The organism is Lysinibacillus sp. G4S2, from assembly GCF_030348505.1.
Lineage (GTDB): Bacteria > Bacillota > Bacilli > Bacillales_A > Planococcaceae > Lysinibacillus.
On the sequence record NZ_JAUCFJ010000002.1, the window covers coordinates 5,363,207 to 5,478,549 of the forward strand.

115 protein-coding genes, 1 tRNA gene and 1 pseudogene (1 of these 117 cut by a window edge) are annotated in these 115,343 nt (G+C 35.4%); 37 read left to right on the forward strand and 80 right to left on the reverse strand.

Going from position 1 to position 115,343, the window contains the following annotated elements; genetic code table 11:
* The first annotated feature begins 29 nt into the window (after positions 1-29).
* From rluF to QUF91_RS27390, 3 genes are read left to right on the forward strand one after another with little or no spacing between them, the layout of a single operon-like run.
* Positions 30-731, forward strand: a complete 702-nt coding sequence (gene rluF, locus QUF91_RS27380; RefSeq protein ID WP_289419949.1) for a 23S rRNA pseudouridine(2604) synthase RluF — start codon at positions 30-32, stop codon at positions 729-731.
* Positions 732-753: 22 nt separating this feature from the next.
* Positions 754-1,473, forward strand: a complete 720-nt coding sequence (locus QUF91_RS27385; protein ID WP_285395778.1) for a DUF6904 family protein — start codon at positions 754-756, stop codon at positions 1,471-1,473.
* A gap of 37 nt (positions 1,474-1,510) precedes the next feature.
* The gene (locus tag QUF91_RS27390) at positions 1,511-1,660 is read left to right on the forward strand and encodes a hypothetical protein (protein ID WP_289419950.1); all 150 of its coding nucleotides are present in this window, start codon (positions 1,511-1,513) and stop codon (positions 1,658-1,660) included.
* 46 nt (positions 1,661-1,706) lie between these two features.
* On the opposite strand, the gene QUF91_RS27395 is transcribed toward QUF91_RS27390, so the two are convergent.
* Entirely contained in the window at positions 1,707-2,201 is a 495-nt protein-coding gene (locus tag QUF91_RS27395; protein WP_289419951.1) for a cupin domain-containing protein, read from the reverse strand.
* Positions 2,202-2,268: 67 nt separating this feature from the next.
* Between QUF91_RS27395 and QUF91_RS27400 the strand changes: the two genes are divergently transcribed.
* Entirely contained in the window at positions 2,269-2,604 is a 336-nt protein-coding gene (locus QUF91_RS27400) for a hypothetical protein (RefSeq protein WP_289419952.1), read from the forward strand.
* A 66-nt stretch (positions 2,605-2,670) separates the two neighbouring features.
* Here QUF91_RS27400 and QUF91_RS27405 read toward each other — a convergent pair whose 3' ends face one another.
* The 6 genes from QUF91_RS27405 to QUF91_RS27430 all read right to left on the reverse strand — a co-directional run bounded on the left by QUF91_RS27405 (position 2,671) and on the right by QUF91_RS27430 (position 8,490).
* Positions 2,671-3,378 (reverse strand): ABC transporter ATP-binding protein, encoded by a 708-nt coding sequence (locus QUF91_RS27405; RefSeq protein WP_068985728.1) that lies wholly within the window; start codon positions 3,376-3,378, stop codon positions 2,671-2,673.
* Positions 3,378-4,157 (reverse strand): ABC transporter ATP-binding protein, encoded by a 780-nt coding sequence (locus QUF91_RS27410; RefSeq protein WP_285395784.1) that lies wholly within the window; start codon positions 4,155-4,157, stop codon positions 3,378-3,380. The genes QUF91_RS27405 and QUF91_RS27410 overlap by 1 nt, the downstream gene beginning before the upstream one ends.
* Complete coding sequence (locus QUF91_RS27415) at positions 4,157-5,092, reverse strand: branched-chain amino acid ABC transporter permease (protein ID WP_285395785.1); 936 nt, start codon at positions 5,090-5,092, stop codon at positions 4,157-4,159. Before QUF91_RS27415 ends, QUF91_RS27410 begins: the two co-directional genes overlap by 1 nt.
* A 13-nt stretch (positions 5,093-5,105) precedes the next feature.
* Positions 5,106-5,981 (reverse strand): branched-chain amino acid ABC transporter permease, encoded by an 876-nt coding sequence (locus QUF91_RS27420; RefSeq protein ID WP_285395786.1) that lies wholly within the window; start codon positions 5,979-5,981, stop codon positions 5,106-5,108.
* Positions 5,982-6,150: 169 nt separating this feature from the next.
* Complete coding sequence (locus QUF91_RS27425) at positions 6,151-7,374, reverse strand: ABC transporter substrate-binding protein (protein WP_285395787.1); 1,224 nt, start codon at positions 7,372-7,374, stop codon at positions 6,151-6,153.
* Positions 7,375-7,887: 513 nt separating this feature from the next.
* Complete coding sequence (locus tag QUF91_RS27430; RefSeq protein ID WP_289419953.1) at positions 7,888-8,490, reverse strand: class I SAM-dependent methyltransferase; 603 nt, start codon at positions 8,488-8,490, stop codon at positions 7,888-7,890.
* A 306-nt stretch (positions 8,491-8,796) separates the two neighbouring features.
* Here QUF91_RS27430 and QUF91_RS27435 point away from each other — a divergent pair, with 306 nt between their 5' ends.
* Positions 8,797-9,132, forward strand: a complete 336-nt coding sequence (locus QUF91_RS27435) for a heme oxygenase (RefSeq protein WP_285395790.1) — start codon at positions 8,797-8,799, stop codon at positions 9,130-9,132.
* Between the two features lie 118 nt (positions 9,133-9,250).
* On the opposite strand, the gene QUF91_RS27440 is transcribed toward QUF91_RS27435, so the two are convergent.
* A complete protein-coding gene (locus QUF91_RS27440; protein ID WP_285395294.1) occupies positions 9,251-10,267 on the reverse strand; it encodes a YeiH family protein in 1,017 nt (338 codons plus the stop codon).
* Between the two features lie 113 nt (positions 10,268-10,380).
* Between QUF91_RS27440 and QUF91_RS27445 the strand changes: the two genes are divergently transcribed.
* Positions 10,381-11,265, forward strand: a complete 885-nt coding sequence (locus QUF91_RS27445) for a LysR family transcriptional regulator (protein ID WP_285395295.1) — start codon at positions 10,381-10,383, stop codon at positions 11,263-11,265.
* Positions 11,266-11,284: 19 nt separating this feature from the next.
* Here the strand turns inward: QUF91_RS27445 and QUF91_RS27450 are convergent, their stop codons facing one another.
* Positions 11,285-12,205: a LysR family transcriptional regulator gene (locus QUF91_RS27450; RefSeq protein ID WP_285395296.1), complete on the reverse strand. Its 921-nt coding sequence runs from the start codon at positions 12,203-12,205 to the stop codon at positions 11,285-11,287.
* A gap of 130 nt (positions 12,206-12,335) precedes the next feature.
* Between QUF91_RS27450 and QUF91_RS27455 the strand changes: the two genes are divergently transcribed.
* Positions 12,336-13,526 carry a coenzyme F420-0:L-glutamate ligase gene (locus tag QUF91_RS27455; protein WP_285395297.1) on the forward strand — a complete coding sequence of 397 codons (1,191 nt, stop codon included), beginning with the start codon at positions 12,336-12,338 and terminating at the stop codon, positions 13,524-13,526.
* Positions 13,527-13,578: 52 nt separating this feature from the next.
* Entirely contained in the window at positions 13,579-13,728 is a 150-nt protein-coding gene (locus tag QUF91_RS27460) for a hypothetical protein (RefSeq protein ID WP_285395298.1), read from the forward strand.
* 173 nt (positions 13,729-13,901) lie between these two features.
* Here the strand turns inward: QUF91_RS27460 and QUF91_RS27465 are convergent.
* From QUF91_RS27465 to QUF91_RS27475, 3 genes are all read right to left on the reverse strand, one after another.
* Positions 13,902-13,974: transfer RNA gene (locus tag QUF91_RS27465), tRNA-Tyr, on the reverse strand.
* Between the two features lie 88 nt (positions 13,975-14,062).
* A complete protein-coding gene (locus QUF91_RS27470) occupies positions 14,063-14,698 on the reverse strand; it encodes an RNA ligase family protein (protein ID WP_289419954.1) in 636 nt (211 codons plus the stop codon).
* 23 nt (positions 14,699-14,721) lie between these two features.
* Positions 14,722-15,678, reverse strand: coding sequence for an AAA family ATPase (locus tag QUF91_RS27475; protein WP_289419955.1), 957 nt, complete (start codon positions 15,676-15,678; stop codon positions 14,722-14,724).
* 608 nt (positions 15,679-16,286) lie between these two features.
* Between QUF91_RS27475 and helD the strand changes: the two genes are divergently transcribed.
* Positions 16,287-18,593, forward strand: a complete 2,307-nt coding sequence (helD, locus tag QUF91_RS27480) for an RNA polymerase recycling motor HelD (RefSeq protein WP_289419956.1) — start codon at positions 16,287-16,289, stop codon at positions 18,591-18,593.
* 69 nt (positions 18,594-18,662) lie between these two features.
* On the opposite strand, the gene QUF91_RS27485 is transcribed toward helD, so the two are convergent.
* Genes QUF91_RS27485 through QUF91_RS27505 form a run of 5 tightly spaced genes read right to left on the reverse strand, consistent with a single transcriptional unit; the run spans position 18,663 to position 23,014 of the window.
* Positions 18,663-19,418 (reverse strand): amino acid ABC transporter ATP-binding protein, encoded by a 756-nt coding sequence (locus QUF91_RS27485; protein WP_285395302.1) that lies wholly within the window; start codon positions 19,416-19,418, stop codon positions 18,663-18,665.
* Between the two features lie 13 nt (positions 19,419-19,431).
* Positions 19,432-20,133 carry an amino acid ABC transporter permease gene (locus tag QUF91_RS27490; RefSeq protein WP_285395303.1) on the reverse strand — a complete coding sequence of 234 codons (702 nt, stop codon included), beginning with the start codon at positions 20,131-20,133 and terminating at the stop codon, positions 19,432-19,434.
* A gap of 12 nt (positions 20,134-20,145) precedes the next feature.
* Positions 20,146-20,895: an amino acid ABC transporter permease gene (locus QUF91_RS27495; RefSeq protein ID WP_289419957.1), complete on the reverse strand. Its 750-nt coding sequence runs from the start codon at positions 20,893-20,895 to the stop codon at positions 20,146-20,148.
* Positions 20,896-20,943: 48 nt separating this feature from the next.
* The gene (locus QUF91_RS27500; protein ID WP_289419958.1) at positions 20,944-21,813 is read right to left on the reverse strand and encodes a transporter substrate-binding domain-containing protein; all 870 of its coding nucleotides are present in this window, start codon (positions 21,811-21,813) and stop codon (positions 20,944-20,946) included.
* A gap of 31 nt (positions 21,814-21,844) precedes the next feature.
* Positions 21,845-23,014 carry an acyl-CoA dehydrogenase family protein gene (locus QUF91_RS27505; RefSeq protein WP_285395306.1) on the reverse strand — a complete coding sequence of 390 codons (1,170 nt, stop codon included), beginning with the start codon at positions 23,012-23,014 and terminating at the stop codon, positions 21,845-21,847.
* A 255-nt stretch (positions 23,015-23,269) separates the two neighbouring features.
* Between QUF91_RS27505 and QUF91_RS27510 the strand changes: the two genes are divergently transcribed.
* Positions 23,270-24,016, forward strand: coding sequence for a hypothetical protein (locus tag QUF91_RS27510; RefSeq protein ID WP_285395307.1), 747 nt, complete (start codon positions 23,270-23,272; stop codon positions 24,014-24,016).
* Positions 24,017-24,129: 113 nt separating this feature from the next.
* Here the strand turns inward: QUF91_RS27510 and QUF91_RS27515 are convergent, their stop codons facing one another.
* A complete protein-coding gene (locus QUF91_RS27515; RefSeq protein WP_285395308.1) occupies positions 24,130-24,504 on the reverse strand; it encodes a VOC family protein in 375 nt (124 codons plus the stop codon).
* A gap of 229 nt (positions 24,505-24,733) precedes the next feature.
* On the opposite strand from QUF91_RS27515, the gene QUF91_RS27520 reads away from it, so the two are divergent.
* Complete coding sequence (locus QUF91_RS27520; protein ID WP_285395309.1) at positions 24,734-26,683, forward strand: methyl-accepting chemotaxis protein; 1,950 nt, start codon at positions 24,734-24,736, stop codon at positions 26,681-26,683.
* Between the two features lie 57 nt (positions 26,684-26,740).
* Here QUF91_RS27520 and QUF91_RS27525 read toward each other — a convergent pair whose 3' ends face one another.
* Positions 26,741-27,160, reverse strand: a complete 420-nt coding sequence (locus QUF91_RS27525) for a VOC family protein (RefSeq protein WP_289419959.1) — start codon at positions 27,158-27,160, stop codon at positions 26,741-26,743.
* 288 nt (positions 27,161-27,448) lie between these two features.
* Between QUF91_RS27525 and guaC the strand changes: the two genes are divergently transcribed.
* Complete coding sequence (guaC, locus tag QUF91_RS27530; RefSeq protein WP_285395311.1) at positions 27,449-28,432, forward strand: GMP reductase; 984 nt, start codon at positions 27,449-27,451, stop codon at positions 28,430-28,432.
* A 418-nt stretch (positions 28,433-28,850) separates the two neighbouring features.
* On the opposite strand, the gene QUF91_RS27535 is transcribed toward guaC, so the two are convergent.
* The 3 genes from QUF91_RS27535 to QUF91_RS27545 all read right to left on the reverse strand — a co-directional run bounded on the left by QUF91_RS27535 (position 28,851) and on the right by QUF91_RS27545 (position 30,889).
* Positions 28,851-29,072, reverse strand: a complete 222-nt coding sequence (locus QUF91_RS27535) for a phosphate-starvation-inducible protein PsiE (RefSeq protein ID WP_285395312.1) — start codon at positions 29,070-29,072, stop codon at positions 28,851-28,853.
* A gap of 96 nt (positions 29,073-29,168) precedes the next feature.
* Complete coding sequence (locus QUF91_RS27540; protein WP_289419960.1) at positions 29,169-29,306, reverse strand: hypothetical protein; 138 nt, start codon at positions 29,304-29,306, stop codon at positions 29,169-29,171.
* 116 nt (positions 29,307-29,422) lie between these two features.
* Entirely contained in the window at positions 29,423-30,889 is a 1,467-nt protein-coding gene (locus QUF91_RS27545; RefSeq protein ID WP_285398117.1) for an IS1182 family transposase, read from the reverse strand.
* Positions 30,890-31,256: 367 nt separating this feature from the next.
* Between QUF91_RS27545 and psiE the strand changes: the two genes are divergently transcribed.
* On the forward strand, positions 31,257-31,712 hold the full coding sequence (psiE, locus tag QUF91_RS27550) for a phosphate-starvation-inducible protein PsiE (protein WP_285395314.1): 456 nt from the start codon (positions 31,257-31,259) through the stop codon (positions 31,710-31,712).
* Between the two features lie 23 nt (positions 31,713-31,735).
* On the opposite strand, the gene QUF91_RS27555 is transcribed toward psiE, so the two are convergent.
* Positions 31,736-32,992, reverse strand: coding sequence for a GNAT family N-acetyltransferase (locus tag QUF91_RS27555; RefSeq protein ID WP_289419961.1), 1,257 nt, complete (start codon positions 32,990-32,992; stop codon positions 31,736-31,738).
* Between the two features lie 386 nt (positions 32,993-33,378).
* On the opposite strand from QUF91_RS27555, the gene QUF91_RS27560 reads away from it, so the two are divergent.
* The gene (locus QUF91_RS27560) at positions 33,379-34,386 is read left to right on the forward strand and encodes a hypothetical protein (protein ID WP_289419962.1); all 1,008 of its coding nucleotides are present in this window, start codon (positions 33,379-33,381) and stop codon (positions 34,384-34,386) included.
* A gap of 155 nt (positions 34,387-34,541) precedes the next feature.
* Positions 34,542-35,681: a SpoIIE family protein phosphatase gene (locus QUF91_RS27565; RefSeq protein WP_289419963.1), complete on the forward strand. Its 1,140-nt coding sequence runs from the start codon at positions 34,542-34,544 to the stop codon at positions 35,679-35,681.
* Positions 35,682-35,746: 65 nt separating this feature from the next.
* On the opposite strand, the gene QUF91_RS27570 is transcribed toward QUF91_RS27565, so the two are convergent.
* The 3 genes from QUF91_RS27570 to QUF91_RS27580 are packed head-to-tail and all read right to left on the reverse strand — an operon-like array spanning position 35,747 to position 39,632.
* Complete coding sequence (locus QUF91_RS27570) at positions 35,747-36,586, reverse strand: CheR family methyltransferase (protein WP_289419964.1); 840 nt, start codon at positions 36,584-36,586, stop codon at positions 35,747-35,749.
* 5 nt (positions 36,587-36,591) lie between these two features.
* Entirely contained in the window at positions 36,592-39,306 is a 2,715-nt protein-coding gene (locus QUF91_RS27575; RefSeq protein WP_289419965.1) for a CHASE3 domain-containing protein, read from the reverse strand.
* A gap of 53 nt (positions 39,307-39,359) precedes the next feature.
* Positions 39,360-39,632 (reverse strand): hypothetical protein, encoded by a 273-nt coding sequence (locus QUF91_RS27580; RefSeq protein WP_289419966.1) that lies wholly within the window; start codon positions 39,630-39,632, stop codon positions 39,360-39,362.
* 143 nt (positions 39,633-39,775) lie between these two features.
* On the opposite strand from QUF91_RS27580, the gene QUF91_RS27585 reads away from it, so the two are divergent.
* The 7 genes from QUF91_RS27585 to QUF91_RS27615 all read left to right on the forward strand — a co-directional run bounded on the left by QUF91_RS27585 (position 39,776) and on the right by QUF91_RS27615 (position 44,608).
* Positions 39,776-40,966, forward strand: a complete 1,191-nt coding sequence (locus tag QUF91_RS27585; RefSeq protein ID WP_289419967.1) for a M14 family metallopeptidase — start codon at positions 39,776-39,778, stop codon at positions 40,964-40,966.
* Positions 40,967-41,203: 237 nt separating this feature from the next.
* Complete coding sequence (locus tag QUF91_RS27590) at positions 41,204-41,533, forward strand: PadR family transcriptional regulator (protein ID WP_285395321.1); 330 nt, start codon at positions 41,204-41,206, stop codon at positions 41,531-41,533.
* Positions 41,530-41,937, forward strand: a complete 408-nt coding sequence (locus QUF91_RS27595; RefSeq protein ID WP_289419968.1) for a permease prefix domain 1-containing protein — start codon at positions 41,530-41,532, stop codon at positions 41,935-41,937. Before QUF91_RS27590 ends, QUF91_RS27595 begins: the two co-directional genes overlap by 4 nt.
* A gap of 3 nt (positions 41,938-41,940) precedes the next feature.
* Positions 41,941-42,600, forward strand: a complete 660-nt coding sequence (locus QUF91_RS27600) for a hypothetical protein (RefSeq protein ID WP_289419969.1) — start codon at positions 41,941-41,943, stop codon at positions 42,598-42,600.
* A 39-nt stretch (positions 42,601-42,639) separates the two neighbouring features.
* Positions 42,640-43,671: an alpha/beta hydrolase gene (locus QUF91_RS27605; RefSeq protein ID WP_289419970.1), complete on the forward strand. Its 1,032-nt coding sequence runs from the start codon at positions 42,640-42,642 to the stop codon at positions 43,669-43,671.
* Positions 43,672-43,850: 179 nt separating this feature from the next.
* On the forward strand, positions 43,851-44,072 hold the full coding sequence (locus tag QUF91_RS27610; RefSeq protein WP_285395325.1) for a hypothetical protein: 222 nt from the start codon (positions 43,851-43,853) through the stop codon (positions 44,070-44,072).
* Positions 44,073-44,194: 122 nt separating this feature from the next.
* Positions 44,195-44,608, forward strand: a complete 414-nt coding sequence (locus QUF91_RS27615) for a MarR family transcriptional regulator (RefSeq protein ID WP_285395326.1) — start codon at positions 44,195-44,197, stop codon at positions 44,606-44,608.
* A 206-nt stretch (positions 44,609-44,814) separates the two neighbouring features.
* On the opposite strand, the gene QUF91_RS27620 is transcribed toward QUF91_RS27615, so the two are convergent.
* Positions 44,815-45,381, reverse strand: coding sequence for a TetR/AcrR family transcriptional regulator (locus QUF91_RS27620; RefSeq protein WP_289419971.1), 567 nt, complete (start codon positions 45,379-45,381; stop codon positions 44,815-44,817).
* Between the two features lie 504 nt (positions 45,382-45,885).
* Between QUF91_RS27620 and QUF91_RS27625 the strand changes: the two genes are divergently transcribed.
* The 4 genes from QUF91_RS27625 to QUF91_RS27640 all read left to right on the forward strand — a co-directional run bounded on the left by QUF91_RS27625 (position 45,886) and on the right by QUF91_RS27640 (position 47,796).
* Positions 45,886-46,233, forward strand: a complete 348-nt coding sequence (locus tag QUF91_RS27625) for a DMT family transporter (RefSeq protein ID WP_285395328.1) — start codon at positions 45,886-45,888, stop codon at positions 46,231-46,233.
* Complete coding sequence (locus QUF91_RS27630) at positions 46,234-46,548, forward strand: DMT family transporter (RefSeq protein ID WP_285395329.1); 315 nt, start codon at positions 46,234-46,236, stop codon at positions 46,546-46,548.
* Positions 46,549-46,861: 313 nt separating this feature from the next.
* Positions 46,862-47,518: a hypothetical protein gene (locus tag QUF91_RS27635; protein WP_285395330.1), complete on the forward strand. Its 657-nt coding sequence runs from the start codon at positions 46,862-46,864 to the stop codon at positions 47,516-47,518.
* Positions 47,515-47,796 carry a hypothetical protein gene (locus QUF91_RS27640; protein ID WP_285395331.1) on the forward strand — a complete coding sequence of 94 codons (282 nt, stop codon included), beginning with the start codon at positions 47,515-47,517 and terminating at the stop codon, positions 47,794-47,796. The genes QUF91_RS27635 and QUF91_RS27640 overlap by 4 nt, the downstream gene beginning before the upstream one ends.
* Positions 47,797-47,852: 56 nt before the next feature.
* Here QUF91_RS27640 and QUF91_RS27645 read toward each other — a convergent pair whose 3' ends face one another.
* Positions 47,853-48,506, reverse strand: a complete 654-nt coding sequence (locus QUF91_RS27645; RefSeq protein ID WP_285395333.1) for a TetR/AcrR family transcriptional regulator — start codon at positions 48,504-48,506, stop codon at positions 47,853-47,855.
* Positions 48,507-48,704: 198 nt separating this feature from the next.
* Between QUF91_RS27645 and QUF91_RS27650 the strand changes: the two genes are divergently transcribed.
* Entirely contained in the window at positions 48,705-49,460 is a 756-nt protein-coding gene (locus QUF91_RS27650; protein WP_289419972.1) for an SDR family NAD(P)-dependent oxidoreductase, read from the forward strand.
* Positions 49,461-49,467: 7 nt separating this feature from the next.
* On the opposite strand, the gene QUF91_RS27655 is transcribed toward QUF91_RS27650, so the two are convergent.
* From QUF91_RS27655 to QUF91_RS27680, 6 genes and pseudogenes are all read right to left on the reverse strand, one after another.
* Positions 49,468-49,626, reverse strand: coding sequence for a hypothetical protein (locus tag QUF91_RS27655; protein ID WP_289419973.1), 159 nt, complete (start codon positions 49,624-49,626; stop codon positions 49,468-49,470).
* A 16-nt stretch (positions 49,627-49,642) separates the two neighbouring features.
* Positions 49,643-50,722 carry an ankyrin repeat domain-containing protein gene (locus QUF91_RS27660; RefSeq protein ID WP_289419974.1) on the reverse strand — a complete coding sequence of 360 codons (1,080 nt, stop codon included), beginning with the start codon at positions 50,720-50,722 and terminating at the stop codon, positions 49,643-49,645.
* 166 nt (positions 50,723-50,888) lie between these two features.
* Positions 50,889-51,094, reverse strand: a pseudogene (locus tag QUF91_RS27665) (Crp/Fnr family transcriptional regulator); the annotation flags it as partial.
* Positions 51,095-51,692: 598 nt separating this feature from the next.
* Positions 51,693-53,174: a malate:quinone oxidoreductase gene (locus QUF91_RS27670; RefSeq protein WP_289419975.1), complete on the reverse strand. Its 1,482-nt coding sequence runs from the start codon at positions 53,172-53,174 to the stop codon at positions 51,693-51,695.
* Positions 53,175-53,641: 467 nt separating this feature from the next.
* Positions 53,642-54,409 carry a nucleotidyltransferase domain-containing protein gene (locus QUF91_RS27675; protein ID WP_289419976.1) on the reverse strand — a complete coding sequence of 256 codons (768 nt, stop codon included), beginning with the start codon at positions 54,407-54,409 and terminating at the stop codon, positions 53,642-53,644.
* Positions 54,410-54,729: 320 nt separating this feature from the next.
* On the reverse strand, positions 54,730-54,879 hold the full coding sequence (locus QUF91_RS27680; protein ID WP_285399445.1) for a hypothetical protein: 150 nt from the start codon (positions 54,877-54,879) through the stop codon (positions 54,730-54,732).
* Between the two features lie 272 nt (positions 54,880-55,151).
* On the opposite strand from QUF91_RS27680, the gene QUF91_RS27685 reads away from it, so the two are divergent.
* Complete coding sequence (locus QUF91_RS27685; protein ID WP_289419977.1) at positions 55,152-55,643, forward strand: hypothetical protein; 492 nt, start codon at positions 55,152-55,154, stop codon at positions 55,641-55,643.
* A 34-nt stretch (positions 55,644-55,677) separates the two neighbouring features.
* Here the strand turns inward: QUF91_RS27685 and QUF91_RS27690 are convergent, their stop codons facing one another.
* Positions 55,678-55,875, reverse strand: coding sequence for a hypothetical protein (locus QUF91_RS27690; RefSeq protein ID WP_289419978.1), 198 nt, complete (start codon positions 55,873-55,875; stop codon positions 55,678-55,680).
* Between the two features lie 205 nt (positions 55,876-56,080).
* Complete coding sequence (locus QUF91_RS27695; RefSeq protein ID WP_285399449.1) at positions 56,081-56,482, reverse strand: helix-turn-helix domain-containing protein; 402 nt, start codon at positions 56,480-56,482, stop codon at positions 56,081-56,083.
* 519 nt (positions 56,483-57,001) lie between these two features.
* Between QUF91_RS27695 and QUF91_RS27700 the strand changes: the two genes are divergently transcribed.
* Positions 57,002-57,217: a helix-turn-helix transcriptional regulator gene (locus tag QUF91_RS27700; RefSeq protein ID WP_285399451.1), complete on the forward strand. Its 216-nt coding sequence runs from the start codon at positions 57,002-57,004 to the stop codon at positions 57,215-57,217.
* A 123-nt stretch (positions 57,218-57,340) separates the two neighbouring features.
* Here QUF91_RS27700 and QUF91_RS27705 read toward each other — a convergent pair whose 3' ends face one another.
* The 6 genes from QUF91_RS27705 to QUF91_RS27730 all read right to left on the reverse strand — a co-directional run bounded on the left by QUF91_RS27705 (position 57,341) and on the right by QUF91_RS27730 (position 61,286).
* On the reverse strand, positions 57,341-57,613 hold the full coding sequence (locus QUF91_RS27705; RefSeq protein WP_285399453.1) for a hypothetical protein: 273 nt from the start codon (positions 57,611-57,613) through the stop codon (positions 57,341-57,343).
* 262 nt (positions 57,614-57,875) lie between these two features.
* A complete protein-coding gene (locus tag QUF91_RS27710; protein ID WP_289419979.1) occupies positions 57,876-58,241 on the reverse strand; it encodes a VOC family protein in 366 nt (121 codons plus the stop codon).
* A 39-nt stretch (positions 58,242-58,280) separates the two neighbouring features.
* Positions 58,281-59,078 carry an MBL fold metallo-hydrolase gene (locus QUF91_RS27715; protein WP_289419980.1) on the reverse strand — a complete coding sequence of 266 codons (798 nt, stop codon included), beginning with the start codon at positions 59,076-59,078 and terminating at the stop codon, positions 58,281-58,283.
* A 299-nt stretch (positions 59,079-59,377) separates the two neighbouring features.
* Positions 59,378-60,034 carry a zf-HC2 domain-containing protein gene (locus tag QUF91_RS27720; RefSeq protein WP_289419981.1) on the reverse strand — a complete coding sequence of 219 codons (657 nt, stop codon included), beginning with the start codon at positions 60,032-60,034 and terminating at the stop codon, positions 59,378-59,380.
* On the reverse strand, positions 60,021-60,509 hold the full coding sequence (locus QUF91_RS27725; protein ID WP_285399457.1) for an RNA polymerase sigma factor: 489 nt from the start codon (positions 60,507-60,509) through the stop codon (positions 60,021-60,023). Before QUF91_RS27725 ends, QUF91_RS27720 begins: the two co-directional genes overlap by 14 nt.
* Positions 60,510-60,863: 354 nt before the next feature.
* Positions 60,864-61,286, reverse strand: a complete 423-nt coding sequence (locus QUF91_RS27730) for a hypothetical protein (RefSeq protein ID WP_285399458.1) — start codon at positions 61,284-61,286, stop codon at positions 60,864-60,866.
* Between the two features lie 309 nt (positions 61,287-61,595).
* Here QUF91_RS27730 and QUF91_RS27735 point away from each other — a divergent pair, with 309 nt between their 5' ends.
* The 3 genes from QUF91_RS27735 (at position 61,596) to QUF91_RS27745 (ending at position 66,634) form a co-directional block, all read left to right on the forward strand.
* On the forward strand, positions 61,596-61,922 hold the full coding sequence (locus QUF91_RS27735) for a BRCT domain-containing protein (protein ID WP_285399467.1): 327 nt from the start codon (positions 61,596-61,598) through the stop codon (positions 61,920-61,922).
* A 257-nt stretch (positions 61,923-62,179) separates the two neighbouring features.
* On the forward strand, positions 62,180-64,957 hold the full coding sequence (locus QUF91_RS27740; RefSeq protein WP_289419982.1) for a bifunctional diguanylate cyclase/phosphodiesterase: 2,778 nt from the start codon (positions 62,180-62,182) through the stop codon (positions 64,955-64,957).
* 33 nt (positions 64,958-64,990) lie between these two features.
* The gene (locus QUF91_RS27745) at positions 64,991-66,634 is read left to right on the forward strand and encodes a thiamine pyrophosphate-binding protein (protein WP_289419983.1); all 1,644 of its coding nucleotides are present in this window, start codon (positions 64,991-64,993) and stop codon (positions 66,632-66,634) included.
* 123 nt (positions 66,635-66,757) lie between these two features.
* On the opposite strand, the gene QUF91_RS27750 is transcribed toward QUF91_RS27745, so the two are convergent.
* From QUF91_RS27750 to QUF91_RS27760, 3 genes are all read right to left on the reverse strand, one after another.
* Positions 66,758-67,372, reverse strand: a complete 615-nt coding sequence (locus tag QUF91_RS27750; RefSeq protein ID WP_285399471.1) for a hypothetical protein — start codon at positions 67,370-67,372, stop codon at positions 66,758-66,760.
* A gap of 523 nt (positions 67,373-67,895) precedes the next feature.
* Complete coding sequence (locus QUF91_RS27755) at positions 67,896-69,767, reverse strand: leucine-rich repeat domain-containing protein (RefSeq protein WP_289419984.1); 1,872 nt, start codon at positions 69,765-69,767, stop codon at positions 67,896-67,898.
* A 169-nt stretch (positions 69,768-69,936) separates the two neighbouring features.
* Complete coding sequence (locus QUF91_RS27760; RefSeq protein WP_289419985.1) at positions 69,937-70,662, reverse strand: Fic family protein; 726 nt, start codon at positions 70,660-70,662, stop codon at positions 69,937-69,939.
* 444 nt (positions 70,663-71,106) lie between these two features.
* Here QUF91_RS27760 and QUF91_RS27765 point away from each other — a divergent pair, with 444 nt between their 5' ends.
* A complete protein-coding gene (locus tag QUF91_RS27765; RefSeq protein ID WP_285399475.1) occupies positions 71,107-71,790 on the forward strand; it encodes a GntR family transcriptional regulator in 684 nt (227 codons plus the stop codon).
* 21 nt (positions 71,791-71,811) lie between these two features.
* A complete protein-coding gene (locus tag QUF91_RS27770; protein WP_285399476.1) occupies positions 71,812-72,429 on the forward strand; it encodes a sterol desaturase family protein in 618 nt (205 codons plus the stop codon).
* A gap of 143 nt (positions 72,430-72,572) precedes the next feature.
* Here the strand turns inward: QUF91_RS27770 and QUF91_RS27775 are convergent, their stop codons facing one another.
* The 11 genes from QUF91_RS27775 to QUF91_RS27825 all read right to left on the reverse strand — a co-directional run bounded on the left by QUF91_RS27775 (position 72,573) and on the right by QUF91_RS27825 (position 88,190).
* Positions 72,573-74,732, reverse strand: coding sequence for an alkaline phosphatase PhoX (locus tag QUF91_RS27775; protein WP_285399478.1), 2,160 nt, complete (start codon positions 74,730-74,732; stop codon positions 72,573-72,575).
* Between the two features lie 456 nt (positions 74,733-75,188).
* The gene (locus QUF91_RS27780) at positions 75,189-76,436 is read right to left on the reverse strand and encodes a TerD family protein (RefSeq protein WP_289419986.1); all 1,248 of its coding nucleotides are present in this window, start codon (positions 76,434-76,436) and stop codon (positions 75,189-75,191) included.
* A gap of 359 nt (positions 76,437-76,795) precedes the next feature.
* On the reverse strand, positions 76,796-78,814 hold the full coding sequence (locus QUF91_RS27785) for a GAF domain-containing sensor histidine kinase (RefSeq protein WP_289419987.1): 2,019 nt from the start codon (positions 78,812-78,814) through the stop codon (positions 76,796-76,798).
* 158 nt (positions 78,815-78,972) lie between these two features.
* Positions 78,973-80,445 (reverse strand): ATP-dependent nuclease, encoded by a 1,473-nt coding sequence (locus tag QUF91_RS27790; RefSeq protein ID WP_289419988.1) that lies wholly within the window; start codon positions 80,443-80,445, stop codon positions 78,973-78,975.
* A gap of 360 nt (positions 80,446-80,805) precedes the next feature.
* On the reverse strand, positions 80,806-81,669 hold the full coding sequence (locus tag QUF91_RS27795) for a TcaA NTF2-like domain-containing protein (protein ID WP_289419989.1): 864 nt from the start codon (positions 81,667-81,669) through the stop codon (positions 80,806-80,808).
* Between the two features lie 25 nt (positions 81,670-81,694).
* Entirely contained in the window at positions 81,695-81,964 is a 270-nt protein-coding gene (locus tag QUF91_RS27800; RefSeq protein ID WP_289419990.1) for a Mor transcription activator family protein, read from the reverse strand.
* Positions 81,965-82,090: 126 nt separating this feature from the next.
* Complete coding sequence (locus QUF91_RS27805; protein WP_289419991.1) at positions 82,091-83,728, reverse strand: recombinase family protein; 1,638 nt, start codon at positions 83,726-83,728, stop codon at positions 82,091-82,093.
* A 413-nt stretch (positions 83,729-84,141) separates the two neighbouring features.
* A complete protein-coding gene (locus QUF91_RS27810) occupies positions 84,142-85,854 on the reverse strand; it encodes a DNA primase family protein (RefSeq protein ID WP_289419992.1) in 1,713 nt (570 codons plus the stop codon).
* A gap of 903 nt (positions 85,855-86,757) precedes the next feature.
* The gene (locus QUF91_RS27815; RefSeq protein ID WP_289419993.1) at positions 86,758-87,057 is read right to left on the reverse strand and encodes a hypothetical protein; all 300 of its coding nucleotides are present in this window, start codon (positions 87,055-87,057) and stop codon (positions 86,758-86,760) included.
* Between the two features lie 85 nt (positions 87,058-87,142).
* Positions 87,143-87,598 (reverse strand): JAB domain-containing protein, encoded by a 456-nt coding sequence (locus QUF91_RS27820; protein ID WP_289419994.1) that lies wholly within the window; start codon positions 87,596-87,598, stop codon positions 87,143-87,145.
* Between the two features lie 70 nt (positions 87,599-87,668).
* Positions 87,669-88,190, reverse strand: a complete 522-nt coding sequence (locus QUF91_RS27825) for a DUF1643 domain-containing protein (RefSeq protein WP_289419995.1) — start codon at positions 88,188-88,190, stop codon at positions 87,669-87,671.
* A gap of 531 nt (positions 88,191-88,721) precedes the next feature.
* On the opposite strand from QUF91_RS27825, the gene QUF91_RS27830 reads away from it, so the two are divergent.
* The gene (locus tag QUF91_RS27830; protein ID WP_289419996.1) at positions 88,722-89,891 is read left to right on the forward strand and encodes a DNA-methyltransferase; all 1,170 of its coding nucleotides are present in this window, start codon (positions 88,722-88,724) and stop codon (positions 89,889-89,891) included.
* Positions 89,892-89,943: 52 nt separating this feature from the next.
* On the opposite strand, the gene QUF91_RS27835 is transcribed toward QUF91_RS27830, so the two are convergent.
* The 17 genes from QUF91_RS27835 to QUF91_RS27915 form a co-directional block, all read right to left on the reverse strand.
* A complete protein-coding gene (locus QUF91_RS27835) occupies positions 89,944-90,813 on the reverse strand; it encodes an SIR2 family protein (protein ID WP_289419997.1) in 870 nt (289 codons plus the stop codon).
* Positions 90,810-91,838 carry a ParA family protein gene (locus tag QUF91_RS27840; RefSeq protein WP_289419998.1) on the reverse strand — a complete coding sequence of 343 codons (1,029 nt, stop codon included), beginning with the start codon at positions 91,836-91,838 and terminating at the stop codon, positions 90,810-90,812. The genes QUF91_RS27835 and QUF91_RS27840 overlap by 4 nt, the downstream gene beginning before the upstream one ends.
* A gap of 72 nt (positions 91,839-91,910) precedes the next feature.
* Positions 91,911-92,390: a 23S rRNA (pseudouridine(1915)-N(3))-methyltransferase RlmH gene (rlmH, locus tag QUF91_RS27845; protein WP_285399480.1), complete on the reverse strand. Its 480-nt coding sequence runs from the start codon at positions 92,388-92,390 to the stop codon at positions 91,911-91,913.
* A 90-nt stretch (positions 92,391-92,480) separates the two neighbouring features.
* A complete protein-coding gene (locus QUF91_RS27850) occupies positions 92,481-92,645 on the reverse strand; it encodes a CxxH/CxxC protein (protein WP_289419999.1) in 165 nt (54 codons plus the stop codon).
* Positions 92,646-93,076: 431 nt separating this feature from the next.
* The gene (locus QUF91_RS27855; RefSeq protein ID WP_285399483.1) at positions 93,077-94,369 is read right to left on the reverse strand and encodes a S1C family serine protease; all 1,293 of its coding nucleotides are present in this window, start codon (positions 94,367-94,369) and stop codon (positions 93,077-93,079) included.
* A gap of 163 nt (positions 94,370-94,532) precedes the next feature.
* Positions 94,533-95,321, reverse strand: coding sequence for an MBL fold metallo-hydrolase (locus tag QUF91_RS27860; protein WP_285399491.1), 789 nt, complete (start codon positions 95,319-95,321; stop codon positions 94,533-94,535).
* The gene (locus QUF91_RS27865) at positions 95,321-96,142 is read right to left on the reverse strand and encodes a two-component system regulatory protein YycI (RefSeq protein ID WP_285399484.1); all 822 of its coding nucleotides are present in this window, start codon (positions 96,140-96,142) and stop codon (positions 95,321-95,323) included. The genes QUF91_RS27860 and QUF91_RS27865 overlap by 1 nt, the downstream gene beginning before the upstream one ends.
* A complete protein-coding gene (locus QUF91_RS27870) occupies positions 96,129-97,451 on the reverse strand; it encodes a YycH family regulatory protein (RefSeq protein ID WP_285399485.1) in 1,323 nt (440 codons plus the stop codon). Before QUF91_RS27870 ends, QUF91_RS27865 begins: the two co-directional genes overlap by 14 nt.
* Complete coding sequence (walK, locus tag QUF91_RS27875; protein ID WP_285399486.1) at positions 97,448-99,313, reverse strand: cell wall metabolism sensor histidine kinase WalK; 1,866 nt, start codon at positions 99,311-99,313, stop codon at positions 97,448-97,450. The genes QUF91_RS27870 and walK overlap by 4 nt, the downstream gene beginning before the upstream one ends.
* A 6-nt stretch (positions 99,314-99,319) precedes the next feature.
* On the reverse strand, positions 99,320-100,033 hold the full coding sequence (gene yycF / locus QUF91_RS27880) for a response regulator YycF (protein WP_285399487.1): 714 nt from the start codon (positions 100,031-100,033) through the stop codon (positions 99,320-99,322).
* Between the two features lie 246 nt (positions 100,034-100,279).
* Positions 100,280-101,740 (reverse strand): M23 family metallopeptidase, encoded by a 1,461-nt coding sequence (locus QUF91_RS27885; RefSeq protein ID WP_289420000.1) that lies wholly within the window; start codon positions 101,738-101,740, stop codon positions 100,280-100,282.
* 171 nt (positions 101,741-101,911) lie between these two features.
* Entirely contained in the window at positions 101,912-102,190 is a 279-nt protein-coding gene (locus tag QUF91_RS27890) for a hypothetical protein (RefSeq protein ID WP_289420001.1), read from the reverse strand.
* Positions 102,191-102,368: 178 nt separating this feature from the next.
* A complete protein-coding gene (locus QUF91_RS27895; RefSeq protein ID WP_285397725.1) occupies positions 102,369-103,658 on the reverse strand; it encodes an adenylosuccinate synthase in 1,290 nt (429 codons plus the stop codon).
* 396 nt (positions 103,659-104,054) lie between these two features.
* Positions 104,055-105,416, reverse strand: a complete 1,362-nt coding sequence (dnaB, locus tag QUF91_RS27900) for a replicative DNA helicase (protein ID WP_285397727.1) — start codon at positions 105,414-105,416, stop codon at positions 104,055-104,057.
* A gap of 13 nt (positions 105,417-105,429) precedes the next feature.
* Positions 105,430-105,876, reverse strand: coding sequence for a 50S ribosomal protein L9 (gene rplI, locus QUF91_RS27905; protein ID WP_285397728.1), 447 nt, complete (start codon positions 105,874-105,876; stop codon positions 105,430-105,432).
* Positions 105,873-107,846 (reverse strand): DHH family phosphoesterase, encoded by a 1,974-nt coding sequence (locus QUF91_RS27910; RefSeq protein ID WP_289420002.1) that lies wholly within the window; start codon positions 107,844-107,846, stop codon positions 105,873-105,875. The genes rplI and QUF91_RS27910 overlap by 4 nt, the downstream gene beginning before the upstream one ends.
* Positions 107,847-107,858: 12 nt before the next feature.
* On the reverse strand, positions 107,859-108,800 hold the full coding sequence (locus QUF91_RS27915) for a YybS family protein (RefSeq protein WP_285397730.1): 942 nt from the start codon (positions 108,798-108,800) through the stop codon (positions 107,859-107,861).
* A gap of 575 nt (positions 108,801-109,375) precedes the next feature.
* Here QUF91_RS27915 and QUF91_RS27920 point away from each other — a divergent pair.
* Positions 109,376-109,987, forward strand: a complete 612-nt coding sequence (locus QUF91_RS27920) for a hypothetical protein (protein WP_285397731.1) — start codon at positions 109,376-109,378, stop codon at positions 109,985-109,987.
* Positions 109,988-110,430: 443 nt separating this feature from the next.
* Here QUF91_RS27920 and rpsR read toward each other — a convergent pair whose 3' ends face one another.
* The 3 genes from rpsR to rpsF are packed head-to-tail and all read right to left on the reverse strand — an operon-like array spanning position 110,431 to position 111,603.
* Positions 110,431-110,670 carry a 30S ribosomal protein S18 gene (gene rpsR, locus QUF91_RS27925; RefSeq protein WP_289420137.1) on the reverse strand — a complete coding sequence of 80 codons (240 nt, stop codon included), beginning with the start codon at positions 110,668-110,670 and terminating at the stop codon, positions 110,431-110,433.
* Between the two features lie 35 nt (positions 110,671-110,705).
* The gene (gene ssb, locus QUF91_RS27930) at positions 110,706-111,275 is read right to left on the reverse strand and encodes a single-stranded DNA-binding protein (RefSeq protein WP_285397733.1); all 570 of its coding nucleotides are present in this window, start codon (positions 111,273-111,275) and stop codon (positions 110,706-110,708) included.
* A gap of 40 nt (positions 111,276-111,315) precedes the next feature.
* Positions 111,316-111,603, reverse strand: a complete 288-nt coding sequence (gene rpsF / locus QUF91_RS27935) for a 30S ribosomal protein S6 (RefSeq protein WP_285397734.1) — start codon at positions 111,601-111,603, stop codon at positions 111,316-111,318.
* Between the two features lie 173 nt (positions 111,604-111,776).
* Here rpsF and QUF91_RS27940 point away from each other — a divergent pair, with 173 nt between their 5' ends.
* Entirely contained in the window at positions 111,777-112,337 is a 561-nt protein-coding gene (locus QUF91_RS27940; protein ID WP_285397735.1) for a DUF3267 domain-containing protein, read from the forward strand.
* A gap of 69 nt (positions 112,338-112,406) precedes the next feature.
* Here the strand turns inward: QUF91_RS27940 and QUF91_RS27945 are convergent, their stop codons facing one another.
* The 4 genes from QUF91_RS27945 to QUF91_RS27960 form a co-directional block, all read right to left on the reverse strand.
* The gene (locus QUF91_RS27945) at positions 112,407-113,447 is read right to left on the reverse strand and encodes an acyl-CoA dehydrogenase family protein (RefSeq protein WP_289420003.1); all 1,041 of its coding nucleotides are present in this window, start codon (positions 113,445-113,447) and stop codon (positions 112,407-112,409) included.
* Between the two features lie 80 nt (positions 113,448-113,527).
* Complete coding sequence (gene ychF / locus QUF91_RS27950; protein ID WP_285397737.1) at positions 113,528-114,628, reverse strand: redox-regulated ATPase YchF; 1,101 nt, start codon at positions 114,626-114,628, stop codon at positions 113,528-113,530.
* Positions 114,629-114,783: 155 nt separating this feature from the next.
* Positions 114,784-114,984: a DUF951 domain-containing protein gene (locus tag QUF91_RS27955; RefSeq protein ID WP_285397756.1), complete on the reverse strand. Its 201-nt coding sequence runs from the start codon at positions 114,982-114,984 to the stop codon at positions 114,784-114,786.
* Between the two features lies 1 nt (position 114,985).
* Positions 114,986-115,343: the final stretch of a mechanosensitive ion channel family protein gene (locus tag QUF91_RS27960; protein ID WP_285397738.1), read on the reverse strand. It continues 527 nt past the right edge of the window; 358 of the gene's 885 nt are visible here — the last part of the coding sequence; its start codon lies off the right edge, out of view; it ends in the stop codon at positions 114,986-114,988.

The window sequence follows — 115,343 nt, forward strand, 5'->3', positions numbered from 1 at the left end:
AAAATAATATAAATGTATAGGAGACCAGTATGCGGATTAATAAATATTTGAGTGAAACAGGCATCGTATCTCGTCGCGGCGCAGATAAATGGATAGCAGAGGGTAAAGTAACGATTAATGGTGAACTTGCAACAGTTGGCAGTCAAGTTGAGGCAGGTGACATGGTTTGCGTTGATGGAAAAGAGGTAAAAAAAGAAGAACAGCTCGTTTATATTGCCTTAAACAAACCAGTAGGAATTACAAGTACAACTGAACAACATATAAAAGGAAATGTCGTTGATTTTGTCAATCACCCTCTACGTATTTTTCATATTGGACGACTCGATAAGGAATCAGAAGGGCTATTATTACTGACAAACGACGGTGACATCGTCAATAAAATTTTACGTGCGGAAAACCATCACGAAAAAGAATATATCGTACAAGTTGATAAGCCTATTACAGAGCAATTTATTAAAAAAATGGGGGCTGGTGTAGATATTTTAGATACTACAACCTTACCTTGTTATGTTGAAAAAATATCTGATAGAGTCTTTAAAATTATTTTAGAGCAAGGCTTAAATCGTCAAATACGTCGTATGTGTTCGGCACTTGGCTACTCCGTTAAGCGTCTACAACGTATTCGTATTATGAATATTAAGCTTGGAAATTTAAAGGTTGGACAGTGGCGCGATTTAACAGAAAAAGAACGAACAGAACTATTCAAACTACTTAACTACACTCCAAAATAAAGCAATTTAAGGGGATGAGATTATGCTGTCAATTCAAAGTACTGAGCAGTTAACGGGAGCATGTATTAGCGGGGATTTTTGGGACTTAGATGAATTGATCAATGCCATTCATAAAGTAACTGGTGATGAAAACAAGTATTATGATTATCAAGGTGCGCGTCTTCGCATACTTAGTGTTTGCCATAATCTCCGTCAAGCTGCTAAGGGAGAGCATCAGCTTGAGTTTGTCAGTAATGGACTTAATAAAAGTGTCCTGACACAGCATGAACTAATTTTTCCAAACAAAAATGTTTATTTCGCAACAGAGGTTCTTTGGCCAGAGCTGATTTTTACTGCTATCGCATTAAATGACTTCATTCGCCTACACAAAGAGCTAATTGATTCTTCTGACTGGAATATGGACGTTGCTGCAATTCGTAAATTCCAAGCAACGGTTGCTGATTGTTTAGAGCAGGAGTTTAAGGAGGAAGAATATTTAGTATTTTTAAGAATGCTACATACTAAAAGTCCATTAACATTCCGTTATGCGACGCAGTATGTAGATCTATTAAACCTAGAGTATATTCAACTAGATTTAGAGGAAAGAAAAGCTCAATTAGCGGCATTTGCTCTCCGATTAATGTTAGAAGACGATGAATATGTAGCGCTAAAATCACAGCTCATGGAAGCTGCGATAACTACCAAAAAATCGTTGCATGAAATTGAAATCAAAACGAATTATCCTGAAACAATTTTGTGGTAAATATAAAGAGCCGTCTCAACTAACTTTGAGACGGCTCATGTTGTTTAAACACTATGTGTCAATGAAATTAAAGTGTCAGTATGGCTCTTCGCCGAGAGGGGTTTGTCTGTACGAAAGCGAAGCGGCAGCAACAATATTTTTCATGCGCGAAAGCGAAGCGGCAGCAGCAAGAGAGATTTCTGTGTGAAAGCGCAGTGACAGCGTCCAACGTAAGCGGAGGAAACAGCGCTCGCTTAAATTGTCGTGTAAGCCATTTTTCGAATAACTGTCTCGTGCTGTGGATAGTCAGCTAACAGCTCATCTTGTGTAAACAATTCAAAATCCTCAAAATCAAAGCCTGGTGCAACCATACAGCCTACTAAACTAAATGTATCTGCATCCTCTACGGACGAGCCAAATATAGTGTTTTTCGGTACTGCTATTTGAGGTACTTCTCCTGCCTCTACATTTATTCCAAGCTTCTTCGCCTCATATGTACCATCCGGGAAAATCATATGGACTGTTAACGGACTGCCAGCATGATAATACCAAAGCTCATCCGATTTCAAACGGTGCAAATGCGATATGTCCTGCGAACGTAGTAAGAAATAAATACTCGTATAAATCGGTCTTTGCACATCCCTTACAGCCATATCCTCAGATGCTCGAAATGAGGATATATAATAACCGCCTTCAGGATGCTCTGCTAAATTCAATTTTTCAATAAAATATTGTGCTGAATACTTCATAAAACATCACTCCTTTCGTCCACATTATCAAATAATAAAGGATGAATGCTACTGTTATTGCGTCAATTTGATTGTTCTTTCAGTCGCTCTGACCTTTCTTTCCGTCACTTTGACTATTCTATCCGTCGCTCTGGCCCTTCTTTCCGTCACTTTGACTGTTCTATCCGTCGCTCCGGCCTTTCTTTCCGTCGCCTTGATCATTCTACGTCGCTCTAGCTCTTCTTTCCGTCACTTTGATTGTTCTATCCGTCGCTCTGACCTTTCTTTCCGTCGCCTTGATCATTCTACATCGATCTGGTCCTTCTTTCTGTCACTTTGGCCCTTCTATCCGTCACTTCGACTGTTCTATCCGTCACTTCGACTGCTCTATCCGTCGCTCTGTTCTCCCTTTCCGTCACTTTAAAATTTCTATCCGCCAACCCAATCCCTTCGCAAAAAAAGACGCCTCGAAAATCGAGACGCCTTCTCTCTATAAGCCACCTAAATAAGCTGCCTTTACTTGCTCACTCTCTTGAAGCTCTTTTGCTGTACCTGATAATACAATACGTCCTGTTTCAAGTACGTACGCACGATTTGCTACTGATAGGGCCATATTCGCATTTTGCTCAACAAGCAAAACGGTTGTACCCTCTTTATTGACTTGCTCAATAATATTAAAAATATTTTTTACCATGAGTGGTGCAAGCCCCATTGAAGGTTCATCCATCAATAACAATTTCGGTTTTGCCATTAATGCTCGACCCATCGCCAGCATTTGTTGCTCACCACCAGATAATGTACCTGATTGCTGTTTACGGCGCTCCAAAAGACGTGGGAATAGTTCAAACACATGGTCCATATCTTTTTTGATACCAGCTTTATCGTTACGAAGATATGCCCCAAGCTCTAAGTTCTCTTCAACTGACATATTGGCAAAAACACGACGCCCCTCTGGAACATGTGAAATACCTGATTTTACAATTGTCTGCGCAGCCTTCCCTGCAATGGAGAAGCCTTCATATTCAATGATGCCGCCCTTTGGTTTTAATAAACCTGACAATGTTTTTAATAATGTACTTTTACCAGCACCGTTTGCACCGATTAATGTTACGATTTCACCCTCATTTACTTCCAAAGAGAGGCCCTTTAATGCTTGAATGTTTCCGTAAAATACATCTATGTTTTGTACTTTTAGCATTAGCCGATAACCTCCTCGCCAAGGTAAGCTTCAATTACCTTTGGATTGTTGCGTATTTCTTCTGGTGTCCCATCAGCGATTAATTGACCGTGATCGAGCACATAAATACGTTCACAAATTCCCATTACTAAGCTCATATCATGCTCAATTAGAAGAATTGTTAAGCCAAATTCTTTACGAATAAACGCTATTAATTCCATTAAATCGTGCGTTTCCTGCGGGTTCATGCCTGCTGCTGGCTCATCTAATAATAGTAGCTTAGGTTTCGCAGCTAGGGCACGAGCAATTTCTAGTCGACGCTGCATCCCATAAGGTAAATTTTTCGCAAGCTCATCCTTATAAACATCTAAGCCAAAGATTTTTAGGAACTCAATAGATTGAAGCTCCATTTCTGCCTCACCTTTAAAGTGATTCGGCAAACGGAAAATGGAGGACCACATGGAATGCTTGGCAAGTGAATGGTTCGCTACCTTAACATTATCTAAAACAGAGAGTTCTTTAAATAAACGAATATTTTGGAACGTACGGCTAATACCCTTTTGTGTTACCTGGTATGGTGCAAGCCCATTTATCTTTATACCATCAAATGTAATCGTACCTTCAGTTGGTGTATACACTCCGGTAAGCATGTTAAAGCTCGTTGTTTTACCAGCACCATTTGGCCCTATAAGACCTACTAGTTCTCCTTGATTAAGGTACATATTAACGCCCTGTACCGCCTTTAAACCACCGAATTGAATGCCCATATTTTCAACATTGATAAGAAGGTTTCCAGTCATTATTTTGTACCTCCTTTTTTACCAAACTTAAATAAATCCGTAAATTCTTTTGTTCCCATCAAACCTGTTGGACGGTACAGCATTACCACTATTAATACTAAGCTATAAATAATCATACGTGTTTCTGGGAAGTTTGCTAAGTAAGCTGAGATTACTGTTAAGAAAATCGCAGCAATAACGGACCCTGAAAGACTTCCTAAACCACCAAGAACGACATAGATTAAAATATCAAATGATTTTAAGAAACCGAAAGTTGTCGGTTGAATAATGTAAAAATTATGTGCAAAGATGGCCCCTGCAAGACCGGCAAAGAAGGAACCAATTGCGAACGCTACAACTTTATAGTAGGTTGTGTTAATACCCATTGCATCTGCCGCAATTTCGTCCTCACGAATCGAAATACATGCACGTCCATGACGAGAATTTGTAAAGTTAGAGATTACTAGAATTGTTAGAACTACACCAACGAACGCATAAGTCCAATTTGATAAATATTTAACCTGCATCCCCGCTGCGCCACCAACATAATCCGTATTTAAAAAGACAATACGTATAATTTCCGCAAATCCAAGTGTCGCAATCGCTAAATAGTCACCCTTTAAACGTAGTGTTGGAATACCTACGATTAAACCTGCGACTGCTGCTGCCAGCGCCCCTAAGAAAATTGCTAATGGGAACGGAAGCATTAATTTAGTTGTAATAATCGCAGAAATATATGCCCCTACTGCTAAGAAACCTGCATGCCCAATCGAGAATTGGCCAGTAATACCAATGACAATGTGCAAGCTAACCGCAAGCATAATGTTAATACACATTGTGATTAACATATTTTGATAGTACATATCGAGAATGTTCGTTGAAATTAGCACCTGAATAACTGCATAGATGACTAACGCTAATACGGCATAGCCCCAAAAGAATTTAGACTTTTTCATAATTACCGCTCACCTACACTTTCTCACGGGTATTTTTACCGAAGATACCCGATGGTCTGAAGATTAAAATTAAAATTAAAATAACGAATGCCGCTGCATCACGCCATAAGGAGAAGCCAAGTGCACTTACTAATGATTCCACAACACCTAATAACATACCGCCAACCATGGCACCAGGAATAATACCAATGCCACCAAGTACTGCAGCGATGAACGCTTTAACCCCTGGAATAACACCCATTAATGGATCAATTTTCGTATAGTAAACACCAAAGATCACACCTGCTGCACCAGCTAGAGCAGAACCAATTGCGAATGTCGCTGAAATTGTATTATCTACGTTAATACCCATCAAACGTGCTGCATCGGCATCATGAGAAACCGCGCGCATCGCTTTTCCGATCTTTGTTTTATGTACGATGAATTGTAAAAGAATCATCAGTACAATTGCTACAGTTAAAATTAAAATGGATGTACTACTAATTTGAACTCCGAAAACATCAAAAGATTTATTTTTAATGACTTCAGGATATGCCGCTGGTTGCGCACCTCTGAAGAAAATAGTCGTGTATTCGATTAATAGCGATACACCGATTGCCGTAATTAAAGCTGCAATACGTGTTGCATTTCGCAAACGCTTATAAGCAATACGTTCAATTACAACACCAAAGATTGCACAAACTGCCATCGCCAATAATAGTGCTGGGAAGAAGCCAAGCTCCCATTTAGCAATTGCGTAAAAGCCAATAAATGACCCAATCATGAAGACATCGCCGTGGGCAAAGTTAATTAGCTTAATAATCCCGTATACCATCGTATACCCTAACGCTATTAATGCGTAGATACTACCTAGTGAAATACCATTCACAAGCTGCTGTATCCATTCCATGAGCGTTCACTCCTTTTATTTTTTAGAAAAATGCAAAAATTGGACTTACTTCTACATGTTATTATTGAATGCAGACTAAATTGTGTCCTCTTAAAAAAATATTTTAAAGTTGACTATAAAATACGAAAGGGAAGGCGTGTTTACCCGCCTCCCCCTTGCCTACAAAACATTAAGGATTAACTTTAGAGTTGAACACTTGTTTACCGTCTTTAAATTCAAGAACTGTTGCTGTTTTAATTGGATTATGATCTTTGTCAACTGAGAAAGTACCTGTTACTAAAGAAAGATCTTTTGTGTCAGCCAATGCTTTTTGAATTGCTTCCCCATCCGTAGAGCCTGCACGCTTAATAGCATCAGCAATGTAGTAAATTGTGTCATAGCCAAGTGCATTGAATGCATCCGGTGCTTTATCACCGTTCGCTGCTTTAAACGCCTTTACGAAGTCTTGAATTTTTTGATCTGGGTCTTCTGCAGAGTAGTGGTTTGTAATATATGTGTTATTCAACGCATCCGCACCAGCTAGCTCTACTAATGTTGGTGAATCCCAACCATCAGCTCCCATCAGCGGTACATCGATACCCATTTCACGTGCTTGTTTAACAATTAAACCAACCTCTTCATAGTATCCTGGGATAAAGATAAAGTCTGGTTTAGCCGCTTTAATATTTGTTAATTGTGTACGGAAGTCCGTATCCTTAGCCACATACGCCTCTTCTTCTACAACTTTCCCACCATTTTTAGTGATTGTTTCTTTAAATGATTTTGCTAAACCTTTTGCATAGTCAGACGCATTGTCCGCAAAAATAGCTACATTTTTAGCTTTCAAGTCATTAGAAGCGAAGTTCGCTGCCACAATCCCTTGGAATGGATCAATGAAGCACGTACGGAATGCGTATTCATTAACGCTGCCATCATCATTTACTGTAATGTTAGGAGCTGTACCAGAACCAGTAACGATTGGAATTTTTTTGTCGTTCGCAATTTGCACAGTTGCAACTGTGTTACCAGAAGTTGCTGGGGCTAGCATTGCAACTACATTATCTTGTGTTGCTAGTTTAATAGCTGCTGTAGTAGCCTCTGCGTTTTCTGATTTATTATCTACTTTAATAAGCTCAATTTTCTTACCGTCAATACCGCCCTTATCATTAATTTCTTTAACTGCAAGCTCTGCACCTAGTCCAATTGAAGAACCATAGGAGGCTACGTTACCTGAAAGCTCTAAATTTGCACCAATTTTAATAGTATCTCCGTCAGAAGAGCCACCGCCACCTGATGATGACCCACCTCCTGAACTCGAGCTATCTCCATTTCCACAACCAGCAAGAACACCAGCAAGTAATGAAGACGCAACTAGAAGTGAACCGAACTTTTTAAGCTTTTTGTTCTCTTTCATCATTATATTCCCCCTATTTTTTCAAATGTTAGATATTTCTGATAATTATAAACAATTAACGACGTTTCCTCAATAGCGAAAATAATTATTTATAACACCTAAAACTAAACTACAATATTATTCATTTATGACTTTTACATTGTAAAACATTCTTTATATTTAGTCTAGAGTGATTTTTCAGTATAATTAGTAATTTAAGAATTATCTATTAATTGTAAATATTTATTAATACAAAACTATCATTTCTAATTATTTTTATAATATAGTCTCGAAAAAGGATGTCCTTTTTGCGAAAATTGCAAGATATCTAAGAGACCATCTGTTGCGAATGTTCTTCATGGCACTTATTTATCACCCGGGAAATAAAAAGATTATCATCATAACATGTGGCTGATTTCCGTTCCGACTAATATACAGAGAATATATTTTTAAAAATACAAACCACAACTTTTGGTAATGAGCCAAAAAATTTCATAAAAATAAAAAAGCGTAGAGCTGAATTTTTCCACAGCTCTACGCTTTTTTCAATGCAAACACACAGAGGCGTTCGTTAATATTTGTTTCATTTTCTAGATGAACCTCATGAATCAATTCAAAAGGTGTCCCGTGATGTAAAAACTGCAAATAATCATAAGGTGGATAGTATAAGATAATATGAATTTCACGCATATGCTGCTCATAAGACTTCCAAACGTTATGAATGACTGTACGGAAAATATGGATTGAAAAAGGATTGAAAAAAAAGAAAACAGTATCGCATGGTTGAATAACATAGTCTTCCGCTATTGAATGAAGAAAGGAAATCGGAGCTTGAGCACTCTTTTTTTGAAGATATCCCTTTTTATTATTCTCAGCCTCTGCATAAAAACCTGCATCCATCTCTATCCCAATTGTAGGAATATGGAATTTATGATGCACATAAATAGGTACTCTCCCTTTTCCACATCCCATATCGATAAACACTGAATTATCTGGCATTTCATATTCCGAAAACAGTTGCTCTAAACCAATATATGGTGTTGGCTCATAGCGGTGGTAATGAGCTAGTTTAGGGAAACCATATTGTTCACCGACTGTATTAATATGCAAATTTTTATCAAATTGATGTTCGTTCATACATTATACTCCTAAAAAAGAATGCTTTATTTTAGCACGACAAAAGAAAAAACTACATCTATAAGATTTGGATCTTATTACATCTTATTGAAAAACTATTATGTCGATAGAAAATTAAGGTGTCAAATATATATAGTAGATTTTACTTCATACAACAAATATCGAGTTATTAATAATTCACATTGCTATTCTGTTGACAATGTCTTCCCTCGCCAATTATTATTGTTTGCGAATGATAACATTAAAATAATTCATTCAACATAGTAGATTTTTTCTAATTAGAAAATGGTTAGGGAGGAAAAGTGTATGATTATTGTTACAAATCGTATTCAAGTTAAACCTGGTTTTGCTGCGAAAATGGCACCGAACTTTACAAAGCCAGGACCTTTACAACAGTTCGAAGGCTTCCATAAAGTAGAGGTGTTAGTGTCAACTGATGATCCGACTTATGACGAAATGAGCGTCAATATGTACTGGGAGTCTAAAGAGCATTTCCAAGCTTGGCGTAATAGCGATGCATTCGCTGCTGCCCATCACCGCCCAGAACCAGGTTCTGAAGGCGCAAAACCAGAAAACAGCCCAATGTTAGGTAGCAAAATAGTTATTGCTGAATTAGCTTCTTCCATTGAAGCATCACGCTAGTATACCCTATCCCAACTCTTTATGAGGCAGTGGGGTAAAACAAAAAATCTGAACTATCTTCTGATTCTATCAAAAAAAACCCGCATATTTCCAATGTGCAGGTTTTTTTTGATACACTTTAATACATTAAAATAACTAAAACATATCCGATTATTGATAAGAAAACCGAACCGATAAGTCCTGCAACAAACGCTTTTACACCTAATTCTTTAAAGGTTTTTATCTCTACATTTAAACCTAGTCCAGCCATCGACATCGCAATTAAAAGATAAGAGATATTGACAATTGTTTGCGCTACATTGGCTGGTATAATTCCTAACGAATTAATAGCGCTCATTGCTAAAAATCCGAGAATAAACCACGGAATGATTGACAGTGAAAAGCCTTCTTTTTCCTGCTCCTTGTCAATTTTCCGATAGAAAATACCAATGACAATAGCTACCGGTACAAGCAATGCGACACGTGTTAGCTTAACAATAACCGCCATATCAACTGCTTCATTTCCACCAGCAGCGGCGGCGGCAATAACATGGGCAATTTCATGTAGCGTGCCTCCTGCGAAAATACCATATTCAGTAGGCGTTAAATTAAATACTGAGTATAGCACTGTGTAAACTAATGTGAATATAGTCCCTAGTAATGCGACAATCGCTGCACCCACTGCTGTTTCTTTTTCATTTGCCTTAATTTGAGGAGCAATAGCGACAACAGCTGCTGCTCCACAAATGGCTGTGCCACAAGCTGTTAATATGCCTAACTTCTTCTCAACATGAAATACCTTCGTTAAAGCATATACAACCACTAAAGCAAATACCAAATCAATAAATGCAATAAGAAAGACACTCGCTCCGGCATGATAAATGTCCGCTAAATTCAAACGCATACCCAGTAAAATAATGCCTAATCGTAATAGCTTTTTACTTGAAAATGATATGCCACTTTGCCATGAATCCTGTACCTTAAAAGCTGCTCTCCAAGCCATCCCTAAAATAATTGCAATAACAAGCTGCCCCAGGATTGAGAAGAACGGAAATGTCGAAATATACTTTGCCACTAAGGCAATCATGAGTGTCAACAATATCCCCTTCATAAACGCAGGGGTTAGGAAACCTTTTAACTTCTGTCCAATATCCATGTTGTTCACTTCTTTCATTCTTGATAATTATAACTTTATTAAAAAGTTAATCATTAGTAAAATACATATATATAATCGCAATGATTAATATTTCTAATAATAGGAGTGATGACATGCTATATGATGCTTTAAAAACATTCATTACACTAGTGGAAGTCAATAATTTTACGAAAGCATCCGAAATACTTCATATTTCACAGCCCAGTGTCAGCTTACACATAAAAAACTTAGAGCAGGAACTTCAAACGACGTTATTTATCCGATCTCCAAAGTCCGTACAAATTACACCAACTGGAGAAATTTTATATAAACGAGCTAAGCAAATGATGGCAATTGCAGAGGTAGCTAGGGAAGATATTCTAGCTTATCATCATGAAATTCAAGGTACACTTGTTATCGGCTCTAGTTTTACAATTGGCGAATATATATTGCCACCTATAATAGCGAGTCTGCAACAGCAATTCCCTCAGCTTGAGCTTCAAGTTATTATTGGCAATACGGAAGAAATCATTCAATATACAAAATTGTTACAGGTCGATATTGGCCTTATCGAAGGACAGTCAAACGACAATGAAGTTATTATTAAACCGTTTATGCAGGATGAGCTTTTTATTGTTAGTGCTAGCAGTCACCCTCTTGTAAAGAAGTCGACTATTACGGTTGCGGACTTACAGCAGCAAAATTGGGTTGCACGTGAAGAAGGCTCTGGCACTCGTTATTACTTAGATCATTTATTTAGAACAAATGGGCTCCAAGTGCGTTCACTTCTTACTATTAGTAGCAATCAAGGTGTGAAAGAGAGTGTTATACAAGGGCTTGGCCTTTCTCTACTGTCTGCCAGTGTTATTGAGCGTGAACTAAAAAATGGTGATATAAATATTTTGCCGCTTGAAGGACAGCAGTTTATGCGAACATTCTCTTATTTGTACTCACCTACGATGAAAAATAAACGCAATGTTGACACCCTCATAGAGGCGCTACTAAAAAAAAGAGCTTAGCGGATTTTAATCGCTAAGCTTACTTTATAGTTCTTAAATTTAGACGTTTACGCTCCTGCTTTTGCTCAATAATTTCTACAAATTTCAACGTTGCTCGAGATAAAGGTACACTTTTCAAATAACACATGCCAATGCTTCGTGCTGGTATACTTTCTGTTAATGTTAGCTCATAGAGAAGCCCTCGCTGCAAATAATCTTTAGAAAATTCTTTCGTCACACAAGCAATCCCTAAATTACTGCGTGCAAATTCTAACACAAGATCATGTGAACCAAGCTCGAACTCAGGTTCAATGTGGATTCCTCTTGCAAATAAATAATTTTCTACATACTTTCTTGAATTTGACTTTTTCTCTAAAAAAACAAGTGGAAACTTTAAAAGATCCTCTAAGCTTAAACTTTTTGACGCTAACGTTTTGTACTTCTCACCACATACAAAAATATCTTGTACCTCCGTGCAAGCGGTTAACTGTAATGCCTGATCTTCTATCGGAAAATTACAAAGCCCAATATCAACCTCACCGGATTTAATAAAGTTACAAATTTCCGAAGTCGTTCCATTTAGCATTTGTAATTTTATATTAGGATACATTGTATGAAACGCCTCTAGATAAGGCATTAAAAAGAAACGAGAAATAGTGTCCCCTACCCCAATTTTCAGCTGACCGGTTGTTAAATTTTTAAACTCTAGCAACTTCTCCTCACCAGCATCTAAAAGACCTAATGCTGAATTCGTATATTCATATAGAAGTCTACCCTCAGTCGTTAACGTTACCCCCTTAGGAGTACGATTAAAGAGACGTGTACCGAGCTCCTTTTCTAATTGCATCATGGCTTGGCTAACTGCTGGTTGAGTCATATATAAATCTCTAGCAGCGCTTGAAAAGCTATTATTTTTAGCAACAACAGTAAAAACACGATATAAATCTAATTTCCCTATCATATAAGCACTCCTTATAGCTATTATATGAACTATTAATTTTACTTATATCACTAAAGAGGCGTATAGTAAAATCATATTGGTTATATTTATTTAATTAACATACATTTACCATTTATGAGGAGAGATTATTTTGGAACGTGTAGTTGGTACAGTAGTAAGAGGTCTTCGTGGTCCAATTATTAACGAAGGCGATAATATTGAACAAATTGTTGTCGACACAGTATTAAACGCAGCAAAGATTGAAGGCTATTCAATTGAAGATCGTGACATCGTAACAGTAACAGAATCTGTCGTAGCGCGTGCACAAGGTAACTATGCATCAATCGATGACATCGCAACAGACGTAGCTGCTAAATTTGGTGACGATACTGTTGGTGTTATTTTCCCAATACTTAGCCGTAACCGTTTCGCTAACTGCTTACGTGGTATCGCTAAAGGCGTGAAGAAAGTCGTTCTTATGCTAAGCTATCCATCAGATGAGGTTGGTAATCACCTAGTTGATATCGATGAGCTAGATGTAAAAGGGATTAACCCTTGGACGGATACTTTAACTGAGGTTGAATTCCGTGAGCATTTTGGCTATAAAAAACACACATTTACAGGTGTAGATTATATTGAGTATTATAAAGAGTTAATCGAAGCTGAAGGCGCTGCTTGTGAAGTTATCTTTTCAAATAACCCAAGAACAATTTTAGACTATACGAAGAGTGTTTTAACGTGTGATATTCATACACGCTTACGTACAAAACGTATTTTAACGGCAAATGGCGCTGAAAAAGTATACAGTCTTGACAATATTTTATCTGTATCTAATAACGGTTCTGGCTTCAATGCGGAATATGGTCTACTTGGTTCAAATAAAGCAACTGAAGATAGTGTAAAATTATTCCCACACACTTGCCAACCAATTGTTGACGGCATCCAAGCAAAAATCAAAGAAGCTACTGGTAAAACAGTTGAAGTAATGGTTTACGGCGATGGCGCATTTAAAGATCCTGTAGGTAAAATTTGGGAGTTGGCAGACCCTGTCGTATCTCCTGCTTACACTGCTGGATTAGATGGCACACCAAACGAAGTAAAGCTGAAATATTTAGCAGATAACGATTTCGCAAATCTTCGTGGTGAAGAGTTAAAAGCAGCAATTTCTGAGTATATCCAAAACAAAGATGAAGATTTAACTGGGCAAATGGCCGCTCAAGGTACAACACCTCGTCGCTTAACAGACCTAATTGGTTCTCTTTCAGACTTAACTTCAGGTTCAGGTGACAAAGGAACACCAATGATTTATATTCAAGGTTATTTCGATAACTATACAAAATAAAAAGAGTATAAAGATGAACTCCCATTTTCGTTTGGGAGTTCTTTTTTTAATAGTGGATCTGCTTAAATATCGACGCTATATCAAAAACGCTACCCCATCCTTAAGTAACAGGTTCCCTTTTGAGGTGCAAACAGGGGAAAAGCATGTTAAAAAGCGGCTCATAGGACGCCCCCAGGAAGCTTTGCTCTGTGCGAAAGCGTAGCGACAGCAACAACAAATGTTTTCTGTAGCGAAAGCGAAGCGTCAGCTACAAAGCGCCCAGTCGGAACGGAAATCAACCACACGGTTTGGTGAAGAGCCAAAATTATAGAAAGATAGAAAAAAGCAGTAGTAATAAGGATCAAGCCCTTGTCACTACTGCTTTTCATTTATTTAGTGAGGATGACAGGAATCGAACCTGTTAAATCCCTATCCTATAAAGGGACATGCTACCACTACATCTTCCTCATATACATTATGTATTTTTAACCCCATTAAGAATTACATTTTTCTCAGTCCTTTTGCTTTATAGTAGATTAAATCTTTTCAAATAACACTTATTTCAATTGATTAGGCATCATTTCTTCATTTAACCAATGTTCACTTGTTCGAACATGATTCTTTCTAACAAATTTCCCTAGGTTATATTGAAAATCATCATAATGGAAAGCAGCCGCATTTCTAATAACATACCCTTCCTGCTCACCCCCAAGAAGTGATTTCCCTGTAAAAGTCTTCTTTATTTTTTCTTCATCGAAAATGCCTCGATATACTACAGGTACTGTTTCTATGCCCAGTTTAGCTGCATAGTCGACGGTTTCATCCCAGCTTAAACAAATATTTTTGTCATTCCAAATACTGAATAAATAAAAGTAACTAGTTAATTCATTGTAGTAAATGGAGTGCTTGGCATAAACGTTTTCACCACATAATCTCCAATCTTCTGGAATCTGAAATGCAAATGTAGCATGAAATGTTTTTACCCAATGCCTAGATGGATGATCTCCTGAATTTATGCTTCTAGCATGCATATAGTTGTGATAAAGTGTTGTTCCTTCACCATCCAATTTTTCGGTTACAACAACCTCTTTTCCAAGAAAATGATCCACATTTTTAGCAACCTTATCATCGTGTGTGTACCCTCTACTCCACGGCAAATGAAAGCTTCTTGGATATTTCATCAAATTGGTCATAATCTCACTTCCTTTGTTTATATCTATTTGGCAAATTGATCTGCCTCGCGAAAGAAATAAAGCTTTGTTAATAAGTCAGCATTTACTAAATGATAAATCTTACTTCCTCCCTTATCGCCCCCATATTGAATTAACATATGAAATTGCACTAAATTAACAACCTTTAAAACAAAGTCTTCTTCAAAGCCTAGCTCTAATAAAAAATGGCATACCATTTGAGCAGATACATTTTCATGTCCATAATACCCATATCTTTGTTGTAATTCTTTATATTTTTTACAAAATGGTTTGCCTACATCATGAAATAAAGCGGCAATTTGTAATGCTAGCTTGTCACTCTCCATATAGTATTCGTTCATATATTCATAAACAAAATACGTATGCTGACAAAGTAAAAATTGATGATATGGATTTTCTTGATTAAATTGATAAATCTCTTTAAATAGTTGGACTGATCTCAACTTTTGAAAAAGCTCATCATATGCGGGTTCGCTTTGGATTAGTGAAAGAAACTGCTCTTTCGAGATTTCATACGGACTCGATTCATGTACAATATGCACCTCATCAAATCCCTCCCCCAATATCGGAAACTCTAAATTCTTCCTCATTTTATCCATTATTATTAACGGAACTTTTCTCTTTCTTTGTTGATTTCTTGTTATACACAACGCATATGGTGTATCAAAATAATAGCATACAGTCTTCACATCGTCAGACAATTTACCCAATGCAAACATCCAACGTTCCCGTTCGATATTTGTCGCATCAACAATGACAGATTGACCTCTAGCCACAAATTCATTTAAACGTTCATACAAAACACGAAATACTATTCGTGATTTCTGTCTTGCAACGTCACCAAATAACTCTTGACGTATAGCATCACTTGAAAGAACAACTGCATTTTCGCTTTTGGCTAGTCTCTTAACAAACGTGCTCTTGCCGCTTCCAGGTAACCCAACTGTAAATATCACCTTCATTTTTTCACCCCCTTTCAAGTGTCTATATCATTTATAGAAACCTATTCTTTAGTTAGCAATTAACTTCTACCCTTCTTTCTTTATCAAAAATTAACCATCGTCTCAATTAAAGTATAGAGATTAATTTTTGATGGTTAAAATGATAACGAAGTCACACAGGGATAATCACCATAACGTGGTGTTGATTTTCGTTTCAACAGGGCGCTTTCCCGGGAGCGTCCCATGAGCCCTCTTAGGTCTACACTACGTAGGTCACGAAGGCGTTATCACAAGACATGATGTTTCAGCCTTCGTTCCTCTACCAACTAGCTCCAGGTTCTCATCTGTGACGCCGATCCCCAAGGAGTCGACTGCCCGAACACCAAAATATAGGTGACCGTCCATAAAAAGGAACATTCTTCAAAAGGGAAAAATTAGGATATAAAAAGGACTGCTCCAACTTTTCCGGAACAGTCTTTTTATTAAAAATTTGATTTTCCCTTATAATTTTATTATATCATAAATTTCCCATAATTACTAGACTATACTTCTTTCTGAACTGGCTGTATGATAAATTTCTCGATTCAAAAACCATACAAATAATTATATGGAGAGGACTGTGAGTAACGTTGGAAAAGCAATATGAATGGACAGAAGAAAAACAATATCTTGTTCTTTGTTTAAACACAGTTGGTCACAAAAAAGAGGAATTAATACGAAAAGGAGAAGATTTTAGAGACAATGTTTTAACGTTAAGGAAAACCTTTTGGGACGACGTCAGAGTGAATTTAGATACGCCAGAGGACCTAGACGAGACCTATTATGCTATCAAACAACAGGCAGAGCTCCTTTCTGATTCCGAGCATGCTCAGCAACGTGCCATCAAGGATGTAAAAATTTACTATCGTTTACAGCAATCACCCTATTTTGCTCGTATTGATTTTTTACAGGATGGTCATAACGAACCTTTAAAGATTTATATCGGTGTCACAACCTTAATGGATGAAGAGAATGAAAACATATTAATTTATGATTGGCGAGCCCCTATATCAAGTATGTATTATGATTATACGTCTGGCCCAGCTACTTATGAAACGGCAACTGAAGAAATTCAAGGTGAAATGCTTTTAAAACGGCAATTTATCATTAAGAATGGTCAATTACAATCGATGTTTAATACAGGTTTAACGATTGGTGATGACTTATTACTCGATATTCTCGCTCAAAATGCAAACGAACATATCCGGAGCATTGTCGCAACGATTCAAGCTGAGCAAAATAAAATTATTCGACATGTCAACACTCCTTATCTCATCGTAGAGGGTGTAGCGGGTAGTGGAAAAACAGCTGTTGCTCTCCAACGTGTTGCTTATTTGTTGTATCATTATCGAGACCAAATTACTGCTGATCAAATTTTATTAATTACACCTAATCAGCTCTTTAATCAATATGTTCATACCGTTTTACCGGATTTAGGTGAAGATAATATGCAGCAATTAACTTTCTCCGAATATGCAACAAAACGTTTAGGTCGACAGTTCCAATTGGAATATCCTTATGAGCAATTGGAGTCACTTTTAACAGAGAAAGATGAGCCGCTCTACCAAACGAAGCTTACGATTATTTCTTTTAAAGCTAGCCTCCAATATCGAGAATTGATGGACAAATACATTCAGGTCCTTGCACACGAAGGTTTACTTTTTAAAAATATTGTTTTTCGCGGAGAGAGAATTATTACAGCTCAAGAAATTGCTGAATACTTTTATTCGTTCAATGCCACAATTCCCATCCCAAATCGACTGCAATTAGTGACAGAATGGTTATTACAACGATTATCGAAAATGGAAAAAGCAGAACGGACTAAAGAATGGGTAGAAGAGGCTAGTGAGCTTTTAGACATTGAAGAGTATACAAAAACCTATAGCGAGCTTTTACATGAAGGTCGGTTTTCAGAAAACTCTTTTGATGATTTTGAGCAAGAGCGTAAGAAATTAGCCATCCAAATTGTTAAAAAACAGTTCAAGCCACTTCGTCAATCTGTGAAGCAATTAAAATTCGTTCATATGTTAGGCATTTATCGTCAATTGTTTAACATGAACAATACTATTCACCAGCAATTACAGAACTTTTTACCCGACTGTTGGGGAGAAATCTGTCAACATACACTCCCTAATTTAGCAAAGCGCATTATTTCGTATGAAGATGCGGCTCCATTTTTATACTTACAGGACAAAATAGAAGGTCAACGAACAAATACGATGATTCGTCATGTTTTAGTTGATGAAGCACAAGACTATTCTCCATTTCAGCTATTTGTATTACAACAATTATTCCCACGTGCACGTATGACGATATTGGGTGATGGACATCAAACCATCCATCCTCATACCTTTAATAACCCCTCACTGCTGACGCCACAATTATATGGTGAACAAGCAGAAAAAATGATATTAACGAAAAGTTATCGCTCAACAAAACAAATTATTCACCTAACTTCGAAGATTTTACATGAGGACGCAAAAGTAGAAGCCTTTAATCGAACGGGTCCCGAACCGACTATCACGATCGTTCCGAATGAAATAGATTTAAATGAACAGCTTGTCGAAAAGATAAAAAACTTGTCCCTAAATTTCGAAACAATTGCAGTCATCTGTAAAACAGAGCAAGAATGTACGAAGGTTTTTGATCAAATGAAAGACCAAGTAGATATTCAGCTCATTACCCATCATACAAATCAATTTAAAAAAGGCATTTTACTATTACCTGCTTATATGGCAAAAGGAATTGAATTCGATGCTGTATTGCTTTATAATGCCTCCGCAGCTAATTATTTTAGAGAAACAGAACGCCATTATTTCTACACAGCTTGTACACGAGCTATGCACGAATTGCATATCTATGCTATTAACGAGTTAACACATTTTTTAGATATTTAATTTCAAAAAAGAGAATTTGCTTGCTTTCACGGAAGGCTTGCAGATTCTCTTTTTGTTCTTTTATTATCTTTAAATGTAGTAATTATAATCCTCTGGAATCACACGTTTTAAGAATTTCTTCGTGCGTTCCTCTTTCGGATTAACGAATATATCATAAGGGCTTCCTTCCTCTACAACGACACCACCGTCCATAAAAATTACTCGGTTGGCGACGTCTTTGGCAAAGCCCATTTCATGTGTGACAACAAGCATCGTCGTCCCTTCCGCAGCAATGTTTTTCATAACCTGAAGGACTTCTCCTACTAGCTCTGGGTCAAGTGCAGAAGTTGGTTCATCAAATAAAATAATATCCGGATTTAACGCCACTGCTCGTGCAATACCAACTCGCTGTTGTTGACCTCCAGACAATTGACTTGGATAGGAATCGTATTTTTCTGATAAACCTACTTTATCGAGTGCCTTTTTGCCAATTTCAATGGCCTCTGCCTTTGGAACTTTACGTCCTATAATAAGTCCTTCTGTCACATTTTCTAGCGCTGTTTTATTCGTGAAAAGATTATAGTTTTGGAATACAAAGGCTACACGTTGACGGATGGAATGTACGTCCTTCTTCTTCACATTTTGAAAATCCACTTGAATATCACCAAATGTCGCATGTCCTTGATCGGCCTTTTCTAAAAAGTTAATGCAACGTAATAATGTCGTTTTTCCGGATCCGCTAGGACCTAAAATAACGACAACATCACCTTTATCAATGGCTAAATCGACACCCTTTAAAATTTCATTGTCACCAAATGATTTATGGATATTTTTTATTTCTAACATACTCGTTCACCCCTTAGGCTTTTGCCACTTTGAATTTGCTTAAATGTTTTTCATATCGTTTAAAAATGTATTCAACCGTACTACATAAAATTAAGTACACAATGAAAATATCAATATATGCTTCTACGTAATTGTAGCCAACATTTGCAGCTACCTTAGCCTTCAGGGTAATTTCAGGCAAGGACATTGCATAGCCTAAAGACGTCGCTTTAATGAGATTAACTGTAGCCGTACAAATATTTGGCATAGCTACTACTAAAGCTTGTGGAATAATAATACGGCGATAGGCTTGACATGTTGATAAGCCTACTGCATGGGCAGCCTCTAGCTGACCTTTTTCAATCGTACTTAGAGCAGAACGAAATACTTCTATTAAAATTGCAGTCGTACTAAAGGCGAAGACGATAAATGCATACCAAATCGGATTGATTTTATAAATATCAAAGGCAATATTATATTTTTCAAAAATAATTTTAAGTAGTAATGGGATACTACTATAAATAATAAAGATTTGAATGATAATAGGTGTACCTCGAACAAAGGAAACATAAATTTTTGCTATATGATGGATCACTGGGATTTTATTGATCCGTGTTAGTGCCAATAGAAAACCAAGTGGCAGGGCAACAAGCATAGCAACAATTGTCACAAGGAGTGCGACAGGTACACCTGATAATGCAACAAAAAATGTTTCCATTAAAAATTGATAATTCATGGTTACGCCTCCTTACGTCGTTTCTAATGTCTTTTTACCTTTGCCAAAAAACTTTTCTAGCATAGCAAAGAATTTTTCGATAATAATCGATAGCCCCCAGTAAACAATCGCCAAGGCAATATATATTTCTAATGCATGTGCATTAATATTACTTGCGATAATTAAATTTGCTTTTCCGACAATGTCAATTAAGCCAATTGTATAAGCAAGTGCCCCCTCTTGTAATAACGCAATCATTCCATTCCCAAAGTTCGGTAAAGCGATAACGAGTGCCTGTGGGAAAATAATACGGCGATATGCTTGAAGTGGTGTTAATCCCACACTAACCGCCGCTTCAAATTGCCCTTTATCAATGGCTAAATAGGCCGAACGAATAACCTCTGACATAATCGCCGCAAACTGCAAAGTGAATGTTACGACTACAAAAATGGCTGTTTCAATTGAATGGAGATTCACGCCAAAGTTTTCCGCTAACGCCGGAACACCATAATAGACGAGGAATAATAAGACAATCGATGGTGTACAACGCATAATCGTTGTATATAAGTTTGCCAATTTTTGCAATAACTTTATTGCACTTAACTTGGCAGCTGCTAATAGTAAGCCAAAAATTGTGCCTAGTACAATGGAAGACCCTGCGACTAAGAAGGTAACTTTTAAAAACGGCAATAATACAGGAATTGAGTTCCAAATATATGATGCATCAAAATACTTCTCCATTTCCTCACCAACTTCTATATTAATAAAGACTGCTGAGTACACTGACTCAGGCAGCCTTTTATTCGTTACCAATTGCTCTTTAAAAGAGTATTAACGATTCACAGTATCTAACACTTCAAATAAATCTCGACCGTAAAACTTAGTGCTTAATTCATTTGTTTTCTTCTGTTCTTTAATCTGCGCTATCGCTTTATCGTAAGCATCTGCAAATGCTTGTTCCTTCTTATTGAACAACGGCCATGTTTTAATAACGGCAAATTCGTTGTACACTACGTCATCCTTTAAATTATAATAGGGGCCATCTTCTGCTAAAACTTGTTGTTTAAACGGACCTTCAATCATGACACCACCATCAACACGTTTTTCATTTACCCATTGCACGACATCGATAGTGAACGCATCCCCAGCCTGTAATTTAACTTTATTATCCGGGTTAGCCTTATTGTATTCATCAATAATTGTGTATTGAGCATTATTCGCAGCAATTGGTGCTAATGAATAACCCTTTTTAGCAAAGTCGGCTAAAGTTTTCACACCTTCATCTTCTTTACGTAAAACTAAACCTGCACTACTTAAGCCTAAAAATTCTTTAGGGAAAATAAATTTCTCTGTACGTTCCTTCGTAAAGAATGCATTTTTTACACCTACTTGATATTTCCCTTGCTCAACACCGATCAGTAAATCATCACTCGTTGTCCCTACAAATTCAAACTTATATTCGGGTAATAGTTCATCCACTAGCTTCATAACTTCCACATCGTAGCCTGTTGGATTGCCTTTATCATCAAGATAACTTATCGGCTTGGACGCCTGATCGAATGCAACCTTCACTGTACGTACCTTCACGCCATCCTCTGAGTCTTTATCTGTAGCTTCATCTGAATTACAGCCCGCTAAAATAGCAAGTGAAGCCAATCCGATTGCTGCCAATTGAAATATCTTTTTCTTTTGTTTTAACATGTATCATTTCCCCTTATTCTCTATGGTTTTGTCATTGATTTTCATTCAATTTCTGCTGTTCAATTGCAGCTTTTGCTAATGTAATAATGGTCATATCATCCATCGGTGGGTTGTGAAGTCCAGCACGAACATTTCGATAATAGCGCTGTAATGGATTTGTTAATTGTAAGCTTTTCGCACCTACTACACGCATTGCCTTATCTACAATTTCAATCGCCAAATTTGTTACTGTATGTTTAGCAATTGCCATTTCATTTGTTATAAGCCCACGTCTAGCTGGGTCATCATAAGCCTCGGCTACTCCATACAGTACAAAGCGTGCCTGATGTAGTTTCAATTCAATATCGCCTAGAAGTTGCTGTACATTTGGTAATGTACTAATTGGAGCATTCAAGCTATTTGGTTGATGATGGTTGGCAAAATGTAGTGCATAATCACGAGCTGCCTGCGCAATACCTAAGTACGTTGCTGGAATATGTAGAATCCAACCATTTATCTTACCCCCGCTTGGATGACTTGGTAATTCTACTAAATGATTTGTACGGACAATTACATCGTTTAACACTAGATCATGGCTACTAGTGCCTCGCATTGCTGACATTTCCCAGTTTTCTTCAATTGAAAGTCCTTGGGCATCTTTATGAACAAGGAAGAAGCCAATTTGATTTTTTTCCTCAATCCAAGCTGAGGTCAAGAAATAATCTAGCACCGGAGAAGCTGTCGTAAAGATTTTACGTCCATTTAAGAGCCAACCTTCTTCTATTGAAACAGCGTTTGTTTCTGGTCGCCCTCCACGTGTTGGACTCCCGGTTGCCGCTTCACTCACCGCCCTATTTATGATTGCACCGGTTTTTATTTCTTGAGCAAAGAAACTGAGTAAATCATCTGCCCATAGCTTTTTCTCATATATTTCACCTACTACACCTAATGTCCACCCTAGTGAGAGTGAGGCATTCTCGTCATAGCTCGCCAACGTTTCTTGAACGAGCACCATATCATAGACTGATAAACCTTCACCGCCATATTCTTTCGGTAAAGTTAGTTTTGGGTAACCAATTTGCAAAAGTAACTTATGTGCTTCGTATGGAAAATGAGATTGTTCGTCTACCTCTTTAGCCTCAGCCTTGATTGGCTCAGAAATAGATGCTAGCTGTTCAAGCCAATACTGTTGTCGCTCTGTTTTAATAAATAAATCCTTCAAGAAAATCTCCTCCTCCCAAAATTATATAAAACATATAAATTTACTACGGATTAAAGCTATAAAAAAATCTCTACCTACATTTTCGTAGCGAGATTATGATTGGTACTGAATTTTCTGATTCGTTGACATTTATGATACTTTCCACATTTGGAAATGTCAATGGCTTAATTACAAGTTTTTTTATTAGTTTTATAAGCATTTGTTCACCAAGTCATATTTACAACATATGCTAGAACTATAGAAAGAGGTGTATGTATGACCAATAATATGAATCCATCTTTAAATAATACTGCTATTTCACCTATGGCTCCTCAGGTTATTCAGACGAAATTCGGGGATATTAATGGAGATGGCTCTCTTGAAACGGTTCTTTTGATGGGGACTAAAACGCCAGATAGCCCTTTGTGGCAAAACCTAACGCTTACTATTTTTTACGGCAATACTCAACAATTTGAAAAATTAATGCTAAAACAAAACAGCGGCTATAATCCAACTATATTTTTAGGTGACTTTACTGGCAATCATCTAGAAGATATTTTAGCTATTTCTGATACTGGTGGCAGTGGAGGTATTATCAATGGTGAAATCTTCTCCTCCATAAACGGGAAAATACGTTCAATTTTTGATGCAGAATCTTTTAATAATAAGCTAAAGTACACGGTTAATTATCAAGATCAATACAAAGTAGTCGTCCGTAGTATGAATCCTAAAAAGCAATATATTATCGATTTACAATATAAGGGGCACGATTATTTAGCGGAAATTTATAATCAAGATGGTACTTTAAAACAGCCTATTGAAGGATGGGTTGACCCGATCAGCGGATTGTATCCAGTGGACTATGAGCGTGACGGAATATATGAGCTTTTAGCTTATCAGGCAATCGCAGGCAGATTCCATGCTGATAGATTAGGCGATGTTGAAAACATTCTGAAATGGAGCGGCAATGAATTTATAGTTGACCGTCAAACTGTGGGGATTTTCGGAGAAGATTTAACGTAAATAACTGTGCATTTATATAGGATAACAAGCAAGAATCTGCTCGATTTCTGTATAAAACGATCGAAATCGGACAGATTCCCCTTTAATTATCTCTCTTATAGGACAACCGTGATTTATTTTTCTACCAATGCAAAATAATTATTTTCGTGATCAGCGAAATTAAACACTCTGCCCATTGGCATCATGACTAAATCTCCAACTTTAACGCCCTTTGCTTGAAACTCTTGATATAGATGTTCTATATGATCGGCATAAAACATAATAGAAGGCGTTCCTAAATTTAATTCAGGCTGCATTTTTGCAATGATTTCTTTATGGTGTAAAACAAAAGTAGTTTGAGCATCTTTAGTTGGAGCAATTTCAATCCAACGCACTCCCGACTCTTCCTGGTCAGCTACTACAACAAAGCCGATTTTTTCTGTCCAAAACTTCACGGCAGTATCTTGGTCATCTACGTATAGCATTACTTGTCCAATTTGTCGAATCATGGGCAATTCCCTCCTCTTTTGAGCATTAGTATACATCAAAAAGTAGCTTTATATGTCATATTCATGATCGTTTTTAGGAGAATTTCGAAATATTAATTGATATCACTACTACTCTATTATTTCAAAATACTTAACTTTTATTTTATTTTTGATAAAATGAGCTAGTCGTCTATTATTTTCCTTCAACGGAAAAGTATAGAAAAATAATATTATAGTGAGGATCATTCATGTGAAACAACTAAGTTTAAGAAAAAAACTCATTTTTTCGTTTTTAGCAATGCTTATCATCCCAACACTGTTAATTGGAATTGTATCTTACCAAAGTGCTGAACAGCAAATATCGGAAGAACATCAAGCAAGCGCAACCGAAAGCGTGCGCATGCTTAATACGAATATTAACAACATGATTGAGCCCAAAGTGAAAGACATTCAATATTTTTCAGAAAAGCTTAATCAATCTTATTTACAAGAAGGTAAAATTTCAGAACTTAAATCTCTTTTCCACGAATACATAAACATGCATCCAGAGGTGGAGCTAATTTATATTGGAACCTCTGATGGCAGACTACTGGACGAGCCTGCTCAAAAATACCCGGAAGGTTTTGATCCTCGTACAAGACCTTGGTATAAGCACGCTTTAGATAACAAAAACCAAGTATCCATTACAGCTCCATACACTACACAGACTACCGGTGATATCGTTCTTACGATTACCAAGGCTTTACCAGATGGCTCCGGGGTAATAGGTTTAGATTTAAATATATCTACACTACGTACCATCACGAATGATATACGCATTGGAGAAACTGGCTTTGCTTCACTTTTAGATAGCAATAAAATCTACATTACCCATCCAGATAAAGAAAGTGGCACTGAGGCAACAGAAAGCTATATTACTAAAATGTATGAACAAGATAGTGGAACAATTATAGAAAAAGATCGCCAGCTACAATTTGTCACAAATAAGCTAACAGGCTGGAAAGTTGTCGGTACAATGTTTACCTCCGAGGCTGCAAATGCTGCTGCTTCAACCTTTAACATCAATCTAATTATTATGGCTGTTTCCATTATTGTTGGCATTATTTTTATGCTTTACATGATAAAATCGATTGTCAATCCGATTAATCGACTTAAACAAAGTGCTATAAAAATTAGTGAAGGCGATTTAACAGAGTTTATTGAAACTCATTCTAAAGATGAGATTGGACAGTTGGGAGAAGCCTTTATCGCAATGAAGGTTAACTTAAAAACACTTATTTGTAACGTCGATCAAAGCTCTCAACATGTACAAACTTCGGCACATGGATTATCTGCGCATGCCGAACAAAATATAGCTGCGTCACAGCAAGTTACTGAAGCTATGCAACAGGTTGCTAGCAGTACAGAAAAACAAACAACAAGTATTGACCAAAATGCTGCTTCTATTGAGGAAATTGCAAAAGGAGTCGTTGAGGTTGCCGATAGCTCCTTGCAGGTTTCAGATTTATCTAGCCATGCTATCGAATTGGCGGAAGAGGGCGGTCAAGCAGTAGAACAATCTGTTAACCAAATGATTTCAATCCATGAATCTGTGACACAATCAGATACGATGATTAAATCACTCTATGATCGAACAAAAGAAATTGGTTCCATTTTGGAGATTATTAGTACTATTTCAGATCAAACAAATCTACTGGCCCTTAATGCTGCTATTGAGGCCGCACGAGCTGGAGAGCATGGGAAAGGCTTTGCAGTAGTCGCCGATGAAGTTCGGAAGTTAGCAGAACAATCCCATCAATCGGCAGAGCAAATATCTGCACTCATTACTGGCATTCAGCAGGAGACGGCAAAATCTGTTCAAACTATGATTAAGGCTTCAGCGGATGTCCAGGATGGTTTACAGCTATCAGAAAATACGAGTAAAAAATTCGCAAGTATTATTAAGAGTCTACGCGCTATTGCCCCGAAAATGGAGGATATATCTGCGTCTGCTCAGGAGATGTCAGCGGTAGTCGAGGAAGTTTCTGCAACTGCTATCGAACTAACAGATCATGCTAAATTAAATGCAGCTGCGTCAGAGGAAGTTGCCGCTTCAACTGAACAAACATTGTCTTCGATGCAGGAAATGGCGGTAGCCGCAAAATCACTGCTCGATATGGCCGATGAATTACAAAGCTATGTAAATCGTTTTAAATACTAAAAAAGAAAGCACGATGAAAAAGGGTTTCCCCATTCATCGTGCTTTTCAGCATTGTTATTATTTATTGTCCTCATGACTAAATTGCCATTTAATACCAAATTTATCAGTAAGTGAGCCATAACATTTACTCCAAAATGTTTCTTGTAGCTCCATAGTAACCTCTCCACCATCTTTAAGAGCCTCAAAAGCTTTATGCATCTTAGCTTCATCATCTGAGACAACAGCTAACGTTACATTGTTTCCGATTGTGAACGGTGAGCCTGGAAATGTATCTGAAAACATTACAGTACTATCAAAAATCGAAAGTCGTGTATGCATCACAAGATCTTTAGCTTCTTCTGGTAATTGATAATTTGGATTTTGTGGTGAATCGCCGAACGTCATAATTTCTGCCTTGTCCGTTTCAAAAACTTTCTCATAAAACGATACTGCCTCTCGACAATTTCCATTAAAAATTAAGTATGCCTCTACTGCCATTTCCAACACTCCTTTAGCATTTTTTGAAACAACTCTATTGTACATGGATAACGAATAATAATACAAATTTTAAATGAGCCGATTTAAAACTGCTTACAAAAATCATTATTCCGCAAAAACGAATGCATAAAATTGCAACTTTTACTTTTCATCTATAACAGAAATCCTGCTAATTTTTATTTATTTGAATAAAAGCTTTGACATTTACTCAAAAATCGTGTAAATTACCAAATGACGAACAATATTAAATAAATCTTAAAAAATATTCGTATTTTAGGAGTGTATATAATGGATAACGTATTTGACTATGAAGATATTCAACTAATTCCCGCAAAATGTATTGTAGAAAGTCGTTCAGAATGTGATACTTCTGTTACTTTAGGAGGTCATATATTCAAACTTCCTGTAGTACCAGCAAATATGCAAACAATTATCGATGATAGTCTTGCTGTGAAGCTCGCTGAAAACGGTTACTTTTATATTATGCACCGTTTTAATCCAGAGACACGAGCTGATTTCATCAAAGATATGCAAGGCCGTGGATTAATCGCATCAATTAGTGTTGGTGTAAAAGATGATGAGTATCCATTTATTGAAGAATTAGCGGCTGCTAATTTAGTGCCTGAATTTATTACAATCGACATTGCACATGGCCATTCAAATGCTGTCATTCGTATGATTCAACATATCAAAAAACATCTACCAAATAGCTTTGTTATTGCTGGTAATGTGGGCACACCTGAAGCAGTACGTGAACTTGAAAACGCTGGTGCAGATGCAACAAAAGTTGGTATTGGACCAGGTAAAGTATGTATTACTAAAATCAAAACTGGTTTTGGTACAGGCGGTTGGCAGCTAGCGGCACTACGCTGGTGTGCAAAAGCTGCTACAAAACCAATTATCGCTGATGGTGGTATTCGCACACATGGTGATATTGCAAAATCTGTTCGTTTTGGCGCTTCAATGGTGATGATTGGGTCATTATTTGCAGGTCATGAAGAGTCACCTGGCGAAACAATCGAAATCGACGGTAAAACGGTGAAAGAATACTTTGGATCTGCATCTGAATACCAAAAAGGTGAACGCAAAAATGTTGAAGGTAAAAAAATGTATGTTGAACATAAAGGTAGCATTAAAGATACTTTAGTTGAAATGCAGCAAGACCTTCAATCATCTATTTCCTATGCAGGCGGCAATAAACTAGATGCTATTCGAAATGTAGATTATGTAATTGTGAAAAACTCTATATTTAATGGCGATAAAGTATACTAAAAATTAAGGAAGCCCAAACAAGAGTGGAAAGAATTCTTGTTTGGGTTTTTATTTGGATTTCGATATTCTAATAGCCGAGTATTGGGTAGTCTTGGTGGGGCAATTCTTTGGGTGTATGCGAGCTGTTTTGAGGTTAGTTTTGCTTCTTACCTGAGCAGTTTTTACGGTTACCAGAGCGGTTCGGGGGTTACCCGATCACTTTTTCGGCATACCTGATCACTTTTGGGCGCTACCCGATCACTTTTTCGGCATACCCGATCACTTTTGCTCCATCCCCGAGCAGTTCGGAGCGTTACCCGATCACGCTTCCGGCTACCCAAGTGCTTTTGGCTCTTACCTGAGCAGTTCTCTTATTTTATATGCAACTTTTCAGCAAAAGAAAAAATGCTACCGATTACGTGTAGCATTTTCTTTAAGATTATAGTTTATTAATAACAGCGTGGATTGTTTCTTTTAATTCTTCATCATGATCAGAAAGGTCTACAAGGTTTGCTACACGCTCACGTAATACAGGGCGCTCAATTACAAGCTTTTCATCAAGTACTTGTACTAGTAACTCGATAATAAGACGATCACGTACGTTTAATGCTTCTTCTAAACGCTCTGGTGTAATTTTTCCTGTTTTTTCTGCTTTAGCCATTTTAAAAACCCCTTTTAAATTTTATATTCATGCACATCTATTTTAGCATACAGCTAATTTATTTTGAAAACTTTCTTTCGCCAATATATAGGCTCATCACCATAACGTGTGGTTGATTTCCGCTCCGGCTGGGCGCTTTGTTGTTGCTGTCGCTTCGCTTTCGCACAGATAAAAACCGTGTTGCTGTCGCTTCGCTTTCGCACAGAAAACATCCGCTTCGCTGCAGGGTCTCATCTGTGACGCTGATCGAGGGCACTGAAAAACTCATCAAAATTAAAATTTTTTAACTCAAAAAAAATATCGGGCGCCATTTCATCCTTTTTTAGGAAGGGGTCGTCCGATTTCTTTCATTATTCTTTGCTTTTTTCGTTCATTAGTTTTAAAATTCTCTTCATATTCACGACAAATAGCGTTGCGGCTGCTTGTATTTGCATACCAAATAGACCCGTGGCGTTTGCTTGATTATACCCGTGTCTGTTTTTTATTTCACTATTCTTTGCTTCGATTTTATAGCGTTCTTTTGCCAATTGTTTAAAGGATTCCGTTTCCTGAAACACTTCTTGTTCTATGTGTTCATTTGACAGAAGAGAAACTGAATAACTTTTTGTTTTCGCTCCTTCTTTATAACACCCTTCTTTTAAAGGACAAACTTTACATTTTTCTATATCAAAGAAATATTTTAATTGTGTATTTTGCGTGGAATTCTTACGCTTTTTAATACTTTTACTCTTTGCTAAATGTCCAGCAGGGCACACATATAAATCGGCATCTTTATTAAACTCAAACTTACTTTCTTGCTTCCGTTGACCGTTCGTAATAACAGGATGTAGCCTTGAAATGAGTTGAATCTCTTTCTTTTTTGTGTATAATAAATTCTCTTTACCAGAATACGCTGTATCTCCAAGAATGGTGTTCACTTCTATGCCTGCTTGCTCACTCTTCTCTACTAGCTCTTGTAAATAATTCCCGTCACTTTTTTCACCTGTTGTTACAACTACTGCTGTTATAAGTCTTTCATCACTCATTGCCAAATGTGTTTTATAACCAAAGAAAGGATTCTCTTTAGATTTATAACCGACACGTGCATCAGGATCAGCTGAGTAATTTATTTTAAGCTCATAATCTTCAATAACTTCTTTGAGGACATTTACTTTTTCTTGTACACTTGGTATTTGAGCAATAGCCTTATTTTCTTCTATTATTTGAATGACTTGGTGACAATAGTCCACTTCTTTTTGGATATCTTGAGAAGTCGGTTTAGTGGGAAATTTTGATTTCATTGTTTCATCGAATTGATACACGGCTTTTCGTACCTGTTTTGATTTCTCTTGTAAAAACTCTTTCGGGGACTTCTGTTGGTAGCGTGCCTTCGTATGTGTTGCGTCTACAATCAATGTTTTACTTTTTAAAACACCCTGTGCAATAGCTAGTTCTACGGTTTTGTGAATGAGTAAATCTAACAATTGGACATCTTGTAAACGTAATCGACGGAATTTTGTTAAAGAACTTGCCTCAATAACACCTTCTTCTGGTGCCATATCTAAAAAATATTTAAAGGACATATCATATTTAGAACGTTCTACTACATCAACATCAGAAATATCATAAATTGCCTTAAGTAATAAATATTTGAACATACGAATAGGTGAAATAGCGTAACGACCATTATCTAGACAATATTTAGTCTCTAATTCCTCTAAAACAAAAGTAAAATCAATTAATTCCTTCATTTGACGAAGCATATTATCTTTTGGCACAACTAAATCATAGATTGCCATATGAGGACTAAGAGCAAGCGTTTCTTGTTTGGAAAGCATAAAAAGCACCACCTAAAATGAACAGTATACTAATAATTATAGATGAAAAAGAAAAGGAAGTAGAGAAAAAATTCGCTACTTCCTTTATCTAACCACTTTTTCAGTGCCCTCGACGCTGATCCCCAAGGAGTCGCCCATCCTCCACTCCAATCAACCTATATACATAACATACGTTTAAACAAATATCATCCACAGCTTTTGGTGATAATCCAATATACACCAAAACTTTACAAATAAATGATCGTACATTTACGATAAAATGTTATATTCAAATCATAAAATGATGACGCTCAATCATATGATTATTTGTTCTATATTTAGTTTTTCCATTTTCACTTAGGACGATTTACAAGATTGGAGGAATTCTGTGAACCAAAAGAACTCGACATATTTACAACTAATAAAGGCTGTGCCGAAATCTTTACAGTTGTTTTTGAATGTTTGCCTAGTGCTTCTAGCGCTCATTTTATCCTTCCTGCTTTTCAAAGAACTTATCGAATTTCTTAAAATATTAATTTTCAACAAAGGCGGCGGTGACTATAAACTTTTCCTCGCTAATATTCTTATTTTCTTCTTGTATTTTGAATTTATCACAATGATTATTAAATATTTTAAAGAGAATTATCATTTTCCTCTAAGGTACTTTATATATATAGGTATTACAGCCATGATTCGATTAATTATCGTAGAGCATGACCACCCTATCAACACTTTAATTTATTCACTTATTATTTTAATATTAATTATTAGCTATTTTATTATTAATATTACGCCACTAGAACGACCTGTACGTTCATCACTTTTTATAAAAAAAGAACAATAACGGGATGCCTATTTTGGGCTTCCCTAAAATGCTGTAATGCATCTTGGTTTATCAAAAACAAAGAAGAATTGATGGAGTACATGTAAATATTGTTCATCACTAATTTTCACCTTACTGAGCATAAATAGCTCTTGCACCGTAACAACACCCATTACAAGAGAAGAAAGCTCTGCGATATCTATCATCATTTCTACAGCATAGTTATCACATTCAAAAATTTTCATTTCACCATTGATAACCTCGATTACGATTTGCTGATTATTTTCAATTAGTAACGAATCAAATACTGTAAGTTTAAAAGTTACTGTTTGACCATTAAAATTACGTGTTTTTAGCTCCTCGAAAAAACCTTTAACATTGATAATACGATACATTAAGCCAACACCAGAAACAGTACTTGCATGATAGACGCTGGGAATTAAATGATTTGTTCCATTTCGTACATCTCCTAAAAAGAAGTGAATATTTTCTTCCTGTGTGTTCCACTCAATACGATTCACTTGATCCGCCTGACTATTTAAAAACGTACTTAGCTCTAATAAAGCCTCTGGTGTCTCATATATCCATTCTTTAATGACTAGATTATTAAGTAAAAAATTCGTTTCACTTTGCTTGTTAAAAGAAAATACCATATAACCTTGTATTGTATCTTCCTTTTCAACAGCAATAATATAGTGTTGTGGGTTGTTAAAAATTGATGAAAGCTCCGATTCGGTTTTAAAAAACATACCGTGCTTTTTCGCTGCTACTCTTTTATAGCAATCTGCTAATTTATACTGATCCTGTACTGTTAAAAACGTAAGATGTTTTTTTGTTGGCCCTTTCGGAAAGCTTGATGGTTCCACTAAATATTGATGCATTTTCGGTCCGTATCCAAAGCCCATTTTTTTATAAAAGTCAGGTCTAAACGGATATAAAGCAACAAAATGAACATTTTTCTCTAAAAAAACCTTAAAAAAATGGTCTATTAATTCTTTGGCGACCTTTTCTTTTTTATGGAGTAAATCAACTGCAACTAGTCCAACTCCCCCGACTGGAATCATTTTAGAGAAAAGGTTCATTTCATAATCATGAAGTCGCATGCCACCAACTAGTTTGTTATCTTCCCATAGCCCAAAATAATGAATGGATGCCACATTGTTTTGATTGTGCATAAACAGTGTTTTTAGCTGCTCTTTTGTCGGCTGTAAACTACCCATCCTTCCCGGATAAGCACCGACCACAATATCAACAAAACTTATAAAATCTTCTTCCTTCAATAATTTTTCAATGACCTTCATATACATCCCCACCCTACACTAAATTTATTTTAAGGCACGCTCTTTTCATCATTAATTTCAGGTCTTGATAATAACATATATTACCACACGCAAATAGTACTGTATGTTGACAGTATTAAAACCCGAGGTGGTTAAGGAAAGCCCCTTATTAAAGGTATACTCAATGGATTATTAGTGCTTGTTATTTTAAGTCAACTCCATACATCGTTCCTTATTCAGCATCTCGAGCAAGTCGGAAGGAACAATGAACTGAGTACACTATTCTCGTTGCCTCAGCAATTAAGGCATAAAACGTACAGCTCAGAAATATTATCTGTTGGGCACATATAGCTCAACTCAAAAAGTGGACTTAGGATTGCAGGAATTATTGAAGGGAGAATGAAAGAATGAACCTGATTGATGCATATATTCATGAAGTAACTAAAAGGATCCGCAAAGAAAAACGTGATGAAACCAGTCTAGAACTAAAATCTACTATTGAAGATATGTTACCTGAAGATTATTCAGAATCAGATATTAAGGAAGTGCTCAAAAAGCTAGGAAATCCTATAGAAGTCGCAGCAAGCTATCAAGATACGCCACGATTTTTAATCAGTCCTAAAGTGTTTGACACTTATATTAGGACAATAAAATTAGTTATTCCTTGGGCAATTCTTATTACAGTGATTGTACAGATAATAGAAAGTATTGCGCTTTATAACGGAGAAGGTGCGCTTCTGACTGCCATTATCAAAACTTTTTCTCTAACTATCGCTCATATTATTTCAGTAATCATCTACGTACTGTTCTGGATTACAGTAACTTTCATTATCATTGAACGATCTGGCAGAAATAATATTCGAATACCCATTATAAAAGAACATCCAAAATGGACACCTGATGATTTAACAAAAGTTAAAATCATTCCTAAAGAAAAAACGATTTCACTTAATGAAAATATTTTTAGTCTCTTAGGTATCGTTATTTTCTCCTTTGTCTATTTTAATGCTAATCACCTTTTAGGAATCTATACTTCTCACAATAAAGGCGGTCTGAAATTTGTTATGCCTATATTTAATCAAGATGTCTTACTCTCCTTTGCACCAATCGTTTTATTTTGGATAGCTTTAAGTTTAGCTTTAACGTTCTGGAAAATGAAGGCCGGTCAATGGACTATGTTAATTGCCGTAGCGAATGCCATTCTTCAATGTATAGGAATCATTGTTTTTATCTTCATGGTTATTCACCCTGATTTCATACACCGTCCGGCAATACCTTATATCGCTGCGATTACTGAAACGACCTCTGCTAAAATTTTTGTTGCTATAGATCGAATATTATTTATCAGCATTGCTATTACCATCATAGCAAATGCATTCGATATTTATAGTGGCTTTAAAAAGGCTAAAATTTGAAACTACATTTTGAGAGCTGACTCTCCTTGTTCTATGTCGGCTCTTTCCTTATTACCTATTAAGATACTCATACCGTTGTTCTCTAATGTTTTGTATAATATTAAAGTTGAGAGTTATAATCTGCACTAATTCAAACAGAATAAGGGGAAATAATTATGACAATTCTTCTTGTAGATGACAATCAAGTCAATCTATTTGTAATTGAAAATGTATTAAAAAATGCAGGTTATGATAACTGTATTTCTCTAACATCTGCCTATGAGCTTTTTGATTATTTACAGTTAGATGCACCCAATCCAAAAGGAAATTCAGTGGATTTAATTTTATTAGATATTATGATGCCTGAAATAGATGGTATCGAAGCGTGTAAACGTATTAAGCAAAATGAACGATTAAAAGATATTCAAATTATCTTTGTCACAGCTCTAGACAATAAAAACAAGCTCGCAGAAGCACTTGATATCGGAGGAGTAGATTATATTACAAAGCCGATAAATAAAACTGAGCTTCTTGCTAGAATGCGCGTTGCTTTACGATTGAAAGCAGAATTAGATTGGCACACTCAGCAAGAAAAGAAAATACAATATGAACTAGATTTAGCAACACATGTTCAAAGGAGCCTTTTAAGTGCCCCTATAAATGAGGATAATATTCAAATAGAAGTATCCTATCTTCCTTCCTCTAATTTAGCTGGGGATATGTATTATTGGCATAAAATAAACGATCATCGATACGCCATCATTTTGCTTGATATGATGGGACATGGTATCTCTGCAGCACTTGTTTGTATGTTTATCTCCTCGGTCCTAAGAGAAGCTGTTAAACAATTGGTAGAACCTGAATTAGTTATCAAAGAGTTAAACCGTTATATGACACTTTTACAAAACGGAAAAGAGGGAAATCTTTTTTATTTTACAGCGATTTATTTAGTGATCGATACAAAACAAAAAACAATTGAATACGTGAACGCCGGCCATCCTTCTGGTTATGCTCTAGTTGATGAAAAGACACTCGTACCATTAAATCAAGGAAGCTGTGCAGTAGGCTTTTTCGATGAGATCGACGTACAAAAGCAATTCATTCAATATAACGAGAATGTACAAATTATTTTATTTACAGATGGTGTGTTAGAGGCGATGGGACCATGTGAAATAGAATCTGAGAAGCAATTGCAAGCACTAGCATCTACGAAATGGGATTTTTCTCAACGCCTAATTGACAATTTACTGTCTAAGGAGCAGCAAGAAAATCAACCAGATGATATGTGTGTAGTAATGATTCAAGCACATGCTTAAACTACATAAAATAAGGCTGTCACTTAAGCTAAAGAAGCTTAGGCGACAGCCATTTTTTTATCTCACTATACCTTCTGATATATTCTTTCATGATCTACGAGTTCTTTATATTTTGAAATAATATCTTCAAATCTTAGTGTTTCCTTATCTCCTAGGCATAAAAACCCCTTATCACTTAGACTTTCGGAAAACAAATGATGAACCTGGTTCTGTAACCCAGATGAAAAATAAATTAAAACGTTTCGGCACATAATGACATGAAATTCATTGAATGATTGATCTGTCACTAAATTATGCTGTGCAAATATAATGTTTTGTAACAGTGTCGGATGGAAATAGGCATATTGATTTTCTGTTTTATAGTATTCGGAAAAAGCATGAATGCCACCTGCAAGCATATAGTTTTTAGTATATGCCTGCATTTTGTAAATTGGGAACGCTCCTTCTTTTGCCTTTTCCAATACTTGTTCGTTCATATCCGTAGCATACAAAACAGCTTTATCGAGTAACCCTTCTTCCTGTAGCAAAATAGCCATAGAGTAGACTTCCTCACCCGTGGCACATCCTGCGTGCCATATCCGTATTTCAGGATAATTTCTTAAATACGGTATAACTTCTTGACGGAAAGCTTTAAAAAAGCTAGGGTTACGGAACATCTCAGTAACACTTATAGAAAAATCATTCAATAGTTGCTCTAAAAACCCTTTTTCGTGTATTACTTTTTCAAGCACACGAGAAATCGTTGGGATATTATTCACCTGCATACTATTATAAACTCTTCGCGATATGGTAGAACGATTATATTGCCGAAAATCAAATCCTGATAAATGATAAATAGCCTCTAGTAAAAAATCAATTTCTAAATCACTATGCATTTTTTGCTCAAAAGGCTGAAATTGATTCATAGTTATTAACTCCCTTTAGAAATTAGCCATACCCTTAACATGGATACTAATTGTTCTAAATTTAATGGCTTACTTATATAATCTGAAGCACCAGCCTCGAGTGATTTATCTCGATCATTTTTCATGGCTTTCGCTGTTAAAGCGATAATCGGTAATTCTGTCATCTTCATTTGTTTTCGTATAATCGACATCGTTTCATAGCCATCCATATTAGGCATCATAATATCCATAAGAATAAGATCTATGTCATCATGGGCTCGCAAAATAGCTAAACACTCTATTCCATCTTTTGCAACGAAGATATTCATGCCTCGTTTTTCGAGTGCATTTGTTAATGCATATATATTACGGTAATCATCGTCTACAATTAAAATATTTTTCCCCTGAAAAACTTCTACCTCATGTTGAAAGTCTTCTTTAATTTCTAATAGCTGTTCTTCTGACACATTTACTTCATTAGTAACCCCTACCTCATGAAATGCTAGTTCAAACCTTTGCTCTTCGATTCCATTTGGTAAGCTTGGAATTGTCAGCGTGAAGCTACTACCTTGTCCCTCTTCACTTTGTAAGGAAACCCAACCACCCAGTAATTTCGCAAACTCTTTACAAATGGACAAACCGGGTCCTGTTCCACCGTATTTACGTACAGTTGCCCCATCAGCCTGTTGGAATGATTCAAAAATAAGCTGTTGCTTGTCCTTCGGTATACCTATACCCGTATCTGACACTGTGATTTCTAACCAGTCAGCACTAACATCCTTCATATTATTAGTTAACTGTTCTTGACCAAGCTGTTGGATTTCAAGATTCACTGAGCCTTGTTCCGTAAATTTAAAGGCATTTGATATTAAATTTTTCAAGATTTGCTGGAATCTCTTTTCGTCCGTATAGAAAACATCTACTACATTTTTGGCTATCGAAATATGGAATTGTAGATTTTTTTTCATTGCTACAGGCGCAAAGGTTTGTTCGATTTGTATAGGAACCTCACTCATATTCACTTCATCAAAAGTAATATCCATCTTGCCTGCCTCCACTTTCGATAAATCTAAAACATCATTGATTAACGCAAGTAGATCTTCACCAGAAGAATGGATAACCTTAGCAAATTCAGCTTCCTCTTTTGCTAAATTATTTTGGCTATTTTCAGCTAACATTTCAGATAAAATTAATATGCTATTCAGTGGCGTTCGCAATTCATGTGACATATTGGCTAAAAATTCCGATTTATAATTTGAATTTAGTAACAGCTGTTCTGCACTTGCCTCTAATTCCTTTTTAGCTTTTTCTAATTCTCTCGACTTAGATTCGGCCTCTTTTGTTCTTTCTTCCAATTGTTCATTAATCATTGTCAGTTCTTCTGTCTGCATTTGCAATTCTTCTGATTGTACCTGTAAATCATCTGTCATCGTTCTTGATTCATTTAATAAACGTACAATTTCCATACGTCCTAAAACACTATTAATCTTTAATCCAAAGGTTCCAATAACTTGCTTTACTAAATCTTGCTGCAGCTCACTAAAGCCAGTCATTGTAGCTAATTCAACGACAGCTATTACATCATTTTCAAATACAATAGGGATGATAAAAATACTTTTTGGCGGAACTTCCCCTAAGCTAGTGCCTATTAAACGAAAGTCTTCTGGAACATCGTTAAATATTAAAACTCTTTTTTCTAAGGCACATTGACCGATTAAGCCTTGCCCCAATCTAAAGCTTTCGATTCCAACGCTATCAATTTCATCCGCAAAAGCAGCTTTTTTTACAAACTGTATATTATTATCAATAGATTCACGAAGATAAAATGCTCCAAGGGATGACTGCGTTTTTTGCGCTATTTCTGAAAGGAAGGTTTCAGCTAATTTAGTTATGGCAGAAATGCCTTGATACGTCGTTACGATTTCTGCGATATTCGACTGTAGCCATTGTCTTTTCTCAAAGGTATCTAATAACTCATTTGTAGCATTTGCTAGAGCATTGATTTCATCATTTGATGTAACATGAATTCTTTCTTTTTGATTGCTCTTAGAAGCTGCGATCTCTTTGATCGTTTGCGTAACCTCGGTTATTGTTTTTACGATAGAACGAGATATGCCATTTGCAATGATAATCGCAACAACTGAAACAAATACAAGTATGCCAAGCAATGTAAGTGCTAATATACCATTGCTTTTGTCCAACTTGGTTACTTTAGCTTGTGAGGTTGCAAGTACGGCTGAACGGAGTGATTCAAACTGATTCCGTATTGTTTCCATGTCTTTACGACCTATATCTATTGTATAGAGTTCCTTTAACCCTTCTATATTGTTTTCTTTTATTAATTTTATGGAAGGTTCGCCCGATGTTGTGATCCAATGCTCTATCGTTACTTTTATCTCATTTAACTGCTCTTGTTGTTCTGGTTTATTTTCTAAAAGCTGATAAAGTTCATTAAAATCCGTCTCCCAATTTTCACTAGCTATGTTATAAGGCTCTAAATAATTTGAATCACCCGTAATAACATATCCCCTTTGGCTCGATTCCATATCTAAAATGTATTTTTCAATGCGATTGGTTAGCGCATGTATTTTTGAATCATGTTTTATAATATCGTTTCTTTCTTTTTTTATAGAGGTAACTTGACTATATAAGATGATCACTGATGCGAGTAAACAAAGTATGATAACAATATAGCCTAGCGTAATTTTGGTTCGTATACCTAGCTTTAATTTATTTAGCATTTGTTCCCCTACCTTTACCTGTCATAAAAATCTACTTCTAGTATAATTGTACATCAAAAAATAGGCTCCTCACCATAACGTGTGGTTGATTTCCGTTCCAACAGGGCGCTTTGTTGCTGTCGCTTCGCTTTCGCACAGATAAAACAATTGTTGCTGTCGCTTCGCTTTCGCACAGATAAAACAATTGTTGCTGTCGCTTCGCTTTCGCACAGATAAAACAATTGTTGCTGTCGCTTCGCTTTCGCACAGATAAAACAATTGTTGCTGCCGCTTCGCTTTCGCACAGATAAAACAATTGTTGCTGTCGCTTCGCTGCAGGGTCTCATCTGTGGCGCTGCCTCATTACACTTCCTGAGAAATACGTAACAAAATGAACTTATTCAAAGTTAATAAATCTCTTATTTTCTTCATATACATTTATATTGAACTATTATGCCAAGGCATAAATGATATTAAGGAGAGATCAATAGTGGACATTTTCGTAAGACCGGGGGATTCCCTTTGGCATTTTAGTGAAGTGTTTAAAATACCTCTTCAGCTAATTATAGATTCCAACCGAAATATTAACCCTCAATTTTTAAGGGTTGGACAGCGCATTCGAATTCCCGGTTTTGTTACGGACAATTATCAAATAAAGCCAGGGGACACTTTTTGGCAAATAGCCCAAAGCAGGAATCTCCCATTAGGAGCCATTTTGCTTGTCAATCCTGGTCTTAATCCAAATCAATTACAAATTGGCCAGACAATTCGCATTCCCCAACGAATTACATGGAGGCTCGTAGATGGTAAACAAAATTATACCTACACCATCATGATGAATGATCTCAAAAAACTACTTGATGCTTATCCATTTCTACAAAGCTCTACAATCGGACATTCTGTTTTAAAACATGAAATTCCTGAGCTTCTAATCGGAAACGGAACTAAGCGTGTCCATTATAATGGCTCCTTTCATGCGAATGAATGGATTACAACTCCGATTATTTTAACCTTTTTAAATGACTACCTACTCACTCTCACCAATCAAAGCACAATTCGAGGTCTTTACACACTCCCACTGTATCAGCAAACAACCCTTTCCATAGTTCCGATGGTCAATCCTGATGGTGTTGACTTAGTGATACAAGGCCCACCTAATGACGAAGCATTAAGAGATCAGCTTATTAGTTGGAACAGCGGTAGCACCAATTTCTCTAATTGGAAGGCAAATATACATGGTGTCGATTTGAACGACCAGTTCCCTGCAAAATGGGCGCTAGAGAATGCTCGCAATCCAAAAACACCTGGACCTAGAGATTATGGTGGAGAACGACCTTTGTCCGAGCCAGAGGCCATTGCTATGGCTGATTTGACAAAAAAGCACGATTTTGCAAGAGTTCTTGCGTTTCATACACAAGGAAGAGTGATTTATTGGGGCTTTGAAAATCTCGAACCACCCGAGTCAGAAATTCTTGTTAACGAGTTTAGTCGAGTCAGTGGTTATGAGCCGATCAAGTCTGCAGGCAGTTATGCGGGCTATAAAGATTGGTTTATTCAGGATTGGCGTAGACCTGGCTTCACCGTTGAGTTAGGTAGCGGTACAAATCCACTTCCAATCAACCAATTCGACGACATCTATGAGGAAGTATTAGGGATCTTTCTAGCAGCATTGTATATGTAATAGAATAGTTCACAAGAAGATTTTATTGTTTCGTAAAAAACCGATCTTGTTTATGAAATCGAAATAAAATATCCCCAATCCCCATTCGCTTTTGAAGTGAATGGGGATTTGATTTTTAACCTTAATTATTACTCTTGAAATATTTTGGACGTATTTGGAAAAATTACTTTGACAGGTAGAGTAATGTTTGCTAATATTACTCTGACAGATAGAGCAATAAAAATAAGTAGGTGACTTATGGTTCGAAGTGACATCATCCGCGGACACTTGGATTCCATTATTTTAAGGCTAATTTTAGAGAAAGATCGTTATGGTTACGAAATTTCTCAGGAAATAAGTCTCCGCACAAATAATCGTTTTCAAATTAAAGAAGCAACTTTGTACGCAGTTTTTCAACGTCTTGAGAAAAAAGAAATTATTGAAGCCTATTATGGTGATGTTTCACATGGAGGCAAAAGAAAGTATTACCGTATTACCCCTTTAGGTAAAGCATATTTAAACGAGCTGGTAAAAGAGTGGTCGGAAGTAAAAGAAATAATCGACTTATTTATGGAGGGCTTAGAATGAAAAGAATAAAAAACCATATTGATGAGCTTTTTAAGGATATTCCTCGTAACAATGAAACAGAGATGGTGAAACAAGAAATCATTCAAAATCTTGAAGAAAAAGTTTTTTATTTGATGGATCAAGGAAAAGAGCAAGAGGATGCCATTAACAAAGCTATCGTGGAGTTTGGATATATTGAGGATTTAAAAAAGGAATTAGGTGTTAAAGAGCCCGAAAAGAAAAATATGGCCAAATTAAATTTAGAATTTTCTCTATGGGGTAGCGGCTTAATTATTGCATTATTTATTTTCATAAATCTTTACTATACGCCAAAGACAATTTGGGCAATCTATCCAATATTCGTTATATTATGGTGGCCATTATCTATGTACTTCGTTTGGACACGTAAGAAATGGAGTGAATAAAACATGAAGAACTTTATTAACTTTTCGCTTGCTGGTAGTTTGATGACAATGATATTTTTAGGAATCGTCAATTATACAACATCTCCTCAAACGATGTGGTTCATTTACCCGTGTTTATTACTATTGCTATGGCCGATTACTTTATTTTTCATGTCTAAAAAAATGTATAAACAATATTCTCTTACTTGTAGCGCCATGATTATTGCCTTTCTTATCATTGAAAATTATTTATACTCCCCCGATCATTTATGGTTTATTTATGCGGTCTATCCAATCATCTGGTGGCCAATTCTGATGTACTTAGAAGAAAAAGCAAAAACCTTAAAAATTGCGCTCATAGGCTGCGCAACTACCATCATTTATTACTCCTTATTAAATATTATTTTGTCCCATCCCTATCCTTGGGCGATCTATCCAGCATTTTTAGTAATGTGGTGGCCATTAGCTTTATACCATACACAACGAAAGACGTTTGTAGCATTTTCAGTTAATGCTGCAGTACTTATCAGTATCTTTTTTATTACAGTAAATGTTGTCTCTTCGCCAAGTGTAATATGGGCGATCTATCCGATTTTTGTCGTCCTATGGTGGCCCCTAAGCATGTACTTTTATGTTTATAAAAGAAAAAGGTACAATTCAACAACTCTTCCTAAAAGAATCTAAAAAAATTTGATGACAAATCACATTCACAGAGGGAATTAGATGAAAAAGGTAAAGAAATTAATGAAATATATCGGAGTATTTATCATCATATTTCTAATTACAGCACTTTTGTTCCCTACATGGACTCCGCATGTAAAGGGCGATAACAGTATAAGTTCATTAGAGCAAGTAGATATAAACGGAAGCGGTCACGAAATTATGATACGTGGCAAAGATAAAGATAATCCAGTCATTATCTTTGTACATGGAGGACCTGGATGCTCTGAAATACCGTATGCCCGTAAGTATCAAGACTTATTGGAAGATAATTTCACAGTCGTCAATTACGATCAAAGAGCAAGTGGAAAATCATATCATTTTTTTGAGGACTATTCTAATCTTTCTTCAGACTTACTGGTAGATGATTTATTGGCTTTGACTGATTATATATCCGAGCACCTCGGCAAAGAAAAAGTAATACTAATTGGTCATTCTTATGGTACTTATATTGCAACACAGGCTGCCTATAAAGCTCCAGAAAAATATGAAGCATATATTGGAATTGGACAGATGAGTGATGTAGCGGAAAGTGAGATTGATGGTTTGAACTTCGTTATTCATCAGGCTCAAAATGCTGACAATATAGATGACGTTTTATATTTGCAAGGGCTAACTGAACAAATTAAAAATGGGGACACGTTCACTCCACGACAATATGTTGCGAAATATGGTGGAGCTTCAAGACTTATTGATAATCCCGATGGTAATAACATAGGTATGTTATTCAGTAGCGAGTATAACTTATTAGATATAATCCGTTATAACTATGGGATCTCTTACTCACAAGAAACTTTACTAAAGGATGTAATAAAAAAACCATTACCTACTATAGTAAAAAAACTTGAATTACCATGCTATTTTGTTATGGGTAACTATGATTATCAAACTTCTTCAAATGCAGCGAAAACATACTTTGATATGATTGAAGCCAATAAGAAAGAATTTATTACTTTTGAGCAATCAGCCCATTATCCACAATTTGAAGAGAAAGAAAAATTTTATAACTGGATGTGTGATACTTTTATAAAATAAATGCAATTGTGTTATTCATAATCTTGAGTCCAGTCAAATTATTAATGGGTGCATTCATACAATAAAGGGTTTTTTAAAAAGTTAATTTGCCCCATTTATTTAATAAGAGCGTGTTTTGATCAATCCATTTTTTATATGCCCTGTATATTAGTTGATTGGAGTGGAGGCTGGGTGACTCCTTGGGGATCAGCGTCACAGATGAGACCCTGGAGCGAGCCTTGCGAGTGAAGCGGCTCATCGGACGCCCCCAGGAAGCTCTGCTCTGCGCGAAAGCGAAGCGGCAGCGGCAAATGTTTTCTGTAGCGAAAGCGAAGCGGCAGCTACAAAGCGCCCAGTCGGAACGGAAATCAACCCCACGTTATGGTGGTAAGCCACTCATCTGTTTAATATCATTAATATAATCAACCTTTATGATAACAGCAATCGAAGCTATCGATATAGTCAATAGCAACGATTGCTGTAGCCCACATTATATATTTGCTATATAATTTAATTATTAAATATTTTAACAGGCAGTGATAATATGTCCGAAAACAATCAACTACGTAACGTAGAAATCATTATGAGAGAGATGCTTGAAATACAGCAAAAATCGAGAATGTTTGTCAATCTTATCTCTGAAGGAGAATCACTATCTCAAAATCAGCTTATCCTCCTTCTTCAACTAAAAATTAATGATGGCATGAAAGCAACTGAAATTGCTGATTTCTTTAGTGTGACCCCTGGAGCAGTTACATCGATGTGCGATAAGCTGGAAAAATTAGAGTTAGTACAACGGATTAGAGAAAGCGAAGACCGCCGAGTAGTAAAAATGGTTTTAACGAATAATGGCGCACTTAAAGTTCAAGATTTATTTTTGAAATTCCCACAGGAAAAACTTGCAGATATAGCAAGAGTACTAAGTGAAGTTAATCAGTTAATGAAAAAAATTTTTTGAGGCTGGGACAGAAATAAAATAGCTATTCTTAAAGCTGAATAATTTATAACAATCACTATCTAAAGCTACAATGGCTCCTACATTTAATAACGATTTATTTAAATAAGTATTTTTAAAGCAAACTTCAACAATCCAGCCAAATGATATGGTTGAACGAATGCAACAAAACATTTTAACCGTAAAAATGTATACAAAAAAAGTGCATTTTATTTTAATGCACTTTTTATAAATACTATTAACTCATCGTATTGAGCATCTATCTCCTCTTGGCTTGGAGAGTCATATAAATATAATTGTTCAGCAGTCGACTCGATTAGCCCAATTAAAATTCGGGAAGTTCGGGCACTATTAACATTTTGTCTGATTTCCATTTTACTCGCTGCCTCTTCTAATAAGTCATATACCCAGTTATAAAACGGTGAATAAATTGACTCCCATTGTTTTAAATGCTCGCTCTGTGCTAAACCTGCGTAAAGAACTGCAAACAATTCCTTTTTTTTCTCTGTAATACGGAATACGGCCTTTACTAGCTGCTCCATTTTATTATCAAAAGCGTCATGTAAATTTACACTTGCATGGATTTCTTTCATAATTTCTTCAACCGCATATTTTGCGATCTCTGGCATCACAGAAAATTTAGACGGGAAGTATAAATAAAAAGTACCTTGAGCAATGCCTGCTGCTTTTACAATGTCAGATATTTTAGTATTTTCAACACCTTTTGTCGTAAACTGATCAATCGTTGCCTCTATAATTTTTTGTTTTTTATCCAAAGCTCTACCACCTCATATTGTTGAGTGATTTTCATTCATTAGCTATTTTTATCATAACGAAAATATAAAGAAAGAACAATCATCTATTAACACAAGCATTTCTAAATGAAAGAAGTACGCCGAGAGATTAGCAATGAAATTTATCGCTCCCTTACTCTAGTCCAGAAAAATAAATTTGATTTCCATCCTATTTTATGTTAAATTATGAATGAACGTCATTCATAATTTGTAATGTTTTTTCATGGTGTTGATTAGGAAAAAATCGGTTTATTATCGAGTGAACATGGATTTTTCGTTATCAATTTGCCAATCCATTTCCATTTTAACTGATTATAGCGTAGGGCTACTCGATTCCTGCGAGAAAGCGAGTAGCCCGCAGAGGAAATCAACCTCTTAAAATATATAAAAATGGTTAATCAATACACTTGGTTTTCTTTAATTTTTTTCGTGCATCAACTCTTTAATTAAAATTAATAAATGCATTCATACTATTGGAGGTAAAAGATGAACAAGTCTTGGATTTATGTCGGATTGACCAGTTTATGTGAATTATTATGGATTTTTGGCTTCAATGTTGCTAGTGTATGGTGGCATTGGGCTCTCATTATACCAATGATATTTGTAGATTTTTGGTTCCTTTCAAAAGCATGTCAAGGTTTGCCAACCGGTACGGTATATGCAATATTCGCAGCTGCAGGTACAGTAGGAACTGCGCTAATGGATATTTTCATCTTCAATGAAACTTTCACTACTCCAAAAATTATATTTATTTGTGTGATTATTATTGGAGTAATAATGTTAAATATTGCAGATACTTTAGATGAGCGCAAGCTTCAAAAGGAGGCGGCGTAAATGGGTTGGTTACTTGTTTTTCTGGCAGCAATTTTAGAAACGATCGGCGTAATAGGTTTAAAGAAATTCAGCACAACCAAAAGTATTAAAGACGCCATTATATTAATGGCTGGTTTTGGTGGAGCATTTTTCTTTTTATATGCTTCATTTGATTATTTACAAGTCAGTATAGCGTATGCTGTTTGGATTGGTATAGGTACTACGGCTGCTGTGATTATTAATATGCTGTTTTTCGGAGAATCAAAAAGCATGGGGAGAATTGTCGCTGTTATAGTTATCGTCATCGGTGTTTCTGGATTAAAATATGTTTCATAATAAACAAAAGACAAAGAGATTGGGATATTTAAGGCAGCGGGGCTAAGCTGACAACCTTTCCCCATTACATGAGTGAGAATTACGAAAGAAACTTGCAAATATGGCAAGAGTACTAAGTGAAGTTAATTAGTTCATGAAAAAAAATTTTTAGGATTTCATAAAATTGAAATCCTTTTTTTATTGCCCAGAAAATACATAAAAAGCTCATTTCAAATTATTTGTTCTTGACAAAACAAAGTAACATATACTTTAATTAATATATGTTTTAATAATTGAAATATATATTAATTAAATTAACACGAGGTGATTATCCATGATTCAAAAACTACGTACCGTAACCGTTACGAATGGTAATATTAAAGACTTAGCAGCAGATTGTGAGCAATTAAATATCCGTGGATCTGTTGCTGTACATCAAGGAGTACGACTACAAAAAATCTCCACTCATGGACATAGTTCTTTTCACTCCCCCGTGGTCGCACACGTTTTAAACAGTACCGGATCATGTACGATAAAAGATTATTGTGAGATTAATGAAATGAAGTGTGCCGGTAGTTTAAAAATGCGCAATGGGCAAGTAAAAAAAATTAATAGCTCGGGGAAGCTGACAATTGAACAAAACATACAAGCAGAACAGTTTCATGCAGTCGGTTTTGTTAAAGCGAAGGAAATAGAGGCTAAACATTTTCAATTAAAAATGTCTGGTGGAAATGAGATTGGAAAGCTTATTGCAGATGTGATACATGTAGAAAAAGATACGTTATCTATATCTTTTCTAAAGAAAAAGCTTAATTGTAAATGTATTAAAGGTGAACAAATACATCTTTCCTATACAGATGCAGAAATCGTTGACGGTGATATTGTAGTAGTAGGCGATAATTGTCATATCCAAACGCTTTATTATACAAAAAGCTATTCAATTGCTAAAAATGCCAAGGTGCATCAAATTATACGGAGGGAAAAGGAATGACATTCATAAAAATCATTCAAGGCTTTTTTTGCTCATTAGCCCTTCTCGTATTATCTGTCCTCTATGCAGGGCTGGTCTTAAGTGCATTACTATCAATAGTAGCCGGTATTTTGCGAACGTTTGGCTTAGAACAAATACAAATGAGCATTTGGAATAGTGTTGAGCTTCCGGTCGCTTTCAGTATTCCTCTAGCACTCTTGGTTGCCTTGTTGCTATTCTATTGTTCAATGTATGTCAAACGCTCTATCCAATTCTGTTTTTCCAAGCTTAAGTTTTAAAATGGAAAAGAAAAGCATACCTTTTGTTTTGACATAAAAGGTGTGCTTTTAATTATTTATTTTACTTTTATATAGTCCATAAATATTTGTTTAATAATCGTTAATTGTACACGAGGATCTAATTCATCTTCAAAAAATGGAATTCTTTCAAACAAAGAAAGCTTTCTTGAAAATAATCCAAATGCATTGATAACAGAGGCTAAAACGTCTTTTGCAGGGATATCCGTTCTAATAGAACCATCCTTTACGCCTTCTTCGATTATGACACTAAGTAAATCTGCAATTTTCTTACGAATTACAATATATTGTTCGTAATCACCGAATTCATCAAGCGATGTAGAGGCATAGCTATCAAAGGTTTCTAGTAATTTTGTACACTCTAAATTCTCGGGTTCAATATCTGAAATAAAATAATCAAAAAGTTCTTCAATTTTTTCAAAGCAAGTAGTATTTTTCGATGCAACAGAAATAAAAAGACTGTGATATCTCGCTAAGACATTTACAGCTACTGCTACAATTAGTTTGTCCTTTTTAGGAAAATAACGAAAAACCGTAGCAATACCTAAATTTAGTTCAGCAGCGATATCTTGCATTGTAGTCTTTTCGAAGCCTTTTCTACTAAAAACTTGTTCTGCAGCCTCTATAATGACTTTCGCTCGTTTATTTTTTCCCTCTTGTCGTTCTTGTTCCCATCTACTTCGAGGATCCACATTGACAACTCCCTTTAGCAATTCATATTTAAGATGCTAACAAATAACCTAATGACCGTCAATTTGTTGATTTAGCTTATGAATCTCTTTAATTGTCATTAATAAAAACTAAGATTATAATATAACTATAGCGATGATAGTAATGCTATCATCACTATAGTTCCACTTTTAAAATCGCAAAATAAGGGAGAGATTTTAATGGCACGTTTAGCAAACAAAGTAGCTATCATTACAGGGGCAGCAAGTGGTCAAGGAGCAGAAGAAGCAAGATTATTTGCACGTGAAGGAGCTAAAGTAGTTGCAACAGATGTACAGTTTGAATTGCTCGAAAACGTGGTAAAAGAAATTAATGAAAATGGCGGGCAAGCTTTAGCCATTAAACATAATGTAACATCTACTGACGATTGGAAAAATGTCGTTGCAACAGCTGCGGAGAAGTTTGGAAAGGTTGATATTCTTGTCAATAATGCAGGGATTACAGGTTTAATTACGCAACCAATTGAAGATTTAGATGAATCCACTTGGGATAAAATTCTCGACATAAACGCAAAAGGTCCATTTTTAGGTATTAAAGCTGTCCTTCCCGAAATGAAAAAAGCCGGTGGTGGAAGTATCGTCAATATCTCCTCACTCTCTGGCATAAACGGTGTGGGAAATGCTGCTTACAATAGCTCAAAGGGTGGACTTAGACTATTAACTAAAAATGTTGCGCTAGATTACGGAAAATATAATATTCGTGTGAATTCAGTACACCCTGGTACAATTGAAACACCGATGATTGAAATGTTTACCAATAATAAAGAAGTAAGAGAAGCAACATTAGCAGGAATTCCTTTAAATGTTCTAGGGAAACCATCTGATATTGCCTATGGTGTTCTCTACTTAGCATCAGATGAATCAAAATTTGTTACTGGCATTGAATTAATTATAGATGGCGGATCGATATTACATTAATAAAAACTTACAATAAACCTAAAAGCTCCTCTTTAAAAGTAAAAGAGGAGCTTCCTGTTTTTGAAAAACTAGTAAATAAAGTATGGCTCTTCGGCAAAATAAGGGGTTGATCTCCGTTCCGGCTGGGACTTTCCTGGATAGCCCGATGGAAAAATAAATGCTTCATTCATGGTTATTCCCCTTTACAGCTCCCCTTCAAGAAAATTGATGAGATATGTTTCAGGCTTCGCAAGAAATTCTTTAAAGCTACACAAATCAGCATACTCCTGATGCTCCACATCATAGCAGCCAATTTGCCCTTCTTTCTTTGGATTCCATACTATTTCTAAATCTGAATAATTGTCGACATGCGCTGACAAACGTAGTAGCTTTTGACGACCAATCTTCATTTCAATAGTATCCGTTAGTGTGAAGAAGTCGATATATCTGATTTCAAAATCATTTTCATCTAGCTCAAGATGCAGCTTATCTCCTGTTAGAAAGCTAATCAGCTCATCGCTCAATTTATATTTTTTCAGCTCACATTTTTTGTTTTCTAAATCATGCAGCTCAGATGGCTCCTGTGATTTCAAATAGTCGGCCAGAGCTGTATTTTTATTGCCAATTGCAATTGTATATGGACGGTCGCCATCCTTTTCTGCTAAAGAAACGTCGGCGCCACGCTCAACCAAGTATTTCACCATTGCTAGATTTCCCATTCGTGTTGCCTCTGTTAATGGTGTCGCTCCAAAAGGGTAAACCATATTCGGCTGATTATAATTAATATCCACCCCTTGATCGAGTAAATATGTAAGGGTCTTCATATCATGATTCGACACAGCTTGACGCAATACGGGGCCACCATGTTGCTTTATATCCAAACCTAGTTCATGAATGAGTGGAATATTTTTTTTGTTACCATAGTAAGCCTGTGAATAGGCGCCAGACCCCACTTGATTGAGCATGTCCAGCTTCGCTCCATGCGCCACAATATAGCGAACTACATCCTCCTTGCAATAACGAACAGCCTGCAAAAAAGCTGGATTATTGTTAACGTTCAAGTCGACACCAAGCTCTACTAATAACTTTACTACATTCAATCTTTGCGAAATAAGCGCCAAATCTAACGGACTTAATGAGATATGTTTACTCAATATAATATCTTCTTCAATATCCCAGCCCTCTTCAATAGCAACCAGTAAAGCAGGAATATTTCCGTTATATATATGCATTGCAATTTCCGGCAGTTCATTAAAATTCCCAATATCTTTTAGCTTTATCATCCATTCTGCTCCTTCCATGAGTTTATGAAAAGTATAGAAAACAACTTTATAGAACACAACGGTCCATAAGTCTTACAGGAAAATGGGAAGATGTCTTGGAAATTGCAAGATTCGTAACATTATTTAATAATTTTTATCCCTTGATTTAAGTCAATGCTCCAGTTAAAGTGACCTCTTTTCCTGTTTCATCAACAGCAGACTGCCTAATACATCCCTTTAATACAAAGTAACATTTAGTTGGAACATCTCCTTGTCTAAGGAGAATCGTTCCTTTTTAAATTCCTCAATTTCTATCTCTTCAACAATCGCCTGTTGTTGTTCTTCATTAAGTGTTGAATACTTCGTCATATACTTCATTAGTATTTTTCTCATTCTCATCTTAAACTCCATTCAACTTATTTCATCCAATCCTCGTTTATTTGTCATTAATTAATGCCAATTTTAATATATTAGTTAATATGGATGAAAATCACCGCTATAGATTATTTTAGGCTCTTCACCAAAACGTGTAGTTGATTTCCGTTCCGGCTGGGCGCTTTGTTGCTGCCGCTTCGCTTTCGCACAGCTAAAACATTTGCCGCTGACGCTTCGCTTTCGCGCAGAGCAGAGCTTCCTGGGGGCGTCCGATGAGCCGCTTCACTCGCGTTGCTCGCTCCAGGGTCTCATCTGTGACGCTGATCCCCAAGGAGTCGCCCAGTCTCCACTACAATCAACTAAAATACAGCGCATATATTTTAAAAAATGTCATCCACAACTTTTGGCGATGAGCCTTATTTTAACTTATTACCAAAAGTGGATATGACAATTGTTAAAGCGTATGCCATGAAATATAAGGTGATCTTCGTTCCGATAATGATTTATGAAATAAAAAAATAGAACCTTCAATCCAAAATTAGATTAAAGGTTCTATAGTATATTTTGTAGAATCAATTGCTTAAACGCTTACATCCTTAGCTTCTACATCAAGTTTTTATTTTAAACCAAGCGCTTCGTCTGTTGATGCATTAATTTCTTTAAGAAGCTCTGGATTCTCTGCTAATGACTTGCCATAAGATGGGATCATTTCTTTAATTTTAGGTTCCCATTCTTTAACATGTTGAGGGAAGCATTTATTGATTACCTCAAGCATAACGTGTACAGCAGTAGAAGCACCAGGAGAAGCTCCAAGTAATGCAGCAATTGAGCCATCAGTAGCACTTACTACTTCCGTACCAAATTGAAGCGTTCCTTTACCACCAGCTTGAGTATCTTTAATAACTTGTACACGTTGACCAGCTACAATAATATCCCAATCATCGCTCTTAGCATTCGGGATGAAGTCACGTAGTTCGTCCATACGTTGTTCTTTAGATAGCATAAGCTGTTGGATTAAATATTTTGTTAATCCCATTTCTTTAACCCCTGCCGCTAATAACGTTGTAATATTATGCGGTTTTACAGAAGCAAATAAATCCATATTTGAACCTGTTTTTAAGAACTTAGGTGAGAAACCTGCGAACGGTCCAAATAGTAATGATTTTTTGTTATCAATATAACGTGTATCAAGATGCGGAACAGACATTGGTGGAGCACCAACTTTAGCTTTTCCGTATACTTTTGCATGATGTTGTTCTGCAACTTCTTGGTTTTTACATACTAAGAATAATCCACTGATTGGGAATCCACCAATATGTTTACCTTCAGGAATACCTGATTTTTGTAGTAATTCTAGGCTTCCTCCACCAGCTCCAAGGAAGACAAATTTTGCTGTATGGTATTCCATTTTACAGCCATCCTTGTCATGCACTCGTACTTCCCATGAGCCGTCGCTAGTACGTTTCATGCTTTCAACACTGTGATTGTAGTTGATGTCAACGTCTTTAGTTTTTAAGTGGTCGAATAACATACGTGTTAATGCACCAAAGTTAACGTCTGTACCAGTGTCGATTTTTGTTGCAGCGATAGCTTCATCTGCTGGACGATCCTGCATAATAAGAGGAATCCATTCCTTAAGTGTTTCTGGGTTATCAGAAAACTCCATCCCTTGGAATAAAGGATTTTTTGTCATCGTTTCATGACGTTTTTTTAGAAACTCTACATTGTCTTTACCTTGTACTAAACTCATGTGAGGTAAAGGCATAATGAAGTTTTCTGGATTATTGATTAGTTTATTGTTCACAAGATAAGACCAAAACTGTCTTGAAACATGGAACTGTTCATTAACGTTAATCGCTTTACTAATATCGATTGATCCGTCTTTTTTCTCTGAAGTATAGTTAAGCTCACAAAGTGCCGCATGTCCAGTTCCAGCATTATTTAATTCATGAGAACTTTCTTCACCAGCTTTATCGAGCTTCTCAAATACTGTAATTTTCCAATCTGGTGCTAATTCTTTGAGTATTGTCCCCAAAGTCGCACTCATGATTCCGGCACCAATTAAGATAACATCTGATTTAATTTGTCTGTTACTCATTTTTACCTTCCTTATATATTAAGATTTGCAGAAAGGATGTAAGCTCTCCTGCTTAGATGTACAGTAAGCCATGGAGTAACCTTGGAGCACACCTTTTCTGTATCAATTATTACCTTATTGCAGTGTATCACAATTACCTAAAGATTAAAATATTAACTATCTATATGAGAGTTATGTGCATTTTTCGAGCCTTCCTCTTAATAAATCAAGAGAAAAACCTCCTATTCCCTCACCAAAAAATCCACTCTTTATTTAATCTTTATGGAATAATTGGCCTAAAAATGGCTAGCATTTTCATATAATAATGAGGTTTTTTTAATTATTATATCTATATAATAACATAAAAATATGGACCCAGTCTTGTTTTTGCACCTGCCCCACTCCACATTAAAATATAGCGAATTTTCTCAATATTTTCTAGTGCTATTTTAAAATTATTTTTTTTATTTTAACGCAAGTTGAAAGATCTATACATCAACAGGACTTTTTATTTTCCAACCATCTATTTTAAAACCACCCATCTGATTAAATACATGGTTTACTAACTCTTCATATGCCTCCATCATCTTTTGTTTGTCCTCTTCTAATAATGCTTTTAAAAACATTTCCTTAAATATTGAATCAGGAAAAACATTATTTAAATATTTTTTACTATAGGCTGGATCTACAAGATAAGAATGTACTTGATGGTATGGAATGCTTTTTAACCTTAAAAACTGACAGTACTCAGAAAATAAATTAGCTAATGCGTTAAAGTACACAAAGGGGAAATCCACTCTTTGTTGTTCAAAACAATCCTTTAAATTGTCTAATGAATCCCATAGTGAATATTTTTTTATTTCTAAAACTGTTTTATTCAGTTCATCATATTCCATGTTTCGCCAATTTTCAGCTTCGATTTTTAACTCATTCAGTATTCCCGTATTATCGAATAAAATCTTCCCCGTAATAAATTGAACCATGGACATTGTTCTTTGGATTTGAAAATCTTGTTGAAAGTATTTGCGCATTTGTTTTGGTGGGTTAGCAAAATATTCTATAAGAAAACCATTAATAATTTTATTTCCTCTCTCTCGCCACTCAACATCATCAGATAAAATAATATGTACATCAATATCAGAACGTTTTGAAGGATTTCCAGTAACATAACTACCGCATACCAGTGCACCTACAACATCATTTCTGTACTTCCAATCTTTTAAAAACTCTTCAAGTGCCATTTCCCATTCTTCCATAACATTATCATCTCCATTTTCTAAAATAAAATCGTTAATTACCAATATATTCAAGGTTTGTTTCGATAGTCCTTCTAGAACTGATGACTCAGAATATGAAAAAACACAGCCTTATTAGCTGCGTTAAATTTTAGTTTGTTATCTTTTTTGTTTTGATTGATGTTCCACTTTTGTCTCTTGTTAATTAAGTGGATTTTTCACATTCTTATTAGAACACCCATCTAACCTTTGTGGTTCAAAGCTTTTGATGTTAAAAAAGGAATCGGATAAAAATCCAATTCCTTTTTGAATTAATTATGCCTGTCTTTTGAATCCACTATTTAAAAAACATCAGCTAAATAGGTTTGAATAGATTCAGGTAACATTTGAAAGAACAATCCTTCATATTTAATGTCGAGTATACCAGCAATAAAAATAATAAGAATAATGACTAATGCAAGGGGTTTCTTATTTTTAGAAATCCACTTCAATAGGCTCCCCTCCTCTGAAAAAATTACGTTTAGTCTAGTATATATTGATTCATAAAAGATATAAACCATTCCAATTTAATGATAGTATCATTCTCAGTCACCTAAATTGGAAGTGTTACATAAATTAAAATGATACTTTACTAAAGCACTTATTTTATGATTGCTTTTTCTTCTGCGTAAATTGAATTCAAATCAGTTCCTCTGAGTAAACAATAATTAGACAGAGATCCTGTCTCTCCAATGATCGAGATTCTATAGAGAAAGGAATGGCTATGGTAAATTTTAAATCGTTTCGTGGGGTCGTTACACGTATTGAAGATTTTTCGATTGGACAAAATGGGGAAAGGGAAGGTTGTTATAAACTTATGACTATAGAAGATGGTACTGGTTCCATCGTCAATTTTGTCATCTCACCTTCTACTTACTTTGTGAACCAAGAAATTGTGACTCTCGGTAATCAGATTACTGGATATTATAATGGGGATGCACCTGTACCTTTAATATACCCACCACAGTATCGAGCTCTTGTCGTTGTTAAGGAAAATAACTATCAAAATGTAAAAGTAGATTTTTTTAATTATCAATTGGTGAGTAGCGATGGGCAATTACAATTAAATCTCTCTCCCTCTACTGTCATCTCATTAAAAAATGGGCAGCCTTTTTCAAAGAGCCCTGCAAATAGAAACCTAATTGTCATCTATGGCCCTACTACAAGAAGTATTCCTGCACAAACTACACCATATAAAATAATCGTTTGGTGTTAACTAACTATTAACTAAAATACAAAAATCAGGCTCTTTACCAAAACGTGTGGTTGATTTCCGTTCCGACTGGGCGCTTTGTTGCTGACGCTACGCTTTCGCACAGAAAAAACACTTGCCGCCGACGCTTCGCTTTCGCGCAGAGCAGAGCTTCCTGGGGGCGTCCGATGAGCCGCTTCACTCGCGTTGCTTGCTCCAGGGTCTCATCTGTGACGCTGATTCGCCCAGTCTCCACTACAATCAACTAAAACACAGTGCATATATTTAAAAAATGTCATCCACAACTTTTGGTGATGATCCAAAAATAACCAATATTATTTCCCAGGAAAGAGGCAGCTAAAAATTAAAAAGTGTCAACACAGTCATATTTTGAAGACCTTGTTGACACTCTGAAAGTATAAATTTTAAATTGGCTTTTATTACGTTCCGATAGTTGTTGTTTATTTTAGTAATTTTTTCAATTGTAAAATTGATTCTATTACAAATAAAAGACCTGTGATAAAAGGGAATATTAAAAATTCCTTTTTAGTAAAATACACATATATTACTAATACTATAAAAACAAGTCCTAATACAAACGCAAAAGACTGACCAGTAATTTTCCATTTGTCTTTTTTGGAGCTTATTAATTTTTCTTGTAATTCAACATCATCTTTTAATAAATCATCTAAACTAACTCCAAATATATCTGATAAACTAATGATATTCATAATATCTGGGAAACTTTTTCCTCTTTCCCAATTTGATATAGCTTGAGAAGAAAGATTTAATTTATTTGCTAATTGTTCTTGAGATAAATTTTCTCTACTTCGAAGTTGTTTTATTTTTTGTCCAATAACCATTATTTTATTCCTTTCACATCAGTTTTATTGTCTCAGTATATAATATCCCTTCAAAAATGAAATAAATCAGTGATTTAATGATATAAAGTATTACTTGAGATGCCTAATTTCAAATTTTATGTACACGATTTTGAACAAAAAAGTAGTTTTTCAACAAATAGAGTTTGAAACTAAAAAAGTCGCCAAGGAGCTGACGGTGCTATTCTACTGACCCGAATAATCCTAGCAATCGAGAATGGCATGAAAATGATGAAGATTATGCTTTATATAGTTCATCTATGAAACAAATTGTTGTATGGGCTTTTCAAAAAAAATGCGACAAAACTCTAATTATTGAGTTTTGTCGCATTTTTTCGGAGATGTTCTATTTTTCTCTATTTCCGAAAATCCCCTGTTAATAGAACTCCTCATATATAATAATAATAGTAAGCTCTATTATTGAAAGGAACATAAAGATGGTGAAAAAGAAATCAACCAACAAAAGCTAACTTAGAGTTTGTCGCATAAGAAGGTGAGAAATTGCTGAAAAAATTTCTAAGAAGTAAAAAGAAAAATGAAGAATGGCGAGGAGGAAATCCAAACGGACGACCTAAAGTAGCCATCAATGAGTTAAAGTTATTGCATTTAAAGGATACTGGAAAAAGCAATCGAGAAATTGCGCGAATACTTGGCGTTTCAGAAGCTACTATTCGTAGACGATTGAAAGACATAGAGATGAAAATTTTTATAGAATAAAAAGCCCTCAAAAATTGAAGGGCTTTTATGTTTTTTGAAACTGATTACTCTAAAGTTTTCCCAATTTGGTGAGAAAATTTTTTAGCATATAATTTTTCCTTAACGTTATATGTTGTCTTACAGTTATTCTACTTTCCCTTGCATTTCGTGTAATTGCTTTTTGATTTGCTCTAAATATTCTTTATTTTGTTGGACTGTATCCAAATGCTCACCATATTGTACTGCATTCGTAAAAGCATTTTCAGCATGTTCTATTTGATTGAAAGCATGCTCAATTGCTATCTCCTCGGGGTGTGTTTTTGCATGCTTCAACAAACGCTCTACCTTTTGGACAGAGTTGCCGAACAAAGTGCTTGGATGATCCTTTTTCCAACTCGTATCTGAGTGCTTAGCCAATTATGCCTCTTCCCTTCCTGCTAATTAGATAAAGTATCTAGACATAGTATTTTAAAATGTCCAGAAAATATGCACGGATGAATTAGCGAATAACCATAAACCCAAAAATGCATTCTTAAACAAAAATTAGAAAGAGGGCGATTATGGATAAGAAATACTAAGTTGAATAGAATACATATATGCGATTAATTCTAAAAAAACGAAGTATTAAAGAGGCCGATAAAAAGTATAGAAGACCGCTCATTTATTTAGACGATCTTTCTTAAACTTGTACCTCACTCATTAATGCATGCGTATTATCTTCTGAGTCTTTAAAAAATACCATCCATGTTTCTGTTTGTCCCATTCTCGCTACAACATGTGGTTCGTCAATAAAAGTAACTTCTTTCCTTACTAAATCCTCATAGGTCTTACTGATATTTTCTACTTGAAAATAAATAACCGAACTAGAATAAGTAAATTCATCTTTTTCTGGGAGGCTTAACAGAAGTCGCAATCCATTACAATCAAAAAACGCCATGCTATCAGTATTGAATAACAGTGAAAGTCCAAGTTTTTCTTTATAAAACTGTATTGCTTTATCTAACTTCTTAACAGGGATTGCGACTTGTCCAACTTTTTGAATCATGTGATTTTCCCCCTCCTTAGTTGTAAGCACATTTTTTTCTTAAAGTTCTTGATTAGCCATCTTCTTATTGTCAGTATGAATGCTTTTCATTCCTTCAAAAAATGGATACTCCCCACTTAAAAATTTTTCTAGCTCTCCGTTATTATGAAGGAGCTGCTCTAAGTAATACTTCGAACAATCTATCCTTTTTTGAATTTCCTGTTGATCCTGTGTTGTCGAACCGTGTCCAGGTATGTGCGTCGTTATTTGATGATTAAGCAAAATATTTTCAGCTTTATTAATAGTATTTACATAGTCTTGATAATCGCTAAAGATGAATGGAAACTCAATATCTGACAGATAATCTCCTGAAAGAAACAGACCATCAGGCTCAATCACTGTAAATAAACCATCATCCGTATGACCAGGTGCTTGGTAAAATGTCATGGTTATTGAGTCTAATTCTAATTTATGCCCATCCTCTGAAACAACAATATCTACAGTTGGATATACGGGTGAATAGCTTCTATTCAAATAATATCCTTGGTCAAATTGTTTAATTTTTTGAATGCTGTCTTCTTTGTTCGGATTTTCATCAAATTGTTTAGATGCAATTACCTTAGCCTCTGGAAAGGCCCCAGACCCAATAATATGGTCAAAATCGCTATGTGTGTAAATAATATATAGTTGTTTATCACCTTTAATGTTGTTTATATAGCTCTTAATTTCCTCAATTTCAGTAGGTAACCAATTAGGATCTGTCATGATTACCGCTTCATTAGTTTGAATGATTGCCGAGGTAGTCATATATAATGCACTTTGAAAAATTGTAATATTATTTTTTTGGAATTGAATCATTCTGGACCTTCCTTTTCTCCTTATTATTAATACATACTTCTCTAATTCTTATTCATACGAATAGGTAACATTTTAAAGTTACTCTGCCAGTTTGTTGGACAAAAAATTCTTAATTTGTCCTCTCTTCATTCAATAGTTCGAGGAATATCGATAAATTCCTTCTTTAGTAAAAAAAGTATGCGAAATCAATTTAAATTTCACACACTTTTAGTTTTTGATTCATTAACTATTCTATTTTTGAAAACCTTACTTATGATACGGTTCACCCTGATGACGATAAGTGAGGTTAATGTTTTTCTCTATTTCTTCCAAATTAACGTCTTACCCTGCAAAAGCTCTTCCCACGTTTGCTCTTTTGTTATAACAATTTTTTCAAGATCAAATTCTCCGTAATACACGGCATCCACCGAGCGACTATCCGGCAAGGAAATCTGATAGGCTTCCGTTTGTTTTTCTCCATTAATGAGATTTCTCCTAGGTGAATCAGCAATTGTTTCCGTAAAATAAACAAAGCTCACATTCTTAGTTACACCATCTATTTCAATCGACATCGGATGTGAGGCAACAACACCCGCATAGCTTTTCCCGTAGTAATACGTAGCTAGTGTTCCATCTTCCTGTTGCTCAACGGAAAACAGCTTCTTTTCATACGGGATCGTTTTTTCATAATGAAAAACATAAGAGAATACAGCTAATAATAAAAGTGCTGTCGTTAAAACAGAGGTACTGATGAGTATGATTTTTTTTCGATACCATCTTTTATTAATCTTATTAAACAACGTCACTTTATTTTCTACCGGCACATAAAGTGTTTGCGTCATTTGCTCGTATTCTTTTTGACAAGCTGGGCATGTCTGTAAATGCTTATTGACCATATCTTTCGTATCTTCGCTCACAACACCATCCACATAAAGCGGTAAAATATCTTGAATGATGGTACATTTAATCTCTTTCATTCTGTTTCGCCTCCATATATGTTATTATTTTCTTTTTTGCCCGATAATAGGTCACCCTTGCCCAACCATCACTTTTACCAAAGAGCTGACCGATTTTTTCAAAAGGCAACTCACCAAAAACACGTAATGAAAAGACTTCTTTATATGGCTCATCCATTGAGTGAAGGTAATGATGAATAGCGAAAGCTTCTTCCTCGTTCATTAAATGCTCCACAAGTCGAACGTTCAGAACGGATTCTTCTACTTGATTTGTTTGACGCTGCTGCTTTTTGTAATGCGTAAAATATGTATTTTTTGCAATTGTAAAGAGCCATGCCCGAACATCCTTCTTTCCATCAAATTGTTGAAAGGACTTCAATGCTTTAAAAAAAGTTTCTTGTGTTATTTCTTCCGCAATATTTTTATCTTCTGATAATGATTTCATATATAAATACACATCATGAAAATATGCTTGATAAATGTCCTCAAAGTCCATAACTTTGCCCCCTTTCACTTATATAACTATTGAACGTGTATTTCGTTACAAATAATTTCCATGCCATAAAAAATAGACATATTCATTTTATCTGAATATGCCTACCGAATTTCCGTTTATTATGTACTTCCACTGTTTTAAAATGAAAGCAACAGTTGATTCATAAATCCCACATCTAAAGAAAAGACATGCTCTTTTTCAAGTACATGTCTTCTAAAATTGCCTTTATTTATGGTAAGGTTCTTCGTAATAAATAAACTTAAAGCTCCCTATTAATGAAAAAAACAGGCTCATCAGACGCGCTCAGTCGGAACGAAAAATCAACCACACGTTATGGTGATGAACCAAAAAACGCTAAACTTTTGTTTGATAGACTTCTGATTTTATCGGTTTTAAATTCAAAGGAACTTTAAACTCTTGGAGACTTTCTATATGATTAAAAAATTCATCTATATCTTCAAAATACATTGACCATTCTGTTACCTTAAACTTACATAACTCATCTGTTGGCTTAAATTCAAAACTACAGAGAAGTTGTTCCATATGGGAATATTCATCTTCTTCATCAAGAATAGTAAATTGACGTACAAAGTCAAAATAAAATTTCTTTTCAGTATAATCATCAACACCACATTGAAATAATATTTCTTTAACGTCTTCTCCTTCAACTGCCTCTTTTGAAAAAGCCTTAAATTCTTCCCAAACCTTTTTAATATCATTGGTATTTTCACCAATTCTGTTTTTTAGACAAGTTTCAGTATTACTAACTGTAAGCATTACAACACCTCTTGTAAAATTTAATGGTACAACTTAATATACTATTTCACTAGCTTCTCTAAACAAAGTTTACATACCTGAAAATAACTACAAATATATACATTTTAACAATTGTTTTTGTACATAGTTAAAAGTATATTGGAATTTAACTATCTATAATATATCATAAAATTTGGTATATAAGGAAAATTATCGAGTTATGGAATTAAATGAAGCTTAAACAATTTAATGTTCAAAAAATCCTGTCATATCAATTATTCCCGCCTATAATTAAGTAGAAATCTTTCCATTCAATCAAGGAGAATCAACATGAATAAAAATAAGGACAACATAGAAGTCATCTTACTTTCTGACCCATCCGAATGCTCGATGCATCCATTTTATAATAAACAAATTGTCTTTACAGGGGCTCTTTCCGCTATGACACGTTCAGAAGCTGCGAAAAGAGTACGAGCTTGTGGAGGGATTATGCAAGGAACTGTGACACCAGATACAGATTTCCTTATTCTTGGGGACAAACGTCGTGGTATAAGTACAAAGCAATTAAAAGCGGAGAAGTTGATTAGCCTTGGCTTAGACATTCAAATTATTATTGAGGATGATTTTATTTGGCTCATTTCGATGCAAATAGAATAGAATATACACTGCCTCAAATTTAAACCCTTCCATCGCCACTGTAACTTCGCTTTAAGAAGGCTTGTAGTCCTACATAAAAAGGCAAATGGCTAAAAACATAAAATACTCTTAAGAATTTTTAACTAATTTTTATATTTTTTTTACCTACCTGTTTATTACTACTGTAAAATAAAAAAATGAGATATTCGATATGAATAAAGCAAAGATTTAACAAGAATTATTACAGAACAATGATAAAAGATAGGGGGTTCATTTAGATGTCTATGGAACAAACGAGGTATTCTCGACTGGCCAATATAACAAAAATGATAAACATGAAGCTAGATTTACGCGAAGTATTGGAGCAGGTAACACTAGCAATATCTGAAGAAATCGTCAAATGTGATTCTGTGGGCATTTATTTGCCGCAAAAAGATGGAACATTCAGAGGATATGTAGGAAAACCAGCAATTATTAATGGCTGGACGTTGAATATGCATGTAATTGACACTGAAATAGATTTACTGGCAAAAGAAGTAATTGAAACAAAGAAAGCCATCTATATTCCTGATACCTCAAACGATAATCGACCTGATCCTAGAGCTGTTGAGGGGTTTCATATTAAATCTTTATTAGTTCTTCCCATCTCCTTTGAACAAGAGTTATTTGGCCTTGTTTTTTTATTTGATTATGGAATTCCAATGAACTTAACAGATGAAGAAATTCAAACGGTTGAGGCATATGTAAATATGGCTGCTGTTGCTATTCAAAACGCAAACAACTTAGCTTATAAAGAACGCCTTATTAACGAAAAACAGTTACTGCTTGATGTTACACGTGACTTATCAATGTGCTCCTCACTACAAGAGAGCTTTGATAAATGCTTTTTCTACTTAGAAAAGGTTTTAGATAATAATAATATAGGTGTTCATTTATTAGATCCTTTAACAGAAAAAGGAGTTAAACCGGCTAAGTTGAGTAAGGATAGTGATTGGACAGAAGAAAATTGGCTAAAAATACATAACAAAATAAAAATTGACCAAAGCAATGATGCTGTAATGCAGGAGGTTTTTGAAACCAAAAAAGCAATTCTTATTCCAAATGTATTTGAGGATGAAAGGCCTAATCATGAAATTTGTCGCAATTTTGGCATAAATGGTTTAGTTATGTTTCCTTTGATTTCAATGGGTGAAATTTTAGGACAAATTTCTATTGTTAATCTTGAAGAAAAAGCATTTTTCTATTCAGAAACTCAATTACAGCTAGCCCAATCAATTGTTGACACTACAGCATCTACATTATCAAATCTTTTATATATGGAAAAGCAAGAGATCATTATCGAGGAGAGAACCTCAGAAGTAATAGTCAAAAATAAAGAACTTGAAAGAGTTGTAGCAGAGTTACAACAGCTTAGCCGTGAAAAAGAATTAATTCTCAATTCTGCAGGTGAAGGAATCTTTGGATTAGATCTTAATCGAAACATTACATTCTGCAATCCAGCTGGTGCGCTCATGTTGGGTTATGACACAGAGAGGGAATTAATCGGAAAATCCGTTGATATTATTATGAGTGGTAGTGAAACAGAGGACAAAATTATTGTTTCATCCTTTTTAAATACAAATTTCAACAGCTACAAGGTGTTTTATAGAAAAGACAACTCCAACTTTCCTGTGGAATATGTAACCTCCTTAATAAAAGAAGGAAACAAGATTGTAGGAGAAGTTGTCACATTTAAAGATATAACTCAAAGAAAGCAACTAGAAGAAAAGATTAAATACCACGCTTATTTTGATAGTTTAACGGATTTACCCAATAGAGTTCTTTTAATAGACAGACTAACTCAAGGACTGAAGTATGCAAAAGATAAAGGAGAAAGATTAGCAGTTCTATACTTGGATTTAGACCGTTTTAAGTTAGTAAATGATTCGCTAGGACATAGCTATGGAGATCTATTACTCCAAGATGTTGCCAAACGTTTAAGTGCATGCGTTCCTGAAGGTGCAACCGTATCGCGGCAAGGCGGCGATGAATTTACAATCTATTTACCTAATATTAAATGTGAAAATGACATTTTGAAGGTTATTAATTGTATAGATGCTTCTTTCTCTAAACCTTTCAACCTAACAGACCATGAAATATACATTAAAACAAGTATTGGTATAAGTCTGTTTCCTGATAACGGTGATACTACAGATACGTTAATCAAAAATGCAGACACAGCTATGTACAAATCGAAAGAAACACCAGGTACTAGCTACCATTTCTTTAGCGAAGGGATGGATACAAGAACTTTTGAAAGTATTAAACTTGAAAATGATTTATATAAGGCTTTAGAGCGAGATGAACTTATTATCTTCTATCAGCCACAAATAAACTATAAAACAAACAGAATTAAGGGCGTTGAAGCTTTACTAAGGTGGAATCATCGAGAACACGGAATAATATCACCAGATAAGTTTATTCCAATTGCTGAAGAAACAGGTTTAATCGTTCCTATAGGTGAGTGGGTTCTTAAAGAAGCTTGCAAACAATTAAAAAAGTGGCATAACCAAGGATACCCTTTAATTAGTATGTCCGTAAATTTATCCGTCCACCAGTTCGAACAGAATAATTTATTTTCTATTGTAGAAAATGTCCTAAAAGAAACAGATCTGTCACCTGAGTATTTACAACTAGAGCTTACAGAAAATTTAATTGTTAAAAATACAGAGCTAACATTAAAAACAATGATACAATTAAAGGGACTTGGGGTAAATTTAGCCATTGATGATTTTGGTACAGGATATTCATCTTTAGGTTATTTAAAAAATTTGCCGATTTCCACATTAAAAATTGATAAATCCTTTGTACAAGAAATGTTAACGGATGATGCAGCAGCCATTACAAAAACGATTATTACTCTCGCTCAAAATTTAAAACTTGAGGTTATTGCTGAAGGGGTTGAAACAAAAGAGCAGGCTGATTTTTTATTGGAACAAAATTGTCATTTAATGCAAGGATATTTTTTTAGTAAGCCTATGAAGGCTGAAGATATTATGAAAAAATATTTTTATTAGCGATCTATTTTAGAAAATTAAAGGAGATTTATGATGAAAGCAGCTCGTACGGTCTTAGAATATTTAAAAAGTAACGGTGTTCGATATATTTTTGGTATTCCAGCAGGTTCAGTCAATGCATTTTTTGATGAACTCAATGATATGAATGAAATAACACCGATTGTAACAAAACATGAAGGAGCCGCGTCATACATGGCCGCAGCTTACGCAAAATACACAAACCAAATGAGTGTATGTATTGGTTGTAGTGGACCTGGTGGAACAAACTTAGTAACAGGTGCTGCAAATGCCATGCGGGAGCATTTACCGGTTTTGTTTTTAACCGGTGCTGTTCCAGTTAACACAGTCGGTTTAAACGCTTCTCAAGAGTTGGATGCCCAACCGATTTTTCAACCAGTCACTAAATATAGTGTAACCGTTAAAGAATCAAAGGATTTACTAAAAGAAGTAGTAAAAGCCTCTGAAATCGCTATATCCGGAGTGCCTGGTCCAGTACATATTGCTATACCAATTGATGTTCAACACGAAATAGTTCAAAACATAGAAATACCAGCCCCACCAAAAAGAACAGCAATAGTCCCTAATATAGATACCATTAAAAATGTAGCTGAAGAGCTATTAAAAAGAAAAAATGGTTACATTTTGGTAGGACAAGGGGTAAGGAATTCAGTTGAGCAATTACTAGAGTTAGCAGAAATACTAAATTGGCCGATTCTAACAACACCGCAAGCAAAAGGATACATTCCAGAAAATCATCCTCTTCTAGTTGGCGTTTTCGGTTTTGCTGGCCATGAGGCTGCCTCAGAATTGATAGCTGAAGGCGATGGACAAGTATTATTAATCGTGGGTTCAAGTTTAGGAGAAACAGCAACAAATAACTACAACTTAAATCTTACGAAAAATCGTTTTTCTATACAAATGGACTACGATCAATCGGTGTTCAATCGAAAATATGAAATTGATATACCTGTGTTAGGTGATATAAATTTAAGTTTACAATTACTTACAGAAGAGTTAAGAACTAAAGGGCTTACAACAAAAGAGACTGCACTTGAGGGTAAAGAAAATAAAGAGCCTCTTGGAGATATGGAAGAATATAATACAAAAAACGTTCTATTAAGTATTCAAAAATATTTACCATCCTCCACTAGATATACAATTGACATTGGTGAATTTATGTCCTATGTCATTCATCACATGAAGGTTTTAGATAATGATACCTATGATATTAATGTCCATTTTGGCGCAATGGGAAGTGGAATTGGGTCTGCGATTGGCTCAAAGTTAGCTGAACCTGAACGCCCTGTTGTGTGTATTACAGGTGATGGTTGCTTTTTCATGCATGGAATGGAAATATTGACAGCAAAAGAAAATAATCTACCAATTTTATTTATTGTTATGAATAACGCTCGTTTAGGAATGGTATACCATGGACATGCTCTACAGTTCCATCGTACTCACCCAACTTTTGAGCAAAATCCAATTAATATTAGTGCTTTGGCTTCAGCTATGAATATACCCAATTTCCAAGTAACGGAACTACAAGATATTAACCAAGATACGATTAATAACTTATTGAATTTAAATGGGCCAGCAGTCTTGGAAGTAGTTTTAACGGATAATAATACACCTCCTATGGGAGACCGAGTTAAATTTTTGTCTTCCTTTGGAAAGTAAGAACTTATGAAAAGTCATATAGATCGGGAATCATACTCCCTCTATATGACTTTTTTTTCTTACAGAGATTTTTTACGAAACTGTACACATCCCTGTTATGAATATGGATAATTATATTTTCTATTATAAATCTGAGAATGAATGTTGAATAACTCCAAGAATAGCGCCCATTGTTTTTCCTTTGAAGGCATCTGGAACAGCTTCACCTGTGGGGTTTGAGAAATAGTAACTATCCATTTTCTCATCGAAGTAATACCCTAAACTCGTCAGTGCATGTTGTAAGTCAGTTGGTAATTCTACTAATCCAGTTTGTTCAGTGAAATAATTTGTAGAAAAGACCTTCACATCAACATCTCTTACTCCAGTATGTACTACAAATAAATCTTTTTCATGTTGAACGATCCACTGACCTTTTGAATATAAAGAAATTCTTGCTCCCTCTAATGATGATATCCCTTCTAAATTAACACCAAAAATTTTATTTATTATTTTGCGAATTTCTGTACCTGTTATTTCGCTAGCGTATTGATTTAGATGAGAATCTATTAACTCTCTAGATATAAGTGCATTTCCGGCTGATGAAGAAACCACATCTGCTTCTTCCATCGCTTTAGATAAAATAGGTACCTTATCTAAATTAATCTTGAAAATTAAATCTACAACATGACAAATCTCAGCACTACTAATTTTTTTTCCATAAGAATCTAAGTACTTATCCATCATTTCTGCCTTTTTCATCATTTAACCCTCCCAATAACACTACAAAGTAAGCAAAAGGTAGATTCTCTTGCTGATTGTCAAAATCTACAAGCTAACATAGCTGCATTTATTATACCAAAAACCAGATCATTTCCCTTTAAAATGTAAAAATAAGGGCTTTTTATACAAAAAAGCCTCATTTCCTTATGATACGGGCTGCAATTTACAGGACGCTTCGCAGATGAGTTAACCCTTCTACAGCTTGGGAAACAATTAGAGGAAATTGCGGCAACATAAAAAAGTAGGTACGAGATTTTTCTTGTACCTACTTTTTGCTAGTTTACGACATGTACGACATTCCATTACAACGTCTTAATAGTTCATGAACTAACCTCATTTATTTAGATAAGGCTCACCGTAACTGGTCTAAATACGGTTTTTATTTCTTGAATCGGTCTACCAATCAGTCCAAAGTATTTGGATTCGGTCCAACAATCGGTCCAAAATATCTGGGTTCGGTCCAACAAATCGGTCCAAATATTTGGATTCGGTCCACCTCACCTCAATAAATCACAATTCTATTGTCTAGAACAGATTTATTTTGCACCTGATTTCCTAAAATATATAGCTTTTTCAAATTGGGCAAACTCACTAAAGGCTCTACATTTGAAATAGCGTTATTCTCCAAATGAAGCACCTCAATTTGTTGCCAATTTTCCATAAAACCTAATGATTGTAGTGAACTATCTTGCATAGTGAATGAACGCAAAGCAGAAAAGCCAGCAAAGTAAGGCATAACCTTATCAACTTCGTTCACCCAGTCACCATTGTCTATTTGAAAATATGCATCATTCAAAGTTAAATGTTCCAGTTTGTTGTTAAACGAATTTTGACTATTAATTTGAAACTTACACTTATTACAATTTAACGTTTTTACATGCTGTAAATTGAATAATTCACTCGTCTCTTCATAAAAAGTTGTCTCATTTAAATTTATTGTTTGCAGATTTGGCAGACGATTTAAAGAACTAACACCTGTAAACTCGCCAGACTCCATCGTTGTAAGTTGTTCTAGCTGTGGGTATTTCAGTAATTTTGCTCCATTGAAAGACGACTTCTCTCCACTTATATAAACAGTCAAATCTTTTAAAGCAGGTGCCTCTATCTTAGGTATGAAAGAGCTTTCTAATTCCGCTTTTTTTAAATGGGATGCTACAATCGGTGACACATCACCACTATAACCAGTTATCGATAAATCGGTCAGTGAAGTCAGGCTGTTCACAATATCAAGTAATTCTAATTTATAAAGATTAGATAAACGTAGCTTTGTCAATGAAGACTTATTTCTAAGGCGTTCTAAATTCGTAATATCCATATTTTCAAGATCAAGCGATTGCAGATTGGGCATGTTTTGTATAAAATCAAGCGTTTTTAAATTTCTTACCGATGTAAGCTTCAATTCTTGTAATTGATTCAGTGAATAGAACGAGCTAAAATCTGTCGCTTCACTCATATCTATTGCTAACGACTCTAAATCAGTTAATGAAGACAACCACTTCAAATCATCGGCAGATTTTAAAGACAATGATTTTAATGGTAGTTTATTCAGAAGAGGGAAGTCTGTAACCGTCTCGCTGTAATACGAAATTTCAAGTGATTGAAGATTAGGAAACTCCAATAATAAAGCAAGTTCATCATTACTTCGAATTTGAATAGAGAGCTCTTCAATATTAGACTTATCGCTAAAGTATTCAGCAATTTTACTAAATGATTCATTAAAGCTACCTGTATAGCTTTTCAAACCTTCCAGATGTCGGAAGCTTACATTTTCACTTTGTGATATTTCATAATCGCCCATCAAATTCAATACCGTCAGACCAGTAAAGGCTTCAAAATCTTTTTGTTCGATTTTTTGTGTATTTAATAACTTATCCATAATAATATAGTTCGAAATTTTGGCTTGCTTATTTGTAAACGGATCGTCCAGACTGTAATCAAAATGCCATTGACCTTCAGAATAGTATGCCTTCAAATAACGGATACTTGCGATTTCTTCTTTAGTTGGCATTGCTTCACCTTTATCAAAAATATCTTTTAAAAAGAATAAAAGAACTTCGCTTTCAGGCATTTTCCGGACAGGTATTTTCTCATGGTTACCGTATTCAGTTTGATTGTCGCTCAAAAGAAAATAGCCAAGGAATAAACAAAGGATTACAACCGGTATAATTAATAGCGATTTTAAATTCTGTTTTGGACGTGTAGCTTTATTCTCAGAAGCTGTACCATAATAATTATTAATCGTCTGATCAACATAATAGACTTTATTCTCTTTCAACATTATTTCAGTTTCACAAAAAGGACATTTAAATGATTGTTCCTCTTTATATTCAATTTTCCCATTACAATTCGGACAATTTAATTTAATGAATTCCACTGGCAGTCTTCCCTCCCCAGCTCTGTTTTAAATTAAGCTTAGTTGCCTGAAAAATAAATGTCAATATTTCTATTAAATACTAATTATCTCCCACCTTTAGACCTACAACAAAAAAGTCACCCTAGCAGTTATAAGTTATAAAAGGTGACTTTTAATGTGTTTATTCTTTTTATACGCCACTCAAATATAAATCTAACGAAGCCTCAACTTCCTTCGCAACAAGCTTAACAAAGTCCCCATAATCCTCTGTCGTATGTGCTTTGTCTAAAGCATTGTAATACGCCAATCGATTTTCTACTCGAATAATAATTGGTGGATAGCCCGATTTCATTAACTCTAAATTTAATAACAATCTTGATGTACGACCATTTCCATCAATGAATGGGTGAATTCCAACAAAAATCGCATGTAACATCGCACCACGAACGATTGGATGTAATGCTTGTGCTTCCCCATCGTACCAACTTATTAAAGCATCCATTTGCTCCTGAATTTTGAAAGGCAGCGGTGGTGTATGAACAGCACCCGAAATAAACACCTGCTGATCACGATAGACACCTGCATAACCATCATCGATTCCTTTTAATACTAAGCGGTGTAGATTTTTTATTTGCCACTCTGAAAACAGCTCTTCTTTTCGGACAATATCTTCAACATAAGAAATTGCATCTCGGTGGTTAATAACTTCTAAATGCTCTCGCATCGTTTTGCCACCGACTGTAATGCCTTCAAGAACTACTTTTGTTTCGTTAATCGTTAAAGTATTGCCTTCGATTGCGTTTGAGTTGTATGTCCATTCTAAAAATAATTTCTCTCGTAGGCTTTGGACTGTATATTTAGGCAGTGGTCGTTTGGCATCCAGCTGCTGCTTTTTTAAGTCAATTTGTTCGAACATTATCTCAGCTCCTCTCAAAGCCTCCAATTTTTACGGTTTTTAATATATTTATTATATACTATTAATAAATAGAAGATAAAACGACATTAAAAATATCACTTTACAACGATATATATTTATGAAGTAAAGACCACTTAAAACGCATAATTAAAGCGTTTTAGATGGTCTTTTCAAAAACCGCACTTACTTATGGTACGGTTCACTGCGTTATATCTAAATGAGGTATTGAGTTAGAATGACTCAATGTAACTTACTAAATCCTAGCCATTCGCCTACCCTTTGCAATATCCGCATTTTCTACATAGTTTTTCCACTCTTCGTGAAAAACCATCTTATTTATAAAAAATCGCCTCTCGCTATTGACAGAAAATTCAAACTCAATATATAATTTTTGGTATTACCACTGTATTTAATTTGTATTACCAAAATAAAGGGGACGAGGATTTGAAAGAAAAGGAACGCTCCTCAGATAAAATTGAGAATGAATTAATTAGATCCATATTGACCGGTGTTTATTCTGTAGGAAGTACTTTACCGCCGGAAAGAGAGCTCGCAAAAAAATTTGGTGTTGGTCGTCCAACTATTCGGGAGGCACTTCAACGTTTAGGAAGGGGTGGATGGATAACAGGAAGAAAAGGAATGCCTGCGATTGTTAATGATTATTGGCGCAATGGGAATTTATCGACACTTGTTAATATTGTTGAGAATCATCATACCATTACAGATGAATTTATCATGTACTTATTAGAATTAAGAAGTTCTTTGACTCCGACTTATATTCGTGATGCTGTTACGTTTAATCAACCTAAAGTGGTTGCTCTCCTTGCCAATCTAGAGCAGCTTAAAGATAGTCCAGAAAGCTATGCAGCATTTGATTGGGAGTTACAAAAAAAATGTGCTGGCCTTGCTGTCAATCCAATCTATCTACTCATTTTAAATAGCTTCGATTCCATTTATTTAGATATGGCGAAAAGATTTTTTTCTGTACAAGACCATCGTGGGTTGTCCTTCAACTATTATCATGACTTATTAAAAGCTGCATTAAAGGGAGATGCAATGGAAGCGGAAAGGTTGTCTAAGACAACAATGGAGAAAAGCTTGGCTCTTTGGAGAGATAGAAAAAAATAAAGATTGCTGGAGGCGTGATACATGAAATTGAAATATTTTAAAGAATATTTTTCCTACCCTGATATAGTAATCATGAGTTGTCTATTCCTCATTAGCTTTGGATTTATGATTCTACATTTTACCTCTATCGTAATTTTGGGTGCTTTTATTCTGGGAATGATTATGTATTCCTTAGCTGAGTATGTTACACACAGGTTTCTTTTTCATCTGAAACCACCAAAGAATGCATTTTTGTTAAAAATGCTTAAACGCTTACATTATGACCATCATGCACATCCGAATGAATTACATTTATTATTTTTACCCTTATGGTATAGTGTGCCAAACATTGCAATTGCAGCAGCCATTTTTTATATTCTTTCATCTAGCTTTGTAATGACAAACGCATTTATTGCAGGTATCATGCTCTTTTTATTATTTTATGAGTGGAAGCATTACATCGCCCATCGCCCTCTTCAGCCAATATCTCCATGGGGACGTTGGATGAAAAAGGTTCATTTATGGCATCATTTCAAAAATGAAAATTACTGGTATGGTGTTACGAATCCAGCCTATGACTATCTCATGGGTACCTTTAAAAACCAAAAGGATGTTGCCCAAAGTAAAACTGCTAAAAATCTAGAGAAACGCGGCGATTAGAAAATAGAAATTAATTGTTCATAGAGTTCTATGGAGTTAATACATTCTTATAGAAAACCATGGAATAGAATGAGGGCTGCATAAAAGTCACTTTTATGACAGCCCTTTTCATTTTTTACATGCACAATAAATGTAAGTGTTTATTATTTAGAATTAACTTCTATGACTGTTGATTCAATTTTGTTTCCAGCCGTGTCTTTAGCCTCAACAGTTAGGCTTGTGCCTGCTTTTTGGGCTTTAATCTTCACAGTGAATTTCCCTTTTGAATTTGCTTTTGCTTCCCCTAATAATATTTTCCCATTATAGACTTGAACAGTAGCATCTTTTTCAGTTGTACCTGTAACTGATTTAGATTTTGCTGTTACTTTATCTACTTTAAGAACATCAGATGCAGTGAATTCTGGCATATTTGTTAAAGAAGGCAGACCAGAGATATAACCAATACCACCTGTTTTGTTAATACCAATTTGTTCGTCAACAGCTTTAAGTAATTCATCTTTATTAACAGCTGTAATTGACTTAGCTTCTACTTCATCACCTGGATGCTGGAAATTACTGAAAATGTATGAGAATCCATTGCGGTCATCCGCAGCGAATAATCCAGTTGATTCCGCTCCTGCTGGAACAGATAAGACACGATCTAATTCTTTCGTATCAACATTATATGCCCAAACGAAGTTATTTGTATGCGCTCCACTATCTTCACCAATAAAGAGTGTTCTCATTGATTCAGAGTAACTTAAGTTATCTGGACTAGCTACTTTATCTACATTTGCAGTGTTTCCAAATGAATCAGCTTCTTTTAAATCTTCACCAACAACTAATCCAGACATTGATGGTGCTACATAAGAGCTATTAATAGCATTTCCTTCGCTATCCTTTTGACCACCTTGCAAATCTAATTGATACGTTACACCAGCTTTAATTTTCGGTAATTGAATATGGTCTGCTGGGTCCTTTCCTGTTGAATCTTTTTCCATAGCCTTACTTTGATCGGAAATTGCAATATATACTTTCTTATCCTTTTCGTTAAGTGCTAGACCTTCCATTTTGTTAAATTCTGTAGTCGCACCAAGAATGGCAGCGTAACGGCGAGTTTCTAGGAAAGCCGCTGCTTTTTCTTTGCCAGGTTTAAGTTTTAAATACTCAACTTTCCCTTCATTTGAGTATGTTTTAATAGCTGTAAAACCTTCTTTAGGCGCATCTGAAGTTTCAAAAATATCATTGAATGTAATGCCGCTATCAATAATATCTTTCACTTCTTTATCGGTTGCATGTCCTAAATTAATCCATTCTAAATCTCCAGAACCACCGTTTTCAACACCAGTTTGTTTAAATTTAGCTGCATATAATGTACCTGATGATAAATCTTTTGCTTCGTCGGCCACATACATAAACATTCCTGTATTACCGCCATCATCCCCGTAAAAAACAGTTTTGTTATCCGGCATGACTTTCGCTAACTCATGAGAGATGCGTCCTGTACTATAGTGCTTTACAACTGATGTTTCCCCGTTCTCTTCTACTGTAATTTCAGGAGTGTATCCATAGAAATAAGGATTAGCCTTTGCTTTATCTCCAAAATAGAATTGAGAGAATGTTTCAACTTGACTTCTTACTTTCGAAGTTGGATCTAAGAAAAGTCGAGCATCTGGTTCGTACTCTTCAGAACCTAAATGTGTATTCCAAGGAGATAATGATCCGTTACATGGAATCCAAAGTCCATTTACTGCTGAAAAATCAATTTTTTCTACTTTTGCAGGTTTCAATTCACCTGTTTTTTTGTCCTGTTCCAACTCAGTTAAAGACATAGATGCAGGAACTAAACCGTATGCTGATTTACCAGCAGCATCAATAGTTTGATATTCATAATGTGTAACCATATAAAGTTTTCCATTAATAGGTAGCATTAAGCTGTTTGAATCCGGAGCATCGGAAACAAAATATTCTCCGTCTGTGCTGCTCGGATCCTTAATTGGATTTCCGTTTACATCAATTGGTGTACCTGCAGGGATTTTTTCCCCTTTAACAGTCGCTACCTTATCTTCCGATTTAAATAGGTAGTTGTAGGACAACGGAAATGTTTTTACTTCTCCATTGCTATATTTCACGTCAACTGTTGCGGTTGTATACGTTTTTACCATTTCTTCAATAGTAGATGGTGCTTTCATTCCATTAAATTTTACAGACTCTATTTTTATATTTTCCTGAGCATTCACTGCTGCCGGTGCTAAAGCCGGAACTGTAATAGCTAGAGCAAGTGCTAAAGTAGCACCTTTTTTCACAAGTTTGTTATTAATCATCTAATAATCCCCCTAGTAGATTCCTTATGTACAATTCTATTAAACTATATGAATGTTAATTTACTGTTAATTTTATTTTTATTATTTATAAATATTTGAAATTACTAGGGGCTCTTTTTTGTAACATTCCATGAAAAGAATAACAAGATCATGAATTAAAAGCTGCATTGAAGCTGATTATTTACCAAAAACAGCACCATCCACACGTAATGGAATGATGCTGTCTTTCGTTTTTCAAAAAACTCATTTACTTATGATACGGTTCACCGCGACTAACGTAAGTGCGGTTTCCTCTCTATAAACAACTTTTGTATTTTACATTTACGAAGGAAAAATGCATTATATACTTAACATTAAAAAAGATGGGATATATTAAGGAAGCTAGACACATGACATATAACGATCAAAGGTCTATCTGTCTAGCTACTTTATTTTCAAATTTTATATAATTCTAGTCTACTTGTAATCATTTATTGGTCCTTTATCCATTATAACTTCTACCATATTTGAGGACCCCATCTTGAGTTTAGGTCTACGCTCTGAGTTCGGTGTACTATAAAGCTCTAATGGACTTATAATAACTCCATCGTGCGTATTATGTAGGATTCCGGGGACACAGGAATAGATTCTATCATTATTATTTGCATTCTTGGCGACTATGGTAACGGAGGTTCCATTATGATTATCTATACTCATGGACACTTTGTATCTGTAGAAGGAGCCTGTTCCATTTGACTGGGCAGAATATACCACAGGAACAACTGCTAGAATATCATTATTTAACCTTAATTTAATTACTTCTGTCTTAGTTGATCGATTATTCCCCCTAATATCCCCCATATGTTCCACTGCCCCGTTGCCAAAACTTCTGAGGGGAGGTGTTCCTTTCGCCCCAAACATAGCTACATCTATCTGCTTTCCATTCTTTGTATAGACTAAGGCATATATATCATAATCTGTCCCAGTCTTCCAAGATACCGTAGCAGTAATTTCTGGTGTTTTATCAATGATAACTGGCTTTTGACCTTTATCGAGACTTATCTTCCCTTTTACCTTTTCAAGGCTTATCGATGGCAACGTGTTTTGTTTATATTTATTTTCAGAAACAGTTAGAGTCTTATCAGGTTCTACTGATATTTGTTTTTGAATAGTTTTAGGTTCAGAAGGCTTGTTTTGCTCATCATTTTCAACCTCAACTCCGTAATTTCTACATAACCCTTCAAGCCCAGAATCAAATCCACGCCAGATTGATCTTGCCTTTGTCTGACCATTCCTTAGATATAATTCTAATACTACGATTCCATTTTCATTTGTGAAACTAGATGGGGTTAATTGGATAATCGTATTATCGGTACTTATCTCGGCCTTTAAATTCTTTACGTTTGAAAATCCCGTGCTATTATCCTCTGTAAGAGTGATCGCTATTTTAGTAATACCTTCCGGGACTTTACTCATATCAAAATTAATTTTATGTACTTTTGTATTACCTACTTGCTCAGTTGGTATAAGCGTAGCTACACCAGAAGGGCTCTTTGGTTGATTATAAAATATAATCCCGCTATCTCCTTGTACCTTGTCTGAATCAGTCAAAAGGAAAGCTGTTAAGGAAATATCTATCGAATTAGAAATTTCGTAGCTAACAGTAACATTGCCTTTTGGAGAACTTAAAACTGCATTTGCTCCCATCTGAAGAAATTGATTCATTTAAATCACTCCCTACTCCTCTATCCATTTATCACATAACAATTTTTTATAAATCACTACAAATCCTCTTATAGCCTTTTGCTAACCTTCTGCAAATCAAGATTATCTTGTTTCGATACATATTTTTCATGTTCTATTTCTAAACTTAATTCTTCAAACTTATACTATCAAGGTCCATTCCATGAAAAGAATGACAAGATCATGAATTAAAAGCTGAATTGAAACTGACTACCATTCAAATTTATAATATCGTTTACCAAAAACAGCACCATCTACGCATAATGGAATAGTGCTGTCTCTGTTTTTCAAAAAACCTCACTTACTTATGATACGGTTCACCGTAACTAATCTAAATGAGGTTATTGTTCATTATTTTCATAATTAAATTTAACTAAAAAGATAGTGCCTTCCGATCCTGTTTGAATTTCTATTTTTGCATTATGACGGGCAGCAATGGCATAACATACGCCTAACCCCAATCCAGTTCCATTATCTTTGGTCGTGTAAAATGGAGTACCCAGTTTCTCTAATACTTCAGGCCTGATACCTTTTCCTTGATCCCGCACTGCAAGTACCACACAATTTTTACCTTCCTTGTAGGTGCTAATGGTTAGAACTTTCCCTGTGCTCATCGCTTCTAAGCCATTACGGTATAGGTTTATTAATAATTGCCGTATCTCATTACGATTTAAAAGTAATTCCGGAATGTCATTTGTATCGACTTGAATATATTTATTTTGATTATACACATCAATCTTTATTAAAGGAAAAATATCATGGATAATTGAATTTAAATCTAACATCTGCAAATCCGATTTCCTTGTATTACCCGTTGAGAGAAATTCAGTAATAATAGAATTGGCACGGTCAAGTTCTTCAATCATTAAATTAAAGTACATATTATGTTTCTCATAGGTGTTCTCTTCTTTTAATAACTGCAACAATCCTCGTACTGTTGTCATTGGATTTCTAATCTCATGGCTGATACCCGCTGCCATTTGCCCTATTAAATCTATGTTGGATAACCTTTTCAATTCCTTCGCATATTGCTTTTTTTCCGTTATGTTTTTAAAAATACAACAAATACCATTATCATACGGGTATGCAATAACTTCGTGCCAATATTCATCAGAGGTAGAAAGAAATTCGAAATGAACTGTAGTTCGCTCTGACATTGCACGATGAAACTCCTTATACATAACTGTGTCAACGCTACTCGGGAAAACCCCCCATATATTCTTGCCTAATACATCTTTTGCTGTTTTTCTTTGTGGAAAATATTGATGCTTATTTACGTACGTAAATTCCCATTTATTATTCAAAGTAAAGAATCCATCCGTAATACTTTCAATCACACTTGTAACTTTTTCATTAGCGGCAGCTAGTTCTCTCGTTCGCTCTTCCACCATGCTTTCAAGTTGATCCATATATAACAAGTTTGAAAACGTAGGAGCTGTGGCATCAACGATAGATTTAGCCAGTTGAATTTGGGAATTATCGTAATTGTGAGCTTTTTCCTCTTTGCCACCAACGATTACCCCTAATACTTCTCCCATTGAAACCAATGGAATCATCAGTAGACCCTTACTATCTATATTTTTTGTTTGAATAACCTCATGGATCTTGGCTTCATAGCTTTTCTCCATCCAATCCGCTTCTGTCCATTCACAGTCCTTGCTTAACTTCGTTGTTTTAATCGTTGTTTTGTCTAGCGGGTCTAAAAGGTGGACAGCCATGTTTTTACTCTCTAAAATCTGTCCTAAGTAAAAAAAACATTTATCAAAACTCTCCTGTATCGAGGAACACATTGATAAATCACGGGTAACATTTAGTAACAGCTGCTTCTCGGCAATAAGGGTTTCCTTTTGTGTTAAATTATTTGCGTTTTGAATTGCGACGGCAGCCATATTTACATAAGCTTCAACACTTTGAATTTCTGAATCTGTTAAGTTCTTTGGAGCTCCATAATCAAATAAAAAAACCAGACCAAATAACTCTTGCCCAAATGAGATAGGCAGTACTAATAAGGACTTAATTTTGAACGCATAAACTGGTCTCGTATCCAGCCGATGATCCTTTGAGGTATCAGGGATATAGATGGTTTTTTTGGTTTCAATAACTTCTTTTGCCAGTATGTCTATTTCAGGATCAATTACCTGAGTATCGAGTGCTACGCCATTTATAGTCTCTGGTTTTCCTGCAAACCCTCTAAATGTTCCATCTTCCTGGGGTAAAAAAATTCCAACAGCGTTGCATTGAACAATCTCCTCTGATATCGCCATTGTTACACGCTGCAATACTTCACGTAGTTCTAATTTTGTATTTATTATTTTTGTAATATTCGCGAGCCTAGAATATCTCGCCTGATCACTTAACATTCACATAGCCTCCAATTATAGACATAATAAAATAAACATGATAATATCAGTGAAAATCAAGACCAACCTGCCATTTTCGATTTTCTTCTGTATTCTTTTCTTCCCCTTGTTTTACATAGAATACCGCATTTACTTATGATACGGTTCAAGTAAGTGTTCTACTCACAAATATTAACTATAGATGTTTCTATGAGCCAATTCTTAATAGGTTCAATAAAATTATCCCACTCTAAATGATCTTTAGCTGTGTCAATAACTTTACTTAAGCCTACTTCTTTACTACTGAAGCCTATTCCATAAATAATTTCATCAACGTACTTATGAGTATCTTCTTCTTTTCGAATAGTCTTAGCATAATTAGTTATTTCATTATCTTGAGGAAGTTCTTTTAATAATTTATGTAAATAAGATTCTGGCTTCATATCGTTTGGTAAATTGAATTGAAGTATTTTTCCTTTTAGCTGTTTACGCATTTCTATACTATCTTTACTAGTTCCTGTAAGCGTTTCATCAATACGTTTAGTTTTTTCTTCATCTGTTTTATATTCATCACCATCTAACACAAAAATCATTTCTTCACTTAACTTATTGGAAATCATAAGACCTGAAGCAACAGAAAATGCATTTATTGCAGCACCAAATTTTATAATTTCTACATATCTACTTATCTTTAATGACTCTGTAATACTTGCAATAATGGCTTCTGCTAAATCGTCTTCAACATAAACTTTAATTGGACGTATTCTATCCCCCGATATTTCATATATCATATCTGGATTTATATTCTCCAAACATAAAGTTTTCTCTAAAGTATTGTCCAAATAGTATACTTTCACAAAATCTATCATGTTTAAAATATCTAGACTATGCGTAGTAAATACTATTTGCAAATTCTTATCTTCTGCTCTTTCATATATTACTTTTATTAATTTTTTTAAAGCAGATACATGAAGTAATAAATCGATTTCATCAATTAAAATTAATGAGTATTTTGGAGCATTAAATATCTGCGAGATAATATAGAATACTCTTTGCTCCCCTGCTGACATACTAAGAGATGAATATTTTATTGAATTATATTCGACACCTATGTATTTTTTCTTTTTAGAATTCAATAAATTATAGGAACTATAGTCCCTGTTCATTATATAACCAGCCTTGTCCTTAATTTTTTGGGAAAGATCATCTTCTAAAATCTGAGTTTGATAATTAATAAAACTTTGTGCCTTTTCTTCCTCAATAATAGGAACTGCTGTATTAATACCTATATAAAAAACAGTTCTGCCAACCCGTCTTTCATATCGAGGTGTCCATCTATCTGATTTTTTAGAATATGCAGTTTCAACTTCTTCATGATCCTTATCATTTCTATACGAATGATTTAAGACAAACTCACTTCCTTGCCAAATTGAGTCTACTGTTGGTGTAAAAAACTGACTAAATTTGTAGTTAGGAAGGTTATCATCAATAGGCTTGTAGCAGCAAGCTAATGCATGTAATATAGTTGATTTTCCAGAACCATTGGTACCCATTAACGCTGTCAGAGGCTGTTCTAAACTTACTTGTATATCTTTTAAATTTTTCAGTCTTTTAAAGTGTATAGATTTCACTTTTTGTTGTTGATAATTCAATTTACTTCCCCCAATCTTTTTATAATTATACCTTTTTGGGGATATTTAGAAAACAAAAGAGAAACTACTTTTAAAAATAGTTTCTCTTTTCATTAAAGCTACCTTAAGCGCCAAATACCACGTGGAGCACTATCATCATTATTAAAACCTCAAACATTCCAGATTCATTTGCCACTATTTTCTCTCCTTATATTAAGAACCTTATATATACATATATTTTATAATAATTTATATATATTGAACAAAATGTAAAAAGGAGAAGAAGGTTCATCTATAGACAAATCTCCTGCTCCCAAACATTTAATTCCTAAGTAGTTTATTTAGCTTTACACTATCGGAACCACTTTGGAAAACACATAACTATATTTCTAATGCAGTGATATAAAATTCACCATCTATTAACTCTATTGTATAAAGGCTAGTTTGAGTTGCGTCACTGAGCCCTTTTTGAGGTTTATCTATTGTGTAAAACTCATCCACCGTAATTTGGTATTTATTCACTGCTATTTGCTCTATAGAATTAATAGTATAGTCAATCAATTCAACAACGACACCTTGAGCATTTAAAGAGTTCATATAATTTAATTGCTCTGAATAAAAAGGAGTGGATGGATGCACATAATATTCTAGTGATGGTATATCACCTGATGTATAGGCATCTAAATAAGAATAAATTAAATAGCTAATTTGATATCTTGCTGATTCTACTGTATTAATTGCACCCGGTACTGGTACTGTATCTAAATCAGCTTTTGTTGTTTGCGTTTCAATTATCTTTGTTTCTAATGATGTATCTTTAACAGGATCAATTACTTCATTTGGTTCAGTATTACTACCTACTTCATTTTCTTCATTAGAAGATACGGTATTATCTTCTTCCACTTGATTTTTTTCTACAAGCTCATAATCATTCTTATCATCCCTATTTGGCTTATTATCCTCTGTATTACCAGTATATCTGAATATATCTATTACAAGACCCAGGACTATCAATGGAATTAAGAATTTATTTGCTTTTCCACTAATTGATTTTAATGCTACATTCACAAAGATAACTAAAAGAATTGCTGCAAATGTAAATGAAATCATGCCTAGTCCAATTGTAAAAAAGGCTCCTCCTAAGAATCCCTTAAAACCATATCCTACTAAAGCAAATCCTATACCTATAGCAACTCCCATTAGTATTAAAAAGTACATATATAGTTGTCCAAATGCTTCTATCATAATAATCCCCCGATTTAAAATTATCTTATTTATAAACAGCCATCTTTTTTAATATTTTTCTAACCCAACTATAAGAATAATCATATTTTCTAGCTAACTCTTTAGCATTCGTACCATCATATTCCTTCACTATTTGTTCATGTAAGTATTCTTCAGACAATAGTCTTTTAGGAAAGGTCACGTATTGTCCTGCAAAATAGTCATACACTCGAAGTGTATTTTTATATCCTATAAGTTCTACAAACTCTTTATATGCTCCATTGAAGCAAGAGCTATCTAATGTGCTCTTATCCATCGCTATCCCTCCCTTTTTTATTTTCAATATGCCATTTCCCTATGATAAAAGCACTTCGATTATCGAATGGATTATCCTTACTAAAATCATTATTTACAGTATTATTTAATACCTCCTATTACTGAGCTAAATAGCAATCAAAACAGAAAAAGGAGCTGAAGAAGTGTCCTCAGACACTTCTCCAACTCCTAATTCTAGTTCCTGTAATACATGGTTATTCAGCTTGATTTGTATACTCTCAATCTTACGATTTTCACTAATTGTAATTTGATGAATCAACAAGTGTAACAGTCGTTTACGCTGCTCTCTAGTAAGAGCTTTTTGGAATGCTTTATCAAAATTTCTGAGTATAGCTTTCACTTGTTCATACTTTACTTTTGTAATGGTCGACTGCCGAAGTTGTTTCTTTAATAGCTCCGCAGCAACTTTAATATCATTCATCTGCTGTTCAATAGCTTGTGATTTCTCAACGTAGCTTTGTTTAGTTATTAGTTCATCCATATATGCTTCCCAAGTCTTCTCTAACTTATATTTTAATGATGCCCATTCATTTTCATAACGATCATGCTCTTTTTGAATAGGTTCATAAATCGATGATTGTTTATCATTAATACTTGCCACCAATTCTTCAATTAGCTTATCACTTCTAAGTAAATCGGATAGCTTTTTTAGAACATATGGATCGGCATAGTCTGTTCGTACACCATTTGAACGACAAGCGTTTGTTCCTTTGTTTTTCCATGCTCCACATACATAATACTCTAATACTCTTTTCTCGCCAGACTTTGTACGATTCGTTGTACGACCAATGACCATCCCTGCTCCGCATTGAGGACATCGCATAATACCTGTTAATGGAAACTCTCCATCATGTATTCGGTTTGGTTTACATGTACGTTCCTTATAAACCTTTTGAGCAATTTGCCATGTTTCTTCAGAAATAATTGCTTCATGGCAACCTTGGACGATGACTGGATCAGGATTAATATTATTGTGCCTTTTTTCATTCCAATCTCTACGTACGTTATATCTAATATAACCAGCATATACAGGATTCGTCACAATCGTTTTAATCGCATTCAACGAAAATGTTTTGTTCTTCTTTGTACGATATCCTGCGTGATTAATAAAATTCGCTATAGCTTTATAGCCTTGTCCCGTTGTGTACATTTGAAAAATAATGCGAATAACATGTGCTTCACGCTCATTAATAACCAGAGCAGTGTTTTTCCGCTTTTTATTTTCTCCACCTACTTCGAGCACATCATACCCAAGTATGTGACCACCATTCCATTTCCCTTCTTTGGCACGAGCAATCATCCCCATCTTTACATTTTCAGCGATGTTATTACGCTCATACTCTGCAATTGCTGCCATCATTTGAAACTGTAGTTTTCCTGTTGGTGTCTCTGTTTCATATTTTTCAGTGTATGAACGGAAAGCAATGTTTTTACTATTGAACTTCTCTACCATATTCATTAAATCCACACTCTTACGAGCTAGTCGATTCATTTTCCAAACGAATACTACATCAAACTTTTTATCATCTGCATCAGATAATAAGCGTTGGACTGCTGGACGACCTGTAATGTTTTTACCACTAATTCCTCGATCTATATATTCATCATAAATACCATATCCTTCTCGCTCACAATACTCCCGTAACACTCGGATTTGTTCATCAATACTGTAACCCTCTTCAGCTTGTTCCGTAGTTGACACACGAGCATAAATTGCAACTCGTTTATTTGGTACTACTGTCATTTGAATCCTCCTCCTTTCCATGGATAATATATTTCTCACACATTTCAGCTAATATGAGGATTAATTCCTTTGATTCGTGTTCCATAATATCCCTCCATATATCATCGTTCATTTTTATAATATCTATTTATAATTTTGATCATTAGCAGTTAGTGAAAGTAAGAGTTGTAGAACACTTACTCTCACTAGTGAGCAGCTTCCTGCTAAAAGATTTTTAATCCAATAACTTCAATCTCACCATCATGACGAAACTTCTGCGCAACCGGATATTTGAAATTATTATAAAAACATTTGTAAAAGATTGAAAGTAGAGTACAGTACAATGGGGCTTTTGGGTATCATGATGACTGTATGTAATCTACTTTTGATTTTTTGCTAATTTTTTGTGATAGTTTCAAAAAAACTTACCCGTATCACCCGTCACTCCCATTACTATCATTTTTCCATTTTAAGTTTCGTATATGACCAACGTTATTTTTATATTTTTCGATTTTCCAAGAATTCAACTCAGCATATTCTTCTAACCTCTTAACAATGCTTCTAGGGGAAACAATCAATTTACTTTCATAACGTTTACTCCAGTCTTGATATTTTTTATGCACATCAGACTGTTTAATATTGTCCCCTTGACTGTACTCAAGCATACTAGCAAAAAACATTTCCTCAGGGGATACATCCATTCTATACTGGTTCATTGCCCCATTACATTTTTCACTTGAAGTAAATATCCAGTTATTATTTTTTAGTCGTTCCAAGCCCTCTATAGCAAAATTGAAAATACCACTGATTTCTGGAGCAATTTTTTCATACAATTTTGGATCTCTATACGATATGTCACTTCGTTTCTCCCCACCAGTATATTCTACAAATGTTTTCTCAAAAGGAATGATTACTAGCCTTCTATAGAAACCATTTGTTTTATCAGTTGTTCTGAACATATTGTTCATTATGAGGATTAATTTTGTACGAAGTAATTCTGTCGTAGGATCTTTGTATTTCTTATCAACCAACACCCGATCTCCTGAAGAAATCCCTTTTAGTGCTTCTGTATTAATAGCACCACTATGCTCGTTTTCCGCTGCCAAATTCAACCACTTTCCCTCTAAGTCTTGAAACCCAAAAGAAGTATCTAATCTTTTTAATGGTGTACTAGAAATGTTTTGTTCCCCATATAACAAAGTCATAAGTTGTGCTAACACCGATTTCCCATTAGCTCCATTTCCTAAGAACACGAAAAACTTTTGTGCTTCCGTACCATCCCATAAAACGTAACCTAAAATTTCTTGTATCAAATCAATTCGTTCTGTGTCACCATCAAATATATCATTGATAAAATGCTGAAAATTGGGGCATTTAGCCTGAGAATCATACTCATATCCTAATTGGGAAAAAAACATAACATTAGAATCATGTGTATGAAAATCTCCTGTCATTAAATCCAAATAACCATTTTGTAAACTAACTTTATTTTTAGGATTTGAGGTAGTCTCGCAAATTGGGATTAGATTTGACATTACAGCTAAATATTCGTTTTGATACGACTTTCGCCACTTTACTTTTTCTAATTCACGTATAAAGCTAGACAAAATTTGGCTATATTCATTTTCTGCTAAAACTTGATACATCCCATTGTAATACGCATATTTAACCTCTCTCTTGCTTTGCAACAGTTGTACACGTTTTAAAACATGATTACCGAATGAGTTAGCGTTGAAGTCATAACCTTTTTTGTTTTCATGAAAGCCTCGATTTTCAAGACACATTCTTTCTGCATTACCTAAGATTTCCTCTACAACGCTGATATGATCACAAGAATATTGAAGGTTTCTAAAAATACTGATAGGATAATTCTCACTAGCTTGTGGATCGCTAAGTGCTCGTTGAAAATGTTCTTGTTGGGCAGCATTTAGCTTTTGTTGAAAGCCTTTTACATAGTCACTGTTGACTATATCAAGATCGTTAAAATAACTAGCTATCGCATCACAATGTATATTCTGAAAGTTATGTGCGTTGCTGTTCGCCCATTCAAAAAAGGGATGGCTCTCTACATATGTTTCAAGTTGTTCCTCTTCCAAGGGTTGTACATATCTTTTTAAATGATCCGACATTTGATTGGCTCCTTTCATTTATGAATTCTCCTCTCCTTATGAAGTTTTCAAGGTACGTACGTTTAGACCGAGTCATAAATCTCAAATTTTAACTCTACCTAATCAGATTTTTTATTAATAACCGTTAATAGTAATTAAGAATGATTAACATCGAATCGCTAGATATACTATTTTGAGTAAGTGATTTAATCAAACCGACTGTTTAGGTAACAAAAAAAGCCCAAACATAACACAAAGTTAAAATTGACTTGATAAAAGTCAATGGCTTTGTGTTATGCTTAGGCATTCTGATACAATTAACAAAATATAATTGTAGGGCAGTGAAAGAGTCAGCTTGCGCATGACATAATGTCGGCAGAGGCTTCCTATACATATAATCTGATTCAGTTATCATTTACCAAAAAGTAACATTGTCATTTCGCTACGATTCATCATTCGTTCCAACATTCGTTGGTAAAAATAATATTATAATAACAATAGCTATTTTTCCATAGAAAATACTACAAATCTTTTTATTTTTAACTATACGAATCAAAATCTTTACAAAAAAATTATACTAAGATACTTTACTTTTTTTTTAGCTTGGCTAAAGCCCAGCAAGCCCTATCGGTAGGAATTTATCACTTTTTTTGACAATCACATTTATTATGCTATCAAAAACATATAATATGTCTATTTTGTGAACGAGCAACAAATAAATTTTGCCGCTCGCTCTACTATTACTTATTCTCATTAATAATCTCTTTTGCCACTTCAGTTGCAATAGCTACAATGACAGTCCCGATAACTTTATCCCACATTAAATATTCCCCCCCAGGTTACCCAGTTAAATCTTAACTACAATTCCTCATCTAACGTCTTAAAAATGAACCATCTTACATTTTTATCATATACTGTTATTCCTTCATCTAATGCAACGATTTAAAGTTCCCCCTTTGAAAATTCTTTAACCACCTTGTCGTTTACTAACAAAACCTCATAAGGATTGACTTCACCTGTTTCAATGACAATTAACGTATAGTAATCACCTCCATCATCATCGGTATAATTTGCACTATCACAAATAACAGGCTCAGCTAAATGTGATATGATGTTTAAAGGCACTATTCCCTCATCGATCTCATCATGCATGAGCGCCACCGTCTCATATCCGATTTTATTTAAACCTACCGTTTTTCCCAGTCTATCTTCTATAACCTCAATTAAACGTTGTATTACCATTTCAACACCCTCCGTATCTTCACAAAATCAAAAGCCCTAACATCCCTTTTCAGATGCTAGAGCTCACTTGTTGGTGCATACAGCTTTATTCAATTTCCATATACCCTCTTTCTTTCATTGATATATAACAACCATCTCCCAGCACAATATGGTCTAGGACATCCACTCCAATGATTTCACCAGCAGCTACTAACCTCTTTGTTACATCAATATCCTCTTGGCTTGGTGTAGGGTCGCCTGATGGATGTGGATGACAGCAAATGATGGAAGCAGCATTGCTTAAAATAGCTGTTTTCAGTACCTCTCTAGGATGAACTATGGAGAGATTCAAACTACCTATGTGTGCAATACTGATGTTTGTTGGCTGATTCTTCGCGTCCAAACACATGACCACAAAATACTCTCGGTCTACCTCACCTAAAAATTCCTTGAACAATTCATAACAATCTTGTGGGCTACGAATACGACGGTTTTTGTACAACATACTCGCTTCTTTCACTAATTTTACAGATACAATGTTTACTCGTTTCGATGGTAGCATATAATTTCCTCCTAAAATGTATTCAAGGAAATAATATATGTTCATATTTTTCGTTGAAACGTACTTGCAACTATTCGGCTTGCTCTGCAGTTGGTTTATCGTAAGGAACTAACTTCCACCCATTTTTTACTGCTGGATAAAGCGGATGGAAACCTCTTCTCCCCCTAGAACTTTCTATTTGAAGTATGTTTGCTTTCTTATCAAGGAAGATAGCCATGATCATATGCAGTCGTTTTACTGCTTCTTTATTTGTTTCAATACCTGTACCTACTGCAACGATGACATCATCTACCTTTGTAACTTCTTCTTGAACAAATTTTAAGTTTTCAGTAGCCGCACCATTTGTATCTTTGCCTTCAAGTGACGGAAACAAATTCATAATAACAACTGAACCATAGCCTAGCTTTGTGAGATTATTCATGACATACATTGTCGTCTGATCCTGTACAATTTCATCTGTTAAGCCAGCACTTTTCATCAGAATGAGTGCCTTTCTTTTGCTCTTATCCCACTCTTTCTTAACAACGTACTTATTTTTTATTTCGTCATCGTATGTTACCTCTGTTCTTAGTATACTTTTTATTATCTTCATAGTTTTCTGCTCCTTTCAGATATAGTCATTTCTTACAATAAAATAAATGGTCCATCCCCTCTAATGATCTGGTCAAGAACATCTATATCTATATGGTATTAAGGCTACCTATGTCCATTTTACTGATGTTTGTTGGCTGGATTCTCCGTATCTCAACATATGACCACAAAATGCTCACAATCGGCTTCACCCAAGTATTCTTTAAATACCCCATAGTATCTTGTGGATTACGGATACAACGAACTTTATATACCAAGTTCACTAACTTTACAGAACTGATACAATGTTTACTCGTTGTGCTGATTGCATATATTATTTCCTTCCAAATAAAAAATCCTTATGTGTTAAACACACATAAGAGGACAAATAAATTTATTCAGATTAATAATATATACTTAAAGTTCGTTTTATTACTGAACGTATTTAATTGTAATTAAAATATATATTATTTCTTTGATCCGTTTTACTTTAAATAAGGAATTTATCTAAAATTTTATGTAGAATGGGAATAGGTGTACTGGAGGAATAAATATGAAAGAAGAATTATTTTCGATTCTTAACTTAAATGATCGCAATGAAATAAAAAATTTCGCAAAAAAAATTGGTGTTCAGGTCAAAACATTATCATATTTTAATGACAATTGTATTTATCCTGACCAAAGAATTATTAAGAAAATACTAGAAGTAAAGCCTGAACTAAACGAAATTGAGTTAAAAATCCGGCTGGGACATATTGATTCAAATATATTAAGTTTTCTACAAAACAATATTCAAAATATCACTTCTATTTACAATTCTGATGAAGATTTAAAAATATTAAACAGAGAGCTTCCGATAGCAGATTTCAGTACATCTTTAGGCAAACTTTTTAATGCCGATTGTCTTGAAATAATGGGTAGAATGGAAGATAACTCTGTGGATTTAATTTTTGCAGATCCCCCTTTTAATTTAAATAAAGATTATGAATCTGGAATTAACGATAAGCTAAGTAAAGTAGACTATCTCAATTGGACTGAAAAATGGTTAACTGAATGTATTCGTATTTTAAAAGATGGTGGATCCTTCTTTATTTGGAATTTACCATCATGGAATACTTATTCAGCAGAGATTCTTAATAAACACTTAAATTTAAGACATTGGATCGCAGTTGATATCAAATATAGTTTGCCAATTGCTAACAAACTTTATCCATCACATTACTCACTACTGTACTATGTCAAGGGCAATAGACCACAAACTTTTAATCAAGAACGTCTACCACTAGAAATTTGTCAACATTGCGGTGGGGATATAAAAGATTATGGTGGATATAAAAACAAATTAAACATTCAAGGAATTAGCCTAACCGATGTTTGGAAAGACATCTCACCTGTAAGGCATAAGAAATATAAAAATCGTGGAAGTAATGAATTACCTTTAAATCTTTTAGAGCGTATCATTAGTTTATCGACAAATGAGGGTGATCTAGTATTTGATCCCTTTGGTGGCAGTGGAACAACCTTTATAGTTAGTGAAATTCTTAAAAGAAAATGGATTGGATCCGAATTAGGTCCTGTAGATATTATTATGGATCGTTTTGAAGACCTAAGCTTTCAGAAACAATTAATTAATGAAATTCAAAGCTCAAAAAATGTATTATTTACCGAAAAAACGAAAAAAATTAGACATAAAAATGGTCATTGGTTGCCCGAAACACTTTAAAACATTAACTAAACCCACATTAAGCATATAATTCTTGATGTGGGTTTTAATTTTACTTTGGAAGTTGATTTTGTACTTTATACAAATCTACTTCAAGAGCCAATTGATGCATGTATGGCTCTAAATCTAAATAATTATCTCCATATTCAAAAATGTTAACATTATAGCATTCTTTCCATTGTTTCTTTAATTCCTCATCCACGCCTTTTGACATAAATATGTAATGGGGATTACTTTCCACTTTAGTTCTGTTAGTTAATTCTAACTGTAAGTTAATATCAGGATCATTTAAACTATACCCTAAAAAGACTACTGTATGAGTTAAAAATAGAGCTTTTAATACATTGTAAAAATCTATATTCTCTCTACGAGCCATAAAAAATTCATTATCAGTAAATATAATATTATTTACATCATCAATGGTTCCATGCGCTTTAATAATGAGATTTTGTGATGATCTTAAATTAGAAATTAACTTGCTGATAGGATCATAATAATTAACAACCGGATATCCTTGCGATCCGCAACATTGTTCATATATTTTATCGAAATTTGTAGTGACAACTATTTTACAATTTATATCTTTTATATAGTCATGAATTTTATTAGGTGAAAAATGGGGCTCATCAAAATTCTGTCTTAAAAAATCATTATATTGTCCAGAATCACAATTGTTTTTTATTGCTTGCAATGCTTTTAAATAATCTTCTTTTTGAATCATTGAATCAATATACTTCATAGCTGGTTTATCCTCAGGAACTAAAGCTTTTACCCCTTTTATAAAATCCCCCCATGTCAAAGGATTTTTTATTTGTGTTGTTGGTGACGTAGCTTCAGAATTTGCAGAAATTCCTGATCCCAGGAAAAATACAACTCTTTTATGAGCAATCTCTCTAATTAAATTTGGTGGTGTACTTATCATTTTACTGCCTCCAAATTCTCTAGAATTTTACCACAGATTCCTGCAATAGTTTCTTTATAATTATTTACTTGTCCATATTGAAGACCTGTAACACCGTCTCCTCCATTCAATTGAAAAATAGGTGTATTATTTGATTGAGCTAAAGGTACCAAGCTATATAAATAAGGAACATCCCCAAGGTTTAATATATCAATATTAAATTCATCAGGTATCAATTCTTTAAGATGAGTTTCTATAACATTAGGTATTTCTTGAATAATTGCATCATAAGATTTAATAGGTCTTCTTCCATCTTTAAAGGTTTTAGTTATATATTGTTGAACTGAATAGCCTATCATCATGCTAGAATATGTAACATCTAAATTAATATTAAAGCGTGAATAAGATGTCCCACTTCTATCCATTAAAGCTACGCCATTATTATAAGTAGACTTCCAATGATTGATCCATTTTGAAATATTTTTAACAGCCATCAAGCTAAATATATCCGAGCCCATGGGGGTTATTATATAATCTGAATTTAGTAAAACACTTCTATTCAACGCTCCTAGCGAAGGACCCACATCTATAAAAATAAAATCATATACATCATCGAACTTTGTACTTATACTTTTTAACCAATTACTTTTTCTAAAGCCTTCAACTGAACCTGATACACATTTATTCCAAGCATCACTTAAAACATCTTCAATAATAGAAATATTAGGATCACCTGGTATTAAATCTACTCCAAATCTATTTCCCTCCCCTTTTAGTGGTTCTATATCTTCCACTCTTAATTCAGGATCACCTTGAATTAATGGCTCTAAATAGTCATATAAAGTATTGTGTGTTTTTCCCTCTTTTGTATAAAGAGTATCCCAATTCTCTTCTGGTACTAGCATTTGCGTTGTATTTGCTTGAGGATCTATATCTATTATTAATACCCTTTTCCCTAACTCTAAGGAAAAAAATGCGGCAATATTAACCCCTAATGTAGTTTTACCAACGCCACCCTTATTATTAAAAAAAGTTATAACTTCCAAAAAAACCCCTCCTTTAAATTTAATTATACACAAAAAAAAAGTTACTTCTAATGAAGTAACTAAAAACCTCACTTACTTATGATACGGTTCACCCTTCATAATCCTAAAACTTCTATAAACCTGCTCCACCAATACAAGCTTCATTAGCTGATGCGGTAATGTCATCTTTCCAAATGATTGCTGTTCATCAGCTCGTTTCAAAACATCATCGTGTAAACCAAGGGAGCCGCCAATGACGAACGCGATTTTGCTTTTGCCGTAGGTCATGAGGGATTCAAGATCTGCCGCCATTTGTTCAGAGGTTTTCATTTTGCCATTAATGGCTAGGGCGATAACGTATGTATCTGGGCCGATTTTAGATAGAATACGTTCACCCTCTTTTTTCTTAACGATTTCCATTTCGGCATCGCTTAGCTGCTCGGGTGCTTTTTCATCTGGTACCTCGATTACATCCATTTTTGCATAGCCACCGAGACGTTTTACATATTCATCAATACCCATTTTTAAGTACTTTTCTTTTAGTTTTCCGACTGATACAATCGTTATATTCACACGTTATCCACCTTTACAATTCATTTACAAACAACTTATCCACAAAAGTTATCAACATATCCACATAGCATTCCTATATATTGTGTAAAGTTATTTACTTGATACAATATATTCTGCAGGCTGTTCACAGTAGTTACATTTTGTGGATAACTTTTTATCCTCTTCGACTTTATCCATAATTGGGAACTCTTTTTGCTCAGCCACAAACATGTCTAAAGCGTGATCTATATGGTTTTCACAGCTGTATTTTTCCATTTTTACACCTCTTCTTATTTTTCTAAATTTCCACAAACTTATTCACAATTTGGTCTATGTTATCCACAGTCTATTGTAACAAAGGACAAGCGAGTATGGAAGATAGGCTTTCTATCGCTATTCGTTGGTGTAATGTTATTATTCACAATTTTCTAGTTATCCACAATATTTTCTAAATCATTCTTAATAATTCATTCAACTGCTTCCGAATATTTTTTATTCATCACCATAATGTGGGGTTGATTTCCGTTCCGACTGGGCGCTTTTCCGCTGTCGCTTCGCTTTCGCACAGAGCAAAGCTTCCTGGAGGCGTCCAGCCATAACGAAGATCAACTTATATACATGGCATACGTTTTTTAACAAATGTCATCCAAAACTTTTTATTCCACAAAAAATCAGTGAGGATTCCATAATCCCCACTGATTTTTAATTTACAATGAATTGCTATTTGTTAATGTTAGTGATAGGTCTACTAATTTACCTTGACGATATACTTTCATCGTTAATTTATCACCAATTTTTTTGTTGTTATATAAATGTTTGCGTAAATCGATTGCTGTTTCGATTTTTTTGCCATCCATTTCAACAATAACATCGTACTGTTGCGCGCCTGCTTTTGATGCTGGTGAGTCATTCACAACATCTGTGATAACAACACCTGTTGTAATGTCTTTTGGCAATTTTAACGTTTCTTGTTGGTAGAATGACGGTACATCCGTTAAGTCTACGAATGAAATACCCATTGTTGGACGGTTCATTTCACCATTTTTCTCTAATTCCTCGATAATTGGAATTGCTGAGTTAATTGGAATTGAGAAGCCTAGACCCTCAACAGAGGATTCAGCGATTTTCATTGAGTTAATGCCGACTAAATCACCAGCAAGGTTAACAAGTGCTCCACCACTATTACCAGGGTTGATTGCTGCGTCTGTTTGTAATACTTCTTGTTGCCAATCTACTGTGCCATCACTATTTATGTCAACCGGTACAGAACGGTCCTTACCAGAAACAACACCTGTTGTAACAGAGCCATAGAATTCTAAGCCAAGTGGGTTACCAATTGCGATTACTGTTTCACCTTGTTTTAGTACATCTGAGTTACCGAATTTCGCAACCGTTTTAACATCTTTAGAACTGATTGAAATAACCGCTAAGTCTGTCCAAATATCACGACCAACTAATTGTGCTACTTCTTTCGTTCCATCTGGCATTGTTACCTCTAACTGTTTTGCACCTTCAATAACATGGTTATTTGTCACGATAAAGGCTTTATCACCTTGTACTTTATAAATAACACCTGAGCCGCTTCCAGCAGGTTTGTCTGTTGTAGATGGAGGATTCCAAAGTCCACCGCTTGTCACTTCTTGAATATTAGTAATCCCTACAACAGCCCCTGAAGTCTTGTCTACCGCTTTCGTAACATCAGTTGTTACTTCTGTTGCAACTTGATTAATGTTTGTTTCATTCTTACCTGTGGCGCTTGAACCTGGCATTTGATTTACAAGTCCAGGTAACATGAGCCAAACGAGTAGAGCGCCTATGATGACACCGATAAAGCCGGTAAATAAATAACCACCCTTACCTCCGCCACGGCCTTTCTTTTTATGACGCTTCTCTTGCATTTCTCGCTCCTCTCGTTCGAGTCTCTCCTGAAGAGGTGATTTCTGTATTTCATCGTTATTTAGAAAATCACTGTTTTTATCATCATCTTGAAAATTACTCATTGTCCTCATCCTTTCACTTATTAGTATTTGTTAGTTGTTACCCTAATATTACGATTCAAACATTAAAATCAGATGAAAAATAAATAAAATGGGTATAAAAAATAGCTGTACAAAAGCATTTCTATAAAATGCTTTTGTACAGCCTCATTAAAGATTCATTTTTTTAAACTGTGACTAATTTCGTCGGTTCTTCCGCTTCTGTATCAAATAAATTTAAATACTCTCCGACAATAATGCCGCAGGATTGCAAAGTTTGTGTAACACTCATGCGCGCAAGCTCTTTCATGTTATTATCCTTACTTAAATGTGATAAATAAATATTTGTTGGTTTTTCAAATACGACCTCACTCATTGCAATAGCTGCATCCTCATTTGAAACGTGCCCTACATCACTTAAAATACGACGTTTTATTGACCATGGGTAGCGTCCCATTTGCAGCATATTGACATCGTGATTACTTTCAAATACGAAGGAATCAGCACCTCGAATGATACCCTTCATACGGTCGCTGACATAGCCTGTATCCGTAATAACAACAAGCTTGCGCCCATTTTCATGAAAGCTATAAAACATTGGATCTGCGGCATCATGTGATACGGCAAAGGATTCAACAGCTAATGAACCAAAATGCTTGACTGTATCCATTTCAAATTCAAAACGTTGCTCTAAAGGTATATCACCAACAAGCCCGTCCATCGCTTGCCATGTTTTGTTGTTGGCATAAATAGGTACATTATATTTTCGTGCCAATACACCTATCCCTTTAATATGATCACTATGCTCATGTGTAACGAAAATACCACTTAGCTGTTTCATATTGCGGTCGATTTTTGTAAATAGTTGCTCCATCTTTTTGCCGCTGAGACCCGCATCGACAATAAATGCATGATCATCATTCTCTACATAAATCGAATTGCCTGTACTACCACTTGCTAAAACACTAAATTGCATCATTCAACTCCCCAGTCTTCCTCTTCGCCCTCTTGCTTGTCTCCTTGGATTTCAATAACATTACCTTCACTAGCATTGACAAAATATTCTTCTGTTTCTCCATCTAACTTCACTTTTACTTCCCATGTTGGTACAAACACTTGCGTTTCCGTGAAATAACCTTTTGTCGAGTAACCTAACTTCATTTGCGTAATACGCGATTCTGGCTTTAGTAGGTTTTTATTATAAAGTGTCTGGATAATTTGAAGTGGTGGTATGACCGTTTCCTGTTTCTCCATTTCTTCAATATTATCAAGCATCGTTTGATCATACATTGTAACTTCGTTGTCTGCATTCCATTGTACTTTTAATAAGGCACTCTCATTGTAATAGAACATTCGATTCCCTTTTTTCTGGAAGAAAATCGCAACTCGTTGCTCATGATCTACCTTCCATAAGGCATAGGAATCTCCTTCTTTAACGTTTGCATGGACAAACTCTGTAATGCTTGTATCATCATTATTTCGTAATTTCACAGGCTTTGCAAAATCAACATGTAAATGTGTATCATTTTTTGTAATATTTTCTTGCCTATTGCTATTGGTTAAATCAGCATTTGGAAATTTATGCACTTCGCCCGTAATATAAACAACAAATTCATTACTATTTGGCAGTGAACCATACGTAATATTATCCTCTTTTAAACGGGCTTCTATTGTTTTTTCACCAGGTATCTCTACGCTCTGCGCTTCAGTATAGCGATCTAAATACACCCAATACAAGAAGATATTTAAGATTAAAAAAACGAATATGAAAATAGATTTTGTTCTATTCCAATCCATTTTTGACACCTCCTAATGTTTCAGGCGTCAGATTCGTCCATACACCGTTACGAATAGCAAACCAGCACGGTTCTAATGTCATAGTTTCTTTATTTTTATTTTGAGTTAAATAATAACCCACCACAATATCATCTAAGTCTGATAATACAATGTTATTAAGTTTTTTAATCTTTTCAACGATTTCCGATCCTGATGACAGTTCTTTAATCTCCTTTTCGGATGGAATATCTAAATCTAAGGAATAGTATGGACGTTTGTAGCGGAAAATACGATTATCTCCCCAAACAGTTGTAATTCGATTCATAGCCTGATCACTAAACACAGGTAATCCATGTAAATATAGCTGATAATCTAATTGATTATTATTTGTACTTGTCGATACATAGCGATAATCAGCTGTAAAACCTCCGTGTTCATTGATAAATTCAAAACTATCCGTCAAGAGCTTAGAAGGTTCAATTATTACACTACTTTCTGCAGTAGGATAAACAAAGATCAATGATTTTAAATTCTTATCAACCGTCATCAGTGACATACCATCTTGATATTTTACAGAGTTTGGACTTTCATCAGTACGCTGAACAACGTTTGGTTCTGTAAATAATACATCTTTAAAAACATCTGGTGATTTCTCGTTGATAAAATACGTATATTTAGTGGATTCAACTTTATCGTTAGGAATATAAAGTGAAGTAAAACGATCACGCTCCACTTCTTTAAAAGAGCCGTATGTTTTCGCTGGCTCAATAATATTCCGTACAAATTGGTTAGCATTTTGTAGACTAACATGTGAACGCATCAATGTTTCATTATTGCTACTAATGAAAAACAACTGTAATTCTTTGTTATTATAATTACTCCAATCTATAATCATACGATTAAAGGTTGTTTCAGGTAGCTCCTTATCAGCAAACTGAAAAATTGAGCTAAAGGCAGAGTAAGGAATTTCACCAGCAAAAAAGATAGTCATGCAATTATTAGTACGAATCATCTCGTTTATAGAGTCGGCTGTAAGGTTATTATTATCGCGCACTAAATCTACATTCCAACCTACAAATGATTTCATAATATCTTCCATTGCATTATTAGATATAGTTCCGGTAAATTCCTTATCAAAACGGTAAATAGCCTTATAAGGACGAATTACATCCTCCATTTTTTTTTGTGGCCCAATTTGGATTTCTTTTTCCTCAGTTTTTTCAATAACTTTATAATCTGGCGTGTATGTCCAATTCATAAAGGTTAAAACTACACTTAGCAAAACGAGTAGGAATAATACAACTGATTTAACAGGTTCTATATATTTCATTCCCACTCACCTGCCTCGTCAAAATCATCTAAATCAAGTGGTAATGTGAAGAAAACCGTTGTTCCTTGACCTTCCTCACTTTCAGCCCATATTTTACCACCATGAGCTTCAATCATTTCCCTGGCAATAGCTAACCCTAGACCTGTGCCTCCCATAGAACGAGCTCGGGCACGATCCACACGATAAAAACGCTCAAAAATACGTACCACATTTTCCTTAGGAATTCCCATACCATCATCAGAAATCATAACCTTTAGCATATTCCCCTGCGCTGTAAAGCCAAAGCGAATATTACCTCCATCTGGTGAATATTTAATAGCGTTGGAAATGATATTATCGATAACCTGTGTCACCTTATCAGTATCAATTTCTACATAATAAGATGCCTCTGGGAATAAACGTTCAAACATCACTTTGTCTGATTTAGACATTTCAAAACGATCGATAATACGGTTAAAGAATGAATGGAATAGAACAATATCTTTATTCAACTCATAATCTGCACTATCCATACGTGATAACTGCAATAAATCATTTACTAAGCGGATCATACGCTCTGTCTCTGTTTGTGTGACATTCAAAAATGTCGGAGCAATGTTTTCATCTTTCCATGCACCATCTGCTAACGCCTCTAAATAACTGCGCATCGTCGTTAATGGTGTCCGTAATTCATGTGATACATTCGATACAAATTCTCGACGATCCATCTCTATCTTTTCCTGCTCAGTAATATCGTGCAGTACGGTAATTAAACCATTAATAAAACCTGTTTCTTTTTGAATAACAGAGAAATTAGCACGTAAAATATACGGTGCGTCTGCTGTACTGAAATTTAAATTCACCGCATCATTCATATGAATTAAATCCTCAAAACTATACTCTTGGTCAATGCCTAAAACAGATGCAATTGGGCGACCTACTGTAATATCTCTTGAAATATGCAGTAGTTCTAGTGCTGGATCATTAATAAGAATGATGCGCCCTTTTCGATCTGTTGCAATAACCCCATCCGTCATATTACTAAGGACCGAATCGAGTTTTCGCCGCTCTGCCTCTGTAGTCGATTGCGCCTCCTGCAAGCGATTCGTCAAATGATTAAAGGTTATAGCAAGCTGTCCTATCTCATCTGTACCGTAAACTCGTACTTTTCGTGAATAGTTTCCTTTTGCCATCGCCTGTGCTTGCTTACGCATATCTGCAATTGGCTGTGTAATTGTTCGAGCCACTAAAATCCCTAAAAAGATAGTAACCACTAAGGACACTGCCGTTCCACCGAGGAAAATACGATTAATGTCATTCACCTGTTCGAAAACAGATTCAATATCTGCTTCAATGTAGAGTACCCCAACGATTTCATCATCGGGACCTGCACCATCTCGAATTGGCGAAGCTAACACCCACACTCGATTTCCTGTTTTACTATCAAGTTTGATGTTTTCAAATAATGTTTCTGCAGAGATTGCACGGCGTACGAGATCATTATTCGAGCGCTGTCCAATCAAATTTTGATTGTCTATCTCAGATGTGGCCCGAATACGTTGTCTAGTATCGATGACGCGTATTTCTAAAATATCTCCATTAGAAACATCCTTTAATCCTTCAGAAAACTCCATTACGATTGTTTTCAAGCTTTCTTCAAGAGATGGCATAGTTTCATCGCGTTCTTTTAAGATTTCTTCGCGAATGCTATATTCCATCAAATCGACACGTTGAAAAATAGAATCTCGGAAATTGGTTTTTAAATTGTTCTCTAATTCACGCGCGAAATAAATCCCAATTATTTGCAAAGCTAGCAGGATTAACAAAATATAGATTAGTACTAACTTGACATGAATTGATTTAAAGAAGCTTACTTTCTGCATTCCTTTTTACTCCTGTTCAGGATTTCGTAAATAATATCCTACACCACGGCGAGTTACAATCCAAGCTGGATGACTAGGGTTATCCTCTATTTTTTCACGTAAACGACGAATTGTTACATCTACTGTTCGTACATCGCCGAAATAATCATAGCCCCACACAGTTTGCAGTAAATGCTCACGTGTCATTACTTGTCCAATATGTTTACCTAAGTAATGTAATAACTCAAACTCCCTATGTGTTAATTCGATTGACTCATCACGTTTCAATACTAAGTAAGCATCAGGCTGAATAACAAGAGAGCCTACTACAATTTCATTGGACTCTTCTTGAGCCTCTTCGGCAGCAGGAGCTACCACTTGTAAGCGACGCATATTTGCCTTTACACGTGCAATAAGCTCACGTGTACTAAATGGCTTTGTCACATAATCGTCTGCGCCCATTTCTAATCCTAATACTTTATCAATCTCAGAGCCCTTTGCTGTTAGCATAATAATAGGAAAATCATATTTTTTGCGTATTTCTCTACAAACTTCCATCCCATCACGCTTTGGTAACATTATATCTAAAAGCATTAAATCTGGTTGCTCTTCCTCAACCTTCTCTAGTGCTTCATCTCCATCATAAGCACAAATAACTTTGTAGCCTTCTTTTATCAAATTAAACTGTAAAATATCTGCGATTGGTTTTTCATCGTCAACAACTAAAATTGTTTTGTCCATCTATTTTCTCCCTTTCGCTATTTATCTATTTTTTAACTAAGTGTATTAGAGTGTATTTATTAATTAAAGTCACTACTCTTAACTCTACCATGCTTTTAGCTTCTATGCATTATTCTAAATTCAAAGACATTATACGAAAGTGTATTGAACTATATTTCGACAAATATTTCTCGGGAAATAACTTAGATTTTATAAGAGCTATACAAAAAGGCAGCCCTATTTTGGACTGCCTTCTATTCTAATGGATTACTGACTTACATAAGATAATGGATTTACTAAAGAACCATCTTTCTCAACTTCAAAGTGTAAATGTGTACCTGTTGAATTTCCAGTAGATCCCATAATACCTATAACAGAGCCTTTTTCTACTACTTGTCCTACTTTAACATTAATTGAAGATAGGTGTCCGTATAGCGTTGTATAACCATTATTATGATTAATAACGATACGATTACCATAGCTACCTGAAGAGCCAGCTGCGACTACAACACCATTGTCTGAAGCTAAAATATTATAGTTACTAGGACGGGCAATATCAATACCACGATGGAATTCGCCCCAACGTTGACCCATCTCACTTGAAATATAGCCACCTACTGTTGGCCACACAAATTCACCCGTACCACGAGAAGAAATCACCTTCGTACCAACTACTTCAATTTCATCAACTGACTGTTGTATGATTTTTTCTTCTAATGCCACTTTGGATGTACGAGTCCCATTTTCAGACGTTAATAAATAAGATGTTTCTTTTTTTCCATTAACGCCTTGTTGTTTAATTACTTTTTCACCTTTATACATCGTCGGATCTTCTTTAACAATTTTCTTAAACGGAATTTCATCAGTAACTTTCTTTTCCTGCTTTACTTCAAGTGTTACAAATGGTTTAGCGACTGTTACGTTTAATGCTTGTCCGATTTGTAAAACTGTATCAACCGTGATGCCAGGATTTAATGCTAATAGCTCAGCTGTTGTTAAGCCATGTTTTTTGGCAACTGAGCCAAGAACATCGCCTGATTGAACTTTATATGTTTCTTGCTCGCGAGAACCTGTCATTAAATATTTCAAAGCTTCCTCAGGCGTCACAATAGCACTCGGGGCTACTTTTTGTGCTGCACCTGAAACTCCCTGTTTAATAGAAACATCTAAAAGGCGCGTTTCTCCAGTTTGTAAAGGTGGCATATTCGTAGATTGCTTGTTAGCATATAAACCATTTAACTCTTGCTGAGAAACATATTGTAGCTTTAGCATACGAATAGTATCTTCATAGGCTTTTGCATCCTTTAAAGAAACTACAGGCTTTTGATCTACGAATAATGTGAAAGCTGGAGATTGAGCTACTAAAGATTGCTCAATCTCTGCCAAAACCTCTGCATCTTTCGTTTCATCACTAAACACTTGCTCTGGGATTATTTTAACAGATGAACTAGCATCGATAGATAACTCTTTGTATTTTTGACTTGCCTCTTTTTCCTTTGATGCAATGATTTCTTGAACAGCTTTCTCATTAGAGACCGCACCAATATATTTATTTCCAACGTAAACGTGATAAATTTTATGTAAATCTTCTTTATGATTTTCTTTTGCAAAACCTACATTAAACGTTAAACTTGTCATTAAAACTGTAATAATGGATACCTTTTTAATTGAAGAAAGATTGTAAGTGAATCTACTATTTTTTTCTTCTCTAGACCAAAACGAACTCATCAATAAAGCTCCTTCCAACTTTAACCTTTCATAGGATTAATTACCCACAAGGATTTTTTGCACCACTATACTGTACCATAAAGAAAATACGGTTTGGATATTTTCATCTTTTTGTAATGTAAATGTATTATTTATCTACAAACTGTTACATAATTCCTATTTTTTGAAGTTTCAAATAACCGGGCTCTTCACCAAAACGTGTGGTTGATTTCCGTTCCGACTGGGCGCTTTGTTGCTGTCGCTACGCTTTCGCACAGATAAAACATTTGCCGCTGACGCTTCGCTTTCGCGCAGAGAAAACATTTGTAGCTGCCGCTTCGCTTTCGCTACAGAAAACATTTGTTGTTGCTGACGCTTCGCTTTCGCACAGATAAAACAATTGCCGCTGACGCTTCGCTTTCGCACAGATAAAACATTTGCTGACGCTACGTTAGCACTTCGCTTTCGCACAGAGCAAAGCTTCCTAGGGGCGTCCGATGAGCCAATAACCGTATTTTTATGAAAATTTCAGCTTATGTAGGTTGAGCTACTGAGGGCAACACGTAGGCGTTATCATAGAATATAGTTTCTTTAACAAATACAAAAAAGGCGTACCGTATACGGCACACCCTTTTGTATTTTTCATTTATTATGCTTCCCAAACGTCCACTAAAACGTTCGTTTGTTCACGTGCAGGACCAACAGAGAAAGTAGCAATTTGAATACCTGTTAATTCGCTTACACGTTCTACGTAGCGTCGTGCATTCTCAGGTAGCTCCTCTAATGTTTTGCAGCCTGTTACATCTTCTGACCAACCTGGAAGCTCTTCATACATTGGCTCACATTGTTCAATAATATGAAGATTTGCAGGATACTCCGTAATTGTTTCATCTTTATATTTATACGCTGTACAGATTTTCACTGTCTCTAAACCAGATAAAACGTCAATAGAATTAAGTGCAAGATGTGTAATACCACTTACACGACGTGAATGACGTACTACTACTGTATCGAACCAACCTACACGACGTGGGCGACCTGTTGTCGTACCATATTCACGACCTACTTCACGAATTTGCTGACCCACTTCATCAAATAATTCAGTTGGGAACGGACCATCACCAACACGAGATGTATAGGCTTTAGATACACCAATAACACTTGTAACTAGTGATGGACCAACGCCAGCACCGATCGCTACACCTCCGGCAACAGGATTCGAAGATGTTACAAATGGATACGTACCTTGATCGACATCAAGTAAAATGCCTTGTGCACCTTCAAATAACACTTTGCCGCCCTCATCAAGTACATCATTTAAGATTTTAGACGTGTCTGTTACATATTTTGCGATTTCTTGTCCATAGCCGTAATATTCCTCGAAAATTTCTTCGAATGTTACACCTTCAACTTCATAGAATTTCTCGAATAATTTATTCTTAATTGCTAAATTATGACGTAGTTTTTCTTCAAATACATCCTTGTCTAATAAATCAGCCATACGGATACCGATACGTGCTACTTTATCTTGATAGCAAGGTCCAATCCCTTTACAAGTCGTACCAATTTTATTATCGCCACGGCTTTCCTCATCAGCGATATCTTGTTTGATATGATAAGGTAAAATAACATGTGCACGGTTAGAAATACGTAGATTATCCGTATCAATCCCACGCTCTTGCAATCCTCTAAGCTCAGTTACTAATGACTTTGGATTAACAACCAATCCATTTCCGATTACTGAAGTTTTTTCTTTATAAAAAATACCTGATGGAATTAAATGTAGCTTATAAGTTTCACCATCAAATTTAATAGTATGTCCTGCATTATCGCCACCTGCAAAACGAGCGATTGCATCGGCTTTTTGTGAAAGGAAATCTGTAATTTTACCTTTTCCTTCGTCTCCCCACTGTGTTCCTACAACTACTACTGATGTCATAATCAGCACCTCCGTTAGATACGATTTGTATCTCAATTTTTAAGCCGTTAATTATTGTAACAATGATAGAAACGCCTAGTCAACAAAAAAAAGTTAAAAACACGAACATAAAATCAAATAAAATGATTCAACGTTCGTGTTTAATAACAGAATGGTATGAATATTATCTAACATTCAGATTAATTCCGTCTTGGCGTAATCGCAAACGTTAAATTCCTCTTTTTCAATCGGTGTTTGGCCAAACATGAAAAGAACTACATTTGCATTCATCTCAGAGCTCTTTCCTGGTGGCGCCCGATGAGCCACTTCGCTAGCGCTCCAAGGTCTCATCTGTGACGCTGATCCCCAAGAAGTCGCCCAGTCTTCACTCCTATTGGTGATGAGCCAAAAAAATATTTAATCACGTGGTGGTGGCGGCGGCATTTGCGACCAATCCACATTAATGAATTTATTGAATTCTTTTTTAAAAGCAAGTGTAACTGTACCTGTTGGACCGTTACGCTGTTTAGCAATAATAATCTCAATCATATTTTTACTCTCGGACTCCTTATCGTAATAATCATCACGATATAAGAAGGCAACAATATCAGCATCTTGCTCAATACTTCCCGATTCACGTAAGTCACTCATCATTGGTCGCTTATCTTGACGTTGCTCAACGCCACGAGATAACTGTGATAATGCAATGACTGGAACCTTTAATTCACGCGCTAAATGTTTTAAAGAACGTGAAATCTCAGATACCTCTTGCTGACGGTTCTCCCCTGCTTTACCACTACCTTGAATAAGTTGTAAATAGTCAATCAAAATCATACCGAGGCCATGCTCTTGTGCTAAACGTCGACATTTTGCGCGAATTTCATTGATACGTACACCCGGTGTATCATCAATAAAAATTCCTGAATTTGATAAACTCCCCATTGCCATAGTTAGTTTACCCCAATCTTCTGTTGTTAAAGCACCAGTACGTAAAACTTGTGCATCTATATTTCCCTCTGCACAAAGCATACGCATAACTAGCTGCTCAGCACCCATCTCTAAGGAGAAGATCGCAACATTTTCCCGCGCTTGAACGGCAACACTTTGTGCGACATTCAATGCAAAGGCTGTTTTCCCTACAGATGGACGTGCCGCAACAATAATTAAATCGTTACGCTGGAAGCCAGCTGTTATATGGTCTAAGTCACGGAAGCCTGTCGGAATACCTGTAACATCACCTTTTTGTGATTGAAGCTGCTCAATGTTATCAAAGGTTTCCACCAATACGTCTTTAACATGCTTAAAGTCACCCGCATTTTTACGACTGGCTACCTCCATCATTTTCTTCTCTGCTTCACCAAGTAATGCCTCTACCTCATCTTCACGAGTATAGCCATCTTCTACTATTTTAGTAGCTACACGAATTAAACGACGTAATAGAGCCTTTTCTTCGACAATTTTCGCATAGTGTGCGACGTTAGCAGCTGTAGGGACAGCATTGGCGAGCTCTAGTAAATACGATAGCCCGCCAACATCCTCAATTTCTTTTTTAGCTGATAATTCTTCAGTAACTGTGACAACATCTATCGCTTTCCCTTGATCACTTAAACGTAGCATCGTTTCGAAAATTTGCTTATGTGCATTATGATAAAAATCATCTGCTAGTAAAATTTCAGATGCAGTGATTAACGCTTGAGGATCAAGGAAAATTGCACCGATAACCGATTGCTCCGCTTCCCGGTTATGCGGTGGGACGCGGTCCATCATCGGTTCATTCATGGATTGCCGCCCCTTATTCTTCCGTTACATGAACTTTTAATGTTGCAGATACTTCATGATGTAGTTTTACAGGTACATTTGTAAATCCTAGCGCACGAATTCCATCACTTAAAGTCATTTTACGTTTATCAATTTTAAAGCCATGTGCTTTTTGAAGTGCATCAGCAATTTGCTTTGTAGATACTGAACCAAATAGGCGACCACCTTCACCTGATTTTGCTTTTAATTCTACTGTTAAAGCCTCTAATTTTTCTTTTAATTCTTTTGCTTCAGCTAATTCTGCAGCAGCATTTTTAGCTTCTAATTTCTTTTGCCCTTCTAATTGACTCATTGACTGTGCATTTGCTTCGGCCGCATAGCCATTTTTAATTAAGAAATTTTGTGCATAGCCATCTGCTACATTTTTAATTTCTCCTTTTTTCCCTTTTCCTTTAACATCTTTTAAAAATACTACTTTCATGATTCCGAACTCCCTTCGAGTACCTCATTTATGGCCTCTTCTAAATATTTTTTTACTCCAGCAATGGAATTTGCTTCGATTTGGCAAGCTGCATTCGTTAAATGCCCACCGCCGCCAAGCTTTTCCATAACAAGCTGTACGTTTACCTCGCCAAGTGATCTTGCACTTATGCCGATTTTGCCATCTGAACGATGTGCTATGACAAAGGAAGCACTAACATCCTTCATTGTTAGTAAAATGTCTGCGGTTTGCGCAATTAGTACAGAATCATACACTTTTGCTTCTTCACCTACAGCAATAGCAACACCTGGCTTCACGAACTTAACAGTTTGCACTATTTTAGAACGCTCAATATACGTATCGACATCTTCTTTTAGTAATCGCTGTACTAACACTGTATCGGCACCATTTGTCCGTAAATATGAAGCTGCTTCAAAAGTACGGGCTCCTGTACGCAGTGTAAAACTCTTCGTATCTACAATAATTCCCGCCAGTAATGCAGTAGCCTCTAGCATATTAATCTTTGCCCGTTTTGGTTGATATTCGAGTAACTCTGTCACAAGTTCAGCTGTGGACGAAGCATACGGCTCCATATAAACAAGCGTTGGATTTTCTATAAAATCCTCACTTCTACGATGGTGATCAATCACTACAACTTTTTCAGCCAGCTTCAATAGATGTGAATCGATGACTAGATTTGGTTTATGCGTATCGACAATAACGAGCAATGACTTTTCTGTCATTCTTGTCGCAGCTTCCTCAGGTGTTAGGAAATTTTCATAGAAATCCGATTTACTCTCAATTTCACTCATTAAACGCGTTACACTGCCGTTTAATTCGTCAAAATTTAAGATGACATAGCCCTTTACATCATTCATCTGTGCCATTTTACGTACACCAACAGAGGCACCAATAGAGTCCATATCAGGGTTTTTATGTCCCATAACAAACACTTGATCACTATCCTGAATTAAATCACGTAATGCATGGGAAATAACACGTGCTCTAACGCGCGTACGTTTCTCAACTGGATTCGTTTTCCCACCATAGAATTTTAGCTTTCCGCTAGGTTGCTTGATGGCAACCTGATCACCACCACGACCTAAAACAAGATCTAGACTTGATTGTGCTAATTCACCAAGTTCTACTAATGAAGATGATCCTGCACCAACACCAATACTTAATGTTAATGACATATTTTTTTGCGCTGTTTTTTCTCGAATGGTATCTAAAATAGCAAATTTTTTCTTTTCAAGCTCCATTAAAATGGATTCGTTTAATACAGCTAAAAAACGATCAGATGATATTCGTTTCACAAATATCCCTTGCTCAGCCGCCCAATCATTAACAATGGATGTCACCATCGTATTCGTTAAACTACGCGGTTGATCATCCATTGCTTGCGTAATTTCGTCATAGTTATCAACAAATAAAATCGCAATGACTGTACGATCTGCATAATATTGTTTTTCAATAGCTATTTGCTCAGTAATATCAAAGAAATATAGCAAATTCTCTTCTTTTTTATAATAAACTCGGTACTTACGATCACGGAGCGTAATTGTATCTTCGTTGGTCTCCTCGGACTTCATTAGCACGTAGATGTCATCAGATATATTAACGATTCCTTCACCTACTAAATTTTCCATATTCAAAACACTTTGCATATATGGATTCGACCATTCTATTTCATATTGCTCATTTACAAGTAAAATTCCAATTGGCATTTCTAGCAATGCTTCTTCCCCAACTTTTTTCATGCGGAAGGAGATGGATTCAATATACTTTTCTGTTTCTTCAAAGGTAATCTGTTCTACCTTCCACGTATAGGCTACTAATAGAACAAAACCTACTCCATAACCAATACCTACCCCGATATTCCAAATACATAGAAGCACGAACGTCACAATGCCAAAAATGGAAAGAACAAAAAGCGGATAGCGAATTGGTCGTTTTCTAAAAGTCCCCACTACATCAGCCCCTTATTCTTGAGTTTTCCCTTTCACAAGTGAACGTACATCGAAACCTAAATCTAATATACCTAGCAATATCATAAAGGATGCTAATGGTAAGGCTAACAAAGTAGCTATCCATTTGACACCATTCGGCATTCCCTTTTTAGAAATGAAATAATGTATAAAGGAAATCCCCTGCAGAATTAGTAACACCCATAAAATATAAGAAACATTTAAAACAATAATATCTAATGTAGATCCAAGTTCTGGACGCATAAATAAATTAATGCACAACACAATCATGTAATACCACAGAATAGATCGTGGTAGACGCATATTTTGAAACGGTGCAAATTTCGGTACGTCTAAACCAAGACGTTTTAATACAGGTAAATTTAACGTTATGATAATAAATGCTGCGAAAAATGCAGAGATTGTTACTGTTGCAGGTATTGTCAGCTCAATTGTTTTTAACATTGCATCAATCATCTCTGGCTGAAATACTTCTTGACCTGTCACACTTTTTGCAAGTTCATTTGATTGCTCATAATTTTCACGTAAAAGCTCCAAGCTCATGTTAATTATGTTGATACCAGCAAATTGCACATAGGCTACATAGACAATTGTCGATGATAGAAGAAAAGCAATCCCAGATGACATGAATAGGTAAAGTTTGCTCTTCTTTAAATAAATTGCATTTCCTATAATGACACCAATTAATGCCAAAATAAAGGCAAATGGCAACATAGTTATGCCACTCGTTAAAGTGGTTAAGGTACAGCCTACTACTGCTACGAGTATTGATGAGGAACGCTTGTAATTTGCGCTATACCAAGCAATCGGCAGTGGAGCAAATATTAGACCTACTATAAAAATAAGTGGTACGTATGCTGAAATAAGCATTAGAATCGTAAAGATTGCGACCATCATTGAGCCTTGTACAAGCGCCTTTGTTTGATTATTCGGCATTGAAAACCTTCCTTTTTTCAGTCAAACTTACTGTCCTTTATTGTACCATCTTTTCACGTTATTGAACAAAAAACGCTAAGAACAACCATATGCTTTGTCATTAATTTTGTAGAACCCATGACTAAGATGTTAAAAACATAGCTATATGGGAGATTTTTTATCGAAAGAGCACTTAATATTACAATTTGTCACATGAAAAAAGGCTTTTAATCGAAATGATTATAAGCCGTCTTGTTTTAAAAATGTCCTTAGTCGATTGTTTCTCAATCTCTAACATTGCATCTTTTCTTTATTCATGTCTAGTAAGAGTGTAATAAATTCTCATAATAATAGCAAATGGTAATATATAGAGCAATTACTGAGATAAACTAAGCTCATCACCATAACGTGCAGTTGATTTCCGTTCCGACCGGGCGCTTTCCTTGGGGCGTCGGGCCAACACGAAGTTGGTCACGAAGGCGTTATCACAGAACGGGATGCTTTTAGCCTTCTTTCCCCTCCCCGCTTCGCTCCAGGGTCTCATCTGTGACGCTAATCCCCAATAATTAGATATACTTAATATAGGAGGTGATAAGATGAATAAATGGCTAACAGGTTGGAGCATATTCATTTTTTCAATTGGAGGACTAGTAATATTACTAATATTCGGGACTGTCTTTTCATTATTTAATTATAGGGCATCGTTGACACAAGATGAAAAAGAGGAGGAAAAGGTAATTTCACAAGCAGAACAATACATACAAGAGAAATATCCAACTATGAAATACGAAATCCCCCATGTCCTTTATGATAGTGATGATCAATATCCTGATTTTGAATATGCTGCAATGATTTTAAATACAGAAACACAAAAAACGTTCAAGGTTTATGAAAATAAAAATACGAAACAAATAGAAGACGATATAACAATTCAAGAAGAAGCAAAATTCATAGAACAATTAAGACCAGAAGTTTATAGTTATATAACTAAAACATTTGGGGAACCGGAAAGTATTTCATTTACGCCCACATATCATACAAGAGGTACACCTACGCTTAATATTCGATTAAATAACAAAAAAGAAGAAATAAACGAAGAAATGTTTCAATCTTTTATTGATTATTTACAGCAAGAATTGAATGTTGAACATGCATATGTAAATTTTTTGTATGATAATGAAACTGAAGCATGGAGTACGGATTTTTAAATAGAGCATGGGAGTATATTTTTCCCATGTTTTATTTTTATTTAACAAACGATGCTTTAACACATTTTTGGCTCATCACCAAAAATTGCGGATGACATTTTTTAAAATATATGCGTTGTATATTAGTTGATCTTCGTTCCGACTGGGCTACTCCTTGGGGATCAGCGTCACAGATGAGACCTTGGAGCGAGCAACGCGAGTGAAGCGGCTCATCGGACGCCCCCAGGAAGCTTTGCTCTGTGCGAAAGCGTAGCGACAGCAACAACAAATGTTTTCTGTAGCGAAAGCGTAGCGGCAGCTACAAAGCGCCCAGTCGGAACGGAAATCAACCGCACGTTTTAGTGGATAGCCACATTTTTTATATTTCTACATAAATTTAAAATTAAGTACATAAAAAAAAGTACAACAAAGGTTAAATAACCCATGGTGTACTTTTTCATATCTTATTTATCTTCTGCTACGAATGGAAGTAATCCCATGATACGAGATACTTTGATAGCTGAAGTTAATTTACGTTGGTACTTAGCGCTAGTGCCAGTTACGCGACGTGGTAAGATTTTACCGCGTTCAGAGATGAATTTTTTAAGTAAATCCACATCTTTATAGTCGATTTTCGTAATGTTATTAGCAGTGAAGTAGCAAACTTTACGGCGTTTGCGGCCTCCGCGACGTGGTGCCATAATGTGTCTCCTCCTTATCATTTTTTATTTTAGAAGTATTAGAATGGTAAATCATCCTCAGATACTTCTATCGGTCCTTTGCTATTAGCAAATGGATCCTCATCTACACGTGTATAATTCGGCTGATTCATAGGTGGTTGATTTTGCTGATAAGCATCGCCTCCAAATGAACCCTGTCCTGGCATAGCACCACCAAACTGTTGTTGTGGTTGACCACCGCCATATGACGGTTGGTTATTACCGTAAGTCTGTCCACCGTATTGAGGAGATGCAGGAGCACCACTACCACTACGAGGTTCTAAAAACTGTACGCTATCTGCCACTACATCTGTTGTGTATACTCGTTTACCATCTTGTCCTTCATAACTGCCTGTTTGAATGCGACCTTCCACTCCAATTAAACTTCCTTTTCGCATGAAGTTCGCTAGGTTTTCAGCCTGTTTGCGCCAAGCAACACAGCTAATGAAATCAGCTTCGCGATCACCTTGTTGGTTTGAGAATGTTCGATTCACAGCAACTGTAAATCGCGTAGACGCAATTCCATTCGGTGTATAACGTAGCTCAGGATCTTTTGTTAGTCTTCCAACTAATACGACACGGTTTATCATCAGAAATGCAACCTCCTTTTTTCAGCATTTTGTTAAATGATTATGCTTCTTGGCGAACAGCAATGTGACGAATGATATCTTCGCTAATGTTAGCAAGACGTGTGTATTCGTTAATTGCTTCTGAAGTAGCGTTAACTTTCACGATTTGGTAGAAACCTTCGCGGAAGTCTTGAATTTCATAAGCTAAGCGGCGTTTGCCCCACTCTTTTGATTCGATGACTTCTGCACCGTTAGAAGTTAAGATTTCGTTGAAACGTTCAACTAAAACTTTCTTCGCTTCGTCTTCAATGTTCGGACGTACGATGTACATTAATTCGTATTTTCTCATCTGTTTACACCTCCTTATGGACTTAGGCTCTCCTGTATACAGGGAGCAAGGAGCAAGTAATAATTATTACTCACATCAATGAATTGTAACATATAGGCACTATTCTTTCAAGTCGCAAACAAAGAAATCATTCTATATAATAAATATAATTGATTCATGAAAGGAGAGCTTTCATGCTACCAGATAAAGAACCAATCGTAATAGAGTTGGATATAAAAAAACTAATGATGGACAATATTGTTGTTACAAGCGGTCTCGTTATATTATTTGTAGCTATCCAATATATTTGCTTTAAAGATTTTGATTTTTCATTTTGGAGTATGATTGGCGGGTCTATACTTTTTGCAATCCTGTATATTGTTTTCATTGTATTACATGAAGCCTTTCATTTGATTGGTTTTATGGTCTTTGGAGGCGTACCCTTTAAATCGTTAAAATATGGCCTTAATTTAGAGCTTGGCGTAGCGTACGCAACAACTTCACAACCATTACCAAACCATGCAATGAAAAAAGCTTTATTACTTCCATTTTGGACAACTGGCGTCCTTCCGACAATTGCTGGTTTCTACTTTAACAGTACTGTTTTAATAGTAGTGGGTGCTTTTTTAATAGCTGGAGCAGTCGGTGATTTTTCTATGTATAAAGCATTACGTAAATATCCAAAAAATGCGTTAATACAGGATGATCCTCATTTACCTAAGCTTTATGTATATATGCCCGAGGAAAAGAAATAACTTGGATTAGAGACACGTTATAAATAGAATCTGCTTGGCTCTAAAGCAAATTCTATTTATAACACAAATTTATGGGGTTAAAAAACCATGCTGTGCAGCTGTATATAAATTTCTCCAAATACGATTTATCGAAGATGTTTCCGTAATTGCATCCATACCGAGTCTGCGTATTAAGCTATTGGCACTATCTATACAAGCTGCTGCAATGTCTTTACTCATTCGTGAAAATTGTTGTAGTTCCTCTTCAGTTAAGTCATGACCTTCTTTATGTTTTTGCCAGTATTCATTTAACTTTGAATAAAATTGCTCCTCTAGCTGTCTAACGTTTTTCTTTTGCTGCATCAATAAAAATTGTAATGCCCCCATACGTTCAGCACGACTTGGATCATAGTTTCTTTGCTTCACTAAATTAGACGCCTCTTCTAAAAAGTTTTCTGTTATCCCAAGACAAACACTTAAAAAAGAAGCTTCTGCAAATGCACCAAACGGAAAACTATGTACTGCACTTCCATACTTGTTTTTAATTATGCCCAATTGGAATGTTTCCTCTTCAGGTACCCAAACATCTTGTACACGAATCGTATGGCTAGCTGTCGCTTTTAAGCCCATTGCTCGCCAATCGTTCATTACCTCTACTTGGTCACGATCTACTGAGCAACTAATTATTTCATCTGTTCTAATACCTTCATTCTCGACAAAGCAATTCATCGTAAAAGTTGTAGCATAATCTGCTCCACTACAATACTTCCATTGCCCTGTTACACGATAGCCCCCATCCATTTTTATCGCTGTTCCTGTAGGATAACCACTCCCTGCTATTACTGCATTTCTTGGTGAATAGATTTTTTCACAAACATCTTGGTTTAATGTTGGGATAAATGCGTTACCACCAGTCCCGATCGTAACAAGCCAGCCAAAGTTTCCATCAAGGGCAGACATTTGTTGAAATACTTTCATGCCCTCTAGTAAATCTAAATCTTTCCCTCCTAATTCCTTTGCTGTGAATAGCTTAAACAATTGGTGTTCATAAATAACCTCTAATATATCTTTTGGCAATCTACCTAGCTGCTCAATTTCTAAACCACGATCTTTTATTTGTAATATGTTCATACTAATCCTCCAGATTGAAAATTTAGATAAAAATATATACAAAAAAGGCAATCTATTGAAAGATTGCCCCTGTTCGTTTTTTACACATTGAAACGGAATAACATAACATCGCCGTCTTGTACTACATACTCTTTACCTTCAAGACGTACTTTACCAGCTTCTTTAGCAGCAGGTTGAGAACCAGCTTCTAGTAAATCATCGAAAGCAACTGTTTCTGCACGAATAAATCCACGTTCAAAGTCTGTATGAATGACTCCAGCACATTGTGGTGCCTTCATACCTTTACGGAACGTCCATGCACGTACCTCTTGTACTCCAGCAGTGAAGTAAGTTGCTAGTCCTAGTAAATCATATGAAGTACGGATTAATTGGTCTAAACCAGATTCTTTAATGCCTAGTTCTTCTAAGAACATCGCTTTTTCTTCATCATCAAGCTCAGAAATTTCTTCCTCGATTTTTGCACAAATAGTGATAACTTGAGCGCCTTCAGCAGCTGCATACTCACGTACCTTTTGCACATATTCGTTATTATCAGCGTCAGCAACCTCATCTTCTGAAACGTTCGCTACATAAAGCATAGGTTTAATTGTTAAAAGATGTAGCCCTTTAATAACCTTTAGCTCGTCTTCCGAAAGCTCTGCAGCACGTGCTGGTCGCCCATTTTCTAATTGTTCTTTAACTTTTACAAGGATTGGTTCTTCAATCATTGCTTCTTTATCTTTTTGCTTTGCCATTTTGCCAACACGTTGTAATCGCTTATCAACAGATTCTAAATCAGCAAGTGCAAGCTCTAAATTAATGACCTCAATATCGTCAATCGGATCTACTCCACCTGACACGTGCGTAATATTTTCATCAACAAAACAACGTACAACTTGGCAAATTGCATCTACTTCACGAATATGAGCAAGGAATTTATTCCCTAACCCTTCACCCTTTGAAGCACCCTTTACGATCCCAGCAATATCTGTGAACTCAAATGCTGTTGGTACTGTTTTTTTAGGTGTTACTAATTCTGTTAATTTATCTAAACGTGCATCTGGTACTTCAACAATACCGACGTTCGGATCGATTGTTGCGAATGGATAGTTTGCAGCCAATGCGCCCGCTTTTGTAATTGCGTTAAATAATGTTGATTTTCCAACGTTAGGTAAACCAACGATTCCAGCTGTTAATGCCATAAATGGACACAACCTTTCTATAATCAGTTCAAATTTGCTATTATCTCCCGTACTAACGGATACTGTGAGGACGCAGAAAATCCCCACCGATTAATCACTGTATAACCCTATCTATTATATTGATTCACTCATAAAAAGTCTAATACACATCTAAATTACTCTTCACTAGCGGGAATTAAAACCTTTTTCATTTTTTTCTCAAATTCACGACGTGGAATCATGACACTATGCTGACAGCCTTCACATTTGATACGTACATCAGCCCCCATACGAATAATTTTCCACTCATTTGTGCCACATGGATGCTGCTTTTTCATTTCAACAATATCATTGAGACCAAATTTCTTCGCTTCCATATTATTCACTTCTCCCCTCTTCTTTCCCATTAATACCATACAACATCATTTTCGGATGAGCCATTGGTATATTATTTTCCTCAAAGAGTCTTGTAACATCACGACGAATTGCACGCGCCACCCCGTATTGTTGCTGTGCCAATGTTTCTGCAACTATACGAATAGTTACCTCTGTACCCTTAACACTTTGTACGCCTAAAAAGACTGGTACTGCTACAAGCTCTTGATGAATATCTGGTAGAGTTTCTAAATACTTTTTAATAATGGCTTCTGCCTTTTCAAAGTCTGCATCCGTCATCATTTGTAAATCTATGAAAATTTTAGAGTTATTTATTGAATAATTGACAACCTCACCGATC

Coding starts and splice junctions, on each gene's coding strand:
- QUF91_RS27540 (WP_289419960.1), bottom strand. CDS start 29,306: ATGAGACCCTGCAGCGAAGCGGATGTTTTCTGTGCGAAAGCGAAGCGA.
- QUF91_RS27835 (WP_289419997.1), bottom strand. CDS start 90,813: ATGATAAGTACACCACCAAATTTAATTAGAGAGATTGCTCATAAAAGA.
- QUF91_RS27410 (WP_285395784.1), bottom strand. CDS start 4,157: ATGACTGGAAACCTTCTTATCAATGTTGAAAATATGGGCATTCAATTC.
- QUF91_RS27535 (WP_285395312.1), bottom strand. CDS start 29,072: ATGGCTAAAGCAGAAAAAACAGGAAAAATTACACCAGAGCGTTTAGAA.
- QUF91_RS27895 (WP_285397725.1), bottom strand. CDS start 103,658: ATGACATCAGTAGTAGTTGTAGGAACACAGTGGGGAGACGAAGGAAAA.
- QUF91_RS27415 (WP_285395785.1), bottom strand. CDS start 5,092: ATGAAAAAGTCTAAATTCTTTTGGGGCTATGCCGTATTAGCGTTAGTC.
- QUF91_RS27945 (WP_289420003.1), bottom strand. CDS start 113,447: ATGAACATATTACAAATAAAAGATCGTGGTTTAGAAATTGAGCAGCTA.
- QUF91_RS27820 (WP_289419994.1), bottom strand. CDS start 87,598: ATGCTACCATCGAAACGAGTAAACATTGTATCTGTAAAATTAGTGAAA.
- QUF91_RS27500 (WP_289419958.1), bottom strand. CDS start 21,813: ATGTTAAAACAAAAGAAAAAGATATTTCAATTGGCAGCAATCGGATTG.
- QUF91_RS27720 (WP_289419981.1), bottom strand. CDS start 60,034: ATGAAAGAGATTAAATGTACCATCATTCAAGATATTTTACCGCTTTAT.
- dnaB (WP_285397727.1), bottom strand. CDS start 105,416: ATGAATGAACCGATGATGGACCGCGTCCCACCGCATAACCGGGAAGCG.
- QUF91_RS27770 (WP_285399476.1), top strand. CDS start 71,812: ATGAAATTGAAATATTTTAAAGAATATTTTTCCTACCCTGATATAGTA.
- QUF91_RS27955 (WP_285397756.1), bottom strand. CDS start 114,984: ATGGAAGCGAAGAAATTTGGTCTCAATGATATTGTTGAAATGAAAAAG.
- QUF91_RS27670 (WP_289419975.1), bottom strand. CDS start 53,174: ATGAGTAACAGACAAATTAAATCAGATGTTATCTTAATTGGTGCCGGA.
- QUF91_RS27830 (WP_289419996.1), top strand. CDS start 88,722: ATGAAAGAAGAATTATTTTCGATTCTTAACTTAAATGATCGCAATGAA.
- QUF91_RS27605 (WP_289419970.1), top strand. CDS start 42,640: ATGAAAAAGGTAAAGAAATTAATGAAATATATCGGAGTATTTATCATC.
- guaC (WP_285395311.1), top strand. CDS start 27,449: ATGGATAACGTATTTGACTATGAAGATATTCAACTAATTCCCGCAAAA.
- QUF91_RS27600 (WP_289419969.1), top strand. CDS start 41,941: ATGAAGAACTTTATTAACTTTTCGCTTGCTGGTAGTTTGATGACAATG.
- QUF91_RS27475 (WP_289419955.1), bottom strand. CDS start 15,678: ATGAAGGTGATATTTACAGTTGGGTTACCTGGAAGCGGCAAGAGCACG.
- QUF91_RS27940 (WP_285397735.1), top strand. CDS start 111,777: ATGCTACCAGATAAAGAACCAATCGTAATAGAGTTGGATATAAAAAAA.
- QUF91_RS27580 (WP_289419966.1), bottom strand. CDS start 39,632: ATGAGACCCTGCAGCGAAGCGACAGCAACAATTGTTTTATCTGTGCGA.
- QUF91_RS27405 (WP_068985728.1), bottom strand. CDS start 3,378: ATGCTAAAAGTACAAAACATAGATGTATTTTACGGAAACATTCAAGCA.
- QUF91_RS27785 (WP_289419987.1), bottom strand. CDS start 78,814: ATGTTAAGTGATCAGGCGAGATATTCTAGGCTCGCGAATATTACAAAA.
- QUF91_RS27860 (WP_285399491.1), bottom strand. CDS start 95,321: ATGCAATTTAGTGTTTTAGCAAGTGGTAGTACAGGCAATTCGATTTAT.
- QUF91_RS27490 (WP_285395303.1), bottom strand. CDS start 20,133: ATGAATTATCAATTTTTAATGGAAACATTTTTTGTTGCATTATCAGGT.
- QUF91_RS27470 (WP_289419954.1), bottom strand. CDS start 14,698: ATGACCAATTTGATGAAATATCCAAGAAGCTTTCATTTGCCGTGGAGT.
- QUF91_RS27745 (WP_289419983.1), top strand. CDS start 64,991: ATGAAAGCAGCTCGTACGGTCTTAGAATATTTAAAAAGTAACGGTGTT.
- QUF91_RS27715 (WP_289419980.1), bottom strand. CDS start 59,078: ATGATTCAATTCCAAAAAAATAATATTACAATTTTTCAAAGTGCATTA.
- QUF91_RS27795 (WP_289419989.1), bottom strand. CDS start 81,669: ATGATAGAAGCATTTGGACAACTATATATGTACTTTTTAATACTAATG.
- ssb (WP_285397733.1), bottom strand. CDS start 111,275: ATGATAAACCGTGTCGTATTAGTTGGAAGACTAACAAAAGATCCTGAG.
- QUF91_RS27485 (WP_285395302.1), bottom strand. CDS start 19,418: ATGTTAGAAATAAAAAATATCCATAAATCATTTGGTGACAATGAAATT.
- QUF91_RS27825 (WP_289419995.1), bottom strand. CDS start 88,190: ATGAAGATAATAAAAAGTATACTAAGAACAGAGGTAACATACGATGAC.
- QUF91_RS27810 (WP_289419992.1), bottom strand. CDS start 85,854: ATGAAAGGAGCCAATCAAATGTCGGATCATTTAAAAAGATATGTACAA.
- QUF91_RS27390 (WP_289419950.1), top strand. CDS start 1,511: ATGTTGTTTAAACACTATGTGTCAATGAAATTAAAGTGTCAGTATGGC.
- QUF91_RS27760 (WP_289419985.1), bottom strand. CDS start 70,662: ATGTTCGAACAAATTGACTTAAAAAAGCAGCAGCTGGATGCCAAACGA.
- QUF91_RS27575 (WP_289419965.1), bottom strand. CDS start 39,306: ATGCTAAATAAATTAAAGCTAGGTATACGAACCAAAATTACGCTAGGC.
- QUF91_RS27885 (WP_289420000.1), bottom strand. CDS start 101,740: ATGAGTTCGTTTTGGTCTAGAGAAGAAAAAAATAGTAGATTCACTTAC.
- QUF91_RS27735 (WP_285399467.1), top strand. CDS start 61,596: ATGAATAAAAATAAGGACAACATAGAAGTCATCTTACTTTCTGACCCA.
- QUF91_RS27775 (WP_285399478.1), bottom strand. CDS start 74,732: ATGATTAATAACAAACTTGTGAAAAAAGGTGCTACTTTAGCACTTGCT.
- QUF91_RS27510 (WP_285395307.1), top strand. CDS start 23,270: ATGACCAATAATATGAATCCATCTTTAAATAATACTGCTATTTCACCT.
- QUF91_RS27385 (WP_285395778.1), top strand. CDS start 754: ATGCTGTCAATTCAAAGTACTGAGCAGTTAACGGGAGCATGTATTAGC.
- QUF91_RS27650 (WP_289419972.1), top strand. CDS start 48,705: ATGGCACGTTTAGCAAACAAAGTAGCTATCATTACAGGGGCAGCAAGT.
- QUF91_RS27630 (WP_285395329.1), top strand. CDS start 46,234: ATGGGTTGGTTACTTGTTTTTCTGGCAGCAATTTTAGAAACGATCGGC.
- QUF91_RS27555 (WP_289419961.1), bottom strand. CDS start 32,992: ATGAAGGTCATTGAAAAATTATTGAAGGAAGAAGATTTTATAAGTTTT.
- QUF91_RS27850 (WP_289419999.1), bottom strand. CDS start 92,645: ATGGAAAAATACAGCTGTGAAAACCATATAGATCACGCTTTAGACATG.
- QUF91_RS27640 (WP_285395331.1), top strand. CDS start 47,515: ATGACATTCATAAAAATCATTCAAGGCTTTTTTTGCTCATTAGCCCTT.
- QUF91_RS27675 (WP_289419976.1), bottom strand. CDS start 54,409: ATGGAAGAATGGGAAATGGCACTTGAAGAGTTTTTAAAAGATTGGAAG.
- QUF91_RS27425 (WP_285395787.1), bottom strand. CDS start 7,374: ATGAAAGAGAACAAAAAGCTTAAAAAGTTCGGTTCACTTCTAGTTGCG.
- QUF91_RS27710 (WP_289419979.1), bottom strand. CDS start 58,241: ATGATTCAAAAAGTTGGACAAGTCGCAATCCCTGTTAAGAAGTTAGAT.
- QUF91_RS27865 (WP_285399484.1), bottom strand. CDS start 96,142: ATGGATTGGAATAGAACAAAATCTATTTTCATATTCGTTTTTTTAATC.
- QUF91_RS27565 (WP_289419963.1), top strand. CDS start 34,542: ATGACAATTCTTCTTGTAGATGACAATCAAGTCAATCTATTTGTAATT.
- QUF91_RS27450 (WP_285395296.1), bottom strand. CDS start 12,205: ATGATAGGGAAATTAGATTTATATCGTGTTTTTACTGTTGTTGCTAAA.
- rluF (WP_289419949.1), top strand. CDS start 30: ATGCGGATTAATAAATATTTGAGTGAAACAGGCATCGTATCTCGTCGC.
- QUF91_RS27625 (WP_285395328.1), top strand. CDS start 45,886: ATGAACAAGTCTTGGATTTATGTCGGATTGACCAGTTTATGTGAATTA.
- QUF91_RS27725 (WP_285399457.1), bottom strand. CDS start 60,509: ATGGACTTTGAGGACATTTATCAAGCATATTTTCATGATGTGTATTTA.
- QUF91_RS27870 (WP_285399485.1), bottom strand. CDS start 97,451: ATGAAATATATAGAACCTGTTAAATCAGTTGTATTATTCCTACTCGTT.
- QUF91_RS27420 (WP_285395786.1), bottom strand. CDS start 5,981: ATGGAATGGATACAGCAGCTTGTGAATGGTATTTCACTAGGTAGTATC.
- QUF91_RS27750 (WP_285399471.1), bottom strand. CDS start 67,372: ATGAAAAAGGCAGAAATGATGGATAAGTACTTAGATTCTTATGGAAAA.
- QUF91_RS27660 (WP_289419974.1), bottom strand. CDS start 50,722: ATGATAAAGCTAAAAGATATTGGGAATTTTAATGAACTGCCGGAAATT.
- QUF91_RS27445 (WP_285395295.1), top strand. CDS start 10,381: ATGCTATATGATGCTTTAAAAACATTCATTACACTAGTGGAAGTCAAT.
- QUF91_RS27395 (WP_289419951.1), bottom strand. CDS start 2,201: ATGAAGTATTCAGCACAATATTTTATTGAAAAATTGAATTTAGCAGAG.
- QUF91_RS27570 (WP_289419964.1), bottom strand. CDS start 36,586: ATGAATCAATTTCAGCCTTTTGAGCAAAAAATGCATAGTGATTTAGAA.
- QUF91_RS27740 (WP_289419982.1), top strand. CDS start 62,180: ATGTCTATGGAACAAACGAGGTATTCTCGACTGGCCAATATAACAAAA.
- QUF91_RS27545 (WP_285398117.1), bottom strand. CDS start 30,889: ATGCTTTCCAAACAAGAAACGCTTGCTCTTAGTCCTCATATGGCAATC.
- ychF (WP_285397737.1), bottom strand. CDS start 114,628: ATGGCATTAACAGCTGGAATCGTTGGTTTACCTAACGTTGGAAAATCA.
- QUF91_RS27430 (WP_289419953.1), bottom strand. CDS start 8,490: ATGAACGAACATCAATTTGATAAAAATTTGCATATTAATACAGTCGGT.
- QUF91_RS27440 (WP_285395294.1), bottom strand. CDS start 10,267: ATGGATATTGGACAGAAGTTAAAAGGTTTCCTAACCCCTGCGTTTATG.
- QUF91_RS27595 (WP_289419968.1), top strand. CDS start 41,530: ATGAAAAGAATAAAAAACCATATTGATGAGCTTTTTAAGGATATTCCT.
- QUF91_RS27695 (WP_285399449.1), bottom strand. CDS start 56,482: ATGGTTATTGGACAAAAAATAAAACAACTTCGAAGTAGAGAAAATTTA.
- QUF91_RS27685 (WP_289419977.1), top strand. CDS start 55,152: ATGGTAAATTTTAAATCGTTTCGTGGGGTCGTTACACGTATTGAAGAT.
- QUF91_RS27560 (WP_289419962.1), top strand. CDS start 33,379: ATGAACCTGATTGATGCATATATTCATGAAGTAACTAAAAGGATCCGC.
- QUF91_RS27635 (WP_285395330.1), top strand. CDS start 46,862: ATGATTCAAAAACTACGTACCGTAACCGTTACGAATGGTAATATTAAA.
- QUF91_RS27800 (WP_289419990.1), bottom strand. CDS start 81,964: ATGGATAAGAGCACATTAGATAGCTCTTGCTTCAATGGAGCATATAAA.
- QUF91_RS27590 (WP_285395321.1), top strand. CDS start 41,204: ATGGTTCGAAGTGACATCATCCGCGGACACTTGGATTCCATTATTTTA.
- QUF91_RS27855 (WP_285399483.1), bottom strand. CDS start 94,369: ATGAGTAATTTTCAAGATGATGATAAAAACAGTGATTTTCTAAATAAC.
- QUF91_RS27435 (WP_285395790.1), top strand. CDS start 8,797: ATGATTATTGTTACAAATCGTATTCAAGTTAAACCTGGTTTTGCTGCG.
- QUF91_RS27780 (WP_289419986.1), bottom strand. CDS start 76,436: ATGAATCAATTTCTTCAGATGGGAGCAAATGCAGTTTTAAGTTCTCCA.
- QUF91_RS27655 (WP_289419973.1), bottom strand. CDS start 49,626: ATGAAGCATTTATTTTTCCATCGGGCTATCCAGGAAAGTCCCAGCCGG.
- QUF91_RS27920 (WP_285397731.1), top strand. CDS start 109,376: ATGAATAAATGGCTAACAGGTTGGAGCATATTCATTTTTTCAATTGGA.
- rpsF (WP_285397734.1), bottom strand. CDS start 111,603: ATGAGAAAATACGAATTAATGTACATCGTACGTCCGAACATTGAAGAC.
- yycF (WP_285399487.1), bottom strand. CDS start 100,033: ATGGACAAAACAATTTTAGTTGTTGACGATGAAAAACCAATCGCAGAT.
- QUF91_RS27730 (WP_285399458.1), bottom strand. CDS start 61,286: ATGCTTACAGTTAGTAATACTGAAACTTGTCTAAAAAACAGAATTGGT.
- QUF91_RS27515 (WP_285395308.1), bottom strand. CDS start 24,504: ATGATTCGACAAATTGGACAAGTAATGCTATACGTAGATGACCAAGAT.
- QUF91_RS27815 (WP_289419993.1), bottom strand. CDS start 87,057: ATGGTAATACAACGTTTAATTGAGGTTATAGAAGATAGACTGGGAAAA.
- walK (WP_285399486.1), bottom strand. CDS start 99,313: ATGCAGAAAGTAAGCTTCTTTAAATCAATTCATGTCAAGTTAGTACTA.
- QUF91_RS27805 (WP_289419991.1), bottom strand. CDS start 83,728: ATGACAGTAGTACCAAATAAACGAGTTGCAATTTATGCTCGTGTGTCA.
- QUF91_RS27525 (WP_289419959.1), bottom strand. CDS start 27,160: ATGGCAGTAGAGGCATACTTAATTTTTAATGGAAATTGTCGAGAGGCA.
- QUF91_RS27915 (WP_285397730.1), bottom strand. CDS start 108,800: ATGCCGAATAATCAAACAAAGGCGCTTGTACAAGGCTCAATGATGGTC.
- QUF91_RS27615 (WP_285395326.1), top strand. CDS start 44,195: ATGTCCGAAAACAATCAACTACGTAACGTAGAAATCATTATGAGAGAG.
- rplI (WP_285397728.1), bottom strand. CDS start 105,876: ATGAAAGTAGTATTTTTAAAAGATGTTAAAGGAAAAGGGAAAAAAGGA.